This is a genomic window from Streptomyces sp. NPDC054757 (genome assembly GCF_053612185.1).
In genome coordinates this window covers 1-115,343 of sequence record NZ_JBSHBW010000017.1, presented here as the reverse complement: position 1 = coordinate 115,343, position 115,343 = coordinate 1, and the positions used below count along the sequence as shown (strand labels likewise).

General features: G+C 69.8%; 86 protein-coding genes, 2 tRNA genes and 2 pseudogenes (1 of these 90 running past the window's edge). 47 read left to right on the top strand and 43 right to left on the bottom strand.

The features are described from left to right. Positions 1-730: the 5' portion of an MFS transporter gene (locus ACWGKJ_RS20850; protein ID WP_385017296.1), read on the bottom strand. 575 nt of this gene lie to the left of the window's left edge; 730 of the gene's 1,305 nt are visible here — the first part of the coding sequence; the start codon lies at positions 728-730; its stop codon lies off the left edge, out of view. Positions 731-1,079: 349 nt separating this feature from the next. On the opposite strand from ACWGKJ_RS20850, the gene ACWGKJ_RS20845 reads away from it, so the two are divergent. Further along, entirely contained in the window at positions 1,080-1,532 is a 453-nt protein-coding gene (locus ACWGKJ_RS20845) for a GNAT family N-acetyltransferase (RefSeq protein WP_385017293.1), read from the top strand. 151 nt (positions 1,533-1,683) lie between these two features. Beyond that, positions 1,684-2,847: a winged helix DNA-binding domain-containing protein gene (locus ACWGKJ_RS20840; RefSeq protein WP_385017290.1), complete on the top strand. Its 1,164-nt coding sequence runs from the start codon at positions 1,684-1,686 to the stop codon at positions 2,845-2,847. Positions 2,848-3,108: 261 nt separating this feature from the next. On the opposite strand, the gene ACWGKJ_RS20835 is transcribed toward ACWGKJ_RS20840, so the two are convergent. Further along, positions 3,109-4,515, bottom strand: a complete 1,407-nt coding sequence (locus tag ACWGKJ_RS20835; protein WP_385017454.1) for a serine hydrolase domain-containing protein — start codon at positions 4,513-4,515, stop codon at positions 3,109-3,111. Positions 4,516-4,752: 237 nt separating this feature from the next. Between ACWGKJ_RS20835 and ACWGKJ_RS20830 the strand changes: the two genes are divergently transcribed. Next, complete coding sequence (locus ACWGKJ_RS20830) at positions 4,753-5,169, top strand: hypothetical protein (RefSeq protein WP_385017286.1); 417 nt, start codon at positions 4,753-4,755, stop codon at positions 5,167-5,169. Positions 5,170-5,240: 71 nt separating this feature from the next. Here the strand turns inward: ACWGKJ_RS20830 and ACWGKJ_RS20825 are convergent, their stop codons facing one another. Beyond that, positions 5,241-5,795, bottom strand: a complete 555-nt coding sequence (locus tag ACWGKJ_RS20825; RefSeq protein WP_385017451.1) for an ArsR family transcriptional regulator — start codon at positions 5,793-5,795, stop codon at positions 5,241-5,243. A 181-nt stretch (positions 5,796-5,976) separates the two neighbouring features. On the opposite strand from ACWGKJ_RS20825, the gene def reads away from it, so the two are divergent. Next, a complete protein-coding gene (def, locus tag ACWGKJ_RS20820) occupies positions 5,977-6,639 on the top strand; it encodes a peptide deformylase (protein WP_385017284.1) in 663 nt (220 codons plus the stop codon). 30 nt (positions 6,640-6,669) lie between these two features. Here def and dnaB read toward each other — a convergent pair whose 3' ends face one another. After that, positions 6,670-8,130 carry a replicative DNA helicase gene (gene dnaB, locus ACWGKJ_RS20815; protein WP_385017448.1) on the bottom strand — a complete coding sequence of 487 codons (1,461 nt, stop codon included), beginning with the start codon at positions 8,128-8,130 and terminating at the stop codon, positions 6,670-6,672. A gap of 442 nt (positions 8,131-8,572) precedes the next feature. Here dnaB and ACWGKJ_RS20810 point away from each other — a divergent pair, with 442 nt between their 5' ends. Next, positions 8,573-9,910, top strand: coding sequence for an MATE family efflux transporter (locus ACWGKJ_RS20810; RefSeq protein WP_385017281.1), 1,338 nt, complete (start codon positions 8,573-8,575; stop codon positions 9,908-9,910). 251 nt (positions 9,911-10,161) lie between these two features. Here ACWGKJ_RS20810 and rplI read toward each other — a convergent pair whose 3' ends face one another. The 4 genes from rplI to rpsF form a co-directional block, all read right to left on the bottom strand. Further along, the gene (gene rplI / locus ACWGKJ_RS20805) at positions 10,162-10,608 is read right to left on the bottom strand and encodes a 50S ribosomal protein L9 (RefSeq protein ID WP_385017278.1); all 447 of its coding nucleotides are present in this window, start codon (positions 10,606-10,608) and stop codon (positions 10,162-10,164) included. Between the two features lie 18 nt (positions 10,609-10,626). Continuing rightward, positions 10,627-10,863 (bottom strand): 30S ribosomal protein S18, encoded by a 237-nt coding sequence (rpsR, locus tag ACWGKJ_RS20800; protein ID WP_003967857.1) that lies wholly within the window; start codon positions 10,861-10,863, stop codon positions 10,627-10,629. A gap of 42 nt (positions 10,864-10,905) precedes the next feature. Next, the gene (locus ACWGKJ_RS20795; protein WP_385017275.1) at positions 10,906-11,508 is read right to left on the bottom strand and encodes a single-stranded DNA-binding protein; all 603 of its coding nucleotides are present in this window, start codon (positions 11,506-11,508) and stop codon (positions 10,906-10,908) included. A 72-nt stretch (positions 11,509-11,580) separates the two neighbouring features. Then, positions 11,581-11,871, bottom strand: a complete 291-nt coding sequence (gene rpsF, locus ACWGKJ_RS20790; protein WP_164258274.1) for a 30S ribosomal protein S6 — start codon at positions 11,869-11,871, stop codon at positions 11,581-11,583. Between the two features lie 266 nt (positions 11,872-12,137). Between rpsF and ACWGKJ_RS20785 the strand changes: the two genes are divergently transcribed. The 3 genes from ACWGKJ_RS20785 (at position 12,138) to ACWGKJ_RS20775 (ending at position 14,883) form a co-directional block, all read left to right on the top strand. Continuing rightward, the gene (locus ACWGKJ_RS20785; RefSeq protein WP_385017272.1) at positions 12,138-12,473 is read left to right on the top strand and encodes a hypothetical protein; all 336 of its coding nucleotides are present in this window, start codon (positions 12,138-12,140) and stop codon (positions 12,471-12,473) included. Positions 12,474-12,593: 120 nt separating this feature from the next. Continuing rightward, on the top strand, positions 12,594-13,712 hold the full coding sequence (locus ACWGKJ_RS20780; protein WP_164258270.1) for a lipid II:glycine glycyltransferase FemX: 1,119 nt from the start codon (positions 12,594-12,596) through the stop codon (positions 13,710-13,712). A 139-nt stretch (positions 13,713-13,851) separates the two neighbouring features. Next, positions 13,852-14,883 (top strand): alanine racemase, encoded by a 1,032-nt coding sequence (locus ACWGKJ_RS20775; RefSeq protein ID WP_385017445.1) that lies wholly within the window; start codon positions 13,852-13,854, stop codon positions 14,881-14,883. A gap of 105 nt (positions 14,884-14,988) precedes the next feature. Here ACWGKJ_RS20775 and ACWGKJ_RS20770 read toward each other — a convergent pair whose 3' ends face one another. Beyond that, positions 14,989-16,494 (bottom strand): glycosyltransferase family 87 protein, encoded by a 1,506-nt coding sequence (locus ACWGKJ_RS20770; protein WP_453315785.1) that lies wholly within the window; start codon positions 16,492-16,494, stop codon positions 14,989-14,991. A 198-nt stretch (positions 16,495-16,692) separates the two neighbouring features. After that, positions 16,693-19,392 (bottom strand): transglycosylase domain-containing protein, encoded by a 2,700-nt coding sequence (locus ACWGKJ_RS20765; protein ID WP_385017269.1) that lies wholly within the window; start codon positions 19,390-19,392, stop codon positions 16,693-16,695. A gap of 399 nt (positions 19,393-19,791) precedes the next feature. Here ACWGKJ_RS20765 and ACWGKJ_RS20760 point away from each other — a divergent pair, with 399 nt between their 5' ends. Beyond that, positions 19,792-20,466: a PadR family transcriptional regulator gene (locus ACWGKJ_RS20760; protein ID WP_385017266.1), complete on the top strand. Its 675-nt coding sequence runs from the start codon at positions 19,792-19,794 to the stop codon at positions 20,464-20,466. A gap of 49 nt (positions 20,467-20,515) precedes the next feature. Beyond that, entirely contained in the window at positions 20,516-21,598 is a 1,083-nt protein-coding gene (locus tag ACWGKJ_RS20755) for an inositol-3-phosphate synthase (protein WP_385017264.1), read from the top strand. 195 nt (positions 21,599-21,793) lie between these two features. Here the strand turns inward: ACWGKJ_RS20755 and ACWGKJ_RS20750 are convergent, their stop codons facing one another. After that, a complete protein-coding gene (locus ACWGKJ_RS20750) occupies positions 21,794-23,236 on the bottom strand; it encodes a CCA tRNA nucleotidyltransferase (protein WP_385017261.1) in 1,443 nt (480 codons plus the stop codon). Positions 23,237-23,418: 182 nt separating this feature from the next. Between ACWGKJ_RS20750 and ACWGKJ_RS20745 the strand changes: the two genes are divergently transcribed. From ACWGKJ_RS20745 to sigM, 4 genes are all read left to right on the top strand, one after another. Then, positions 23,419-25,710: a DUF6049 family protein gene (locus ACWGKJ_RS20745; protein ID WP_385017257.1), complete on the top strand. Its 2,292-nt coding sequence runs from the start codon at positions 23,419-23,421 to the stop codon at positions 25,708-25,710. Between the two features lie 46 nt (positions 25,711-25,756). Beyond that, a complete protein-coding gene (gene murJ, locus ACWGKJ_RS20740; RefSeq protein WP_385017254.1) occupies positions 25,757-27,916 on the top strand; it encodes a murein biosynthesis integral membrane protein MurJ in 2,160 nt (719 codons plus the stop codon). Between the two features lie 128 nt (positions 27,917-28,044). Then, entirely contained in the window at positions 28,045-29,778 is a 1,734-nt protein-coding gene (locus tag ACWGKJ_RS20735) for a protein kinase family protein (protein ID WP_385017251.1), read from the top strand. A 26-nt stretch (positions 29,779-29,804) separates the two neighbouring features. Then, positions 29,805-30,518, top strand: a complete 714-nt coding sequence (gene sigM, locus ACWGKJ_RS20730; protein WP_385017248.1) for an RNA polymerase sigma factor SigM — start codon at positions 29,805-29,807, stop codon at positions 30,516-30,518. 391 nt (positions 30,519-30,909) lie between these two features. Here sigM and ACWGKJ_RS20725 read toward each other — a convergent pair whose 3' ends face one another. Continuing rightward, complete coding sequence (locus tag ACWGKJ_RS20725; protein WP_385017245.1) at positions 30,910-31,176, bottom strand: hypothetical protein; 267 nt, start codon at positions 31,174-31,176, stop codon at positions 30,910-30,912. A 13-nt stretch (positions 31,177-31,189) separates the two neighbouring features. Here ACWGKJ_RS20725 and ACWGKJ_RS20720 point away from each other — a divergent pair, with 13 nt between their 5' ends. The 3 genes from ACWGKJ_RS20720 (at position 31,190) to trxA (ending at position 32,886) form a co-directional block, all read left to right on the top strand. Then, positions 31,190-31,411: a hypothetical protein gene (locus ACWGKJ_RS20720; RefSeq protein ID WP_385017242.1), complete on the top strand. Its 222-nt coding sequence runs from the start codon at positions 31,190-31,192 to the stop codon at positions 31,409-31,411. Between the two features lie 106 nt (positions 31,412-31,517). Continuing rightward, a complete protein-coding gene (trxB, locus tag ACWGKJ_RS20715) occupies positions 31,518-32,492 on the top strand; it encodes a thioredoxin-disulfide reductase (protein ID WP_385017239.1) in 975 nt (324 codons plus the stop codon). Between the two features lie 49 nt (positions 32,493-32,541). Beyond that, positions 32,542-32,886 carry a thioredoxin gene (gene trxA / locus ACWGKJ_RS20710; protein ID WP_385017236.1) on the top strand — a complete coding sequence of 115 codons (345 nt, stop codon included), beginning with the start codon at positions 32,542-32,544 and terminating at the stop codon, positions 32,884-32,886. Between the two features lie 86 nt (positions 32,887-32,972). Here the strand turns inward: trxA and ACWGKJ_RS20705 are convergent, their stop codons facing one another. The 9 genes from ACWGKJ_RS20705 to rpmH all read right to left on the bottom strand — a co-directional run bounded on the left by ACWGKJ_RS20705 (position 32,973) and on the right by rpmH (position 39,845). Then, on the bottom strand, positions 32,973-33,590 hold the full coding sequence (locus tag ACWGKJ_RS20705; protein WP_385017234.1) for a GNAT family N-acetyltransferase: 618 nt from the start codon (positions 33,588-33,590) through the stop codon (positions 32,973-32,975). A 309-nt stretch (positions 33,591-33,899) separates the two neighbouring features. Then, positions 33,900-35,006 carry a ParB/RepB/Spo0J family partition protein gene (locus ACWGKJ_RS20700; RefSeq protein WP_385017232.1) on the bottom strand — a complete coding sequence of 369 codons (1,107 nt, stop codon included), beginning with the start codon at positions 35,004-35,006 and terminating at the stop codon, positions 33,900-33,902. Then, positions 35,003-36,079: an AAA family ATPase gene (locus ACWGKJ_RS20695; protein WP_385017442.1), complete on the bottom strand. Its 1,077-nt coding sequence runs from the start codon at positions 36,077-36,079 to the stop codon at positions 35,003-35,005. The genes ACWGKJ_RS20700 and ACWGKJ_RS20695 overlap by 4 nt, the downstream gene beginning before the upstream one ends. A 249-nt stretch (positions 36,080-36,328) precedes the next feature. Beyond that, entirely contained in the window at positions 36,329-37,045 is a 717-nt protein-coding gene (rsmG, locus tag ACWGKJ_RS20690; RefSeq protein WP_385017229.1) for a 16S rRNA (guanine(527)-N(7))-methyltransferase RsmG, read from the bottom strand. Between the two features lie 104 nt (positions 37,046-37,149). Beyond that, entirely contained in the window at positions 37,150-37,662 is a 513-nt protein-coding gene (locus ACWGKJ_RS20685) for a Jag family protein (protein ID WP_385017226.1), read from the bottom strand. Positions 37,663-37,677: 15 nt separating this feature from the next. Further along, entirely contained in the window at positions 37,678-38,988 is a 1,311-nt protein-coding gene (gene yidC, locus ACWGKJ_RS20680) for a membrane protein insertase YidC (protein ID WP_385017223.1), read from the bottom strand. 3 nt (positions 38,989-38,991) lie between these two features. Continuing rightward, positions 38,992-39,321: a membrane protein insertion efficiency factor YidD gene (yidD, locus tag ACWGKJ_RS20675; RefSeq protein WP_164258231.1), complete on the bottom strand. Its 330-nt coding sequence runs from the start codon at positions 39,319-39,321 to the stop codon at positions 38,992-38,994. Continuing rightward, positions 39,318-39,689: a ribonuclease P protein component gene (gene rnpA / locus ACWGKJ_RS20670; RefSeq protein ID WP_164258230.1), complete on the bottom strand. Its 372-nt coding sequence runs from the start codon at positions 39,687-39,689 to the stop codon at positions 39,318-39,320. The genes yidD and rnpA overlap by 4 nt, the downstream gene beginning before the upstream one ends. Before the next feature lie 18 nt (positions 39,690-39,707). Continuing rightward, entirely contained in the window at positions 39,708-39,845 is a 138-nt protein-coding gene (gene rpmH, locus ACWGKJ_RS20665; protein ID WP_030990579.1) for a 50S ribosomal protein L34, read from the bottom strand. 363 nt (positions 39,846-40,208) lie between these two features. Here rpmH and dnaA point away from each other — a divergent pair, with 363 nt between their 5' ends. The 11 genes from dnaA (at position 40,209) to ACWGKJ_RS20610 (ending at position 54,654) form a co-directional block, all read left to right on the top strand. Then, positions 40,209-41,987, top strand: coding sequence for a chromosomal replication initiator protein DnaA (gene dnaA, locus ACWGKJ_RS20660; protein ID WP_385017217.1), 1,779 nt, complete (start codon positions 40,209-40,211; stop codon positions 41,985-41,987). Between the two features lie 838 nt (positions 41,988-42,825). Then, positions 42,826-43,956: a DNA polymerase III subunit beta gene (dnaN, locus tag ACWGKJ_RS20655; protein ID WP_385017439.1), complete on the top strand. Its 1,131-nt coding sequence runs from the start codon at positions 42,826-42,828 to the stop codon at positions 43,954-43,956. 111 nt (positions 43,957-44,067) lie between these two features. Further along, positions 44,068-44,946, top strand: coding sequence for a phosphogluconate dehydrogenase (NAD(+)-dependent, decarboxylating) (gnd, locus tag ACWGKJ_RS20650; protein WP_385017214.1), 879 nt, complete (start codon positions 44,068-44,070; stop codon positions 44,944-44,946). Between the two features lie 30 nt (positions 44,947-44,976). After that, the gene (gene recF / locus ACWGKJ_RS20645) at positions 44,977-46,107 is read left to right on the top strand and encodes a DNA replication/repair protein RecF (RefSeq protein ID WP_385017211.1); all 1,131 of its coding nucleotides are present in this window, start codon (positions 44,977-44,979) and stop codon (positions 46,105-46,107) included. After that, a complete protein-coding gene (locus ACWGKJ_RS20640; RefSeq protein WP_385017208.1) occupies positions 46,104-46,715 on the top strand; it encodes a DUF721 domain-containing protein in 612 nt (203 codons plus the stop codon). Before recF ends, ACWGKJ_RS20640 begins: the two co-directional genes overlap by 4 nt. A 363-nt stretch (positions 46,716-47,078) precedes the next feature. Next, complete coding sequence (gene gyrB / locus ACWGKJ_RS20635) at positions 47,079-49,142, top strand: DNA topoisomerase (ATP-hydrolyzing) subunit B (protein ID WP_385017205.1); 2,064 nt, start codon at positions 47,079-47,081, stop codon at positions 49,140-49,142. A 41-nt stretch (positions 49,143-49,183) separates the two neighbouring features. Beyond that, a complete protein-coding gene (gyrA, locus tag ACWGKJ_RS20630) occupies positions 49,184-51,814 on the top strand; it encodes a DNA gyrase subunit A (RefSeq protein ID WP_385017202.1) in 2,631 nt (876 codons plus the stop codon). A gap of 93 nt (positions 51,815-51,907) precedes the next feature. Next, a complete protein-coding gene (locus ACWGKJ_RS20625) occupies positions 51,908-52,444 on the top strand; it encodes a DUF3566 domain-containing protein (RefSeq protein ID WP_385017200.1) in 537 nt (178 codons plus the stop codon). A gap of 59 nt (positions 52,445-52,503) precedes the next feature. Continuing rightward, a tRNA-Ile gene (locus ACWGKJ_RS20620) sits at positions 52,504-52,577 on the top strand. 153 nt (positions 52,578-52,730) lie between these two features. Next, positions 52,731-52,865: a DLW-39 family protein gene (locus ACWGKJ_RS20615; RefSeq protein WP_003958712.1), complete on the top strand. Its 135-nt coding sequence runs from the start codon at positions 52,731-52,733 to the stop codon at positions 52,863-52,865. A gap of 478 nt (positions 52,866-53,343) precedes the next feature. After that, positions 53,344-54,654, top strand: coding sequence for a hypothetical protein (locus tag ACWGKJ_RS20610; protein WP_385017197.1), 1,311 nt, complete (start codon positions 53,344-53,346; stop codon positions 54,652-54,654). Positions 54,655-54,751: 97 nt separating this feature from the next. Here ACWGKJ_RS20610 and ACWGKJ_RS20605 read toward each other — a convergent pair whose 3' ends face one another. Both ACWGKJ_RS20605 and ACWGKJ_RS20600 read right to left on the bottom strand, forming a co-directional pair. Further along, positions 54,752-56,188: a serine/threonine-protein kinase gene (locus ACWGKJ_RS20605; protein ID WP_385017194.1), complete on the bottom strand. Its 1,437-nt coding sequence runs from the start codon at positions 56,186-56,188 to the stop codon at positions 54,752-54,754. Positions 56,189-56,434: 246 nt separating this feature from the next. Then, positions 56,435-56,983, bottom strand: a complete 549-nt coding sequence (locus ACWGKJ_RS20600; protein ID WP_385017191.1) for a helix-turn-helix domain-containing protein — start codon at positions 56,981-56,983, stop codon at positions 56,435-56,437. A gap of 151 nt (positions 56,984-57,134) precedes the next feature. Here ACWGKJ_RS20600 and ACWGKJ_RS20595 point away from each other — a divergent pair. Next, positions 57,135-57,207, top strand: a tRNA-Ala gene (locus ACWGKJ_RS20595). A gap of 1,038 nt (positions 57,208-58,245) precedes the next feature. On the opposite strand, the gene ACWGKJ_RS20590 is transcribed toward ACWGKJ_RS20595, so the two are convergent. Then, positions 58,246-58,773 carry an SDR family oxidoreductase gene (locus tag ACWGKJ_RS20590; RefSeq protein WP_385017188.1) on the bottom strand — a complete coding sequence of 176 codons (528 nt, stop codon included), beginning with the start codon at positions 58,771-58,773 and terminating at the stop codon, positions 58,246-58,248. Continuing rightward, the gene (locus ACWGKJ_RS20585; RefSeq protein ID WP_385017185.1) at positions 58,689-58,988 is read right to left on the bottom strand and encodes an SDR family NAD(P)-dependent oxidoreductase; all 300 of its coding nucleotides are present in this window, start codon (positions 58,986-58,988) and stop codon (positions 58,689-58,691) included. Before ACWGKJ_RS20585 ends, ACWGKJ_RS20590 begins: the two co-directional genes overlap by 85 nt. 218 nt (positions 58,989-59,206) lie before the next feature. On the opposite strand from ACWGKJ_RS20585, the pseudogene ACWGKJ_RS20580 reads away from it, so the two are divergent. Beyond that, a pseudogene (locus tag ACWGKJ_RS20580) lies at positions 59,207-60,052 on the top strand (helix-turn-helix transcriptional regulator). 119 nt (positions 60,053-60,171) lie between these two features. Here ACWGKJ_RS20580 and ACWGKJ_RS20575 read toward each other — a convergent pair. The 5 genes and pseudogenes from ACWGKJ_RS20575 to ACWGKJ_RS20555 form a co-directional block, all read right to left on the bottom strand. After that, positions 60,172-61,407 carry a cytochrome P450 gene (locus ACWGKJ_RS20575; protein ID WP_385017182.1) on the bottom strand — a complete coding sequence of 412 codons (1,236 nt, stop codon included), beginning with the start codon at positions 61,405-61,407 and terminating at the stop codon, positions 60,172-60,174. A gap of 836 nt (positions 61,408-62,243) precedes the next feature. Further along, positions 62,244-62,444 carry a ferredoxin gene (locus ACWGKJ_RS20570; RefSeq protein WP_385017179.1) on the bottom strand — a complete coding sequence of 67 codons (201 nt, stop codon included), beginning with the start codon at positions 62,442-62,444 and terminating at the stop codon, positions 62,244-62,246. A gap of 333 nt (positions 62,445-62,777) precedes the next feature. Continuing rightward, complete coding sequence (locus ACWGKJ_RS20565) at positions 62,778-62,948, bottom strand: hypothetical protein (RefSeq protein ID WP_385017463.1); 171 nt, start codon at positions 62,946-62,948, stop codon at positions 62,778-62,780. Positions 62,949-62,960: 12 nt separating this feature from the next. Next, a pseudogene (locus ACWGKJ_RS20560) lies at positions 62,961-63,248 on the bottom strand (helix-turn-helix domain-containing protein); the annotation flags it as partial. Beyond that, positions 63,245-64,456: a cytochrome P450 gene (locus ACWGKJ_RS20555; RefSeq protein WP_385017435.1), complete on the bottom strand. Its 1,212-nt coding sequence runs from the start codon at positions 64,454-64,456 to the stop codon at positions 63,245-63,247. The pseudogene ACWGKJ_RS20560 and the gene ACWGKJ_RS20555, both read right to left, overlap by 4 nt. A 134-nt stretch (positions 64,457-64,590) precedes the next feature. On the opposite strand from ACWGKJ_RS20555, the gene ACWGKJ_RS20550 reads away from it, so the two are divergent. Both ACWGKJ_RS20550 and ACWGKJ_RS20545 read left to right on the top strand, forming a co-directional pair. Next, positions 64,591-66,054 carry an MFS transporter gene (locus ACWGKJ_RS20550; RefSeq protein ID WP_385017177.1) on the top strand — a complete coding sequence of 488 codons (1,464 nt, stop codon included), beginning with the start codon at positions 64,591-64,593 and terminating at the stop codon, positions 66,052-66,054. Positions 66,055-66,186: 132 nt separating this feature from the next. Further along, positions 66,187-66,915, top strand: a complete 729-nt coding sequence (locus ACWGKJ_RS20545; RefSeq protein WP_385017175.1) for a hypothetical protein — start codon at positions 66,187-66,189, stop codon at positions 66,913-66,915. A gap of 227 nt (positions 66,916-67,142) precedes the next feature. On the opposite strand, the gene ACWGKJ_RS20540 is transcribed toward ACWGKJ_RS20545, so the two are convergent. The 4 genes from ACWGKJ_RS20540 to ACWGKJ_RS20525 all read right to left on the bottom strand — a co-directional run bounded on the left by ACWGKJ_RS20540 (position 67,143) and on the right by ACWGKJ_RS20525 (position 71,516). Next, on the bottom strand, positions 67,143-69,731 hold the full coding sequence (locus ACWGKJ_RS20540; RefSeq protein ID WP_385017172.1) for an MFS transporter: 2,589 nt from the start codon (positions 69,729-69,731) through the stop codon (positions 67,143-67,145). Next, positions 69,724-70,278, bottom strand: a complete 555-nt coding sequence (locus ACWGKJ_RS20535) for a MarR family winged helix-turn-helix transcriptional regulator (RefSeq protein WP_385017169.1) — start codon at positions 70,276-70,278, stop codon at positions 69,724-69,726. Before ACWGKJ_RS20535 ends, ACWGKJ_RS20540 begins: the two co-directional genes overlap by 8 nt. Before the next feature lie 109 nt (positions 70,279-70,387). Next, positions 70,388-70,852 (bottom strand): hypothetical protein, encoded by a 465-nt coding sequence (locus ACWGKJ_RS20530; RefSeq protein ID WP_385017432.1) that lies wholly within the window; start codon positions 70,850-70,852, stop codon positions 70,388-70,390. A 151-nt stretch (positions 70,853-71,003) separates the two neighbouring features. Continuing rightward, complete coding sequence (locus ACWGKJ_RS20525) at positions 71,004-71,516, bottom strand: RipA family octameric membrane protein (RefSeq protein ID WP_385017167.1); 513 nt, start codon at positions 71,514-71,516, stop codon at positions 71,004-71,006. 64 nt (positions 71,517-71,580) lie between these two features. On the opposite strand from ACWGKJ_RS20525, the gene ACWGKJ_RS20520 reads away from it, so the two are divergent. The 3 genes from ACWGKJ_RS20520 to ACWGKJ_RS20510 all read left to right on the top strand — a co-directional run bounded on the left by ACWGKJ_RS20520 (position 71,581) and on the right by ACWGKJ_RS20510 (position 76,169). After that, on the top strand, positions 71,581-72,558 hold the full coding sequence (locus ACWGKJ_RS20520; RefSeq protein WP_385017164.1) for a hypothetical protein: 978 nt from the start codon (positions 71,581-71,583) through the stop codon (positions 72,556-72,558). A gap of 164 nt (positions 72,559-72,722) precedes the next feature. Then, positions 72,723-75,803, top strand: coding sequence for an AfsR/SARP family transcriptional regulator (locus ACWGKJ_RS20515; protein ID WP_385017162.1), 3,081 nt, complete (start codon positions 72,723-72,725; stop codon positions 75,801-75,803). A gap of 144 nt (positions 75,804-75,947) precedes the next feature. Next, positions 75,948-76,169 carry a hypothetical protein gene (locus ACWGKJ_RS20510; protein WP_385017159.1) on the top strand — a complete coding sequence of 74 codons (222 nt, stop codon included), beginning with the start codon at positions 75,948-75,950 and terminating at the stop codon, positions 76,167-76,169. A 107-nt stretch (positions 76,170-76,276) separates the two neighbouring features. Here the strand turns inward: ACWGKJ_RS20510 and ACWGKJ_RS20505 are convergent, their stop codons facing one another. From ACWGKJ_RS20505 to ACWGKJ_RS20480, 6 genes are all read right to left on the bottom strand, one after another. Then, a complete protein-coding gene (locus ACWGKJ_RS20505; protein WP_385017156.1) occupies positions 76,277-77,020 on the bottom strand; it encodes a GNAT family N-acetyltransferase in 744 nt (247 codons plus the stop codon). Between the two features lie 196 nt (positions 77,021-77,216). Next, positions 77,217-78,071, bottom strand: a complete 855-nt coding sequence (locus ACWGKJ_RS20500; protein ID WP_385017153.1) for an ABC transporter permease — start codon at positions 78,069-78,071, stop codon at positions 77,217-77,219. Beyond that, positions 78,068-78,994 (bottom strand): ABC transporter ATP-binding protein, encoded by a 927-nt coding sequence (locus ACWGKJ_RS20495; protein WP_385017429.1) that lies wholly within the window; start codon positions 78,992-78,994, stop codon positions 78,068-78,070. Before ACWGKJ_RS20495 ends, ACWGKJ_RS20500 begins: the two co-directional genes overlap by 4 nt. Positions 78,995-79,011: 17 nt before the next feature. Next, positions 79,012-79,911 (bottom strand): thioesterase II family protein, encoded by a 900-nt coding sequence (locus ACWGKJ_RS20490; protein WP_385017150.1) that lies wholly within the window; start codon positions 79,909-79,911, stop codon positions 79,012-79,014. Between the two features lie 5 nt (positions 79,912-79,916). Beyond that, the gene (locus tag ACWGKJ_RS20485) at positions 79,917-80,717 is read right to left on the bottom strand and encodes an ABC transporter permease (RefSeq protein WP_385017147.1); all 801 of its coding nucleotides are present in this window, start codon (positions 80,715-80,717) and stop codon (positions 79,917-79,919) included. Then, positions 80,714-81,838 (bottom strand): ATP-binding cassette domain-containing protein, encoded by a 1,125-nt coding sequence (locus ACWGKJ_RS20480; protein WP_385017144.1) that lies wholly within the window; start codon positions 81,836-81,838, stop codon positions 80,714-80,716. Before ACWGKJ_RS20480 ends, ACWGKJ_RS20485 begins: the two co-directional genes overlap by 4 nt. Positions 81,839-82,039: 201 nt before the next feature. Here ACWGKJ_RS20480 and ACWGKJ_RS20475 point away from each other — a divergent pair, with 201 nt between their 5' ends. The 11 genes from ACWGKJ_RS20475 (at position 82,040) to ACWGKJ_RS20425 (ending at position 112,677) form a co-directional block, all read left to right on the top strand. Continuing rightward, positions 82,040-90,562 (top strand): amino acid adenylation domain-containing protein, encoded by an 8,523-nt coding sequence (locus tag ACWGKJ_RS20475; protein ID WP_385017140.1) that lies wholly within the window; start codon positions 82,040-82,042, stop codon positions 90,560-90,562. Beyond that, positions 90,559-98,283 carry an amino acid adenylation domain-containing protein gene (locus ACWGKJ_RS20470; protein WP_385017138.1) on the top strand — a complete coding sequence of 2,575 codons (7,725 nt, stop codon included), beginning with the start codon at positions 90,559-90,561 and terminating at the stop codon, positions 98,281-98,283. The genes ACWGKJ_RS20475 and ACWGKJ_RS20470 overlap by 4 nt, the downstream gene beginning before the upstream one ends. Continuing rightward, positions 98,280-103,958: an amino acid adenylation domain-containing protein gene (locus ACWGKJ_RS20465; protein WP_385017135.1), complete on the top strand. Its 5,679-nt coding sequence runs from the start codon at positions 98,280-98,282 to the stop codon at positions 103,956-103,958. Before ACWGKJ_RS20470 ends, ACWGKJ_RS20465 begins: the two co-directional genes overlap by 4 nt. Positions 103,959-104,196: 238 nt before the next feature. Next, the gene (locus tag ACWGKJ_RS20460) at positions 104,197-106,710 is read left to right on the top strand and encodes a non-ribosomal peptide synthetase (RefSeq protein WP_385017132.1); all 2,514 of its coding nucleotides are present in this window, start codon (positions 104,197-104,199) and stop codon (positions 106,708-106,710) included. After that, the gene (locus ACWGKJ_RS20455; RefSeq protein ID WP_385017129.1) at positions 106,707-107,753 is read left to right on the top strand and encodes a TauD/TfdA family dioxygenase; all 1,047 of its coding nucleotides are present in this window, start codon (positions 106,707-106,709) and stop codon (positions 107,751-107,753) included. Before ACWGKJ_RS20460 ends, ACWGKJ_RS20455 begins: the two co-directional genes overlap by 4 nt. A 198-nt stretch (positions 107,754-107,951) precedes the next feature. After that, entirely contained in the window at positions 107,952-108,980 is a 1,029-nt protein-coding gene (gene sbnB, locus ACWGKJ_RS20450) for a 2,3-diaminopropionate biosynthesis protein SbnB (RefSeq protein ID WP_385017126.1), read from the top strand. 14 nt (positions 108,981-108,994) lie between these two features. Next, a complete protein-coding gene (gene sbnA, locus ACWGKJ_RS20445; RefSeq protein ID WP_385017124.1) occupies positions 108,995-110,062 on the top strand; it encodes a 2,3-diaminopropionate biosynthesis protein SbnA in 1,068 nt (355 codons plus the stop codon). A 26-nt stretch (positions 110,063-110,088) separates the two neighbouring features. After that, complete coding sequence (locus ACWGKJ_RS20440) at positions 110,089-110,307, top strand: MbtH family protein (RefSeq protein WP_385017121.1); 219 nt, start codon at positions 110,089-110,091, stop codon at positions 110,305-110,307. Further along, positions 110,297-110,869, top strand: coding sequence for a YbaK/EbsC family protein (locus ACWGKJ_RS20435; protein ID WP_385017119.1), 573 nt, complete (start codon positions 110,297-110,299; stop codon positions 110,867-110,869). Before ACWGKJ_RS20440 ends, ACWGKJ_RS20435 begins: the two co-directional genes overlap by 11 nt. A gap of 40 nt (positions 110,870-110,909) precedes the next feature. Next, on the top strand, positions 110,910-111,893 hold the full coding sequence (locus tag ACWGKJ_RS20430) for a TauD/TfdA family dioxygenase (protein WP_385017117.1): 984 nt from the start codon (positions 110,910-110,912) through the stop codon (positions 111,891-111,893). An 82-nt stretch (positions 111,894-111,975) separates the two neighbouring features. Further along, a complete protein-coding gene (locus ACWGKJ_RS20425) occupies positions 111,976-112,677 on the top strand; it encodes a DNA-binding response regulator (protein WP_385017112.1) in 702 nt (233 codons plus the stop codon). Between the two features lie 143 nt (positions 112,678-112,820). On the opposite strand, the gene ACWGKJ_RS20420 is transcribed toward ACWGKJ_RS20425, so the two are convergent. The 3 genes from ACWGKJ_RS20420 to ACWGKJ_RS20410 form a co-directional block, all read right to left on the bottom strand. Continuing rightward, positions 112,821-113,390 carry a sensor domain-containing protein gene (locus ACWGKJ_RS20420; RefSeq protein ID WP_385017110.1) on the bottom strand — a complete coding sequence of 190 codons (570 nt, stop codon included), beginning with the start codon at positions 113,388-113,390 and terminating at the stop codon, positions 112,821-112,823. Between the two features lie 86 nt (positions 113,391-113,476). After that, the gene (locus ACWGKJ_RS20415) at positions 113,477-113,782 is read right to left on the bottom strand and encodes a chorismate mutase family protein (RefSeq protein ID WP_385017108.1); all 306 of its coding nucleotides are present in this window, start codon (positions 113,780-113,782) and stop codon (positions 113,477-113,479) included. Between the two features lie 110 nt (positions 113,783-113,892). Then, positions 113,893-114,801: a 4'-phosphopantetheinyl transferase family protein gene (locus ACWGKJ_RS20410; protein ID WP_385017105.1), complete on the bottom strand. Its 909-nt coding sequence runs from the start codon at positions 114,799-114,801 to the stop codon at positions 113,893-113,895. Positions 114,802-115,031: 230 nt separating this feature from the next. On the opposite strand from ACWGKJ_RS20410, the gene ACWGKJ_RS20405 reads away from it, so the two are divergent. After that, positions 115,032-115,235, top strand: coding sequence for a hypothetical protein (locus ACWGKJ_RS20405; RefSeq protein ID WP_385017102.1), 204 nt, complete (start codon positions 115,032-115,034; stop codon positions 115,233-115,235). Positions 115,236-115,343: the final 108 nt, after the last annotated feature.

The following is a 115,343-nucleotide window of genomic DNA, read 5'->3' as shown; positions in this document are numbered from 1 at the left end:
AGAGCACCAGCAGCCAGGTGACACCGGCCTCGGAGAATCCGGCGACGGCGGTCATCATCGGTGAGATGTAGGTGATGGCGGCGAAGACTCCCCCGAAGCCGAGAACGGTCATCGCCATCGCGAGCAGCACCTGCACATTACGGAAGGCGGCGAGCTCGTGCCGCAGCCGGACCCCTTCCGGCCTGGGCTGCTCCGGTACGAGCCTGGTGACTCCCAGCAGCCCGACGACACCGAGCCCGGCGACGAGCAGGAACGTCAGCCGCCAGCCGATGTTCTGGCCGATGAGGGTGCCCAACGGCACACCGACGACATTGGCGAGGGTCAGCCCGGTGAACATCATGGCGATGGCGCCCGCCTTCTTCCGCGGTGCCACCAGCCCGGCGGCCACGACCGATCCGATGCCGAAGAACGCGCCGTGGGCGAACGAGGCGACGATCCGTCCGACGAGCATCACGCCGAACACCGGAGCGGTCGCGGAGACCACGTTGCCGATGACGAACAGCCCCATCAGCAGCATCAGCATCTTCTTGCGGGGGATCCGGGTGCCCAGGGCGGTCATCAGCGGGGCTCCGGCGACCACCCCCAGCGCATAACCGGTGACCAAGAACCCGGCCGTGGGGATCGAGACCTGGAAGGACTCCGCGACCTGCGGCAGCAGCCCCATGATCACGAACTCGGTGGTTCCGATACCGAACGCCCCCATGGCCAGGGCGAGCAGCGCGAGCGGCATGAGGTTTCACCTTCCGGGAACGAGGCACGGTCCGCCGGCGCGGGCATTTAATTGCGCGAGCGCCTTACATGCAGAAACAATACTTGCATACGCGTTTTAATTGCAAGCGCTGGGTATGTCGGTCCGTGTCTTATCCTGCCGAGCCTCGACCGGGCCGCAGCCGACCCCCGGCCGGCCCCGCTGGTACGCGCGGTCGAAGAACTCCAGCAGCCGGCCTGACCGACCCGGAGGGACCGGGCTGACCCACCCGGAGCGGTCTGGACACACTCCACCAGCCGGTCTGACCCACCGGACCGGCCCGACCCGCCCGGCCGCTCTGCCCCGCCCGGCCCCGCGTACTCTGCGCACCATGAGCGACCTGGAGATCCGCCCCGCGCAAGAGAACGACATCCCCGCGATCGTGGCGATGCTGGCCGACGACCCGCTCGGCGCCCAGCGCGAGTCCCCGGACGACCTCGGCCCGTACATCACCGCGCACCGGCGGATCGCCGCCGACCCGCAACAGCACCTGGTCGTCGCGGTGCGCGAGGGCCGGGTCGTCGGCACCCTCCAGCTCACCGTGATCCCCGGGCTCTCCCGGCGGGGCGCCACACGCTCCATCATCGAAGGTGTACGCATCCACGGCGACGAGCGCGGCAGTGGCCTCGGTACCCAGCTCATCGAGTGGGCCGTCGGCACATCCCGCAGCCAGGGCTGCCAGTTGGTCCAGCTGACCTCGGACGCCACCCGGACCGACGCCCACCGCTTCTACGAGAGGCTCGGCTTCACCGCGAGCCACCTCGGCTTCAAGCTCCAGCTCTGACCCGGGGCGCGGACCACGTTCCCGCTCACCGACCGCAGAACCGCGCCCCCGGAACCACACCCTGCAGACCCGGACTCCGCAGACCCAGGCTCCGCAGCCCCCGCCCGGCCCCGCCCCGCCCCACCGACCCCGCCGAGCGGGAGGCCCCGTCATGCACCGGATCAGCAATGAGGAGCGCCGTGTCCGCCTGGGCAGGCGCCACCGGCTCGCGCCCTCCGTGCGGGCCGCCACGCCTGTCGAGGCGTCCGACGCGGTCGTCGCCCTGCATGCCACCGACGCGGCGACCGTCTATCTCTCCGTCGGCGCACGAGTGGCCGACGCCGGTCCTGCGGCCGTCGAACACGCCCTGTACGACGAGGTCTCCCTGGTCCGGCTGCTCTCGCTGCGCAACACCCTCTTCGCGATGTCACGGGATGTGGCACCGTACGTCGACGCCTCCACGGCCCGTGCCATCGCGGCCAAGGAGCGCAGAACGTTCATCAAGCAACTCGCGGAGGACGGCGGCGGTCTGGACGAGCGCTGGCTGGCCGGTGCCGAGGCAGCGACACTGGCCGCGCTCGCCGATCGCGGCCCCTCCACGGGCAGCGAGCTCTCCGCGGCGGTCCCGGCACTCCGTACGAAGATCACTGTCTCCCCGGGCCGGAAGTGGGAGGCCGTGCAGGGCGTCACCACCCGGGTCATCCGGCTGCTGGCCGCCGACGGCCATATCCGCCGCGACCGGCCGCGCGGCTCCTGGACGTCGAGCCAGTTCCGCTGGACGACCGGAACCTCCTGGCCGCCGCTCCCGGTCCCCGAGGCCAGAGCCGCGCTGGCCCGCCGCTGGCTGCTGTCGTACGGACCGGCCACCGATGCGGACCTCAAGTGGTGGACGGGGTGGACCCTGACGGACACCCGCAGGGCGCTCGCGGCGATCGGCGCGGAGGAGGTCGGCCTGGACGACGGGGCACGGGGCTTCGTCGCGCCGGGCGACACCGCCGCCGAGCCGCCCACCGAACCGTGGGCGGCCCTGCTGCCCGGTCTCGACCCCAGCGCCATGGGCTGGGCCGACCGCACCTTCCATCTCGACCCCGAACACCGCCCGGCGCTCTTCGACTACGCGGGCAACATCGGCCCGACCGTGTGGTGGAACGGAAGGATCATCGGTGGCTGGGCGCAGCGCCCGGACGGCGAAGTGGTGTGGCGCCTCCTGACGGATCCGGGACAGGAGGCCACCGGGGCGGTCGAGGCGGAGGCGGCGCGGCTCGCGAACTGGGTGGGAAACGCACGGATCACCCCGCGTATCCGGACACCGCTGGAACGGGAACTCTCGGGCTGAGCCGGCGAGGGCTCCACGCGGCGACCCTTCCGGCGGCCCCAGCGGCCCCGGGCGGCGGTCCTCCGGCGGACCGCCCGGCGCGAACCGCCCCGTGGGCCCCGGCTGCCTGGACGGAGGCCGGCCCGGTGGATCCCGGCGGCCCCTCCTGCGGTCCCAGGCGGTGGCCCCTCCGGCGGACCGCCCGGCCCGGACCGCCCGGCAGACCGCCCCGTGGCCCCCGACAACTTCGCGCGGCGCCCCACCCGGTGGCCCCCCCGGCTGCTAGGACATACCCCGCCAGCCGTCCTCGTCCACGCCACCCGGAACCGGCCCCTCCGGGTCGTACGGCTGCCGGGTGAAGACGAACGACCCCAGGTCCAGATGGCTCACCCGGCCCTCTCGCCGTACGACCCGCAGTGTCTCCCCCGCGAAGTAGCCGTCGAGCCCGGTCCAGCTGCCGTCCCGCTCCGCGCGGAACCGGGAACTCCGGCCGCCGCCGGCCAGCGGGCCGAACTCCATCCCGCCGTCCGCCGTCAGCCGCAGGCCGCTCACGGATGTCCCCCAGTACCAGGGCCCCGCCAGTTCGAGCAGCCCCGGATCGACCTCTGGCAGCGGACGCCACGGCTTCGGAATGGCCGGTTCCGCGTCTGCCACGATCCCGATCAGATCCGCAGCGACCTTTGGCCCGACCCCCGACGTACTGTTCGACAGGGCCACCGCCGCCACTCCGTCCGCCACGCTCACCCACAGTCCGGCCACGAATCCCGGCAGCGAGCCGGTGTGCCCGGCCAGCGTCCGGCCGTCGCGCCGGGCGAGCTGGATACCGAGCCCGTATCCGCCGTCCCAGTCACCCGGTTCCGGCGCGACCGCGGGCGCGCGCATCTCCCGTACCGTCTCCGCACCGAGCACCCGGTCGTCACCCTCCGCCAGAAAAGCGGCGAAGCGGCACAGATCAGCGGCCGTCGACCACAGCTGCCCCGCGGGCGCCATCAGCCCCAGGTCCTCGGCCGGTTCCGGAAGCATGGCGTCCGCCCAGGGGTGCACCGCCCATCCGCCGGCCCGGGGCGCCTGGGGCTGGGCGCTCGTACGGTCCATTCCCAACGGTACGCAGATCTCACGCCGCACCACATCCGCCCACGGCGCACCGCGCAACGTCTCCACCACGGCCCCGAGCAGGGCGTACCCCGGGTTCGAGTAGTGGTGGCGCCGCCCCGCCGGATGCAGGCGCGGCTGCTCACCGAGCAGATCCGGAATCCCGGGGCGCAGCGCGGCCGAGGACCGCTCCCACCACTCACCGGGCGTCTCCGCGGCCAGACCCGCGGTATGGCTGAGGAGTTGAGCGATCGTCACCTCACCGACTCCGGTGTCCGGGACGTACTTCTCCAGGGGATCCGCCAGATCGAGCAGCCCCTCGTCCCGCAGGCGCATCACCGCGACCGCCGTGAAGGGCTTGGTGATCGAACCGATCCGGTACTGCGTGTCCGCGTCCGGCTCATGACCGTCCACGCAGCTGCGGGCCCCGGACCACACCATCCGCCCGTCCCGCATCACCGCCGCCACCAGCGACGGCACGCGTCCCTCGGACTGTGCGAGGGCGACGCGGTGCAGCAGCGCCCGCCGGGTGGTGGGAAGGAGTTCCGCGGAGGAATCCGGCGAGGAATCCGGCAGGGAGTCCTCTGATCGCGTCATGGCAGTGGTGGCAGTGGTGGCAGTCATGGCCCGAGACCTACCAGACGAGCCACCTGCCGTCGATGGCGCCGGAGGGCGGCCGGCCGGATTCGCGGGAGGACCCGTCTGTTACAGGACGGTGACACATCGCCAACAACGCATGCGGGCCACACATCGTCTTTTCATGTGAGACCCACACCTACGGTATTTGTCTCATCTTTGCGTGAAATCAGAGCTCCTCACCCGAAAGGAACACTCATGATCGTCACCAAGCGGCGCTCCCTGCGCATCGCTGCCGTCAGCACGCTCGCCGCCACCACCCTCGCCCTGGCAGGCACCGCCGCGATGGCCGACAGCCCGTCCGCGCCCAGCGCACCTGTCGCGCAGAAGGCCGTCGCCGCCAAGGCCTCCATCACCGCGAAGCCCTCGGTGACCTCGGTGAAGGCCTGGCAGCTCTTCCGGGTCACCGGCACCACGACCGGCCTCAAGGCGGGCGCCAAGGTGACCCTGCAGCAGAAGCAGGGCAGCAAGTGGGTCACGCTGCCCGCCTCCGCGCCCATCAACCGCACCGGCAGCTACTCGCTGGGCGTCAAGCTCGGCATCAAGGGCAAGAACCAGCTGCGCATCGTCAGTGGGAGCACCGCCTCCCCGGTCTTCAACGTGACCGTGCGCTGACCGCGGGCCTCCTGGCCGTGCCCCGGTGTCCGTCCCCACGGGCTCCGGGGCACCGCCACGCGCACCGGCTGTCATTCCTGGTCCGTGTCGCCCGCCGGGTGGGGGAGCAGGGGGAACAGCCGGGTGATGAGGGCAACCGGCAGAGCACCGTCGGGCCGGGCCAGGGGGCGCTGCTCGCGGTCCCGGTAGGGCAGGAGCGCCTGCCGGATCACGTCGGCGACCCGGCTCATCTCCTCGGGAGTCAGATAGGCGACGGCGCTGAAGGCATCGCCGTCGCGCCAGGCCGCAGGCGCCTCGTCCCGCTGGGTGAGCCAGCGCTGCCAGCTCTCGTCCTCAAGCCCGCGGGCCAGATCGGCGAACTCCTCATCGGCGGAGCCGTCCGCCCCGGAGGGCTGCCGGCTCAGGCGCCAGGGACGCACCCGGCCCCCACTGTGCGGGGCCTCCTCGATGTGTCCATGGCGTGCGAGTTGCCGCAGATGGAATGAGCAGAGACCAGAGCTGTACCCGAGCCGGGCAGCCGCTTCGGTGGCCGTGACGGCTCCGACATCGGCGAGCAGGGCCATCAGCGCCGTACGGACTTCGTGCGGGCGCAGTTCGCCACCGGCACCACGCGCCCGGCCGGGCAGGGAACCGGGGACACCCTGAGGCCGGGCCCCCTGAGGCAGCCGGTCGTCTTCGGCCCGGTCATCGTCGGTCCGGACATGCTCAGCCTGGTCGTCTCGGTCTTCAGTCACTTTGCAAACTCTGCTATTTTGCAAAGCACTTGGCAAGTGGTCCGCGCCACGGACGCAGCAGAGGGAGACAGCGATGCCTGTTCGTCACGACCGCTCCCGCCCGGCCGACCGGCGGGTCAGAGTGCAGGGCCACCCGGTCGACTCGTACCCGGCCCTGCCCGCGGAGGCGGAACGAGGCTCGGTCCGCCGGATCACAGCGGTGGGCGAGGAGATCCTGCGGCGCCCGTGCCGCGAGGTCACCGAATTCGGCTCCCCCGGGCTGTCGAGCCTGATCGACGACATGTTCCTGACGATGTACGTGGCGGACGGCGCCGGCCTCGCCGCCAACCAAGTGGACCTCGATCTGCGACTGTTCGTGTACGACTGCCCGGACGACCACGGGGTCCGCCATGTCGGCCACATCGTCAACCCGGTTCTGGAACTTCCCGGCCCGGAAGACCGCCGGCTCGTCGACGACTTCGAGGGCTGCCTGTCCGTGCCCGGCGCCGCCATGGCCGTTCCCCGGACCGATCAGGCTGTCGTCCGGGGACGCGACAAGGACGGCAACCCCCTGGCCATCGAGGGCACGGGATACTTCGCACGGTGTCTGCAGCACGAGACCGACCACCTCTCCGGCCACACCTATCTCGACCGGCTCTCCCACCGGGACCGCAAGGACGCCCTACGGCAGATGACGGACAGCTGCGCGGACGTCCTCGCCCGACGCGCACGCAAGGCGGCCGAACTCGGCCGGTGAGCCGGGGGCCGATCGTTCTCTGTACGGGGATCAGGTCTGCGCCATGTCGACGAACCGGGAGTAGTGGCCCTGGAAAGCCACGGTGATCGTCGCCGTCGGACCGTTACGGTGCTTCGCGACGATCAGATCCGCCTCCCCCGCGCGCGGGGACTCCTTCTCGTACGCGTCCTCCCGGTGGAGCAGGATGACCATGTCGGCGTCCTGCTCGATCGAGCCCGATTCACGCAGGTCGGACACCATGGGCTTCTTGTCCGTACGCTGCTCGGGGCCACGGTTCAGCTGGGAGAGCGCGATGACCGGGACTTCGAGCTCCTTCGCCAGCAGCTTCAGGTTTCGCGACATGTCGGAGACCTCCTGCTGGCGGCTCTCGGGGCGCCGTGAACCGCCGGACTGCATCAGCTGCAGATAGTCGATCACGACCAGCTTCAGGTCCTGACGCTGCTTGAGCCGCCGGCACTTCGCCCGGATCTCCATCATCGACAGGTTCGGCGAGTCGTCGATGAAGAGCGGCGCCGCGGTGACATCCGGCATCCGCCGCGCCAGTCGCGTCCAGTCCTCGTCCGTCATGGAACCCGACCGCATGTGGTGCAGGGCCACCCGCGCCTCCGCCGAGAGCAGACGCATCGCGATCTCGTTGCGGCCCATTTCGAGCGAGAAGATCACGCTCGGCAGTGCGGACTTGATGGAACAGGCCCGTGCGAAGTCCAGCGCCAGCGTGGACTTACCCATGGCGGGGCGGGCCGCGATGACGATCATCTGGCCCGGGTGCAGCCCGTTCGTCAATGCGTCCAGGTCCGTGAAGCCGGTCGGCACCCCGGACATCTGGCCGCTGCGCGAGCCGATCGCCTCGATCTCGTCGAGCGCGCCCTCCATGATGTCGCCGAGCGGCAGATAGTCCTCGGATGTGCGCTGCTCGGTGACGGCGTAGATCTCGGCCTGGGCCGAGTTGACGATCTCGTCGACGTCCCCGTCCGCCGCGTATCCCATCTGCGTGATCTTCGTTCCGGCCTCGACGAGCCGGCGCAGCACCGCGCGCTCATGGACGATCTCGGCGTAGTACTCGGCGTTGGCGGCTGTCGGAACCGACTGGACGAGCGTGTGCAGATAGGGCGCCCCGCCCACCTTCTTGATCTCGCCGCGCTTGACCAGTTCGGCCGCGACCGTGATCGGGTCGGCCGGCTCGCCCTTCGCGTAGAGATCGAGAATGGCCTGGTAGACGGTCTCGTGTGCGGGGCGGTAGAAGTCGTGGCCCTTGATGACCTCGACGACGTCGGCGATGGCGTCCTTGGAGAGCAGCATGCCGCCCAGGACGGACTGTTCGGCATCGATGTCCTGCGGGGGTACGCGTTCGAAGGCGGGGGATCCGCCGTCCCAGGAGCCGTTTTCCCGGCCCCGGTCGTGCTGCTCCCGGCCCCCGGAGCCCTCACCGCGGCGCTGGCGGGAAACGGGCAGACGGTCGCCCGGACTGCTCTCGGCCCAGGGGTCGTCCAAGGGCTCGGGAATGCTCACCGGGCCGCCTCCTCCCGTCCGCTCCGCGGACCTAACCGTGCGACTCTTTCTTACGGCACGGCACCGACAAACAAGGGGCCCGACTCCGCAAACGGCGCGTCGGGCGCCGGTCCACGGTAGGCCCGCAGACACCGTCAGCCAATCTTGTTATCCACAGGCCCTGTGGGTGACGGACCCCAGCCTGTGGGTAACTCGCCAAAACCTGTGCACGGGTCGGGGGACAGCGCTGTGGACAAACTCATAGCGCGCTCGCAAAAACCCATCTGACCTGCACATTCGCCATCCACTGGCTGTGGGGGAGAAAAACTTTTCCGGCTGGACCAAGATCACGACAAACGGCGCACAGCCCGAGCTGGAACGATGAGACCCGTAAGGGTCTTAAGCCTATTGCATCTCTTACCTGTGGAAGACTAGATTGTCCCGCATGACCCAGGCCCCCGCGGCACCACACCCCAGCAGCCGACGGCACGACCGGGAGATCATCTCGCTCGCCGTGCCCGCCTTCGGCGCGCTGGTCGCCGAGCCGCTCTTCGTCATGGCCGACAGCGCGATCGTCGGCCACCTCGGAACCCGTCAGCTGGCAGGGCTCGGGGTAGCGGCCGCTCTGCTGAGTACAGCCGTGAGCATCTTCGTCTTCCTCGCCTACGCCACCACGGCCGCCGTCGCACGGCGGGTGGGCGCGGGGGATCTGCAGGCCGCCATCCGACAGGGCATGGACGGCATCTGGCTCGCTCTGCTGCTCGGCGCTCTCGTCATCGCCGCCGTCCTGCCCACCGCCCCATGGCTGGTGGGCCTCTTCGGAGCCTCAGCCGACGCCTCCCCGTACGCGGTCACCTATCTGCGGATTTCCAGCATCGGCATCCCGGCCATGCTGGTCGTCCTGGCGGCCACCGGGGTGCTCCGCGGTCTCCAGGACACCAGGACCCCCCTGTACGTCGCGATCGGGGGCTTCGCAGCCAACGCCGCGCTCAATGCCGCGCTCGTCTACGGAGCCGGACTGGGCATCGCCGGATCCGCCTGGGGAACGGTGATCGCCCAGTACGCCATGGTCGCCGTCTACCTGGTGGTCGTTGTCCGGGGAGCCAGAAAGCACGGCGCTTCGCTCCTCCCCGACACGGCCGGGATCCGGGCCTGCGCACAGGCCGGGGTCCCCCTGCTGGTCCGTACGCTCTCACTGCGGGCGGTCCTGATGACCGCGACCGCTGTGGCGGCCCGCCTGGGGGACACCGACGTGGCCGCCCATCAGATCGTGCTCTCCCTCTGGAGCCTGCTGGCCTTCGCGCTGGATGCCATCGCCATCGCCGGACAGGCGATCATCGGTCGCTATCTGGGCGCGGCCGACACCGAAGGGGCAAAGGAGGCGTGCCGCCGCATGGTGCAGTGGGGCATTGCTTCAGGGGTGGTGCTGGGCGCGCTGGTCGTGGCATCCCGGCCCCTGTTCGTCCCGTTGTTCACGAGCGACCAGGCGGTACGGGACGTACTGCTGCCGGCCCTGCTGGTCGTCGCGCTCGCCCAGCCGATCTCCGGCGTCGTCTACGTCCTGGACGGCGTACTGATGGGCGCGGGCGACGGCCGCTATCTTGCCTGGGCCATGGTCGTCACACTTGCGGTCTTCACACCGGTCGCCCTCCTGGTACCGACGCTGGGCGGCGGGCTGACGGCGCTGTGGTGGGCGATGGTACTGATGATGGCGGTCCGGATGGTGACGCTCTGGCTCCGGGCCCGCTCGGGCCGCTGGATCGTCACGGGCGCCACCCGCTGAAACCGCGGGACAAATCCAGCCGCCCCGCCCTACGTCCCACTGCCTGTGCGTCTGCCCGCCTATCCAGCCAGGGCCCGGTCGGCAAACCTCACGGGCCGGACTGCATGGTGGGGTAGCTGCACGGCCGGGGAGCTGGGCGGCCGGGGAGCTGGGCGGCTGGGGAGCTGGGCGGCTGGGTGTTTCACGTGAAACGGCGGAAGGGCCGCCTCCCGAAGAAGACGGCCCTTCCCATGCTCTGCCGAGCGCAGCAGTTACGCGGCGACGACCTCGATGCCGACATGCGCGGCAACTTCGGCGTGCAGACGCACGGACACCTGGTGGGCACCCAGGGTCTTGATCGGCGAACCGAGCTCGACGCGACGCTTGTCGACCACGGGGCCACCGGCGTCCTTGATCGCCGAGGCGATGTCGGCCGGGGTGACGGAACCGAAGAGACGGCCGGCGTCGCCGGAGCGAACGGCCAGACGGACCTTCACGCCCTCAAGCTTGGCCTTGACCTCATTGGCCTGCTCGATGGTCGCGATCTCGTGGATCTTGCGGGCGCGGCGAATCTGCGCCACGTCCTGCTCGCCACCCTTGGTCCAGCGGATCGCGAAACCACGCGGGACCAGGTAGTTGCGGGCGTAACCGTCCTTGACGTCAACGACGTCGCCGGCGGAACCGAGGCCAGCGACCTCGTGGGTGAGGATGATCTTCATTTTTCGGTCACCCTTCCCTTATCGCGCGGTGGACGTGTAGGGCAGCAGCGCCATCTCACGGCTGTTCTTGACAGCCGTGGCGACGTCACGCTGATGCTGCGTGCAGTTGCCGGTGACGCGGCGGGCACGGATCTTGCCACGGTCGGAAATGAACTTCCGCAGCATGTTCGTGTCCTTGTAGTCCACGTACTGGGTCTTGTCCTTGCAGAAAGCGCAGACCTTCTTCTTAGGCTTGCGCACAGGCGGCTTCGCCATGGTGTTTCTCCTGTGTGATCAAGAAGTGGGGTACGGGCTGCCCTAGAAGGGCGGCTCGTCCGAGTAGCCACCGCCGGAGCCGGAACCGCCGGAGCTTCCGCCCCAGCTGCCCCCGCCCTGCTGGCCACCGCCGGCCGGCGCGTTGGAGGCCCACGGGTCGTCGGCGGGTGCACCGCCACCGCCCTGCTGGCCTCCGCTGGGGGCTCCGCCCCAGTTGCCGCCACCCTGCTGCTGGCCACCGCCGCCGCCGTAACCACCCTGGCCGCCCTGACCACCGCGACCGGTGGTCTTGGTGACCTTGGCCGTGGCCGTCTTGAGGCTGGGGCCGACTTCCTCGACGTCCAGCTCGTAGACCGTGCGCTTAACGCCCTCACGGTCCTCGTAGGACCGCTGCTTCAGCCGGCCCTGCACGACGACGCGCATGCCTCGCTGAAGCGACTCCGCGACGTTCTCCGCCGCCTGACGCCAGACCGAGCAGGTGAGGAACAGGCCTTCGCCGTCCTTCCACTCATTGGTCTGCCTGTCGAAGATGCGGGGAGTGGACGCGACACGGAACTTCGCGACCGCCGCACCGGAGGGGGTGAAGCGCAGCTCGGGGTCGTCGACGAGATTGCCGACGACCGTGATGACGGTCTCGCCTGCCATGGGTGAACCTCTCGGCGGGGATTGCTTGGCTGCTTGGTGCTACTCGGACCCGATGACTGCTGAGCTGGAAGCTCAGTGGGTCTCGGGGCGGAGGACCTTGGTCCGGAGGACCGACTCGTTCAGGTTCATCTGGCGGTCGAGCTCCTTGACGACCGCAGGCTCGGCCTGCAGGTCGATGACCGAGTAGATGCCCTCGGGCTTCTTCTTGATCTCGTAAGCGAGACGACGACGGCCCCAGGTGTCGACCTTCTCAACCTTTCCTTCGCCCTCACGGACGACGGAGAGGAAAGTCTCGATCAGCGGGGAGACAGCGCGCTCCTCGAGTTCGGGGTCGAGGATGACCATCACTTCGTAGTGACGCATGTGGAACCCACCTCCTTTGGACTCAGCGGCCACGGTCGTTCCGTGGCAGGAGGGTCGTGATGCGTACGCAACGGTATCCGCCGCCACTGACAATCCGGATTCGCGGAGAAAGGGACTGTTCACTGGAGTGGGCAGACACCGGTGCAGACCGTACAGACTACCTGCACCCGTGCTTCCGGTTGAAATCCGGCGGTCACCGGGCAGACTCTCTAGGTGTGGGATGTGAGCGGCGTTACAGTGCGCCGCCTTATGCCAGGAGGTGCCTGATGTCTCAGGCAGCGCGACACAACCCTGCGACGCGGCACAAGGCCGTCGCCTCTCTCCTCGCCTCGGACGGCAAGCCCCACCCGCTGGAGGACGGCCTCGGCGTGGTGGCGCTCGTACTCGGTGTGGTGGCCCTCGTCGCGGCCGGGTTCAACAATCTGCATCTGCTGAGCTCGTGGGCAGGGCTGGTGGGGATCCTGATCGGCGCCTACGGGATGTTCATCTCGATCACGACACGTGAGAGGTTCATCGTGATCCTCGGGATCGGAGCCTCTGCGGTGGGCTTCTACCTCGGCATGGCGCACGGTGGTCTCTTCGGCGGAGTGGTCGGCGGCTGAGGGCCGCTGTGCCCCTTGTCCGATACGGCCAGTCGGGGCGCTCCACGGCAGCAGTAGGCTTCGGCGGGAGAGCCGACGCCCCTGTAACCATGGGGACACGCCTGCCGAGGAGCGCCCCGCATGAGCCTGACCCTGAGGACCATCAGCCGCGAGCAGCATCTGGCGTACATCCAGAGCCTGCCGTCGGCCAGTCACTGCCAGGTTCCCGCATGGGCGGAAGTGAAGACGGAGTGGCGCTCGGAGAGCCTCGGCTGGTTCGACAAGGACGGCCTGATGGTCGGGGCGGGCCTGGTGCTCTACCGGCAGCTCCCCAAGATCAAGCGCTATCTCGCCTATCTCCCCGAGGGCCCGGTCCTCAACTGGTATGCCCCGAATCTCAACGAGTGGCTCCAGCCGATGCTGGCCCACCTCAAGGAGCAGGGCGCGTTCTCGGTGAAGATGGGCCCGCCTGTGGTCATCCGTCGGTGGAACGCGGCGGCGATCAAGTCGGGTATCCAGGACCCGGACGTGAAGCGTCTGCGCGACGTCGAGGCCACCCATATCGAACCGCGCGCGTTCGAGGTGTCCGACCGGCTGCGGAAGATGGGATGGCAGCAGGGCGAGGACGGCGGCGCCGGCTTCGGTGACGTGCAGCCCCGCTACGTCTTCCAGGTCCCGCTGGCCAACCGTTCGCTCGACGACGTCCTCAAGGGCTTCAACCAGCTGTGGCGGCGCAACATCAAGAAGGCCGAGAAGGCCGGCGTCGAGGTCGTCCAGGGCAGCTACGAGGACCTGGCCGAGTGGCAGCGGCTGTACGAGATCACCGCTGAGCGCGATCACTTCAGGCCGCGCCCGCTCTCGTACTTCCAGCGCATGTGGTCGGTCCTCAACACCGAGGATCCGAACCGGATGCGGCTGTACTTCGCCCGTCACGACGGGGAGAACGTCGCCGCAGCCACGATGCTGATCGTCGGCGGGCATGTCTGGTATTCCTACGGGGCGTCCGCCAACCACAAGCGCGAAGTGCGGCCGTCGAACGCCATGCAGTGGCGGATGCTGCGGGATGCCTACGCCATGGGCGCCACCGTCTACGACCTGCGGGGCATCTCCGACTCGCTGGACGAGACAGACCACCTCTTCGGCCTGATCCAGTTCAAGGTGGGCACCGGCGGCGAGGCCGTGGAGTACATCGGTGAGTGGGACTTCCCGCTCAACAAGCTGCTGCACAAGGCGCTCGACATCTATATGTCGCGCCGTTAAGGGTGATGATGGTTCCGTCGTCCCAGATTCGTACCCAGGTCCGTACTCCCTGATCGTCGTTCCTGTCGTTCCCATCGATCCGCTCGTTCCGTCCATACCTCTGATACACCGCAGCTCCGAGAAAGGTTCCGGTCCGGCCATGGCGCTGACCCTCTATGTCGACACCGCGCGCTGGCGGGCGCACCAGAAGTCCGTGCTCGACCAGTTCCCGGGGATCGTTCCGGTCTGCAAGGGCAACGGCTACGGCTTCGGCCACGGCCGGCTCGCGGACGAGGTGACGCGCTTCGGTTCCGAGATCATCGCGGTCGGCACCACCTATGAAGCAGCCCGTATGAAGGACTCATTCGGCGGTGATCTGCTGGTCCTCACGCCGTTCCGCCGCGGCGAGGAGCCGGTGCCGCTGCCTGACCGGGTGATCCGCTCCGTCTCGTCGGTCGACGGGGTCCACGCCCTGGTGGGCGCGCGCGTCGTCATCGAGTGCATGAGCTCGATGAAGCGCCACGGCGTCTCCGAGGCCGACCTCGGCCGGCTGCACGCCGCCATAGACGACGTACGTCTGGAAGGGTTCGCGCTGCACCTTCCGCTGGACCGCATGGACGGCTCCGACGCGGTCGAGGAGGTCATTGCCTGGATGGACAGGCTGCGCAACGCACGGCTGCCTCTCCACACCATGTTCGTGAGCCATCTGAAGGCCGAGGAACTGGCGCGGCTGCAGCAGCAGTTCCCGCAGACGCGCTTCCGCGCCAGGATCGGTACGCGGCTGTGGCTGGGAGACCACGAGGCGACGCAGTACCGCGGCTCCGTCCTGGATGTGACCCAGGTCGTGAAGGGTGACCGTTTCGGCTACCGGCAGCAGAAGACCGCTTCGGACGGCTGGCTGGTGGTCGTCGCCGGCGGGACCTCCCACGGGGTGGGCCTGGAGGCACCGAAGGCGCTGCACGGGATGATGCCGCGTGCCAAGGGCGTGGCGCGTGCGGGCCTGGCCACGGTGAACCGGAACCTGTCGCCGTTCGTCTGGTCGGGCAAGCAGCGCTGGTTCGCGGAGCCGCCGCACATGCAGGTGTCCATCCTCTTCGTCCCGTCGGACGCCCAGGAGCCGAGGGTGGGAGACGAATTGGTGGCTCACCTCCGGCACACGACGACCCAGTTCGACCGTCTCGTCGATCACTGAGCCGCCCGCACGGACCAGTAACGGCACAGAGCACGGCAGAACGGCGGAGGCGGGGGTACCGGTACCCCCGCCTCCGCGCATGTCCGGCCTGCCGCGGCCGTCCGGCTATTCGCCCACCGCGCCGCCACCCCACTCGACCTGCGGGCCTTCGTACTGATGGGCGGCGTGCCTGGCAGGACGGGCCGCCGCGCCGAGCACGAAGACATCCTCCGCGCCGTCCAGCACACCCCCTGAAGGATCGTCGGAGCCGTCCGCGCGTACGCCGTCGCGCTCCGGCATCAGGATGTCCCGCACGATCACCGCGCAGATGTAGAGCGTTCCGGCCAGGTGCAGGGCGATGGCGAACTGGTAGCCCTCGGGCGGCAGTCCCTTGGGCTTGTCGCCGCTCATCGTGTACGCGAGGTAGAGCCAGATTCCCAGGAAGTACATGACTTCGCAGCCCTGCCAGATCAGGAAGTCGCGCCAGCGGGGCCGGGCCAGGGCCGCGAGCGGGATCAGCCACAGGACGTACTGCGGCGAGTAGACCTTGTTGGTGAGGATGAACGCGGCGACCACCAGGAAGGCGAGCTGTGCGAACCGCGGCCGGCGCGGAGCGGTCAGCGCGAGGGCCGTGATCCCGCCGCACGCCACGATCATCAGGAGCGTCGCCCAGGTGTTGACGTTCCCCACGTCGAGAGGCTTGCCGGTGCGCTGGGTGATGATCAGCCAGAACGAACCGAAATCCACGTTCCGTTCCTGGCTGAACGTGTAGAACTTCTTCCACCCCTCGGGCGCGAGCAGCATGACCGGCAGGTTCACGACGAGCCAGGACGCCGCCGCGCCGAACGCGGCCCACCCGTACTCCCGCCATTTCCCGGCGCGCCAGCACAGGACCAGCAGCGGGCCCAGGATCAGCACCGGATAAAGCTTGGCGGCGGTGGCGAGGCCGATCAGCACACCGAAGGCGAGCGCGCGTCCCCGCGACCACATCAGCATCGCGGCAGCGGTGAGAGCGACCGCGAACAGGTCCCAGTTGATGGTGGCGGTGAGCGCGAAGGCAGGTGCGAGGGCGACCAGCAAGCCGTCCCAGGGGCGGCGCCGATGAGTGCGGGTGACACAGACCGCGATGACGGCCGTGCAGATCATCAGCATGCCCGCGTTGACCATCCAGTAGATCTGTTCGCGGTGCTGCATGGCGCCCCCGTGCGGGGTGAGCCAGGAGGCGACCTCCATGAACAGGCCGGTGAGCACCGGGTATTCGAGGTACGACATGTCGCCGTTGATGCGGTCGAAGTACGGGACGAGGTCGTCGGCGAAGCCCCGTCCGACATAGAGGTGGGGGATGTCCGAGTAGCAGGCGTGGTTGTACTGGGATGTTGCCCCCTGGAACCACGCCCAGTCGTAGCAGGGCATCTTCTGCACCATGCCGAGAGCGAACATGCCGATCGCGACCAGGGCGATGACCCGGACGGGGGTGAGCCCGCCGGCACCGCGGCCGGCCCAGCGCCCGGCCGGCCCCCCGATCAGTTCACTGCCCGCCGCGGCGGTCTCGTCCTGCTGAGTGGGCCGCACCTCGGGCTCTGCGGTCTTCAGTGCGGGCCGGTCCTCGTGCGCACTCGTCATGGCGCACATCCTGCCGTACGCGTCTGTGCTCGCGGGGAGGGCTGCCCCCAGCCAGGGTGGAGGCAGCACACCGCGGAGCCGGCACAGCAGCGGCGGATACGCGGCGGGCGCACAGCACGAGGGCCTCTCCACAGCAGGTGAGCTGTGGAGAGGCCCTCGTGGTGCCGTCGGAACCCGGATCAGGTGACGGGGCTCACAGGGCGGTCATCAGCCGGGCCAGCCGATGACCCCACCACGGTCGTCGCCACCCGTCCCGCCGGTGTCGGAGCTCTCGCTGGGAGTGGGGCTGCCGCCGCCCGGTCCGCCGTCCGACGTTCCCTCGTCGGTCCCGCCGTCGTTCCCGCAGCTCCAGTCCGTCCACTTGTTGCAGGACTTGGTCGGGGACGGCGTCGGGGAGGAGGGGGTGTCGGACGGGGACGGGGGCGGAGTGGACGGCGTGGGGGTCGGCGTGGGGGTCGGCGTCGGCGTCGGCTTCGGGCTCGATACGCCACTGCCGTAGACGACCTTGCCGATCGGCTCGGGCGCCGGGAAGTCCTTGGCCGGTGTATTGCTGAGCGCCTGCGACATGTAGCTGTGCCAGATCTGCGCCGGGAACGACGCACCGTGGATCTGCTTCTCGTTGCCGGTGCCGTACATCTCCTCGAACTGGCGGTTCTTGCCCTTCGCGTTGTCGTCGAAGCGGTACATGTCGATGGCGGTGGAGAGCTGCGGGGTGTACCCGATGAACCAGGCGGACTTGTTGCCGTCGGTGGTTCCGGTCTTGCCCGCGATCTGCCGGCCGGGAATCCGGGCGGCGGTTCCGGTTCCCTTGTCGACCACGGTCTTCAGCACATCGGTGACATTGCTGGCGATGGCCGTCGAGAACGCCGACTTCTCCACCTGCTGGTGCTGGTAGACCGTCCTGCCCTCGCGGGTGACCTTGGTGACCGAGAACGGCTCGTTCTGCCGGCCGTTGTTGGCGAAGGTGGCGTACGCGCCGGCCATCCGGATCGCGCTGGGGCTGGAGGTACCGATGGAGAAGGAGGGGTAGTCGGAGCTGGCCATGGACTGCTTGTCGTCGCGCAGCCCGGCGGCGATGGCCGCCTCACGTACCTTGTCGGTGCCGACGTCCATGCCGAGCTGGACGTATGCGGAGTTCACGGACTCCCGCATGGCCTCGCGCAGATCGATGCGGTAGTCAGGAGCCACGCCGAGGGAGTCATGGCCGTCGTTCTCCTGGAGCCACTCCTTGCCCTCCTTGTTCGTCCACACGCTGCCGTCGTAGTTCCTGATCTTCAGGTCGTTCTGGCCGCTGTAGAGGCTCTTCGTCGAGACGGGCGTGCGGTCCGAGTCGGGCTGGTCCTTGCCGAGGGCGGGGTTGCGCTTCCCGTGCTCCATGGCGGCTGCCAGCACGAAGGGCTTGAAGGTCGATCCGACCTGGGCACCGGTGTAGTCAGCGTTGTTCGTGTAGTGCTTGGTCGCGTCCTCGCCGCCGTAGATGGCGGCGATGGCGCCGCTCTGCGCGTCCACCGAAGCCCCGCCGAACTGGACGTGGGTGTCCGTCTTCGGCCGCAGGCCGGGCTTGATCTTCGCCTTGCGGACCTTCTCGACGGATGTCTCCAGCTGCTTGACCTTCTTCTTGTCGAAGGTCGTATGGATCTGGTAGCCGCCCTTGGCGAGGTCCTCGGAGGTGATGCCCTGCTTGTTGTTGTTGACGAAATACGACTTCGCGAGGTCGACGAGGTAACCGGTCTGGCCACCCAGCTGGGCGTCCTTCTTCGGCGGGTCCACCTTCGGGAACGTCTTGTACTTCGCCCGCTCGGCGGCGGGGAGCCGGCCGTCCTTGACCATCTGGTCGAGGATCCACCTCCAGCGGCCGGTGGCCCGCTGGAGATTGGCCTTCGGCGTCGCCGCGGGGTCGATCTCGACGGCACCCGCCGGGTCGAAGTAGCTGGCCCCCTTGAGCAACGTGGCGAGGAACGCGCACTGGCTCGGGTTGAGCTTCTCGGCGTCCACCCCGAAGTACGTACGGGCCGCGGCCTGGATCCCGTAGGCACCCCGCCCGTAGTACGACGTATTGAGGTAGTCCTTCATGATGTCGTTCTTGTCCATCTTGGCGCCGACCTTGATGGAGATGAACAGTTCCTTGAACTTACGGCTGAACGTCTGCTCCTGTCCGAGCCGCGAGTTCTTCACGTACTGCTGGGTGATCGTCGACCCGCCCTGGGTCTCACCGCCCTTTGCCATGTTGAACACCGCGCGCCCGATGCCCATGGGGTCGATGCCCTTGTCCTTGTAGAAGGACTTGTTCTCGGCCGAGACCACCGCGTTCTGCATCGCGCTGGGGATCTGCGAGAGCGGCACGATCTGCCGGTTGATCTCACCGCCCGTCGCGACCATCTGACTGCCGTCGGACCAGTAATAGACGTTGTTCTGCGCCTGCGAGGTCTTGTTGGCGTCCGGAATGCCGACCATGGCGTACGCGATGGTGCCGGCGGCCAGGATGCTGCCGGCGAAGCCCACGAAGAGACCGGTCACGAGCCGCCAGGACGGCACCCAGTGACGCCAGCCGTACAGATTCGCCCGGGGATAGTCGATGAACCTCTTCTTCCCCGGGCCCCGGCCACCGCCACCCTCCGGGCCGCCGCCACCGCGCCCGCCACGGCCACCGCCACCGCGCCGGCCACCACCGTGACCTCCGCCGGGCTCGGCGGCGCGGCGGCGTCGGCCTCCGCCGCGCTGGGCTGCCCTTCTGGCTTCGGCTCGACCGCCGTAGGGGCGCTCCTCCCCGTCCTGGGAACCGGAAGGCGACCCGGTGGCGGTTGGCGGGGGAGCTGCACGGCGGCCCGAAGGCTGCTGGGCTTCTCGCCTGGCCGCGGCACGTCCACCACTCTGGGATTGTGGTGGTTTGCGACGGTGCTCGCTCATCGAACGACTACTCCTCGGGCAGGCACTAACGCCTGGAAACGGCAGTTGAGTTCCGGTCCCCCCGATGCGCGGACCGCCCCTCGGAAGGGCGCATCCGCAGTACGCACAGACTCCCGGCGGGGCCCGTACGCGCTGCACCCCGTGGACCGAGACGGCTGACGTCCCCTGGTGTCACTCGGTCCCCGGCGGTCTGCATGCCGCACAGACTACGCACGCGCAAACCCTTCCCAGAGCCGAGGTTCGCCTCAAATCAGGCAAGTTGCTGCCTGTGAATCGTTGATGTGACACCGGTCACGATGGCTCCCCTTGTCGCAAACGCAAGGTCGTTCTATCGTGCTGATGTATCGAGTCGATACATCAGCACGGCATAAGTGACCTGGACGACAGAGGAGGCGAAGGTTGAGCAGGCGCTCCGGCATCCTCGAATTCGCCGTACTCGGTCTGCTCCGAGAGTCCCCCATGCACGGCTATGAGCTGCGCAAACGTCTGAACACCTCACTGGGGATCTTCAGGGCCTTCAGCTACGGGACCCTTTACCCCTGCCTCAAGACGCTGGTTGCCAGCGGCTGGTTGATCGAGGAGCCGGGCAGCGCCCCGGAGGACGCAGTGGCGGCTTCACTCGCCGGACGCCGCGCCAAGATCGTCTACAGGTTGACTGCGGACGGTAAGGAGCACTTCGAAGAGCTCCTGTCGCACACCGGCCCGGACACCTGGGAGGACGAGCACTTCGCTGCACGTTTTGCCTTCTTCGGGCAGACGGAGCGCGAGGTGCGGATGCGGGTGCTGGAAGGCCGCCGCAGCCGGCTGGAGGAGCGTCTGGAGAAGATGCGCGCCTCTCTGGTCCGGACGCGCGAGCGGCTGGACGATTACACGCTTGAGCTGCAGCGGCACGGCATGGAGTCCGTGGAGCGCGAAGTGCGCTGGCTGAACGAGCTCATCGAGAGCGAGCGTGCGGGCCGGGATCAGCGACGATCCCCCGACGCCGCTCAGCAGGACATATCAGGAGACACGGGCGGCCTGCCCCGGCATCGGGGTACCGCCCCGCCGGATCCGTCCGAGGACATCGCCAAGTGAGGCTCTGCGTCCGCAGGGCTTCGTCGAGAACACACAGGGAGCAACCGGAATGGGTTCGGTTCGCGTAGCCATCGTCGGCGTGGGTAACTGCGCCGCCTCGCTGGTGCAGGGCGTCGAGTACTACAAGGACGCAGATCCGGCCGGCAAGGTGCCCGGTCTGATGCACGTCCAGTTCGGCGACTACCACGTAGGTGACGTCGAGTTCGTCGCCGCCTTCGATGTCGACGCGAAGAAGGTCGGCCTCGACCTCGCGGACGCCATCGGCGCCAGTGAGAACAACACCATCAAGATCACCGACGTCCCGAACAAGGGCGTCACGGTCCAGCGCGGCCACACCCACGACGGCCTCGGCAAGTACTACCGCGAGACCATCGAGGAGTCCGACGAGGCTCCGGTCGACATCGTCCAGGTCCTCAAGGACAAGCAGGTGGACGTCCTCGTCTGCTACCTGCCCGTCGGCTCCGAAGTCGCCGCGAAGTTCTACGCGCAGTGCGCCATCGACGCCAAGGTCGCGTTCGTCAACGCTCTCCCGGTCTTCATCGCCGGCACCAAGGAGTGGGCGGACAAGTTCACCGAGGCCGGCGTGCCGATCGTCGGTGACGACATCAAGTCGCAGGTCGGCGCCACCATCACGCACCGCGTTATGGCCAAGCTCTTCGAAGACCGCGGTGTGCGCCTGGAGCGCACCATGCAGCTGAACGTCGGCGGCAACATGGACTTCAAGAACATGCTGGAGCGCGACCGCCTGGAGTCCAAGAAGATCTCCAAGACGCAGTCGGTCACCTCGCAGATCCGCGACCGCGACCTGGGCGCCGACAACGTCCACATCGGCCCCTCGGACTACGTGGCCTGGCTGGACGACCGCAAGTGGGCGTACGTGCGCCTTGAGGGCCGCGCCTTCGGTGACGTTCCGCTGAACCTTGAGTACAAGCTCGAGGTGTGGGACTCCCCGAACTCCGCCGGTGTCATCATCGACGCCGTCCGCGCCGCGAAGATCGCCAAGGACCGCGGCATCGGTGGCCCGATCCTCTCCGCCTCCTCGTACTTCATGAAGTCGCCGCCGGTGCAGTACTTCGACGACGAGGCCTACGAGAACGTCGAGAAGTTCATCAAGGGCGAGGTCGAGCGCTGAAGCTCGGCCTGAGAAGCCTGAGGGCGGTCGACCACTGACCGTCGAGAGCCCCGGACAAGTTGTCCGGGGCTCTTTCCATGCCCAGGCGGGTCCGGGATCTACTGGGCAAGGCCGTGAGCCACGAAGGGGCGGTGTTTCACGTGAAACACCGCCCCTTGGCCATGCAGTCCCTCATGTTTCACGTGAAACATGACCTCAGTCCTGCGCGGCCCACCACTCCTTGAGCGCTGTCACCGCTACGTCGTGCTCCATCGGCCCGTTCTCCAGCCGGAGCTCAAGGAGGAACTTGTAGGCGGTGCCGATCGCAGGACCCGGGCCAACACCCAGGATCTCCATGATCTGGTTACCGTCCAGGTCAGGACGGATCGAGTCCAGCTCCTCCTGCTCCTGCAGATGCGCGATGCGCTCCTCCAAGCCGTCGTACGCGCGCGAGAGAGCACTGGCCTTGCGCTTATTGCGTGTGGTGCAGTCCGACCTCGTGAGTTTGTGCAGCCGCTCCAGCAGCGGTCCGGCGTCACGTACATAGCGCCGTACAGCCGAGTCGGTCCACTCACCGGTCCCATAGCCGTGGAAGCGCAAATGGAGCTCCACCAGCTTCGTGACGTCCTTCACGATGTCATTGGAGTACTTGAGTGCGGTCAGGCGCTTCTTGGTCAGCTTCGCGCCCACCACCTCGTGGTGATGGAAGGAGACGCCCCCGTCCTTCTCGAAGCGCCGCGTCCTGGGCTTACCGATGTCATGGAGCAGGGCCGCCAGCCGGAGCACCAGATCAGGGCCGTCCTGCTCCAGATCGATGGCCTGCTCCAGCACGGTCAGCGAGTGCTCATAGACATCCTTGTGCCGGTGGTGCTCGTCACTCTCCAGACGCAGCGCGGGAAGTTCAGGAAGCACTCGCTCAGCGAGCCCGGTATCGACGAGCAGCGTGAGGCCCTTGCGCGGGTTCGCGGACAGCAGCAGTTTGTTGAGCTCGTCACGTACACGCTCGGCCGAGACAATCCCGATACGCTCGGACATCGCCGTCATCGCGGCGACCACCTCGGGCGCGACCTCGAAGTCCAGCTGCGCCGCGAAGCGGGCAGCCCGCATCATGCGGAGCGGATCGTCCGAGAACGAATCCTCCGGTGTGCCGGGCGTACGCAGTATCCGGCCCGCGAGATCCTCCAGGCCGCCATGCGGGTCGACGAAGGCCTTCTCGGGAAGAGCGACAGCCATCGCGTTGACCGTGAAATCACGGCGCAGGAGGTCTTCCTCGATCGAGTCGCCGTAGGCCACCTCGGGCTTGCGGGAGGTCCTGTCGTAGGCCTCGGAGCGGTACGTCGTGACCTCGATCAGATAGCCGTCCTTCTGACAGCCGACGGTCCCGAAGGCGATTCCGACCTCCCACACCGCATCGGCCCAGGGCCGGACAATCTTCAGTACGTCGTCGGGGCGGGCATCGGTGGTGAAGTCCAGATCATTGCCGAGCCGGCCGAGCAGCGCGTCCCTGACCGATCCTCCGACCAGCGCGAGGCTGTGCTGGGCATCCTGGAAGCGGCGGGCAAGGTCATCTGCGACCGGGGACACCCGCAGCAGTTCGGCGACCGCGCGGTGCTGCACCTGACTCAGTGCACTGGGATTGTCATCATTGGCGTTCGGCACAACAGAAAAGGGTACGTGCCCGTGCCGACCGGAGCGTCCGGATTTCCCGGCAGCCGCGATCGCCCTTCCGATCATGTGGAGCAGTCCGTGGCACTCAGGCCCAGGGCGCATCGTTACCATGCGTGGACGCAGCAACCGAGAACCACCGAATCAGCCGACGAAGACGAGGGACGGGCAAGCGCGTGGCCGAGGCGGCACACTTCCAGGAGATGACTCCTTCTCCTGCCCGCCGGTGGCTGCGGCGCACAGCGTCGCTGCTCGCCGGTGGAACGCTCATGGCGGGCCTTTTCTACGGTCCGGCAGCGGCCCCTGCGCAAGCTGCCGTCACTGCACAGAGCACTGGCGCAGTAGCCGTCAGTCTTGATGCGCTGTCTCCCAGTGCACCGGTGAAGGGCGACACCGTCACCATCACGGGCACAGTGACGAACAAGCGCAAGGAAGCCATCACCGACGCCCACGTCGGTGTCCGTGTGGGCCCGCGCCTTGCCGGCCGATCGGCCATCGATGACGCGGCGAAGCACGCCTCGGACCTGACGGGCACCGACCCGCAGGAGGTCGGCGGCAAGTACACACAGAAATTCGCGAAACTGCCCGCGGGGATCAGCGAGGACTTCTCGATCTCCGTCCCCGTGAGCAAGCTGAGTCTCGACGCGGACGGCGTGTACCAGCTCGGCGTCTCCCTCTCCGGCCAGACACCCAGCGCCCCGTACGAGCAGGAGCTCGGCATCCAGCGGACCTTCCTGCCGTGGCAGCCCACGCCACAGAGCAAGAAGACACAGATCACTTCGGTGTGGCCGCTCATCTCGAAGGTCCATCTGCGAGCCGAGACCAGCGCAGACGCGCAGCAGACCCCGGTCTTCGAGAACGACGATCTGGCGGAGGAGCTAGCCCCCGGCGGCCGGCTGGAGCAGATGGTGTCGCTGGGCCGTTCCCTGCCGGTCACCTGGGTCATCGACCCGGATCTGCTGGCGAGTGTCGACGCGATGACCCGGAACTATCAGATCCAGGTCGGAGACACCCAGGTCGCGGGCAAGAACCAGGCCGTCGCCAAGAAATGGCTGAGTGATCTGGAGGACGCGGTAAAGGGCCAGCAGGTCGTCGCGCTGCCGTTCGCCGATCCCGACCTCGCCTCACTGGCACACCACGGCAAGAACGTCCCCGGTGCTCTGAGCCATCTGCAGTCGGCCACCGAGATCGCCGGCAAGACCGTGCAGACGATCCTTCATGTGAAGGCGTCCACCGATTTCGCCTGGCCCGCCAGTGGGGCGATCGACCCTTCGATCGTCGACGTGGCCACTTCTGCCGGGGCCCACAATGTGATCGCCAGCAGCGACAGCCTGGACGAGACGGCCGGACTGCCGTACACCCCCACAGCGGCCCGGCCCATCGGCGGTGGCACCACCGCGGTGGTCTCCGACTCCAGGCTCTCCCATGCCTTCCAGGGAGACATGGCCGAGGCGGGAGCCTCCACTCTCGCCGTGCAGAACTACCTCGCCCAGTCACTCGCCCTGACCCTGCAGGAGCCGTCGAAGCAGCGCAGCATTGTCGTCGCCCCCCAGCGGATGCCGTCCGTCAGTCAGGCCCAGTCGATGGCGAGCGCACTGCGCACACTCGACGAGAAGCGCTGGACCCAGCCTCTCAGCCTCACCGATGCGGCCAAGGCCAAGGCGGACCCCGACGCGACGACGAGGGTGCCGAGCTCATCGGCGTACCCATCGTCCCTGCGCCGCCAGGAACTACCGGTCAAGGCGTTCCAGGACGTCAGGACCACACAGTCCACGCTCGACAACTTCAAGATCATCCTTAGCCAGCCGGACCGGGTGGTGACGCCCTTCAGCAACGCCATGGACCGGTCCTTGGCGACCTCATGGCGCGGTGACGCCAAGGGAGCGAGCTCCTACCGCGCCGGGGTCCAGTCCTATCTGCTGAGCCTCACCGGAGAAGTGCAGATCGTCCAGAAGTCCGACATGACGCTGTCCGGACGCAGTGCGACGATCCCGGTGACCGTGCAGAACAAGCTGCTCCAGCCCGTCAAGCACCTGGTGCTGAAGCTGCGCTCGACCAGCCCCAACCGTCTTCAGCTGGGAGACGACAAGGCGGCCGTCGCCGAGCAGCCTCTGGAGATCGCGGGCGGCCACAGCCAGACGGTGAAGTTCACCACATCGATCAACGCCAACGGGCCCGTCAGGGTGTACGCCCAGCTCTTCACGGAGGACGGCACACCGTACGGCAGTGCCAAGGCGATGCCTTTCACCGTGACGGTCTCGGAGATGACACTGACGGTCATGCTGGTGATCGCCGGAGGTCTGCTGCTTCTGGTACTCGCCGGAATCAGGATGTACACGCATCGCAAGCCTGCCGCTCGGGCGGCCGCTGCTGGCGGCGACGACCCGCAGCAGCCGAGTGACCCGGAGGCGGACACCGGAGCGGAAAACGGCAACCCGTCGGGCACGGGTGAGAAAGTGGACCGTTGAGCGATGTCGTGGCCGGCCGGCCGGGGACGATGAGGTGGGGTAACCAATGAACGCGCCGTACGACGGTGACCGTGACCAGGGTGCTGGGGGCGGGGCTGCGTATTCCGGTGGGACACCCCCCGAGCCGCCCGCGGGCCAGGATCAGCCTGCCCCGGATCCATATGTCCAGGACGCCTACGGCTACGACCCGTACGGGGCATACGGCCTCGGCGCCCAGGACCCGGTGGCGGATGCGCTCTACGACCGTGCGTCCCACCCCCCGCCTCCCCCTGGCACATACGCCGAAACGCAGCCGATGTACCAGCAGCCGCCCGCCGCGCAGTACCCACCGGACCCCCGGGTGTGGGCCCAGACGCCGCCACCCGAGCCGGACGGCCCGTCCCGCTACCTTCCGTACGGGGATGACGCGACGACTCAGTTCGTCGGCGTCGACGATCTGGTGACCCAGGCCGGGAACGAACCGGAGCAGCAGGACGCGTTCGCCCATCTCTTCCGGGACCAGCAGGGAGCCGCCCCCGTCCCGCCCCCCGGTGGCCCGCAGGAGCCCGCCCCGATCGATCCTCCCCCCGAGAAATCGGGCGGCGCATCCGGCCTTCTGAAGTCCAGCGCGGTGATGGCCGCAGGGACCCTGGTCTCACGTCTCACCGGCTTTGTGCGCACCATGGTGATCACTGCCGCGCTGGGTGCGGCGCTCCTCGGCGACTCCTTCACCGTGGCCTACACACTGCCCACGATGATCTACATCCTGACCGTGGGCGGCGGCCTTAACTCCGTCTTCGTGCCACAACTGGTGCGCTCGATGAAGGAGGACGGCGACGGCGGCGAGGCCTACGCCAACCGTCTGCTCACCGTCGTCATGGTGGCCCTCGGAGTCATCGTCGGAATCGCGGTCTTCGCCGCACCACTGCTGATCCGGCTGATGTCCCTGCCCATCGCCGACGATCCGGCTGCCAACCACGTCGCTGTCACCTTCGCGCGCTACTGCCTGCCCACCATCTTCTTCATGGGTGTGCACGTCGTGATGGGGCAGATCCTGAACGCCCGCGGAAAGTTCGGCGCGATGATGTGGACCCCGGTCCTCAACAACATCGTCATGATCTTCACCTTCGGGCTGTTCATCTGGGTCTACGGCACAGCCGCCGACTCCCACATGAAGGTGACGACCATCCCCCCGGACGGGGTGCGGCTGCTCGGCATCGGCACCCTGCTCGGTCTGACGGTCCAGGCCCTCTCAATGATCCCCTACCTGCGGGAGGCCGGTTTCCGCTTCCGCCCGCGCTTCGACTGGCGCGGACACGGTCTCGGCAAGGCCGTGAAGCTCGCCAAGTGGACAGTCCTGTTCGTCCTCGCCAACCAGGCGGGCGTCCTGGTGGTCACCCAGCTCGCCACCGCCGCGGGCAAGGACTCCGGGCGGTCCGGCGCAGGCATCATGGCCTACTCGAACGCACAGCTGATCTGGGGAATGCCCCAGGCGATCATCACCGTCTCGGTCATGGCCGCCCTGCTGCCGCGGATCTCCCGTGCGGCCAATGACGGAGATGTCGGCGCGGTCCGCGACGACATCTCGCAGGGGCTGCGGAACTCCGCCGTCGCGATCGTTCCGGTCTCCTTCGTCTTCCTGGCCCTGGGCGTACCGGTCTGCACCCTCCTGTTCGCCTCCAGCGGTGTCCAGGCCTCCCAGTCCATGGGCTACGTCCTGATGGCCTTCGCGCTCGGCCTGATCCCGTACTCGGTGCAGTACGTCGTCCTCCGCGGCTTCTACGCGTACGAGGACACCCGCACCCCCTTCTACAACACGGTCATCGTCGCCGCGGTCAACGCCGCGGCCTCCGCGCTCTGCTACGTCGCCCTCCCGTCCCAGTGGGCGGTGGTCGGCATGGCCGCCTCTTACGGGCTGGCCTACGCGGTCGGTGTCGGGGTCGCCTGGCGCCGGCTGCGCAACCGTCTTGGCGGGGACCTGGACGGCGCCCACATCCTCCGTACGTACGCCCGTCTGGCCCTGGCCTCCCTCCCGGGAGCCATCGTCGGCGGCGCCGTCGGATTCGGCATCATCCGGGAACTCGGGGAGGGTGTGCTGGGATCGGTGGCTGCGCTGGTCGTCGGGGGCGCCGTACTTTTCGGTGTGTTCTTCGTCGCCGCGAAGCGCATGCGGATCGCCGAGCTCAACTCGATGGTGGCCATGGTGCGCGGTCGCCTGGGCCGCTAGGCGCCGAGCGCATCGCACAACCATCGTCCGACGCTGCGTGTCGTGCATAGCGGCGGACTGTGGGCACAATTGGCATGGCTTTGCAGACTGGTCGACAGCGCGCAACGGATGGGGAGGCAGGAACGACGGTGGCGGAACGTAGCACGGCTGCCGTCGACGTGGCCGACAACAGTGGCGACAAGCCGCTGGCCGCCAAGGCGGACAAGGCCACGGCCGACGGCACGGCGGAACCTCAGGAATCGGCTGATACCACGGCCGGTGAAGGCACCCAGGACGGGGAGAGCGAGAAGAAGCCGACAGAGTCCGCGGGAGCGCCCGAGCTCCACAGTGGACACAAGCTCGCCAGACGCTACCGCCTTGAGGAGTGCGTCACCCGTCTGGACGGTTTCAGCAGCTGGCGTGCGGTCGACGAGAAACTCCGGCGCGCTGTCGGTGTGCATCTGCTCCCCGCTGATCACGCCCGGGCACGCGCCGTACTCGCGGCCGCCCGGTCCTCGGCTCTCCTCGGCGACCCGCGCTTCGTGCAGGTCCTGGATGCCGTCGAGGAGAACGATCTCGTCTATGTCGTGCACGAATGGCTGCCCGACGCGACAGAAATCACCGCGCTGCTCGCTTCTGGCCCCCTGGAGGCCCACGACGCCTACCAGCTCGTCAGCCAGGTCTCGCAGGCCATGGCCGCCGCTCACCGTGAGGGCCTGTCCCATCTGAGGCTCACACCGAGCGCTGTTCTGCGCACCTCTTCCGGGCAGTACCGCATCCGCGGTCTCGCCGTGAACGCGGCACTCCGCGGCATCACATCGGACACTCCCCAGCGCACGGACACAGAGGCCATCGGCGCCCTGCTGTACGCCTCACTGACGCAGCGCTGGCCCTACGAAACCGATGCCTATGGTCTCTCGGGCCTGCCCAAGGGCGTCGGCCTGCTCCCCCCGGATCAGGTACGGGCCGGCGTGAACCGGGATCTCGCGGAGATCGCGATGCGTGCCCTGGCCAACGACGGCGCCACCGCGTCCCGCCAGGAACCGCCCTGCACCACCCCCGACGAGCTCGCCAAGGCCGTCGCCGCCATGCCTCGGATCCGGCCGCCCGAGCCCGCCTACACGCCTCCGCCCGAGTACCAGCGCACGAACTACCAGCAGGGCACCTACGGCCGCCCGGCGACCGGTGCAAGGGTGGCGCCGGCTCAGCCGGTGGCCGCTCCTCCGCCGCCGCTCCAGGGCCGCACCGGCAAGGTGCTCAAGTGGTCCGTCTCTGCGCTGCTGATCGCCGCGCTGGGTCTGGGCAGCTGGCAGCTGGCCGACACACTTCTGGACCGGGGCAAGCACCCCGGTGACACGGACACCAGCCAGACCAGCAACGGCAACAACAACGGCACCGGCAAGCAGAAGGCTCTTCAGCCGCTTCCGGTCAAGGACGCAGCCGAGTACTACCCGGACGGGAAGCCCCAGCACCCCTCCGACGTCGCAAAGACCTACGACGGTGACAGCTCAACCTACTGGCGCACCTACTCGTTCAAGGACGGCCCTCAGCTGGCCCCCTTCAAGCAAGGGGTGGGGATCGTCTACGACCTGGGATCGGCCAAGGACGTGTCGGCTGCTTCCATAGGGCTGCACTACTCGGGCAACGAGACAGCAATCTCCCTGTACGCGGCCGATTCACTGTCCCCCTCTGCGCCGCTGGACTCGATGAAGAAGATCACTTCGACGACCACCTCCGGCACGACAGCGCGTTTCAAGGCAGACAAACCGGTGAACACGCGCTATGTACTGGTCTGGATCACGGCCATGCCGGATTCGCCCGGGGACCAGTACAGCGGCGCGGGGTACAAGCAGGCAATAACGGATGTGAAGTTCTCCGGCTGACCAGGGACAGGGGAGGGGGCTCACCGTTGGACGACACCGCACTCGGTACCGCCGACGACCAGGAGTTGCTGGCTGCCCACGTCGCTGGCGACGCCGATGCCTTCGGTGAGCTGGTACGCCGCCACCGAGACCGGCTCTGGGCCGTTGCCCTGCGCACGCTCGACGACCGTGAGGAGGCCGCCGACGCCGTTCAGGATGCTCTGGTCTCCGCCTACCGCGCCGCCCACACCTTCCGGGCCCAGTCGGCCGTCACCACATGGCTGCACCGCATCACGGTCAACGCCTGCCTCGACCGAGCCCGCAAAGCCGCGACGCGGAAGACCTCACCCGTCGATGACACGGAGCGCCTCGATCAGCTCCTCGAGCCTCATGAATCCGCCGAGGCACCAGCGGAACGGCAGGATCTGCACCGCGAACTCATCAAGGCCATGACCACCCTGCCAGCAGACCAACGCGCTGCCCTCGTACTCGTCGATATGCAGGGCTATCCGGTGGCGGAGGCTGCCCAGATTCTCGACGTGCCTACGGGCACCGTGAAGAGCCGCTGTGCGCGCGGCCGCGCAAGGCTCCTCCCTCTCCTCTCCCATCTGCGTCCGAAGCGGGCGGAGACAGGAAGCGACAGCCCGGCCGACACGGTAAGGAACCGGATGCCGGGGGCATCCGTCCCACCTGCGTCGAGGCCGAAAGACGTGGGACCGCAGGATCCTGCTGCAGTGAAGGGCGGAGGTGGACGCGCATGACATCGACGGCCGACACGTCTCAGCACCCCGATGTTTCAGAGATCGCTGACCTCTCCGAAGGTCTCCTTACGCCATCCCGTGCAGGGGAGATAGAACAGCACATCGAGTCCTGCTCACTCTGTTCCGATGTCAGGAGTTCGCTCCGCGAGATTCAGGAGCTGCTCACCGTTGAGCCCGCGCCCGGGCTTATGCCCCCCGATATCGCTGAGCGCATCGACGCCGCTCTGGCTGCGGAGCCCCTGCCCGAACCCCGGCCGGACGAAGGCACGAGGCGTGTTTCACGTGAAACATCGCTCCCCTCACACAGTACGGAGCCCACTCACCGCAACCGCCCGTCAGGCCGTCCTCGTGCCACCACGGGCCCAGGACGAACCCGTGCGGCACGGCGACGTCACGTCGCCGCTCTCAGCGCGGCTTTCGGGGCAGCCGTCATCGGCATCGGCGCGTTCTTCCTGCAGTCGTCGTCCACTCCATCGAGCAGTGACACCAGGGCCGCGGAGAAGGCGTCGAAGCGCGGCGGGACACCCGTATTCGCCGATGCCGCCCTGCAGGGCCAGGTGCACTCCCTGCTGGCCTCGGACACCTCAGCGACCACGGCCTCCCCGCAGGAGAAGAGAGCCCCATCGGTCCATATGGACTCCGGCCCGACAACACTCAAGAACGGGACCTCCGTGTCCGTGCCCTCCTGTATCGAGAAGGGCATAGGACGCGCAGACGGCCCGATCGCTGCCCAGAAGGGAACCTACAAAGGCTCCGATGCCTTCCTGGTCGTACTGCCGCACCCCACCGACACCAGCCGGGTCCAGGCGTATGTCGTGGACGCAGCATGCGTACACGCCGCCCCGTCCTCGCGCGGCAAGGTGCTCCTGACCCACGTCTATCCCCGCGGCTGACCCTTACGGGAATGCATGCCCCGTAGGATCCGTTGGGTGGGGTGAGAGTCCGCTGGACTTGGCCCCAGTAGGCAGCAAGCAGTCCGCAGAGACGAGGAAGAAACCCGTGAGCGACGTCCGTAACGTGATCATTATCGGCTCCGGGCCCGCCGGTTACACCGCCGCGCTCTATACCGCGCGCGCGTCACTGAAGCCGCTGGTCTTCGAAGGTGCAGTCACCGCCGGTGGTGCGCTCATGAACACCACCGAGGTGGAGAACTTCCCCGGATTCCAGGACGGCATCATGGGACCCGACCTGATGGACGGCATGCGCGCTCAGGCAGAGCGCTTCGGTGCCGAGCTGGTTCCTGACGACGTCGTCGCCGTCGATCTGACCGGTGAGATCAAAACCGTCACCGACACCGCCGGCACCGTGCACCAGGCCAAGGCGGTCATCGTCACAACCGGCTCGCAACACCGGAAGCTGGGTCTGCCGAACGAGGACGCCCTCTCCGGACGCGGTGTCTCCTGGTGTGCCACGTGCGACGGCTTCTTCTTCAAGGACCAGGACATCGCCGTCGTAGGCGGCGGCGACACCGCGATGGAGGAGGCCACCTTCCTCTCCCGGTTCGCCAAGTCCGTCACCATCGTCCACCGCCGGGACACTCTGCGTGCCTCCAAGGCCATGCAGGAGCGCGCCATTGCCGACCCGAAGATCAAGTTCGCCTGGGACAGCGAGGTCGCGGTGATCCACGGCGAGCAGAAGCTCTCCAGCCTGACGCTGCGCGACACCAAGACCGGAAAGACCTCTGAGCTTGCCGTGACGGGCCTGTTCATCGCCGTCGGCCATGACCCGCGTACTGAGCTGTTCAAGGGCCAGCTGAACCTGGACGACGAGGGTTACCTGAAGGTCGACGCGCCTTCGACGCGGACCAACCTCACCGGTGTCTTTGGCGCTGGTGACGTTGTCGACCACACCTACCGTCAGGCCATCACCGCTGCCGGGACGGGCTGCTCCGCCGCCCTCGACGCCGAGCGCTTCCTCTCGGCCCTCGCCGACAGCGAGAAGGCCGCTGAGCCCGAGAAGATCGCCAGCACCTGATCGTTGCTTTCCCCATCCCGAACAACCCGTTAAGAAAGAGGAGCCCGCCGTGGCCGGCACCCTGAAGAACGTGACTGACGCCTCCTTCGAAGAGGACGTCCTCAAGAACAACAAGCCCGTTCTGGTCGACTTCTGGGCCGCTTGGTGCGGTCCGTGCCGCCAGATCGCCCCGTCTCTCGAGGCCATCGCCGCGGAGTACGGTGACCAGATCGAGGTCGTCAAGCTCAACATCGACGAGAACCCGAGCACTGCCGCGAAGTACGGCGTGATGTCCATTCCGACGCTCAATGTCTACCAGGGCGGCGAGGTGGCCAAGACCATCGTCGGTGCCAAGCCGAAGGCCGCGATCGTTCGCGACCTTGAGAGCTTTATCGGCGACGAGGCCAAGGCCTGACGCCACCAACGTTTCACGTGAAACAGGGGCCGCCCTTCGGGGCGGTCCCTGTTGTCATAGTGCGGTCACTTCTGTGAGAGCCATCCTCACAGCGGACGCAGCACAGGATCCTTCTTCACTGCACCCAGGAGACGGTCCAGGGCAAGCTCCACGTCCTCTTTCCAGGACAGAGTCGTACGCAACTCAAGCCGCAATCTCGGGTAGTTCGGGTGTGGCCTCACCGTCTTGAAACCGACCGCAAGCAGATGATCCGCGGGGAGCAGGCACGCGGGCTCCTTCCACCGAGCATCGGCGAACACCTCGATCGCCTTGAAGTTCCTCCGCAGCAGATCCTTCGCCACCGTCTGCACCAGCACCCGCCCCAGCCCCTGCCCCTGATATCCGGGTGCGATCCAGGCAGTTATCAGCTGCACGGCATCGGGAGACACCGGGCTCGTCGGAAAGGCCAACGAGCGTGGCACATAGGCAGGTGGCGCATAGAGAACGAAGCCCACCGGCACATCATCGACGTAGACAACCCGACCACAGGAACCCCACTCCAGCAGTACGGCCGAGATCCAGGCTTCCTTCTCCAGCTCTGGCGTACCAGCCTTTATCGCGGCTTCCCCACTGACGGGATCGAGCTCCCAGAAGACACATGAACGGCAACGCTGGGGAAGGTCCGGAAGGTTGTCCAGCGTGAGCGGTACAAGCCGACGCCCCATGAACGGTGTTCCTCACTTCTCTCACCGGCCGCTTCGCAAGCGGCACTCAGGACGCTCCACTCCCTGAGCAGACTGCCGACGAATCCGCCGACGACACCCAGTCCCAGTCCAGCAGTCACCAGCCGGCTGCGGTGCACCGTTCGCATGGGCCCCTGCCCTCCCTCCGCAATGGATCAAGGTGGATGCGCCATACCAGAACGCATCGTATCCATCCCGGCGTTCAGACGGATACCGTGAGAAAGCAAAGGGTGGGACGTGCTCCGCGCTACCGGATACGCCCCACCCTGTGTTCAGCTCCCCGCCGCAGATTCAGCTCTCGTCCTCTTCGACGGCTTCCTCCGCGCTCTGCTTCTCCAGGACGCGTCCTTCACCGGGGGCGAGCGAGCCGAGGATCCGGTCCAGATCATCCATTGAAGCGAACTCGACGACGATCTTTCCCTTCTTCTGCCCCAGATCGACCTTCACCCGCGTCTCGAAGCGGTCCGAGAGCCGTGAGGCGAGATCCGAGAGCGCCGGCGACACTCGCGCACCGGCCCTGGGGCCCTTGGCCTTCGGGGTGCTCTGCGGACGCGACTGCATCAGCGTGACGATCTCCTCGACCGCACGGACCGAGAGACCCTCCGCCACGATGCGGTGCGCCAGCCGGTCCTGCTCTTCGCAGTCGTCCACGGACAGCAGCGCACGGGCATGTCCGGCAGAGAGGACACCGGCCGCGACCCTGCGCTGCACCGGGGGCGAAAGCCTCAACAGCCTTAGTGTGTTGGACACCTGAGGCCGCGAGCGACCGATCCGGTCAGCGAGCTGATCGTGTGTGCAGTTGAAATCCTTGAGCAGCTGATCGTAAGCCGCAGCCTCTTCCAGCGGGTTCAGCTGGGAACGGTGAAGGTTCTCCAGCAGCGCATCCAGAAGAAGCTTTTCGTCGTCGGTGGCTCGGACGATCGCCGGAATGCGCTCCAGACCCGCCTCGCGACAAGCCCGCCAGCGTCGCTCACCCATGATGAGCTCGAAGCGTTCGGCCCCGGCCTGACGTACGACGACGGGCTGCAGCAGGCCCACCTCCTTGATGGAGGAGACAAGCTCAGCAAGGGCGTCATCGTCGAAGACCTCACGCGGCTGACGCGGGTTGGGCGTGATCGCGTCCAACGGCAGTTCAGCGAAGTAGGCACTCGTGGGCTCCGTGCGCTCTGACGCAGCTGAGGGTGCCGACTCTTGCGCGGGGACCATCGATTCCGGTGAAACAGGTGCGGTCGGCAAGGCCGCCAGCTTCGCAGCTGCCACACCTCGCTCCGCTGTCATCACTGGTGCAGTGCCCGTGGAGGACGCCGCCTCAGCACCGGCGAGTCCCACCTTCTCCTGGGGTGCGGCGGGGATCAGCGCACCGAGTCCACGTCCCAACCCCCTGCGTCGCTCACTCACTGGATCCCCTCCGACATGCTCCGCTGACTGTTCTGACTGCCCGTATGCGCGTGCCGGCCGTCGTAGTGCACATCGACACCCCGCAATGCGATCTCACGAGCCGCTTCAAGGTACGACAGCGAACCGCTGGACCCTGGGTCATAGGTGAGGACCGTCTGCCCATAGCTCGGGGCCTCAGAGATACGGACCGACCGTGGAATGCTGGTCTTGAGGACCTCGCGAACGAAGTGGCTGCGCACCTCATCCGCCACCTGCGAGGCAAGACGAGTTCTGCCGTCGTACATGGTGAGCAGAATCGTCGACACATGCAGCTCCGGATTGAGATGCCCACGGACCAGGTCGACGTTCCGCAGCAGCTGTCCCAGCCCCTCAAGTGCGTAGTACTCGCACTGAATCGGGATCAGCACCTCGGCACCGGCCACCATCGCGTTGACGGTCAGCAGGCCCAGGGACGGCGGGCAGTCGATCAGGATGTAGTCCAGGGGCTGTTCATACGCCTGGAGCGCTCGCTGAAGGCGACTCTCCCGGGCCACGAGGGAGACCAACTCGATCTCGGCGCCCGCGAGATCAATAGTGGCCGGGGCACAGAAGAGGCCCTCGACATCGGGCACGGGCTGGACCACTTCGGAGAGCGGTCGACTATCCACCAGAACGTCATAGATCGACGGGACTTCGGAGTGATGGTCGATCCCCAGTGCCGTAGAGGCGTTCCCCTGAGGATCCAGGTCAATCACCAGTACACGCGCGCCATGCAGCGCGAGTGAGGCGGCGAGGTTGACCGTTGTTGTGGTCTTACCGACGCCGCCCTTCTGGTTCGCGACCACCATGACGCGTGTCTGCTCCGGCCGCGGCAGGCCTTCTCCGGCACGACCGAGAGCTTCTACAGCCAGTTGGGCAGCGCGACCAATAGGGGTGTCGTCCATCGGCGGCGGTGTTTCACGTGAAACATCATCTGCCGCCGACTCGGTACGGGGACCGGGGACCGGATCGGTCATCGGTCCCGCGATGTTGGCGTCGGACCGCAAGGATTCACTCTCCTCGACTTCAGGCTCGCAATGCACAGAGCCTGCCATGCTTTCGGGGTTGTGAACCAGCGAGGCATGTTCTTCTGTGGATGAATCCACCTTTGGGGACAACTCTGTGGCCCCAAAGGGCCTACGATCACGCGGCGTGGAGGCAGCGCGACTGCGACTGATGATCCCATGCAGCAGAGAGCGACGTTTCACGTGAAACAAGATGCCTCTGCTGCCGCTTCACAACGTCACGACACTCCGAATTGCCCCCATTTACCAGCTTTAGCGGCGTTCCGGCCGCGTGATCACCTATCGACGCCGCCGGCTACGGCTCACCCGAGCCGCCTTGGCCCGCTTCGCTGCGAAGCGAACACCCCCTGGGCTCTCCCCCACCTCGACCCGCACCACCGTGGACAGCGGATCGACGATCCCTTCTCCAACCTGAAGCACTGAAGTCTCAACGACACCAAGCTTGCTGAGAGCGGCCCGTGCGCCCTGAATTTCCTCTTCAGCGGTATCGCCCTTGAGGGCCAGCATCTCCCCGTACGGACGCAGCAGCGGCACACCCCACCCAGCGAGCCGGTCCAGTGGAGCCACTGCCCTGGCCGTCACCACATGGACCGGGGGGAGCTTGCCCAGGACCTCTTCCGCCCGGCCACGGACAACCGTCACATGGTCGAGCCCCAGCAGTTCCACCACTTCCTGCAGGAAGTTGGTCCGCCGTAGCAGGGGCTCCAGCAAGGTGATCTTCAGATCCCTGCGTACCAGAGCCAGCGGGATGCCCGGCAGTCCTGCACCGGAACCCACATCGCAGACCGTCACACCCTGGGGAACCACCTCGGACAGCACCGCGCAGTTCAGCAGGTGCCGCTCCCAGAGCCTGGGCACCTCACGCGGGCCGATCAGCCCACGCTTGACCCCCGCGTCCGCCAGCAGCTCCGCGTAGCGAACGACTTCCGGGAAGAAGTCGCCGAAAACCTCATGCGCTACTTCCGGTGCCTGGGGGAGCTCCGCTGACTCCGTCACGGGGACCGTCCTTCCTTACCGCGATACCGCATGGATGGCTGACAACAGCTGACAAAGATCGGCCCCGCCTGCGAACAGACGGGGCCGACAGAACAATGCACCGGTCAGGCCGGAAGCACAACGACGAAGCGCTGCGGCTCCTCGCCCTCGGACTCACTGCGCAGCCCAGCGGCGGCAATCGCGTCATGCACGACCTTGCGCTCGAACGGCGTCATCGGGTCCAGCTTGACGGGCTCACCGGAGCTCTTCACCTCATCGGCCGCCTTGGCGCCGAGTGCGGCGAGTTCCTCACGCTTCTTGGCCCGGAAGCCCGCGATGTCCAGCATCAGGCGGCTACGGTCCCCGGTCTCCCGGTGCACCGCGAGCCTGGTGAGTTCCTGGAGAGCCTCCAGCACCTCACCGTCGCGTCCCACAAGCTTCTGAAGGTCGCGGCTGCTCGCATCACTGATGATCGAGACCGCAGCACGGTCGGCCTCGACATCCATATCGATGTCACCGTCGAGGTCCGCGATGTCGAGCAGCCCCTCGAGGTAGTCAGCCGCGATCTCGCCTTCCTGCTCCAGCCGGCTCAGGGTGTCGCCCTCAGCGGCGGCGGGGGTGATGGTGCCTTCCGTCACGGGATGGACTCCTTCTTACTTCTTGGACGGGTGCTTGGGCCGCTGCTGGCCCTTGCGCTGCCCGGGCTTGGCTTGGCGTGCATTACGGGAAGCAGGCTTGGAGTCCGGCTCGGAACCGGACTCCGCCGCGCTCTTGTCCAGCGAGGTCTTCTCGGAGGAAGCATCAGCCCCCTTGGGGGCGGACTTCTCCGAGGCCTTCGTCCCACCGGTCTGCGCCTGGCCTGCCTGAGCAGCACCCGTCTGGCGCTGCGCCTTGGTCTGGCGCTTGGGCTGCTGACGCTTGGGCGCTGCCTCAGCCAGGCTGACGCCTTCAGCCTCGGCGGCCACAGCCGCGTCGCTCTTCTCCACGGTGCCGTCGGCCTGGGCCACGAGGCCGGCCTTGCTCAGCGTGGTGATGAACTTACGCTCGGCGTCGTTGCGGTCCTTCGTCTCCTTGGAGGCGATGCCCTTGATGATGTTGCGCTGGTGGCGGGTCCGCGTCGAACCATGTGCGATGAGGTGCTTCTGCATCCGCTCCAGCAGACCGGACTGTGCCTGGCTGCCCGGCGTCGGATTCCGGTGGATCACGAACATCTGCTGTCCCATGGTCCACACGTTGGTGGTGAGCCAGTACACGAGAACACCGACGGGGAAGTTGACACCCATCACTGCGAACATCACCGGGAAGACGTACATCAGCATCTTCTGCTGCTGCATGAACGGCGTCTTGACGGACATGTCGACGTTCTTCGTCATCAGCTGACGCTGCGTGTAGAACTGCGACGCGGACATCATGATGATCATGACCGCGGTGACGATACGGACGTCGGTCAGTGAGGCGCCCAGCGCCGCGACCTTGTCCGAGCTGTCCATGAACTTCGCCGCCAGCGGGGCGCCGAAGATGTGCGCCTTCTGTGCGCTCTCCAGCAGCGGCTTGTCGATGTACCCCTTCGTCTGCCCGTTGGCGATGGCAGAGAGTACGTGGTAGAGCGCGAAGAAGAACGGCGACTGAGCGATGATCGGCAGGCACGAGGAGAGCGGATTGGTACCCGTCTCCTTGTACAGCTTCATCATCTCTTCGGACTGACGCTGCTTGTCGCTCTTGTAGCGCTCCTGGATCGCCTTCATCTTCGGCTGGAGCGCCTGCATGCCACGGGTCGACTTGATCTGCTTCACGAAGAGCGGGATCAGGCAGATCCGGATCAGGACCACCAGGGACACGATGGACAGCCCCCAGGCCCAGCCCGTGTCGGGGCCGAAGATGGCTCCGTACAGCGAGTGGAACTGGACGATGACCCAGGAAACTGGGGTAGTGATAAAGCTGAACAGACTGGCAATCGTGTCCACTAATCAGGCTCCTTGAGCATTGGGCGAGGTCTCTGCGGCCGGGCCGGTCTCCTGACCGGAGTGCCCGCCCTTGCTTTTCCGCCACGCATTGCGCAGCAGTTCGTGCCAACGCGGACGTTTGCGCGGCGGAACGTGGTCCACGCCACCCGGCGACCAGGGGTTGCATCGGAGGATGCGCCAGGCCGTCAGTGCCGTTCCCTTCACCGCACCGTGCCGGTCGATAGCCGTATATCCGTAGTGGGAACACGACGGGTAGTACCTGCAGACAGGCCCCAGAAGCGGGCTGATCGTCCACTGGTACAACTTGATGAGAGCCAGCAGCGGGTACTTCATCGCGCGCCCCCTCCCAGCAGCCGCGCCAGGGCGGCGTCCAGGTCTCGGGCCAGCTGTGCATGGTCGGCGGTGCCCGCGCCGGGCAGCGCCCGTACGACAACCAGGCTACCGGGGGGCAGCTGAGGGAGCCGATCGCGCACCAGATGGCGAAGCTTCCGCTTCACTGCGGTGCGGACGACCGCTCCGCCCACTGCTTTGCTTACGACGAAACCCGCACGTGTCGGGGGAGTGCTCTCCCCAGGCACATGCGGGTCCGTTGTACCGCTGCGCAGATGGACGACGAGCAACGGGCGACCAGCCCGGCGCCCTCGTCGTACTGCGGCTGCGAAGTCCTCGCGCCGCCTCAGCCGATTCTCGGTAGGCAGCACGTCATGACCTGTACGAGATCAGGCGGACAGGCGGGAGCGACCCTTGCCACGGCGGGTCGCCAGGATGGCGCGACCGGCGCGCGTGCGCATACGGAGACGGAAACCGTGGGTCTTCGCGCGACGACGGTTGTTCGGCTGGAAGGTGCGCTTGCTCACTCGGGGGCTCCAGAAATGAATCGGGTGATGGCGGGACATCGCCTGGCTGTCACCGTGCGCCCACGAGTAGCTCGCGAATACGCCCGTGTGCACCGCTCACGACCACAGATCGTGATCATTGCCCATCGGAGGCAGGCGGCAGCAGCCATCGACAACTCGACCTGGTCACGGTACGCGCGACTACGCCATCCGGTCAAACCGGCCCTTACGTCGGCCCCCACTGTGCACAGGCTGTGGACAACAACTTGAACCGTGCGGGTCGCCCTGACTACCTTGGCGGAACTCCCAAGTCTTTTTCCTGCCTGTCTTCACCCCCCGTCCCGAGAACCACACATTCGTGGGACCTGCGAGAGAGCGTGCCCTGTGGCTGACGTACCTGCCGATCTTGCCGCAGTGTGGCCACGAGTACTCGAACGTCTCCTCGGCGAGGGCCAGCAAAATATCGAGCCGAAGGACAAGCAGTGGGTCGAGCGCTGCCAGCCGCTGGCGCTGGTGGCGGACACCGCGCTTCTCGCCGTCCCCAATGAATGGGGCAAGCGGGTCCTCGAAGGCCGGCTCGCACCTCTCATCAGCGAGACGCTGAGCCACGAATGCGGCCGCCCGATCCGGATCGCCATCACGGTCGACGACACCATCGGTGACCCCTCGCCGCCGCCCCCGCCGATGCAGCAGCCCCCGCAGCAGCAGCGCTATCAGCACCCGCAGCACGACGAGCCGCGGCACGGCGACACGTACGAGCGGCACGGCGACACCTACGACGGGTACGGCCAGGGCTCGTCGGACGACGGACTGCCGACCGCCCGGCCCGCCTACCCGGACTACCAGCAGCAGCGTCCGGATCCCGGCGCCTGGCCGCGCACTCAGGAGGACCTCTCCTGGCAGCAGCCCAGGCTCGGCGGCTTCCAGGAGCGTGACCCCTATACAGGCCCGCGCTCCCCGTCGCAGCACGACTACCGACAGCAGCCGGAGCGCCAGCAGTACGAGCAGCCGCGGCCCGAGCGCCACGACCTGCGCGACCACCAGTCCTCGCAGCGCCAGCTGCCGGCTCCGAGCGGAGCACCGGGGCCGCTGGCCGCACAGCCAGGCCCCGCTCCCGGCCCGGGTGAGCCGCAGGCCCGGCTGAATCCCAAGTACCTCTTCGACACCTTCGTCATCGGTGCGTCGAACCGCTTCGCGCACGCGGCCGCCGTCGCTGTCGCCGAAGCGCCGGCCAAGGCCTACAACCCGCTGTTCATCTACGGGGAGTCCGGGCTCGGCAAGACTCACCTGCTGCACGCCATCGGTCACTACGCCCGGAGCCTCTACCCGGGAACCCGGGTGCGCTACGTGAGCTCCGAGGAGTTCACCAACGAGTTCATCAACTCGATCCGCGACGGCAAGGGCGACACCTTCCGCAAGCGCTACCGCGATGTCGACATCCTCCTCGTCGACGACATCCAGTTCCTGGCGAGCAAGGAGTCGACGCAGGAGGAGTTCTTCCACACCTTCAACACCCTGCACAACGCCAACAAGCAGATCGTGCTCTCGTCCGACCGGCCGCCGAAGCAGCTGGTGACCCTGGAGGACCGGTTGCGCAACCGGTTCGAGTGGGGTCTCACCACCGATGTACAGCCGCCTGAGCTAGAGACACGGATCGCGATCCTCCGCAAGAAGGCGGTCCAGGAGCAGCTCAACGCCCCTCCGGAAGTCCTTGAGTTCATCGCCTCCCGCATCTCGCGCAACATCCGCGAGCTGGAGGGGGCTCTGATCCGGGTGACGGCGTTCGCGTCGCTCAACCGCCAGCCGGTCGATCTCGGGCTCACCGAGATCGTTCTGAAGGATCTGATTCCCGGCGGTGAGGACGCGGCCCCGGAGATCACCGCGAGCGCCATCATGGCGGCGACGGCCGACTACTTCGGGCTGACCATCGAGGATCTCTGCGGATCCTCGCGCAGCCGTGTACTGGTGACGGCCCGGCAGATCGCGATGTACCTCTGCCGTGAGCTCACTGACCTCTCACTGCCCAAGATCGGGGCGCAGTTCGGCGGCCGGGACCATACGACCGTGATGCATGCGGACCGGAAGATCCGGGCCCTGATGGCCGAGCGGCGGTCCATCTACAACCAGGTCACAGAGCTCACCAACCGCATCAAGAACGGCTGACCGAAGGGCTTTCAGAGCCTGCGAAGGGCGCCCGGGGACTCGACTCCCCGGGCGCCCTTCGCCGTTCCGCAGCGTTCTCCGCATGTTCCTCACACCGACGGTGTTCGAATACGGCGCTGCCCACGTATGTTCTCCACAGCATCGGGGGCGATGGCCCGTCCACACCCTGGGGACTGATCAGTTGTCCAGATCGTGTCCACAGGCGAACCACCTGAGACTTCATCAGTCCAGGTCAGGAGGGTGTGGATTTGTGGCCAACCGCTGTCCACAGCCTGTGGACCGATTTTTCTTCCACAGGCCTGGGGATTCGTTGTCCACCGGCAGCCCACAGGCACGGCCCTGTTGTCCCCAGCTTCTCCACACCCTTGTCCACTGTTCGGCAACGAAACACCCGCGGTCACCGGGTCGAGTGAAAGCCGTCACACCAAGGTGGTCGGTTGGGCTGTGGGCAAGGTGGGTAAAGCTGGGGATGGAGCTGGGGAGAAGTACCCCTCCCCTGTGCACCGGGTGTGCAGAACTTTTCGCCGTCCACAGAGCCGCGTACTTTTCCACCGGCTCCACCCACAGGCGCAGTGGACAAAAAAGCGGCTCTGAGCTGCGTAAACGGGGTTATCCACGGTTTCCACAGGCCCTACTACTACTACCCCCTAGAGTTACCGGGGAATTGGCTTCGAAGTGGGCGCTGTGCACAACTCGCCGCCGGAGCCCCTGGTGCCTCCCGGCTCGACTTGACCCCGACGCGCACCGAGTGTCGGTGGCGTACGTCAGACTGGTCCCCGGCAAGAAGCCGACGACGAAGGCCAGCAGGGCGAGCGAGCAACAGCAGGAGGCGGTTCCGGTGAAGATCCGGGTGGAGCGCGATGTACTCGCGGAGGCGGTGGCCTGGGCGGCCCGCAGCCTTCCGGCCCGTCCGCCGGTGCCCGTTCTTGCGGGCCTGCTGCTGAAGGCGGAGGAAGGCACGCTGAGCCTCTCCGGCTTCGACTACGAGGTCTCGGCGCGGGTCTCGGTGGATGCGGAGATCGAGGAGCACGGCACCGTCCTCGTGTCGGGCCGGCTGCTCGCCGACATCTGCCGCGCCCTTCCCAACCGCCCGGTGGAGATCTCCACCGACGGCGTCCGTGCGACGGTGGTCTGCGGCTCCTCCCGGTTCACTCTCCACACCCTTCCTGTGGAGGAGTACCCGGCGCTGCCGCAGATGCCGACCGCGACCGGCACCGTCCCCGGTGAGGTCTTCGCGTCCGCCGCGGCCCAGGTGGCCATCGCCGCGGGCCGTGACGACACACTGCCCGTGCTCACCGGCGTACGGATCGAGATCGAGGGGGACCGGGTGACCCTGGCCTCCACCGACCGCTACCGCTTCGCGGTCCGTGAGTTCCTGTGGAAGCCCGAGGACCCGGAGGCATCCGCGGTCGCCCTGGTGCCCGCCAAGACGCTCCTGGACACCGCAAAGTCGCTGACCAGCGGTGACACCGTGACGCTCGCCCTGTCCGGGTCCGGCTCCGGTGAGGGGCTGATCGGTTTCGAGGGTGCGGGCCGGCGGACGACCACGCGGCTCCTCGAAGGCGATCTGCCGAAGTACCGGACGCTCTTCCCCACCGAGTTCAACTCGATCGCCGTCATCGAGACCCCGGCGTTCGTCGAGGCCGTCAAGCGCGTCTCCCTCGTCGCCGAGCGGAACACCCCGGTGCGGCTCAGCTTCGAGCAGGGCGTGCTGATCCTGGAGGCAGGATCCAGCGACGACGCACAGGCTGTGGAGAGGGTGGACGCCAAGCTCGACGGTGACGACATCTCGATCGCCTTCAACCCGACGTTCCTGCTGGACGGCCTCAGCGCGATCGACTCCCCGGTCGCCCAGCTCTCCTTCACGACGTCGACCAAGCCCGCGCTGCTGAGCGGCCGCCCCGCTCTCGATGCCGAGGCGGACGACGCGTACAAGTACCTGATCATGCCGGTGCGGCTGTCGGGCTGAGCCGGTTCGGGGCCGTACGTCTGAGCGGGTCACCCCGCAGGTGTGTACCCGTGTCCCGGCGTACGCTCGGACGCGGGTACGAAACGCCACCACGTCACTAAGGATCTTCTGATGGAGCTCGGTCTCGTCGGCCTCGGCAAGATGGGCGGGAACATGCGCGAGCGCATCCGCCGCGCTGGTCACACCGTCATCGGTTACGACCGCAATGCGGACGTCGCCGATGTCCACAGCCTGGAAGAGCTTGTGGGCAAGCTCAAGGGTCCCCGCGTCGTATGGGTCATGGTCCCGTCGGGTGCCGCGACCCAGTCCACCATCGATGAGCTGGCTGATCTGCTCTCTCCGGGCGATGTCGTCGTGGACGGCGGCAACTCGCGCTGGACCGACGACGAGAAGCACGCGGTCGAGCTGGGCATCAAGGGCATCGGCTTCGTCGACTGCGGTGTCTCCGGTGGCGTCTGGGGCCTGGAGAACGGCTATGCGCTGATGTACGGCGGCGACGCCGAGAACGTCGCGAAGGTGCAGCCGGTCTTCGACGCGCTCAAGCCCGAAGGAGAGTTCGGCTCGGTTCACGCCGGCAAGGTCGGCGCCGGCCACTTCGCCAAGATGGTCCACAACGGCATCGAGTACGCCATGATGCAGGCGTATGCCGAGGGCTGGGAGCTTCTGGAGAAGGTCGACTCCGTCACCGATGTGCGCGAGGTCTTCCGCTCCTGGCAGGAGGGCACGGTCATCCGTTCCTGGCTGCTGGATCTCGCGGTCAACGCACTGGACGACGACGAGCACCTCGACCAGCTCCGTGGTTTCGCCGCCGATTCTGGTGAAGGACGCTGGACGGTCGAGGCGGCCATCGACAACGCGGTTCCGCTGCCCGCGATCACCGCGTCGCTCTTCGCCCGCTTCGCCTCGCGCCAGGACGACTCTCCGCAGATGAAGATGATCGCAGCACTGCGCAACCAGTTCGGCGGCCACGCGGTCGAGAACAAGAAGTAAGCCAGCAGCAGGGAAGGTCGGCGCACGGTCATGCACGTCACGCATCTGTCGCTGGCCGACTTTCGCTCGTACGCCCGGGTCGAGGTGCCTCTCGACCCGGGCGTCACTGCGTTCGTGGGCGCCAACGGACAGGGCAAGACCAACATCGTCGAGGCCGTCGGCTATCTGGCGACGCTCGGCAGCCATCGGGTCTCGTCGGACGCACCGCTGGTACGGATGGGGGCCGAGCGGGCTGTGATCCGTGGAGCGGTCACCCAGGGCGAACGGTCTCAGCTCGTCGAGCTCGAACTCAACCCGGGCCGGGCCAACAGGGCCCGGATCAACCGGTCTTCGCAGGTCAGGCCGCGCGATGTACTCGGAATCGTACGGACCGTGCTTTTCGCGCCCGAGGATCTCGCGCTGGTCAAGGGCGATCCGGGTGAGCGCCGTCGGTTCCTGGATGAGCTGGTCACCGCTCGTTCGCCGCGGATGGCTGGTGTGCGCTCCGACTACGAGCGGGTGCTGAAGCAGCGCAACACGCTGCTGAAGTCCGCAGCGATGGCCCGCAGGCACGGCGGCAGATCCATGGATATGTCCACCCTCGATATCTGGGACCAGCATCTGGGGCGTGTGGGCGCCGAGTTGCTGGCGCAGCGGCTGGATCTGATCGCGACGTTGCAGCCGCTGGCCGACAAGGCGTACGAGCAGGTGGCGCCCGGTGGCGGGCCGGTCGTGCTGGAGTACCGGAGCTCGCTGGGCGAGGGGATCGAGGCGGCTCAGTCGAAGGACGGACTGTACGAGCAGCTGCTCGCCGCGCTGGTGGGAGTCCGTAAGCAGGAGATCGAGCGGGGTGTGACGCTGGTCGGGCCGCACCGTGACGACCTGGTGCTGAAGCTCGGTCGGCTGCCGGCCAAGGGGTACGCGAGCCACGGTGAGTCCTGGTCATATGCGCTGGCGCTGCGGCTGGCCTCGTACGACTTGCTGCGGACCGAGGGCAATGAGCCGGTGCTGGTGCTCGACGATGTCTTCGCGGAGCTGGACGTGCGGCGCAGGGAGCGGCTGGCGGAGCTGGTGGCGCCCGGGGAACAGGTGCTGGTGACGGCGGCAGTGGACGACGATGTGCCGGGCGTGCTGGCGGGTGCCCGGTTCGCTGTGTCGGACGGGGCGGTGGACCGGGTATGACCGGGGCGCCTCTTCCGGACGAGGGCAGCGGCGGAGGCCCTCGGGGTGCCGAGGAGCCGCCCGGTTCCGGTCCTTCCCTTCCGCCGGGGCCCGAGGCCGCGAAGGTTCCGGAGTCCTCGGGGATCGACCTGGCACGGGTCGCGTTGCGGGCGGCGAAGGAGCAGGCGAAGGCCCGGGGGGCGGCCGCTCAGCAGAAGAAGCAGGCCAAGCGCGGTGGGCTGCGTTCGGGAGCGCGGGCGGACGGGCGTGATCCTCTGCCGCTGGGCGCCGCGATCAACCGGCTGATCACTGAGCGTGGCTGGGAGACCCCGGCCGCGGTGGGCGGGGTGATGGGCCGCTGGCCGCAGATCGTGGGCGAGGATCTCGCGAACCACTGCGTCCCCCAGCGTTACGACGAGGACGCCCGGGTGCTGACCGTGCTGTGCGATTCGACCGCCTGGGCGACTCAGCTGCGGCTGCTGGCGCCCCAACTGGTGGCCCGGCTGAACGCCGATCTGGGGCAGGGCACCGTGAAGCTGTTGAAGGTCCTCGGCCCAGGTGGACCGCCCCGCCGGTTCGGACAGCTGCGGGCGCCTGGCAGTAAGGGTCCCGGCGATACCTACGGCTGACGCCGTCGACGGCTCTCCCGGCGGTGGGTGGGTACCCAAGACTCTGTGATTTCGACCAGAATGTGTGCTGTTTCACGTGAAACAGCACACATTGGGACCGTGCGGGACGAGGCACCGCACGGAGGGGGTCCCGCACCGTAGCGGGAGGTTGACAGCCCGAGGCGCTGAAAGCCCGTGTGAGCCTCTTGGAGCCCCTTCCTGGATATGGGGAGTCGTTCGCCGCCGGTTCAGGGCGGCACATGTGGATACAGGTACCGGCAAACCCCCATTGATGTCTGCGCTACCGGTAGACTGGAAGACAATCCCGCCACTCGCGGAACATGTCGAACGACGCAGCCGCTCCTGCCTGCCCTGGAGAGGCCTGTGCTGTGCCAGAAAGGGCGCTTCGTGGCCGATTCCGGCAACCCCAATGAGATCCCCCCGTCCACAGTCGGTGAGAACGGCGAGGTGACCACCTCGTACGACGCCAGCGCGATCACTGTCCTTGAGGGGCTGGACGCGGTCCGTAAGCGGCCCGGCATGTACATCGGCTCGACCGGTGAGCGTGGGCTCCATCATCTGGTGTACGAGGTCGTCGACAACTCGGTCGACGAGGCCCTGGCCGGGCACGCGGACACCATCGATGTGACGATCCTCGCTGATGGCGGGGTGCGTGTGGTCGACAACGGCCGCGGCATCCCGGTCGACATCGTGCCGTCGGAGAACAAGCCGGCTGTCGAGGTCGTCCTGACCGTTCTGCACGCCGGTGGCAAGTTCGGCGGCGGCGGTTACGCCGTCTCCGGTGGTCTGCACGGTGTGGGTGTGTCCGTCGTCAACGCCCTCTCCGCCAAGGTCGCGGTGGACGTCAAGCGCGACGGCTACCGCTGGACACAGGACTACAAGCTCGGTGTCCCGACAGCGCCGCTGGCCCGCAACGGGGCCACGGAGGAGAGCGGTACCACCGTCACCTTCTGGGCCGACGGGGACATCTTCGAGACCACCGAGTACTCCTTCGAGACGCTGTCGAGGCGTTTCCAGGAGATGGCGTTCCTCAACAAGGGCCTCACCCTGACGCTGACCGACGAGCGGGAGTCCGCGAAGGCTACCGCCGGCGCCGACACCGTCGGCGAGGTCGCGGAGGAAGAGCAGGTACGCACCGTCACGTACCACTACGAGGGCGGCATCGTCGACTTCGTGAAGTACCTCAACTCGCGCAAGGGCGAACTCATCCACCCGACCGTGATCGACGTCGAGGCCGAGGACAAGGAGCGTCTCCTCTCGGCAGAGATCGCGATGCAGTGGAACTCGCAGTACAGCGAGGGTGTGTACTCCTTCGCCAACACGATCCACACCCATGAGGGCGGCACCCACGAAGAGGGCTTCAGGGCCGCTCTGACGGGGCTGGTCAACCGGTACGCGCGCGAGAAGAAGCTGCTGCGTGAGAAGGACGACAACCTCTCCGGCGAGGACATCCGCGAGGGTCTCACGGCGATCATCTCAGTGAAGCTGGGCGAGCCGCAGTTCGAGGGCCAGACGAAGACCAAGCTGGGCAACACGGAGGCGAAGACCTTCGTGCAGAAGGTCGTCTATGAGCACCTCACGGACTGGTTCGACCGGAACCCCAATGAGGCCGTCGACATCATCCGTAAGGCCATCCAGGCCCAGACGGCGCGGGTCGCGGCGCGCAAGGCGCGTGATCTCACCCGGCGCAAGGGCCTGCTGGAGAGTGCCTCGCTGCCGGGCAAGCTGAGCGACTGCCAGTCGAACGACCCGACGAAGTGCGAGATCTTCATCGTCGAGGGTGACTCCGCCGGCGGCTCGGCGAAGTCCGGGCGTAACCCGATGTACCAGGCGATCCTGCCGATCCGAGGCAAGATCCTGAACGTCGAGAAGGCGCGGATCGACAAGATCCTCCAGAACACCGAGGTCCAGGCGCTGATCTCGGCGTTCGGCACCGGGGTCCACGAGGACTTCGACATCGAGAAGCTGCGCTATCACAAGATCATTCTCATGGCTGACGCCGACGTCGACGGTCAGCACATCAACACGCTGCTCCTGACGTTCCTCTTCCGGTTCATGCGGCCGCTGGTCGAGGCCGGGCATGTGTATCTGTCGCGCCCGCCGCTGTTCAAGATCAAGTGGGGCCGGGACGACTTCGAGTACGCGTACTCGGACACGGAGCGGGACGCCCTGGTCGAGCTCGGCAAGCGGAGCGGCAAGCGGGTCAGAGACGACTCGATCCAGCGCTTCAAGGGTCTCGGTGAGATGAACGCCGAGGAACTGCGCATCACCACGATGGACGTGGACCACCGGGTGCTCGGCCAGGTGACTCTGGACGACGCGGCGCAGGCCGACGATCTGTTCTCGGTGCTGATGGGCGAGGACGTCGAGGCACGGCGCTCGTTCATTCAGCGCAACGCCAAGGACGTCCGGTTCCTCGACATCTGAGTCGGTCTCGGCTGACCGCACTGAAAGGACTTTGACCAGCAATGGCCGACGAGAATTCCCCTGTGATGCCCGAACAGCCGCCAGCGGTCCCCGGCATCGGTATGCGTGTCGAGCCGGTGGGGCTCGAAACGGAGATGCAGCGTTCGTATCTCGACTACGCGATGTCCGTCATCGTGTCGCGTGCGCTGCCGGATGTGCGGGACGGCCTGAAGCCCGTTCACCGCCGGGTGCTGTACGCGATGTACGACGGCGGCTACCGGCCCGAGAAGGGCTTCTACAAGTGCGCCCGTGTCGTCGGTGACGTCATGGGTACGTACCACCCGCACGGCGACTCCTCGATCTACGACGCCCTGGTCCGGCTGGCCCAGCACTGGTCGATGCGTATGCCGCTGGTGGACTCGAACGGCAACTTCGGCTCTCCCGGCAACGACCCGGCTGCCGCGATGCGGTACACCGAGTGCAAGATGATGCCCCTGTCCATGGAGATGGTCAGGGACATCGACGAGGAGACCGTCGACCACCAGGACAACTACGACGGCCGTAACCAGGAGCCGGTGGTTCTCCCGGCCAGATTCCCGAACCTGCTGGTCAACGGCTCCGCCGGTATCGCGGTCGGTATGGCCACCAACATCCCTCCGCACAACCTGCGCGAGGTCGCGGCCGGCGCCCAGTGGTATCTGGAGAACCCGGAGGCCTCGCACGAGGACCTTCTGGACGCTCTGCTGGAGCGCATCAAGGGACCGGACTTCCCGACCGGCGCGCTGGTCGTGGGACGCAAGGGCATCGAGGAGGCCTACCGCACCGGACGCGGCTCCATCACGATGCGCGCGGTGGTCGCGGTCGAGGAGATCCAGAACCGCCAGTGCCTGGTGGTCACGGAGCTTCCGTACCAGACCAACCCTGACAACCTCGCGCAGAAGATCGCCGACCTGGTGAAGGACGGCAAGATCGGCGGGATCGCCGATGTGCGGGACGAGACATCCTCGCGTACGGGGCAGCGCCTCGTCGTCGTGCTGAAGCGTGACGCGGTGGCCAAGGTTGTCCTGAACAACCTCTACAAGCACACCGATCTCCAGTCGAACTTCAGCGCCAACATGCTGGCGCTGGTCGACGGGGTGCCGCGCACCCTGTCGATCGACGCGTTTATCCGCCACTGGGTGACGCACCAGATCGAGGTCATCGTCCGGCGCACCCGGTTCCGGCTGCGCAAGGCTGAGGAGCGAGCCCACATCCTGCGGGGTCTGCTCAAGGCGCTGGACGCGATCGACGAGGTCATCGCGCTGATCCGGCGCAGTCAGACCGTCGAGGTCGCGCGCGAGGGCCTGATGGGCCTCCTGGAGATCGATGAGATCCAGGCGAACGCGATCCTGGAAATGCAGCTGCGCCGGCTGGCCGCACTGGAGCACCAGAAGATCACATCCGAGTACAACGAGCTCCAGGCGAAGATCAACGAGTACAACGCGATCCTGGTCTCGCCCGACCTCCAGCGGCAGATCGTCAGTGAGGAACTGGCGGTCATCGTCGACAAGTTCGGCGACGACCGGCGTTCCAAGCTGGTGCCCTTCGACGGTGACATGTCCATCGAGGACCTGATCGCCGAGGAGGACATCGTCGTCACCATCACCAACGGTGGTTACGTCAAGCGCACCAAGACCGAGGACTACCGCTCGCAGAAGCGTGGCGGCAAGGGTGTGCGGGGCACCAAGCTGAAGCAGGACGACATCGTCGCCCACTTCTTCGTCTCGACAACCCACCACTGGTTGCTGTTCTTCACGAACAAGGGCCGGGTGTACCGGGCAAAGGCGTACGAGCTGCCGGACGCGGGCCGTGATGCGCGTGGCCAGCATGTCGCCAACCTGCTGGCGTTCCAGCCGGACGAGCAGATCGCGCAGATCCTGGCGATCCGTGACTATGACGCGGCCCCGTATCTGATCCTGGCCACCAAGGGCGGCCTGGTGAAGAAGACCCCGCTCAAGGACTACGACTCACCGCGTTCGGGCGGCGTCATCGCGATCAACCTGCGGGAGACGCCGGACGGCAGTGACGACGAGCTGATCGGCGCCGAACTGGTCTCGGCCGAAGACGATCTGCTGCTGGTCAGCAGGAAGGCCCAGTCGATCCGGTTCACGGCGACGGACGATGCTCTGCGCCCCATGGGACGCGCGACATCCGGTGTCAAGGGCATGAGTTTCCGCGAGGGCGACGAACTGCTCTCGATGAATGTCGTCAGGCCGGGTACTTTCGTGTTCACTGCCACTGACGGCGGGTACGCCAAGCGGACCCCCGTCGACGAGTACCGCATCCAGGGCCGCGGTGGTCTGGGTATCAAGGCCGCCAAGATCGTGGAGGACCGGGGCTCGCTGGTCGGCGCGCTGGTGGTCGAGGGGACGGATGAAATCCTCGCCATCACGCTCGGCGGTGGTGTGATTCGTACGCGAGTCAATGAAGTCAGGGAGACCGGCCGTGACACCATGGGCGTTCAACTGATCAACCTGGGCAAGCGCGATGCCGTGGTCGGCATCGCTCGCAACGCCGAGGCCGGCCGAGAGGCCGAAGAGATTGACGCGGTCGAGAGCGACGCAGACGCGGTCGACGGTGGTTCGGCCGATGTTGACGCGGTCGAAGCGGTAGTCGAAGGCACCGAGCCTTCGGCAGGGGAGCACGAGGAGTAGAACGTGAGTGGAGCCACGGGCGACGGAGCGGCCGCTTCCGGAGCTGGAGCACGCGGTGCCCGTGGCCCCGCCGCGGACTCTCAAGGGGGAACGGTGACGGATACGCGTGGGGCGCAGCCGCAGTACGAGTCTCAGCCGTACCAGCCGCCGCAGGCGTACCCGTCGCCTTCGGGCGGCGGTACGCAGGGCGGTCAGCGTACGGTCGGCGGTGGCCAGCCGGTGGTACGTCGGCCCCGCACGGGCGCCCGCACCACCCCCCGTACGCGGAAGGCCCGGCTGCGGGTGGCCAAGGCCGATCCGTGGTCGGTCATGAAGGTCAGCTTCTTGCTGTCCATCGCCTTGGGTGTCTGCACCATCGTGGCGGCCGCGGTGCTGTGGATGGTCATGGACGCCATGGGCGTCTTCTCGACCGTGGGCGGGACGATCAGCGAGGCCACCGGCTCAAGTGACGGCAGCGGCTTCGATCTTCAGTCGTTCCTCTCGCTGCCGCGTGTGCTGCTGTTCACAGCGGTCATCGCGGTGATCGATGTGGTGCTGGCCACAGCGCTGGCCACGCTGGGGGCCTTCATCTACAACCTGTCGGCCGGCTTCGTGGGCGGTGTCGAGCTGACTCTCGCCGAGGACGAGTAGAGGCCCGGCTATCGATTTTGGGACTGGCCCTGGAGTGCGCTAATCTTCAGGGGCAGCGCGGGGCTATAGCTCAGTTGGTTAGAGCGCATCCCTGATAAGGATGAGGCCACAGGTTCAAATCCTGTTAGCCCCACCGCGAACGTCGGCCCGGACAGTTTTACTGTCCCGGCCGCCAGCAATTACGGGCCGGATAAGTGGGGGGGAACTAGGTCACCGATCGGTATCGGCCGGTGTGTATAGTCGGGCGCCAGAAGTCCCTTACGTCAAGGAAAGACGAGGTCGCGCGGTGAAGAAGCTTCTCCTGGTCGCACTGGCTGCCATCGGCGGGCTCCTCGTGTACCGCCAGATCCAGGCGGATCGCGCCGAGCAGGATCTGTGGACGGAGGCGACTGACTCCGTGCCCGCAGGTTCGGGTGTGTGAGACACAGCGTCTTGAATGCAGGGCCCCGGTCGTTTTTGCGACCGGGGCCCTGTTGCGTTTGTGCTGGCCCTCGGATTCCCTGCGACTGGGCATGCTGTGGCGGTACGTACGGGCCAAGGAGGCTCTATCGCGACCAGGACGGTGTTTCTGCGGGTGTCTGGCTGCCTCATGCCTTCAGGGCCCCGTCTCCTGGCTCCCTTGGGTTGCTGCCCCGGGCCGAGACGTCGGCGCCGATGTTTCACGTGGAACAACCGACTGCGCAGGACGCAGGGGCTGGCCGTCGTGAATGGCGGGGGCGATTCCGCTGGGCACGCAGACAACGCGACGAAGGTCGGGGCAGGGTGGGCCGGGACCACGCTCTGCGGCGGGTGCGGTGATGGCTGATGTAGTCCCGTGGCGCTGGTTATCGCGAGGCTGATGCCGGGGCCAGGTGGAGCCTGGACACCGGTCGGGCCTGGACAACGGGGGGAAACAGGTCATGGGGCAGCGCAGCAGGAGGCGCATAGCGCTGGCGACAGTGGCGGCTGCGTGTTCGGTGGGGGTGCTGTCCGGTCAGGCCGCGGCGGTGGGCGAGCCCAATCCCTATGTCTTCGACCGGCAGGCGACGACGGTGGCGGGAGCTGTGGCCAGTACCGATGCGAAGCAGCTCAAGGCCGGTTCGACCTACCGCTCTTCGATCAGGGCAGGCAGCCGGCTCTACTACCAGGTCGAGCTGGACGCCACGTCCGACACCTATGTCTCCGCCGTGGCTGTGCCCAGGCTCGGGCCTCAGGAGAAGGTCGACTACGCCGACGGCATCAAGGTGTCCCTCCAGGACCTCAAGGGCGGCTCCTGCGGGAATGACGACGATGCCGTGTTCGGCTCTGCCGCGTATCCCCGGCCGCTCGCTGCGCACGCCACGCGCACAGTCAGGAAGGGTGGCGTCTTCTGTCAGTCGGCAGGGCCGTACTACGTACTGATCGAGAGGACGACCAAGGCCACTTCCGCCCAGGACGAATGGGAGCTGGAGATCCGTGTCGATTCGGAACCCGGCCTGACGCCCGGTTCGGCCCGCCAGACGGATGCACCGACCAGCTGGCCGTCCGTACCGCCCGTCCCACCGGCGGGCATGGCGAAGCAGACCAAGGGCGGTACGGGGTTCAATGACGCTGCCGCGCTGAAACCAGGGGTGTGGAACGACCGGATCAAGCCCGGACAGACCCGTTTCTATCGGGTGCCGGTCGGCTGGGGGCAGCAGCTCTTCGCGAGCGCTGATCTCGGTAGCTCCGCGGGGAGCGGCTTCGTCGTCGGTGCCCTCACCGTGCAGCTGTACAACCCGGTCCGTTCCGGGGTCACCACGGGGCAGACGATGTACGACGGGAAGCCGAAGTCGGCTGCGACGGACCCGCTGCCACCGGTGGCCTACCGGAACCGCTACAGCGTGCGCGACGAGGTCAGCGGAGTACGGATGGCGGGCGACTACTACCTCGCGGTCACCCTGAGTCCGGGGGTCGCGAAGACCTTCGGTGAGAAGGACTACGGGCTGACGCTGAGGGCGAGCGTCAAGGGTAGGGAGGAGCCCCCACCGGCATACGTGGGCGCTGTGCCCCACTACGGAACGTCGGCCGGTGAGGACGCGAGCCAGGGAACCATGAGGCTGCTGGGGATCGCGGGGATCAGCACGGGGACGGTGCTGGTGCTGGGACTCGGCGCGTGGACGCTGGTCGCGAGGCGGCGGGCGGCATCGGTGCCGGCCCAGGAACTGCGGCGGAGGCTCCCGGCGGAGTACGGGCCGCCTTCTGCTTGGTAGCCGGCCGCGCTTGGCTGCGGTGGGGATGCGGTCGGGGTCAGGCGGTTCTCTTCGGTCAGCTCTGTGCCGCCTCTCGGTCAGCTCCGTGCAGCCTCGGTCAGCTCTGTGTCAGTGCCCAGATGCCCACTGCGAAACAGATCAGGGCGATCACCAGGACCGGGACGACCACCCTCGGGGGCGGCCCCGGACGCATGCGCGGGACGGGTACCGACTGGGTGGGAACCTGCGAGGGCTGAGCGGTGTACTTATCAATGAGGGGCTGTTCATACAGGGCCTGATTAGGGGCCTGACCAGGGAGGGGGGAGGTCACATGCGGAACCGTGGGGGCGGCTGTCGAGGCCGAGGCCGAGGCCGGTATTGGGGCTTGGGTGGTCGGCTGGGGCGGCGGGGCGAGAGAGGAACTGCCTGTTTCCGAGAGCGCAGAGTGCTGTGGCTGCTGGTGGTGGGGTGCGGGCTGCTGTTCGGTCGGAGGGTGCGGCGGCGCCCCGTGCGGCGCCGTCGGCTCGTGCACCGAGGGGTGCGCAGCGGGGCTCGGCTGCGGCCCGGGACCCTGCTGAGGATCGGGACCTTGCTGAGGTACGGGCCCCTGCCCAGTGACCGATGGGACCGGTCCCTGCGGAGACCCTGGCAGGTGAGGAGGGTGGTGCTGCGCCCGCAGGGGGCCCTCCGGCCCGAACCCGCTGGGCAGCGGGCCGATCTGGTCGCGGATCTCGACCGGCTCCGCACCGGGGCCCGGCTCGGCCAGCAGCTCCGCTGCCGTGGCCAGCGCCTTGCGGGCACCGTTCGCCGTACGGAAGCGGGCCTGCGGATCGGGCTGGAGCAGTCCGGCGAGCACCTGCCAGAGCGGCTCGGACATGCCCTGGGGAGCGCCGGTTGTGCCATGGGCCGCGAAGTGCTCGACCAGGGACCGGGAGTCGGGACGGGCGCCCTGAAGCAGATAGAGCGCGACGAGCCCGACCGCGAACAGGTCGGCGGCGAAGTCCGGTTCCGCACCGAGCATCTGCTCCGGGGCGAAGTAGCCAGGCGTCCCCACCACATAGTTGCTCTCAGTGAGGCGCGGCTCGCCCTTGCGCATCGAGATGCCGAAGTCGGACAGCCGCAGATGCGGCCGCCCGGCCCCGGTCGCTTCCATCAGGAGGTTCGCCGGCTTGATGTCGCGGTGCACGACGCCTTCCGCATGGACGGCAGCCAGCCCGGCCAGCAGTTGGTCGAGCAGCGTGCATACGAACCGGGGTGGCAGTGGACCGTAGTCACGGATGACTTGGACGAGCGAACCTCCGCTCACCAGCTCCATGGTGAACAACACCTGGTCGTCATCCGCGGCCCAGCTGGCAGGGGCGAGTACATGGGGGTGGTCGATCCGCAGGGCCTGTTCGCGCACGAAGCGCAGCAGGGTGTGTGCGTCGCGCTGCTGGAGGACCTTGGCGGCCACATAGCGGCGCCTGCGGTGGTCCCAGGTACGCCAGACCGCCCCTACGCCCCCGCGCCCGATCGGGTCGACCAGCTCATACCGCCCGGCGAAGATCTCACCCATGTGCTGTACCCATGCTCTGTGCCCGCCCCCCTGTTGGCTGAGCTCTGGCCGACTGGACCTCGGTTGAACGAACCTTGGCCTGCTGTGCCCCGGCTCGGCTGAGATCCGGCCCACTGAGCCTTGGTCGACTGCCCCACTACTGGCAGCGCTTTGGCCGACTAGCCCCCGGCCGGCCGAGCCCCTGCCGGCTGAGATTCGATCGGCCAGTCACCGATCGGCCAGGCACCGGTCGGCCGGGCCCCGGCGTCAGCTCTGGTGTGCCTCGTAGTGCGACACGGCTTCCGAGGTGCGCCCGGCGCCGTACACCCGAAGGAACTCTGCCAGTTCGGGGTGGGTCGGGGCGAGGGCGTTCGCCGCGTCGATGATGTCACCGGCAGCTGATACGGAGCGCAGCAGTGACTGGATCTCGCGCACCACTCGGCGCACGGTCGGTGCGCCGGTGGTGGACGTGGGCTGAGCTGTGGTGGAGAGGACTGATCCGCCCTGGGACTTCTTGATCTCTTCCATCCGATCCGTAGCCTCGCCCGCGCTGACGCTTCCGTCGGCGACTAGGCCCGAGAGTTCCTGGAGTGCCTGGACCCGCTGGACCACGGCCGGGTTTCCGATTTTGGCACGCTGGCCGCTCATCAGCTGGGAGAGCATGGGTGCGGACAGTCCGAGCACCGCGGCGAGACGGGCCTGGTTGAGACCCAGATCATCGATCAGACGACGGAAGAGCGCCCCCAGTGGCTCTCCGTACCAACTGCGCTGAAGGTCTCTCGCTCTCGCGGTTGCCTCTTGTTGTGCTGTGTCCATAGCGTCTCCCCATCGCTTCCCCAGGCGGCGGCTTCGCTGCCGCGAACCTCCTCGTGCATCCTACGGAGAGTGGTCACTGACCGGGAGTCCCAATCCTTTTGTGAGATCACCCCTGCGACCCGCTACTCTTGTTCTCGCACCAACCCATTACGGGGCCTTAGCTCAGTTGGTAGAGCGCTGTCTTTGCATGGCAGATGTCAGGGGTTCGACTCCCCTAGGCTCCACTTGATAAGTGCCCTCTGAACTGCGGAAACGCCGTTTCAGGGGGCGTTTTTCGTGCCCACTGGTGGGCACATCGGTGGGCGCGGACCGAGCCGCTGGTGAGACCTCTCCTCCGAGGCCGTCTGCCGAGCAGACAGAGGATGGGACAAGGTTCGCCAGCCGCAGCATCGGGCCGCACGGGGCACGGGCTCAGCAGTCGATGACGCGGCAGCGCGGAACGGCGGCGCCGGCGCTCCGGTGCCTGCACGGCGCCGTCGGACCTGCCCACACCCCGGGTCCCTGAAGTCAAAACGCCCGGGGTCGTGAATTGCCCGAGGCGAGCGTCGAACCCTCATCGTCTGCCCCGGCTCCGAGGCGCCCGTGGCGGCACCGAACAGTAGCGCCGCCACGGGCGCTCGGACGACCCGAGCGGTACGCGCCTGGGTCGCCTTCGTGGATTTCACGGCCGAACGCTGACCCCACCGCCACATCGCCGCGTTGACGGGCCCCGGGGTCCGCCAACGCCCCTCATCGGTAGCACGCCCGCTCAGACCGCTGCCGCGCCGAACCACCAGGCCGTCATCCCATGCGCCACACGGGCTCATCCCCAGTCTGTGCAGGGAGTCCTGCTTACGCGGTGGCGCTATCGCTGCGCGGTGGCCGGGAAGACGAGCGCGGGATCGGGTGGGGGCGGGCTCGTACGGGCGTGATGCCCGGGAAGCCGAGTGGGCCCTCCACACGGTTGTCTGCACCACGATCGCTGTAACTCGACCTGCGCCACAGAGCGGTTGACAGCTCGGATGTGCGGTTCATGCCCGGTACTCGGTACTCCTACAGGACGTCCCTGATGATCCGGACTGGTGGCGCGGGTTGCGGTGGAGCAACTGCTGGTGCCCGAGGCCACCGAATCGCTCGGTGACGTGCTTCGCGCCGTGTACAGCAGGACAGCAGGACAGCAGGGGCGGCCGGATCGGCACTCGTGGCAGGGGAGAGGGAGGTGCCCCGGCGAACGGGGCCCCGAGGGGGAGAGACCCGTATCCGGTCGGCCCGAGCGGCGCGGCTCAGTGGCTGGACAGCATGCGCAGTACGTCGGCGTGTTGTCCACGGGCCTCCGCGTACCGCAGGGGTTCGACGGCCTTGACGAGGATCTCGGCCGGTTGCTCGTCGGACCCGATGATGTCCATCACTTCGTCCAGGTAGGCATCCAGAGGCATGGCATTCTCTGCCTCCTCCTGCCCCATGAGAGCGGTGCGCACCGCCGGGGGCGCGAGTTCCAGGACTTCGATACTGGTGTCGGCGAGCTGGACGCGCAGGCTCTGGGTGAACGAGTGGATGGCGGCCTTGGTCGCGCAGTAGGTCGGCGTCATGGGCAGGGGGACGAAGGCCAGCCCGGAGGAGACCGTCATGATCGTCGCGCGCGGTCGGGTGGCGAGATGCCCGGTCAGAGCGGCCACGAGACGTATGGGGCCGAGCAGGTTGGTTGTCACGGTCGCCTCTGCCGTACTCAGGAAGTCGCCGCTGTGGAGGTCCTCCGGCAGCATGATGCCGGCCATCGCGACCAGGACGTCGAGGTCGGGGTAGCGCCGCACCAGCTGCGCCGTGACGTCCCGGACGGCACCCGGTCGGTGGTGTCGAGCAGGACGGACTCGATACCGGGGTTCTCCGCGACGATCTGCGCCAGCCTCTCCTCGCGGCGCCCGGAGACGATGACCCGGTTGCCTGCCGCGTGCAGGCTCAGCGCGAGGCCGAGGCCGATACCGGAGGTCGCCCCGGCGATGAAGACGGTGTTGCCTGTGAGCTTCATGGGTGTTCTCCGCTGTGTGGGTGGTGGTGAGAGCGACGTGTGCCGACAGCCGATGCGGATGTACCTGGACCGACACTCGGCGTGTACCGGCCAGTGGACGTCGCCCGGCGGTCCGGATGAAGGGCCCGCTCAGCCACTGATCGCCGGTCAGTGGATAAGGCCCAGCGCGGCTGCGACGATGGTGAACGTGAACGTGCCGGAGAAGGCCCATGGATGAGATGGCGGACCGCGCGTCGCTGGGTGCCTTCCTGCGTGCCCGGCGGGAGTCGCTGCAGCCGGAGGACGTGGGGCTGCGTCGTGGATCGCGCCGTCGCGCCCGTGGTCTGCGACGGGAGGAGGTGGCCGAACTGTGTGACATGTCGGCCGATTACTTCGCCCGGCTGTAACGTGGCACCGGGCCGCAGCCCTCGCAGCAGATGGTGGCGGCCATCGCCCGTGGGCTGCGCCTCACCCCGTACGAGCGGGATCACCTGTTTCTGCTGTGCGGGCATCGCACACCGCACCGGCAGTTGCGCAGCGAGCACGTCAGCCCTGGGCTGATGCGCATCCTGGACCGGCTGCAGGACACCCCGGCCCAGGTGATGGGCCCCCTCGGAGAGACGCTGCTCCAGACACCTCCGGCCGTGGCCCTGCTCGGCGAGCAGACCCACTACACCGGAGACGCGCGCAGCGCCCCTTACCGCTGGTTCACCGATGAGGCCGCGCGCAGCCGGTACCTTCCCGATGACCACGACCACTACAGCAGGGTGAACGTCTCGCTCCTGCGGGCGGTCTCCACGCGGGACGGACCCCATTCGCAAGCCTCCCGTCTTGCGGCCGGCTTGCTGCGGGAGAGCGAGGAGTTCGCATTGCTGTGGGACCGGCAGGAGGTCGGCCTGCGCTGGAGCGACGCCAAACGCTTCGTCCACCCGCAGGTCGGCCGTATCGACCTGTTCTGCCAGAACCTGCAGGATCTCGACACCGCACAGACCCTGCTCGTCTTCACTGCGACGCCCGGCACCGACAGCTACGACAGGCTGAGTTTGCTGAACGTCCTCGGCGCGGAGAGCTTCCCGGGCGGGTAACCTCGCGGTCGCCTTTCCAGAGGCGTCCCGCCGGTGCCCGAGCACAGCTCGGCCGCTCGGCTGTTCGACGGACCGCAGCAGCTTTTCGGACGGGTGGACGTGGAACTCCCCGGGGCTTGCTACCAGGTGACGGGCAGTTCATGGACTCCGTAGATGACGGCATCGTGCTTGAAGGGAATCTCTTCCACGGGTACGGCCGTACGCAGTGAGGGGATACGGCGGAAGAGCGTCGGGTAGACGACCTGGAGTTCCATACGGGCCAGTGGCTGGCCGACGCAGTGGTGGGTGCCGGAGCCGAAGGCCAGGTGGTGACGCGCGTCCCGGGAGATGTCGAGAGTGTGGGGGTCGGGGAAGGCGCCGGGGTCGCGGTTGGCGAGTTCGCTCAGCAGGATGACGCCGTCGCCCGCGCGGATGGTCTCTCCGGCGATCTCGATGTCCTCCAGGGCGGTGCGGCGCCGGCCGAGGTGGACGATGGAGAGGTAGCGCAGCAGTTCCTCCACAGCGACGGCGACCACCCTGGGGTCGTCGGTGTCCCGGATCGTGGCGAGCTGCCGGGGGTGCTCCAGGAGGAGCAGGGTGCCCAGCGTGATCATGTTGGCGGTGGTCTCGTGACCGCCGAGGAGCAGGAGGACGCCCATGGCCGCCGCCTGCTTACCGGTGATCTCGCCGGCCCGCACCCTTGCGGCGAGCTGGGAGAGCAGGTCGTCGGCGGGGGCGGTGGACTTCTGGGCGACGAGTTCGTCGAGGTACGCGGCGAGGTTGGTGTGGGCGGTGTGCCGGGCCTCGGCCGTGGCGGTGGAGGAGACGATGGTCTTGCTGTTGACCTGGAAGAATTCGTGGTCCTCGTAGGGGACGCCCAGCAGTTCGGAGATGACCAGGGACGGGATGGGCAGCGCCAGCGCCGTGACCAGGTCGGCCGGCCGGGGCCCGGCGAGCATCCGGTCGATGAAGCCGTCTGTCATGCGCTGTACGGCGGGGCGCATGGCCTCGACGCGTTTGATGGTGAAGGCGCCACTGACCATGCGGCGCAGGCGGGCGTGTTCCGGGTCGTCCATGACGACGAAGCTCATATCGGTGGAGCCCGCGTGCGCGTGGGCGGGGTCGACGGGGCTGGGGAAGCCGGGGTGGGAGAAGTCCGCGCTGAGCCGGGGGTCGGCGAGCAGGGTCCTCTGCTCGGCGTGGCTGGTCACCACCCAGGGGGTGCTGCCTCCCCAGGAAGCGACCCGGCTGACCGGGCCTCGTGTGGTCAGGGCTCGCATCGGGGAGGAAACGCCGAAGGGGCAGCCGGCGGCTCGGGGGTGGGGGAAGTCGGGGATGTCGCGGGGAGACGTGGCTGTCTCGGGTGCGGTGGTCATGACCGTCCTTCGTTCGTGCGGCGTTCCGTGGTTCATGCGGGGTTCGTGGGGCGTTCGTGGCGGTGCAGCCGGTGGGCCCGTCGGTCAGGAGCGGACGGATGGGGCCGATGTGCGGGGCGCCCGTGCGGCGCTCCGGGGCGCCTGAGCGGTGGGCAGGGGGCCGTGGCGTGCAGGGGTGGGGTGAGGCATCTGCTGTGTATCCGGGCCTGTTTGGGCATGTTCCAGCCCAGGACGGCGGATACACGGGCCCGCCCGCTTGAAGCGGGCGATGCCGTACCCTCGGCGCTGGTGACGTCCGCGTCGGCGGTGGGAATCCCGAACGACTGAATCTTCGCGTCGGACTGGTCGGTCCAGAAGTACGGGGCGGACGGGCGCATGGGCGAGGGCGAGGTGGTCGCCGATGATGTTCGCGGCGACGACCGCAGGCTGTGCGGTGGCGTGCGTACGGTTCTCCAGCCGCAGGGGGTCGAGTTCCGCGTAGGGGGAAGTGGGCCGTGCCGCCCGCCGCGTAGATACCGAGCGCCGCGCTGGTGGCGGCGGTCTCGGAGCCCAGGACGCCGTTGCCCACGACGACGGCACGCTGTGCGGCCCGGGACGAACTCGGCGTCCAGCCCGTCGAGCGCTCCGGGCGTACGCAGGTGGGCGCGTTCGGGTTCCCGGGTAGCGGCGAGGAGCTGCTTGGAGAGTGGGGAGTGGAGAGCGGAGAGCGGTCGTACGGCAGGTCGGCGGCCGCGTCCAGCAGCGTGATGCGGCCCCAAAGCCCTTGCGTCGTAAGGCTTCCACGGTACTGAGCCCGGCCGCGGACGCGCCGACGACAAGGACGCTGCCGGGAGCGCTCATACGCTCTCGCTGAGGTGGATCGCGGCGGCGGGGCACACTCCGGCGGATTCACGTACGGCGTCGTGCTGGTCCTGGGGCGGGTTCTCGGAGAGGAGGACGACGATGCCGTCCTCGTCGCGCTGGTCGAAGACTTCCGGGGCGATCATGACGCACTGTCCTGCGCCGCAGCACTTCTCCTCGTCCACGCTGATCTTCATGGTGGTTCCTTCCTGTGGGTGGGTGGGTGGGTGGATGGATGGGGGTGGTCACGTACGTGGTGGGGTGACCGGTGCGGTGAGGAGTCCGACGATCGCGTCCGTCAGGGCGTCGGCCGTCCTGTCCCATGAGCCGTGCAGGGGCGTTCCCTGTTCGGCGAGGGCGCGTTCGCGGTCCGCGCAGGTGTGGATTCAGGTGGCGCGCCATGTCGCCCCGCGCGGCCCGTACAGGGGCGGGAAGGCCGGTGAGACAGGCGCCGAGACTGTCGAGGATCTGTCGCAGGCAGGGACGCTCCAGCGCCGCCTCGATGATCACTGTCCGCAGCTGGGGATCGGTCATGACCTGCGCGGACAGGCGGGCGTTCCAGGAGGGGGCGCCGATGGAGGCCAGTGGTCGGTCACGGGACGTACCAGGGCGCCGACCCAGTCCCGGATGTCCTGGCTGCCCTCGGCCCGGGCGGCGTAGTGGCCGCGGATGACGTCGACGGGAGCGCCGTGGCGGGTCATGAGGGCGCGTACCAGGTCGGTTCTGCTGCCGAAGTGATAGCCGACTGCGGTGACATTACGCTGGCCGGCCGCCTCGGCGATCTGCCGGTGCGAGACGTTCGCCAGGCCGCGCTCGGCGAACAGCCGCTCGGCTGCGGCCAGGATCGCCTCCTGGGTCGCGAAGGCCCGCTCCTGCCGTGCTGATGGCGATGACGGGGGTGATGGTGCTGGCGGTGTTGACCGTGGTGATGGCGTCGACCGTGTTGGTGGCGATGACGGTGCTGATGGCGTTGACGGTGGTGCCGAAGGCGCCGTGCTCACCAGACCACCGGAAGTTCCCGCAGGGGTGCGGTGAGCAGCCCCTCGTGGGCGCGCAGTCGGGCCGGGTCCACGGCCAGGCGCAGGGTCGGCAGCCGGTCGAGCAGCACCTCCAGTACGGTCTGCAACTCGGTGCGGGCCAGCGGCTGTCCCAGACAGGAGTGCGGGCCGGCGCCGAAGGTGAGGTGGGGGTTGGGGCTGCGGGAGAGGTCCATCGCGTCGGCGTTCTGCCAGGCGCTCTCGTCGCGGTTGGCCGCCGCCATGCTGCACACCACGGTGGTGCCCGCCGGGACCACCGTGCCGGAGAGTTCGGTGTCCTCGTGCGTGTAGCGGAGCATGCCGAAGTTGCTGCCGTTGGGGTCGAAGCGCAGGCTCTCCTCGACGGCGTGCCGGACGAGTGAGCGGTCCGTCAGCAGCTCTTCCCAGCGGCTGCGGTCGGCCAGCAGGTGCGCCACCATCAAGGAGATGTAGCCCGCGGTGGTCTCATGGCCCGCCAGCAGCAGGGCCTGCCCGGTGGCGACGAGGGCGTCCTCGGGCATCGGCTCCCCCGCGCCGTCGTCGCCCGTCAGCAGCACGCTGATCAGGTCCTGGCCGGGCGCGGCCTTCTTCTCTGCGACGAGGCCGGACATGTAGACGGCGAACTCCCGGTGCGCGGCGTCCATTTCCTCGCGGGTGAAGCGGGTGGTGTTCAGGAAGGTGTCCGACCACGCCTTGAACCGGTCGCGGTCCTCCTCGGGCACACCGAGCATCTGGCAGATGATGTACACCGGCAGCGGGAAGGCCAGCTCGGCCACCACGTCCGCGGTGTCCTTGCCCCGCGTCATGCTGTCGACGAGCCGGCCGGACACCGCCCTCATGTCCGGGCGCAGGGCGGCCATCCGCCTGGCTGTGAAGTACCGGCCCACCATGGAGCGCCAGCGGTCCTGGCCCAGGGCGTTGAGTGTGCGGGCCATCGGACTGTTGAAGATGCCGTCCGACCCGTCGGCGGCCACCCGCGCCGCGTCCGGGCGGGTCAGGCCCTCCCGGCTGAAGCGCGGGTCGGAGAGGGCGAGCCGTACGTCCTCGTACCGGGTCAGCAGCGCTGCCGCGTCCCCGCTGGGCAGGGTCACGCGTGCGACCGGGCACGCCTGTCGCAGTTCCTGCCAGTGCTCGGGAGGCGTCAGCGCCGATGGCGGCTTCAGGGGGTAGGGCAGCGCCTCCGTCGTGTCCATGTCCGTCACTCAGACCTCCTGTGGCCGTTCGTGCTGCGGAGTTGCTTCGCGGCCCAGTCAAACGCCCGCTATCGACTAAGTCAATCGCCTGACTTAAAGTCGCCGCAAGCAACAGACATCGGAGGAGAGAGTCCGTGAAGCAAACAGCCGGTTCTTCCCGCGCGAGCGGAGTGATCGCCGTCCTCGCGTTCGCGGGTACGACGGCGGCGATCATGCAGACCCTCGTCACGCCGCTCCTGCCGCGCCTGCCGGATCTGCTCGGCACCACACCGTCGAACGCCACCTGGGTCGTCACCGCCACCCTGCTGGTGTCGGCCGTCTGCGTGCCGGTCACGGGCCGCCTCGGTGATCTGCACGGCAAGCGGAGGATGCTGCTGGTCTGCTCCGTCCCGCTGATGGCCGGTTCGGTGGTGTGCGCGCTCTCCTCCACCCTGGTCCCGATGATCATCGGGCGGGGGCTGCAAGGGATGGGCATGGGCATGGTGCCGCTCGGGATCGCCCTGCTGCGCGACGTCGTCCCGCCGGAGCGGCTCAGCTCGTCGATCGCCCTGGTCAGCGCCTCCATGGGGATCGGCGGCGGCCTTGGCCTGCCGCTCGCCGCAGCGGTGGCCCAGTACGCCAACTGGCGTGTGCTGTTCTGGGGTTCGGCCGCGCTGGCGGCGCTGATCGCCGTTCTGGTCGCCCGGCTGGTCCCGGAGGTGCCGGCCGCCGCCCGCGGTCAGCGCTTCGATCTGCCCGGAGCGCTCGGGCTCGGCGCGGGCCTCGTCTGTCTGCTCCTGGCCGTCTCCAAGGGGGCGGACTGGGGCTGGGGGTCGGCGACCACCCTGGGTCTGTTCGCCGGGGCGGCCGTCCTGCTCGCCGGCTGGGGGCTGTGGGAGGTACGCACCACCCATCCGCTGGTCGACCTGCGCTCCACGGCCCGCCCGCGGGTGCTGCTGACCAACACCGCCTCGATCTTCACCAGCTTCGCGATGTACGCCAGCATGCTCGTGCTGCCGCAGCTGCTCCAGTTCCCCGCGGCCACCGGCTACGGCCTCGGGCAGTCCATGCTGGCCGCCGGTCTGTGGATGGCGCCGGGCGGCATCATGATGATGCTTGTCTCGCCGCTCGGCGGGAAGCTGTCCGACGCCAAGGGCCCCAAGACCACTCTGATCAGCGGCGCCCTGGTCATCGCCGCCGGTTACGGCGTCTGCCTGCTGCTGATGGGCTCGGCCTGGGGCATCATGCTGGCCGTCATGGTGATCAACAGCGGCGTCGGCCTGGCGTACGGCTCCGTCCCCGCCCTGATCATGAGCTCCGTGCCCCGCTCGGAGACCGCCGCCGCCAACGGTTTCAACACGCTCATGCGCTCCCTCGGCACCTCCGTCGGCGCCGCCGTCATCGGAGTGCTCCTCGCCCATATGACGACCACCGCGGGCGGGCACACCTTCACCTCCGAGAGCGGCTTCCGTACGACGCTGGTCGTGGGCATCGCCATGGCGGTCGTCGCCGTGCTCGTCGCCGCGGCCATCCCCGCCCTCCGTACGGCCGCGGCCGACGAGGGACCGGAGGAGTCCGGCACGACGGAGGCCGCCCGGGAGCCGGTGCGTCCGGCGTGACCATCGGCCGCCGGACTCTGCCGCGCCCGAAGTAGCCTTACGGGGCCACTGGTTCAGACCGCCTCGCCAGAACGAGCGACCCGGCAGGGGCTGTTCCGGCGGTGTGGGCCCCGGCGTGCGGAGGCGGACACGGTGCTGGAGAGGCAGCCGGAAGGGCGGCCGAAGAGGCAGTGGTACGGGGTGGTCTGCGCGCTGGTCCTGGTCGTACCGGTGAGTGGCTGCGGGACCTCGACCGTCGCTCTTCCTGCCGCCCGGAAGCCGCCCTGTGCCGCGGACGGCGGGGCTCTGGTCGGCCGGCTGGACGGCGATCCGTATCCGGACCGGGTGACGACCGGGGACCACGGCAGGGAGACGGTCGTGGAATGGGGGACTCCGGGAGGCGGGTTCGGCCGGCCCGTCGGTATCCACTCCCTGGCCGGAGCGCACCACGGCGAGGTGGCTGCCGGGGTCGCTGCCGACATCACGGGGGATGACCAGCTGGATCTGGCCGTGGTCGTGTCCCGGCGCCCGGAGATGGACGACCCGTCACCCGCGAGGATCGGGGAGGTACGGGTGGACCCGCTCCACCGGAACGGCAGGAGCGGACACACCATCGGGCTGGGCGTCGACGAGAACGAGGGGCTCTCGGTCACCGACCTCAACCACGACGGCCGGCCGGATGTGGCGGTGTGGGAGTACCACGGTGACGGGATGTTCGGTGTGACCCCTCTGCTGGGCGCGGGCTCCGGACTGTCGGGTAGCGGCGCGGTGAACCGGTGGCGCACTGGCGACGCGGGTATCGCCGACCCCGTACGGCTGCCGCAGGCGCGTCTGACGCAGTTCTACCGACGCTGCGGCGCTGATGGGGACGGCCGCGGTTGACCGGACGCGGTGACAGGCGGACGGCGGCCGGCAAGCGTTGACCCGCAAGCGTTGACCCGCAAGCGTTGTCCGTTGCGCGTTGCGCGTTGCGCGTTGCGCGTTGCGCCGTACGCGGTACCCCACCCAGGGGCACGACGCACAGAAGGCCGGAGGCCGTGGTGCGACACCTGGTTCTGGTGTCGTGCCACGGCCTCCGGGCTCTGCCCTGCCTCAGTGTGCGGTCCGCCTCAGTGGCTCAGGTCCAGGTCCAGGCCGTGCCCGTCCTTGCGGTCCACCAGCAGCGGGACGGCGCTCGGCGCGTATCCGCTGGCCACCACTGTGTAGTCGCCGGTGTCGAGGTCGCTGAACGTGTACACGCCGTCCAGGCCCGTGACGGTCGACCCCACGGTGTTCCCGGCGGCGTCGAGCAGCGTCACCCGGGCGTCGTCCAGGGGCACGCCCGCGCTGTTGCGAACCGTGCCGCGGACGTGGGCGCCGGGGGCGAGCCGTACCTCGTACCGGTTGGCGGCACCGCTGGCGACCTCGGCCGGCACTGCCGTCGGCCGGTGGCCCGCGGCGCTCACCGCGAGGGTGTAGGTGCCGGGCACCAGGTCGCCGAAGGCGAAGTCGCCCGCGCCGTCGGCGGTGCCGGATGCGACGACGTCGCCGCGCATGTCGGTGGCGATGACGAGCGCGCCGGGCAGCGGGCGGTCACCGGGGCCCGCGAGGACCGTACCGGTCAGGCCCGCGGCACCGCTGAGCATCAGATCGAAGTCGACGGGGCCGTCACCGACCGACACCGTCGTCGCCTGCGGCTGCCGGGCACCGCCGGAGCCGATCAGGACATAGGTCCCGCCGCCGGGCGCCGCGACGAAGTACGCGCCGTCCGCGCCCGTCGTCGTACGGCCGAGCTGCTGTCCGCCCAGGTCGATCAGGGTGACCACGGCCTCAGGTACGGGCGAGCCGTCGCTGTCGCGGACATGTCCGCGGACACCGGCTCCTCCGGCGGCCGCGACCGCGTCCACGGGATCCGCCGACTCCTGCCGGGGCGCCGCGTGGCGTCCGGCGGTGGGGGCCGGGAGCGGTTCGGGCGCGGCCGTGACGGCGGCCTCCGCCACGGCTTCGACGGCGGCGCTCGGGGCGGCGCCCTCCTCGGCGGCGCGGGCCTGCAGGCCCGACACATTGCGCAGCGGAACCTCCTTGGTCCACAGGACCATCAGGAAGCCGAGCGCGACGACGCCCGCCGCGATCAGGAAGACCAGGTGCATGGAGTCGGCGAAGCCCTGCTTGAAGGGCTCCGACAGACGCGGGTCAAGCTGCTGGATGAACGAGGAGTCGCTCAGCACGCTGGAACCGCCGCCGCCCGCGCCGGGGTGCTTGACCATGTCGAGCACCGGCTTGTTGGCCGGGTTGGAGAGCACGTGCGGATCGCGCAGCGCGGCCTGGAACTGCGGGGTCTGCGCGGCCGATTTGAACGCCGAGGCGATCTTGTCCCCGACATTGCTGAACAGCACCGACAGGAAGATCGCGGTACCTGCGGTGGCGCCCATCTGACGGAAGAAGGTGGACGACGCGGTCGCCACACCCATGTCCTGCGGCGGAACGGCGTTCTGCACCGCGAGGACCAGCGTCTGCATACAACCGCCGAGGCCGAGGCCGAAGACGAGCATGAAGACCATGGTCTCCCACAGCGGCGTGTCCCACTGGACCTCGAAGTGGAACAGCAGCAGCGCCGCGACCATCAGGGCGGTGCCGATGATCGGGAAGATCTTGTAGCGGCCGGTCTTCGCGGTGAGCTGACCCGCGATGACCGAGGCGATGATCATGCCGAGCATCAGCGGCAGCATTTCGAGGCCGGACCGGGTGGGGCTGGCGCCCTTCACGATCTGGAGGTACTGCGGGATCATCAGCATCCCGCCGAACATGCCCGCACCGATGAGCACGGAGAGCAGGCTGGTCTTGCTGAAGATCGAATTGCCGAACAGTCGCATCGGGATCAGCGCGTCGTCGCCCATCCGGCGCTCCACGAAGATCCAGGCGATGATGCCGATGACCCCGATGCCGTAGCAGGCCAGCGAGTTCGTCGAGCCCCAGCCCCACTCGCGGCCCTGCTCGGCGACGAGCAGCAGCGGCACCACGCCGATGGCGATGGTGACCGCGCCCCACCAGTCGATCCGGCGGTAGCGGCGGGTGTGCGGGATGTTGAGGACCTTCGCGACGACGAACAGCGCGATGATGCCGATCGGGACGTTCACCAGGAACACCCAGCGCCAGCCGGTGACGCCCAGGATGCTGTCCTGTCCGGCGAGGAAGCCGCCGATCAGCGGTCCCGCGACGCTGGAGGTGGCGAAGGTGGCCAGCATGTAGCCCTGATAGCGGGCCCGTTCACGTGGCGGCACGATGTCGCCGATGATCGCCAGGGCCAGCGACATCAGACCGCCCGCGCCGATGCCCTGCAGGGCACGGAAGGCGGCCAGCTCGGTCATCGAGGTCGAGAAGGTGCAGAGCACCGAGCCGATGATGAAGACGGTGATCGCGGTCAGGAAGTACGGCTTGCGGCCGTGCAGGTCGGACAGCTTGCCGTAGAGCGGTGTGGCGATCGTCGAAGTGATCAGATACGCGGTCGTCGCCCATGCCTGCTGGCTCAGTCCGTGCAGGTCGTCCGCGATGGTGCGGATCGAGGTGGAGACGATCGTCTGGTCGAGCGCGGCCAGGAACATGCCCAGCATGAGCCCGCTCAGGATGGTCAGGATCTGCCGGTGGCTCAGGCCGCCCGGACTGGTGGGTATCGCTGTGGTCTCGGTGTCTCCGCGTGGCGCGGACACGGCCTCACTCATGCTTGGTTGCTCCCTGCTTCGCCGCCGCTTCGGAGTGGTCTCCCGAGCAGTGACGTGCGTGTTCATGCTCTGCCAGATCGTCGTTGAGGCGTGCCATCAGCCGGATGAGCTGGTACCGGTCCTCCGGTGGCCATGGCCCGAGGAGTTCCGCCAGCTCCGCGTCGCGCTGCCGCCGGTACGTCTCGAACGCCGCTCTCCCGGCCTCGGTCGCGTGCAGCAAGGCACCGCGCCGGTCCTCGGGGTCCGGGCGCCGTGCCACCAGGCCGCGCTCCACCATCGACCGCACCTGACGGCTGACGGTCGAAAGGTCCAGGAAGGTGTCCGTGGCCAGGTCGGTGGCCCGCTGTTCACCGTCGAGCACCAGCCGGGCCAGCAGCACCCGTTCGCCGGCGCCCTGCTCGAACTTGGCCCGGCGCCTGCGGGTGGTGAGCAGCCGGGAGAACCGTACGAGCTGGCTCCCGAGCCCGGCCGCAGCCTCCTCGGCACTGGCGTCTCCGCTGACCGGCATCGCCTCTGCTGGGCAGTCATGGACCGTCCCCTTGTCCATGCCTCCCGCCTCCGTATTCTTTTTGTTGCTTGTGTCTAGCAAGTGATTGTACCGGCACCGGACCGGTGCGGAAACACGGCGCGGCCGAACGGGTCGGGCGCCCTGGCGCTCAGTCCTTCCGGCGGGCGCCGTCCGGCCAGACGATGTCGACCGGGATCCCCCGCGCCCGTGCCGCGAGGACCACGTCGGCGGTACCGCCGCCCCTGCCGGACGGGGGGCCGCCGTCCCAGACCGCCACGATGCGGTCGGCGCGGTCCAGGAGCAGGGAGTTTGCCGCCTCGTACGCAGCGCGGCCCGCGGTCTCCTCCGGTACGACGACGACCTCGTCCGCCGCGTCCACCAGCCGGTCGAAGAGCTCGGCATGGCCGGGACGGACGGCCTTCCGGCGGTAGTCCCGGGACGGGATCACGACGGCCAGCCTCCCGCCGGTGTCCAGGACGGCGCGGGCGAAGAGTGCGTCGGAGCCCTCCGCGATACAGGAGACGCCGATGAGCGGGCCTGCCGTGGCGTGGGCGTGGAGGAGTTCCTTGAGCGCGGTACCGACCAGGGACACGGTGTCCTCGGTCAGGTCCATGTGCCCGGTCACCGAGATCACCGTTGCCGTCACAGCCGTACTCCTGTACTTGAATTCCTGGATGCCGGTCGTTGAGCTTCCCTGACCCGTTCCGCCTGTTCCGCCCGTTCCACCTGCCCCGCCTGTCGAGCCTGTCCCGGGCCGGTCCCGGTCACATCGCGAGGGCCGCCACGAAGGCCATGAGGTAGGAGGCCGCGAAGATGACCGGCACCCACTGCTCGACGTGCGTCAGCTGCAGATAGGTGCGCCAGTCCAGCCCCGCGCCCAGCGCGCCCCACTCCGCACGGGAGTACGCGAAGGCCGGCAGCCTCGCCTCCAGGGCGCCGATCACCGCCCACTTGGCCTTGTTGAGCTGCCGGTACGAGCGGACCATCACCCACCAGGCGGCGCACTGGGCGAAGAGGATCAGCAGACCTGGGGTCAGGATCCAGGCGGAGAGGGTGGTCAGGGTGTGGCCCGAGAGCGTGGCCACCACGGCCACGACGGCGCTGTTGAGCGAGAGGAAGAAGGTGTTCGTGAGGTTGCGCCGGGCGCTGACGCGATCGGCCATCTCCACACAGAGTTTGTACTGTTCGAGTATCGCCTGCTGGTACTGGTCCCCGGTCCGGGAGTAAGCAGAGGCGTCGATGCCGCTGTTCCACAGTGCGTCCCCGATGTCGCTCATGCTTCCAGCATGGCTAAGGCGTGAGTCCTTGTCACCGCCTCCCCCGCTCCGCCACGCTGGACCGATGACGGCGGACGACGGCCGTACCGGCCGCACAGACGCGGGAGGCGGTGGCGCCGGTCCCGAAGAACCCTTGCGGGAAGCGGAGTTACGGGTCATCGGGCCCCGGCCGTCCTGGCTGCTGAGTCTGCTGGCCGTGGCGGCAGGGGTACCGCTGCGGCTCTCCCTCTTCGCGTTCTATCTGGCCCGCCACCTCCACCACACCCTTTTCCGGCAGGGCAGTTGGGGGGAAGCTTCGTTCGCCGCCGCCCTCCTGCTGCCGGTCCCGGTGTACTACCTCACCGCCGCGGTGCGCCGTGCCGGGCGCCGCCGCCTGGCCCGCCCGGCCGACGCGGAGCCGCCCGATGGCCCGTACGTGCTGTATCTGCGCGGGTTCACCGAGGACGCCGGACGGGCCAGGCTCGCCCCGGCGGTACGTACGGTGCTGGGCGGGCCCGGGCGCTCCCCGCTCAGTGAGGAGGAGCAACTCGCCCGTTCTGTACGGTTCATCGGCCCGCTCATCGCCGTCGCCCGCCCCGGCGCCCGGCTGCACCATGCGGGTGCGCGGCGCGCCACCATGCCCGCCGACGACTGGCACGGGCCGGTCCTGCGGCTGATGCGGGAGGCGGCACTGGTCCTGCTGTCGACCGGCGGCGGTGGGGCCGGGCTGCGCTGGGAACTGTGCCAGGCGCTGACCCGGATGCCGCGCCGGCGGCTCCTCCTGCTGATCCCGCACGGCGCGGAGGTCTACGCGGAGCTCTCCAAGACCCTGCTCAGTGAGGGATGGCTCACCGCGCCGCTGCCGGACTATCCGCCGCTGGCCGCGCGCCGGGCGCGTGTCCTGCCGTACCGGGGCGCGGTCGGTTTCGGGGCGGACGGCGCCGCGCACTTCGTCAGGTTCGATCCGCGGTGGCCGCACCTGGGGAAGCCGCTGCGCTGGGCGATGACCGGCGCCCTGCTCACGGTCTCGCCCGGGGCGCCCCGGGCGGACGGGGAACGGTAGCCGCGCGGCCGTACGGAGGGGCAGGGCCCGCCGCCCGTCCGCCATTTCCCAACAGGCCCGCTCTTGCGCCCGATCGGGCTGTTCGGCCGGGCCACCAGGGAGGTTGCCCTCGCGGAGGTGGGATGGATTCAGGCCAAATCCGCCGACCCACTGGCTTGCGGGCTATGTTGGATCACGCATGTCCCGGGGTCGGGGTATGGGGCTGGGAGGTACCAGTGGGGGAACGGCTCAATTTTCGGATTCTCGGCCCGCTGTCGGTAACAGCGGGAAACAGAAGAATATCGGTGGGAGGGGCCCGGCAACGTACGATTCTGGCGCTTTTGCTCTTGAGTCCGGGACGCATCGTGCCGGTGGACACACTGGTGGACGTCGTCTGGGACGGCCGGCCTCCGGCCACCGCGCGGACCCAGGTCGCCATCGTCATCGCCGCGTTGCGCAAGACGTTCAAGACCGAGGGCGTCACCGAGGACATCATCGTGACCGCCCACCCCGGCTATCTGCTCAACGTCGAGGGGCACTCCGTCGACGCGGCGGAGTTCGCCGCGCTGGTGGCCGAGGCCGAGGCCGCGGTGCGGCAGCGGCGCCCCGAGGACGCCGCGCAGAGCTACGCGCGTGCGCTCGGGCTGTGGCGCGGACCGACGCTCGCCGGGGTGGGCGGCCAGAGCGTCGAGGAGGAGGCCGGGCGCCTGGAGGAGCTGCGGCTCAACGCCTTCGACGACTCGACCGCCGTACGGCTGGAGCTCGGCCAGCACCAGGAGATCATCCCGGGGCTCTCCCTGGTGGTACGGGAGAATCCGCTGAGGGAGCGGACCCTGCACCATCTGATGCTGGCGCAGTACCAGTCGGGCCGGCGGGCCGACGCGATGGAGTCCTTCCGGGTCGCCCGCCGTCTGTTCATCGATGAGCTGGGCCTGGAACCGGGCCCGGATCTGCAGGAGCTGCACGACGCGATCCTGCGCGACGACCCGTCGCTCGCGCCCACCGCGCCCGAGCAGGCCGCCGTGGCGGCCGCCCTGGCCTGGCCCGGCACCGCGCTGGTCCCGTCGGAACTGCCGCCCGAGACGGCGGGGTTCACCGGCAGGACCCGGGAGCTGGAGGCGCTGGGCCGCCTGGAGACGGTGTCGGCGGACCGGCGGACCCCGGCTGTCGGACTGATCACCGGGGTCGCGGGGGTCGGAAAGACCGGGCTCGCGCTCCGCTGGGCCCACCAGGCCGCCGAACGCTTCCCCGGCGGGCGGCTCTTCGCCGATCTGCGCGGCTACGACGAACACCATGAGCCCACGTCCGCCAGCGATGTCCTCAGCAGACTGCTGCGTTCGCTGGGGGTGCCCAGCGAACAGATCCCCGTCGAGCTGGAGGAGCGGACGATGCTCTACCGGACGGTGCTGGCCGACCGGAAAGTGTTGCTGGTCCTCGACAACGTACGCACCTTCGCGCAGGTCAAGCCGTTGCTGCCGGGCAGCGGGGCGTGCTGTGTGCTGATCACGAGCCGGGAGCAGCTTGAGGAGCTGGTCACCTGGCCGCCGCAGGCCAGAGTGCACCTCGGGCTGCTGCCCGGCGATGAGGCGATGCAGTTGCTGGGCCGGATCGTCAGCGAGGGCCGAATCGGGTCGGCGCGTGCGGACGCCATGCGGCTGGTGGAGCTGTGCGACCGACTGCCGCTGGCGCTGCGGATCGCCGCCGCCCGGCTGGCATCCAAGCCGCACTGGTCGGTGCAGCACCTCGCCAACCGGCTCAGTGACGAGCGCCGCCGGCTGGACGAGCTGAGCCAGGGCGAGTCCCAGGTCCGGGCCAGCTTCGCGCTCAGCTACCGCTATCTGCCCCCCGAGGCCGCCTGCCTCTACCGGCGGCTCGGTCTGCTGGAAGTGCCCGACTTCGCGGTGTGGGTGGCGGCGGCCCTGCTCGACGTCGATGTACTGGAGGCCGAGCGCCTCATCGAGCTACTGGTCGACGCCCAGTTCCTGGAGGTCGTCGGGCTGGACGCGACAGGACGGCTCCGGTTCCGCTTCCAGAACCTGCTGCGGCTGTACGCAGGGGAGCGCGCGCAGGAGGAGGAGGGCCCCGCCGACCAGTGGGCGGCCCGGGAACGGGTGTTCCGCACCTGTCTGGCCCTCGCCGAGCAGGCCCACCGGCGTGAGTACGGAGGGGACTTCACCGTGCTGCACGGCGGGGTGGTGCGCCGGCATCTCGATCCTGCGGTCACCGCCGAGCTGCTCGCGGTGCCGCTGGAGTGGTTCGAGGCCGAGCGGCTCGCGCTGCTCAGCGTGGTCGAGCAGGCGGCGGGGCTCGGGATGGACGAGCTCGCCTGGGATCTGACCATGTCGATGGTCGCCCTCTTCGAGACCCGTAATTACGTGGAGGACTGGCGGGTCTGCTGCGAGCACGCCCTGAACGCGGCGCGGGCCGCGGGCAACGCGCGCGGTCAGGCGGCCATGCTGCACGATCTGGGCGCGGTCGCGCTGCGGCTGCGCAGGCTGGAGGAGGCGGACGCGCACTTCTCGGCCGCCCTTGAACTGCACCGGGCGGCGGACGAGGAGCACGGCGCGGCACTGACCCTGCGCAATATGGCCATCATCGACCGGATGCGCGGGGACCTCGACGCGGCGATGGCCCGCCTGCAGCACGCCCAGTCGGTGTTCCGGCTGGTCGGGGACCGTTCGTCCGAGGCGCACTCGCTGCACAACATGGCGCAGATCGAACTGGACCGGGGCTGCCCGGACGTCGCCATCCGGCTGGGACTTGAGGCCGTCAGCATCTCGGAGAGCATCGGGGAGGGCGGGGCGCGCGGCATCGCCCAGGGGACCCATCGGCTGGCCCGCGCGTATCTGGCCCAGGGCCGGTTCGAACTCGCCGAAGAGGCGTTCCTCCGGGTGGTCAGGATCGTCAAGGAGAAGTCCGACATGGTCGGTCTGGCGTATGCGCTGCTGGGCCTGGGCGAGGCACGGCAAGGCGCGGGCGCCTCGCAGAAGGCGGAGCACACGCTGACGGACGCCCTGGAGATCGTGACCCGGACCAACAGCCCGCTGGTGGAGGGGCAGATCCATCTGGCGCTCGCCGACACCTACGGGAGGACGGGGCGGATGGCCGAGGCCCGGCAGCATCTGCAGAACGCCCAGCAGATCTTCGAGGTGGTCGGCGCGCGGCCCTGGCAGCAGCGCGCCACGCAGGCCCAGGAGCAGTTGGCGTTGCGGGAGGGCGCCCCCCGCGACGAGACCAGCCCGGTGGGTGCCGAGGGCCCGCCGTAGCCGGTCCGGCGCTGCGGACCAGAGGGGGGTTTCCTCCGCGCGCAAGGGAGGTTGACCCACATGGCGGGGGCGCGGCCGGTCCCGTAGCGTCGGGCAACGGATGCCTGTGCCGGTCGGCACCGAGGCGGACTGGGAGGTAGCACGGTGGAGACCACGGCGGCAGCCATCATCGCCAGTTCAGTGATGTTCAGCTGTACGGCCATGGTGCTCACCGGACTTGCCTGGTTCACTGCGGTGCACTCCCGCCACCGGCAGGCCGCCATCCGCAGCTCCGACCGGACACAGGATGAGCTGCGCGCCGAGCTGGCCGAGGTGTCGGCGCGGGTCGTCGCCATCCAGCGGCTGCTGGTGGACTCCGTGGAGTGAGGCGCTGAACGGGGCGGGCCCGGGCCCGTGGGGGCTGCCGCTCCGGGCCCGGCGGCGCTCCGGGTCTGCCTGGTTACGGGTCTGCCTGATTCTGCGGTGCGTGCCCTTCACCACTGGTCGGGTTGCACGCTGGTGAACTCCAGCACGGTGCGGAATCCGAGCCGCTCATAGACGTGGTGGGCGCCCGTATTGGCTGAGTGGTGGGCGAGCAGGCACCGGTCGGCACCCTGCTCCAGCGCCCACCGGGTCAGTGCCCCGCTGACCGCGCTCCCCAGGCCCTGGCCGCGCGCGGTGGGCAGGGTCGCGATCGAGGCGAGATACGGGATGCGGCCGCCACCTTGGCGCAACAGGGCTCCGACGGAGACGAGTTGGCCGGACTCGTCCCGTATGCCCATCCAGCGGTCGGTCTTCGGGTGGCCCGGCCGTACCGAGTGGTCGGGGCTGGCCACCGCAAGGAGGGCCGAGATCTCCTGTCGGCTGTCGTCCACAACGGTGACCCGGTCCTCGCCGGGCTGGGCGGGCGGTGGCTCGTGGACCACCATCAGCTCCCACTCCTCCGGCTCGGTCTCCGGCTCGACATCGAGCGATGTTTCACGTGGAACAGTGATCACATACGGAGGCTCCTCACGGTCGGCGAGCAGGGTGCGGACGAGTGCGGCCGCCGCATCAGGCGTTCCCACTACGGTGATCGCGCTGTCGGGTTCATCGGGGGTCCCGGTGCCGTAGGCGACGGCACCCGCGAACGTCCAGGCGGGCCCTGACCAGGAAGGGCTGATGAGGGCGGTGGTCCAGTGGTCGTCCGCGAGGGTGAGGATCTCCTCGCCAGTACGCAGCCGGGTGGCGGTCGGCATGGTCGACAACTCCTCAGGGGTGGGCCGGTGGGCGAGCCGGCAAGGGGTGAGGTGAGGCTGTGGTGGCGGGGGCCATGGTTGGCCATGGTGGCGGGGGCAACGCGGGGGACCCGCGCCGCCGGGGTACGGCGGGCGCGGGTCCGTCCCGGAGACGCCACGGTCGGGGCCCGGCCGGTCCGGTTCGGGCCGATCCGGTTCAGACGTCGCGCTTCCTCAGCAGGACCGAGGCCAGCACCAGCAGCCCGACCCCCCAGGCCGCACAGACACCCAGGCCCTGCCACGGCGTGAGGATCTGGTCGGCCGACGGGTGGGTGAAGGCGATCAGCTGGCCCGCGTTGGTGGGCAGCCAGGCGGCGATGTCTCGCCCCGCTGTCCCCGGCAGGCTCGATGCCAGGGGGGAGAGGACCAGGACGAAGGTGATCACCCCGGCGACCGCTCCCGCCGTGTGCCTGATCAGCGCGCCGACGGCCAGGGCGAACACGCCCATGGCCGCGAGGAAGAGGCCGGTGCCCGCGACGGCCTTCAGCACTCCCGGATCGGACAGCGCTATCGGGGCGTGCGGGTGGAGCAGCCGCGCCCCGGCGAGGAACGAGGCGAAGGCGGCGATCTCACCGGCCACCAGCGTCAGCGCCGCGAACACCAGCGCCTTGGCGGCGAGCATCGGCGCCCGCTTGGGTACGGCCAGGACACTGGCCCGGATGGTGCCGCTGGAGTACTCGCTGGTGACGACCAGCACACCGAGCACGCAGATCACCAGCTCGGCGAGCCCGAGTCCGCCGAAGATCGCACCGACCGGGTCGTTCAGTATCTTCCGGTGGTCGGCGGGCGACGCTGTGTCCCACTTCGACGCCGCGAGCGCGGAGAGCAGGACCGATACGCCGACCGCGGTCACCAGCATCAGCAGCAGGGTCCACAGCGTGGAGCGCACGGAGCGGATCTTGATCCACTCGGCGCGCAGCAGCCCGATGAAGGGGACGGATCCGCCGGAGGCCGACCGGGCCGGCAGGGCTGCGGGCAGAGCGCTGCCCGCCGGGGTGGTCGCTGTGGTCATGCCGCGCTCCCGCTGGTGAGGGTGGCATCGCCGTACTCGACGCTGCCGCTGGTCATCCGCATGAACGCCTCTTCCAGGGAGGCGCGTTGCGGGGTGAGTTCATGGATGACGATGCGGTGCTCGGCCGCCCACCGGGCGACCTCCTCGGCCTCGGAGCCGGTGACGGTCAGCGCACCGGACGGGCCCTGCTCGGCGACGGCTCCCCTGGCCGCGACGATGTCGCGCAGCCGGTCGGCGTCCGGGGTGCGGACGAGAACCGACGTGGTGGAGTTGGCGTCGATGAACTCGGCGACCGGGCAGTCCGCGAGCAGCCGCCCCCGGCCGATGACGATGAGGTGGTCGGCGGTGACGGCCATCTCGTTCATCAGATGGCTGGAGACCAGGACCGTCCTGCCCTCGGCAGCGAGGGACTTCATGAGGTTGCGGATCCACAGGACCCCCTCGGGGTCGAGCCCGTTGACCGGCTCGTCCAGGAGCAGGATCTGCGGATCGCCGAGCAGCGCCGCCGCGATGCCGAGCCGCTGGCCCATGCCCAGGGAGAAGCCGCCGGAACGTGACCTGCGGACCTCGGTCAGTCCCACCCGTTCCAGCACCTCGTCCACCCGTGCGGCGGGCAGGCCCTGGGTGCGGGCGAGGAAGAGCAGGTGGTGGTAGGCGCTGCGGCCCTTGTGCATGGCCTTCGCCTCCAGCAGCGCACCGATGGTGCGCAGCGGGTGGATCAGCCGTCCGTACGGGACACCGCCGATGGTGGCGGAGCCGCTGTCCGGGCGGTCGAGTCCGAGCAGCAGCCGCATGGTCGTGGACTTTCCCGCGCCGTTGGGCCCGAGGAAGCCGGTGACCTTGCCCGGCTGGACGGTGAAGGTGAGGTCCTGCACGGCGGTCCGGTCGCCGTAGCGTTTTGTCAGGCCGCTGGCCTCGACCAGAGGGGCGGGACGGGTCATCAGAACTGCCTTTCCTGTGGGGGATTCCGGTACGGGGACCGGTGGACTGGGTGCGGGGCCCGGTGCGGTGGCTCCGCGGCGCGGAGGGCGCGCAGCCGGCCCGCGATGTCGGCGGCCAGTTCGGCGGCCCGGGGCACCAGGTAGAAGTGGTCGCCCGTGAAGCGCCTGGCGTCGAACCGGCCGGGGCTCACATCGCCCCAGGCCAGCACCGAATCGGCCGGTACGTCGGGGTCGGCGTCGCCGTAGTAGGCGACGACGTCGGTGTCGAGGACGCGCAGCCGGGCCTGCTCCGCGTAGCCGTCGACCAGCAGGTAGTCCGAGCGGATCGCCGGGAGGACCAGGTCGAGCAGATCGGGGTCGTCGAGCGCGGCGGCGAGCGGACCGCCGCGGCGCCGGACGTCGGCGATCAGCGCGTCGTTGCCGTCTCCCCCGAGGGTCGTGCGGGCCAGACGGTGCGGGGCGGCCCGGCCGGAGACCAGCAGCGCGGCGGGTCCCGGGCGCCCCGAAGCGGCGAGGCGGGAGGCGACCTCGTACGCCACCGACGCGCCCATGCTGTGGCCGAAGAACGCCACGGGCCGGTCCATGAGGGGGGCCACCGCCTCGGTGAGCGGCCCGGCGAGCTGGTCCATGCGGGCGACGAGCGGGTCGGTGATCCGGTCCTCACGGCCGGGGTAGCGCACCGCGAGGACCTGGGTGTCCCGGTCGAGCCGGGCCGGCCAGCCGCGGAAGAAGCTCGCCGCGCCCCCGGCGTGCGGGAAGCAGACCAGCCGGATCCGGGGATCGGGGCCGGTGGTGCCGAGGTCTCGCAGCCAGCGGGCGGTGGCGGCCGGATTCGGAGCCGGATTCGGAGCTGCGGTGGGGGCGGGAGCGGGAGCACAGGTGGGATCCATAGCTGTCATACAGCTCACCTGCGGCGGCGGTACTGGCGTACGGAGAGCGGGGCCAGCACCGCGATCAGGCCCAGGCTCCAGGCCAGGGCGCCCACCACATCGCCGGCCACCGGGCCGCCGGTCAGCAGCCCGCGCGCCGCGTCGACCACCGTCGACATCGGGTTGTGCGCGACCACCAGGCCGAGCCAGTGCGGCATGGTCCCGGGGGCGACGAAGATGGAGCTGCCGAACTGGAGCGGCACCATGGCGAGCATGCCCACGCTCTGCACGGTCTCGATGGTGCGCGCGGTCAGCCCGATGAACGCGTGCAGCCAGGCCAGCGCGACCCCGTACAGCAGGATCAGCCCGATCGCGGCCGCTGCCTGGAGGATCCCGGTGTGCACCCGGAAGCCGATCGCCAGGGCGAAGGCGAACACCACGAGCAGGCTGGCCAGCATCCGTACGGTGTCCGCGAGGATCCGGCCGGACAGCACCGCCGACCGCGCCATCGGCAGCGAGCGGAAGCGGTCCATCACGCCGGTGGAGAAGTCGATGCTCAGGCTGGTGCCCGAGGTGCGTGAGGCGATGGTGGTGGTCAGCGCCATGATGCCGGGCATCACGAACTGCCGGTAGGCGCCGGCGCTTCCGGAGATCGCGCCGCCGAATATGTAGACGAAGATCAGCGCGAAGATGACCGGCATCAGCGTCGCGTCGAGCACCTGGCCGGGGCTGGCGAGCACCTTGCGCAGATTGCGCCGGGCGATGGCCAGCGAATGGCGCAGTGCCTCACGGGGACCGGGGACACCGGCCAGAGGGACGGAGACTGCCGTACTCATGCCGCGCTCCTGGTGATCTCGTGGTCGGCGGAGGTCCGGGCGGGCCGCCCCGCGAGGGACCCCGCGGCGCCGGTGGTGTCGGTGGTGTCAGAAGGGCCGGGGGTGCCGGAGGTCTCGACGGTCTCCGCGGAGTGGCCCGGGTCCGCGGCCTCCGGCCGGTTGTCCGGGAGTACGGCGGGTGCCGTGCCGGTCAGGGTCAGGAAGACTTCGTCGAGGCTCGGCACATGGGTGTCGACGCGGGCCAGCGGGATCCCCGCATCGCCCAGCACCCTGACCGCAGAGGTGAGTTCGGCGCCGGTTCCGCTCAGCGGGAGCGACACCACCGACTCCTCGTCGTCCGCGCGGGCCGTACCGAGGCCGGCGGCGAGCAGCGCGCGGCGCACCGCGGCCAGGTCGTCCGGCCGTTCCGGCGCGATCCGCAGGACCGGGCCGCCGATCCGCTCGCGCAGCTCCTGGCTGGTGCCGGACGCGATGACCTGGCCGTGGTCGATCACCATGACGGAGTCGGCCAGCGCCTCGGCCTCCTCCATGTACTGGGTGGTCAGCAGCACGGTCGTACCGTTCCCGGCCAGGGCACGCACCTCGGCCCAGAGGGCGTTGCGGCTGTGCGGGTCGAGTCCGGTGGTCGGCTCGTCCAGGAACAGCACCTTCGGGTCGCCGAGCAGGCTCGCCGCCAGATCGAGTCTGCGGCGCATGCCACCGGAGTAGCCGCGCACCGGCCTGCCGCCCGCTTCGGTGAGGCCGAAGCGTTCCAGCATGGCCTCGGCGCTGCTGCGGGCCTGCCTGCGGCCCATGTTGAGCAGCCGGCCGACGAGATAGAGGTTCTCCCAGCCGGAGATGTCCTCGTCGACGGCCGCGTACTGCCCGGTCATCCCGATCAGGGAGCGGACTTCGCGGGGCTGCTTCACGACGTCGTAGCCGTGCACCAGGGCGCGGCCTCCGTCCGGCCGGGTCAGTGTCGCGAGCATGCGGACCGTGGTCGTCTTGCCGGCTCCGTTGGGGCCCAGCAGGCCGAGCACCACACCGGTCGGAACCTCAAGGCTCACGCCCCGCACGGCGGGGGTGCCCCCGAAGTTCTTGACCAGATCTTCTGTCCGTATCGCAGGGGTTGTGGTTGTCATGGGGTCCTCTCGGTGTCCGCGGGAAAAGAAAGCGGCGACCGGACGCTAGAAGGCCCGTCTATCGGCGGCTTATCGCCCGCATAAGGCCGGCCGGAGCCGCCGGGCCGGTGCGGAGCGCGGAAAGGTCTTCAATAACGCACCGAAATAACGGCTCCCTACGGTTCTGGCCAGTCGGAAAGCGAGAACGAGGGAGTCGTATCCATGGCAGGAGTCGCGATACGGGGCCGGGGAACCGGGCTGTCGCAGGACCCCGCACCGGTCGGTGGGCGGCTGGCCGCCCGGCTCGCCGGTCACGCCGCGAGCACACCGGACGCCGTCGCGGTGTCCGGAGGCGGACAGCGCTGGAGCTACCGGGAGTTCGACGCGGTGAGCGGCGCGGTCGCGGCCCGGCTGCGGGCCCTCGGGATCGGCGTCGGTGACACGGTCGCCGTGTACGCCCGCCGCACCCCGGCGCTGGCCGTCGCGCTCGTCGCGGTCGCCAGGTCCGGCGCCGCGTTCACCGTCCTCGACGCGGCACACCCCGGGGAGCGGCTCCGTCAGTACGCGGTCCGTACCGCGCCCGTCGCCTGGCTGACCTGCGGCGCGGGCGAACCCCCCGCCGCACTCACCGGCACGGCACCGGTCCTGCGGGTGTCCGACGCTCCCGGGTCCGGCACTGACGGCCCCGACGCTCCCGGCCCCGATGCGGCGGGCGCCGCCTCCGGGACCACGACCGGCTTCCCGCCCGTGTCCGCCTCCCTCTCCGGCGGCCCGTACCCCGCCGACCGCAGGGCGTACACCAGCTTCACCTCCGGCACCACGGGCACGCCCCGAGCCGTCGAAGGCGGCTGGGAGGCCGTGGAGCACTTCCTCGACTGGTACACCGGTACGTTCGCGCTCGGGTCCGGCGACCGGGTGGCTGTGCTCTCCGGGCTCGGCCATGACCCGCTGCTGCGCGATGTGTTCGTGCCGCTGTGGGCGGGCGGCTCGGCCGTCTTCCCCGACGCGGGGCCCGGTGAGGCAGCGGCGGTGGCGCGCTGGCTCGCCGATGAGGCGGTCACCGTCGTCCACCTGTCCCCCGGCCTCGGCGACGCGCTGGCCGACGCGGCCGGTGGCGGTGCCCACGGGGCCGCCTGGCCCGCGCTGCGGCTGGTGGGCTTCGGCGGCGATGTGCTCGGCTGGAGCACGGTTGACGCCTGGGCAGCCCACGCCCCCGGGGCCCGGCTGCTCAATCTGTACGGCACCACGGAGACCCCGCAGGCCGTTTCCGTCGCGGTCGCCCATGAGCCCGGCGCGCCGCCCGCCGTACGGTCCGGGCCCCGGGTCCCGCTCGGACCCGGAATCGAGGGCGTGGAACTGCTGGTGCGGTACGACGACGCCACGCTCGTCCCCGCCGTAAACGCCGACGCCCCGGGTGAACTGGTCGTCCGCACCCGCCATCTGGCCCGGTACGCCGACACCGCCCGCCCGGACACCGCCAGCCCGGACGGTCCTGCCGCCGGTTTCGGCGGCCCGGACGCCGGCGACTACCGCACGGGCGACCGGGTCCGGCCGCTGCCCGGCGGCGCCCTGGTGCCGGACGGCCGTCTCGACGGCCGGCTCACCGTGCGCGGCTTCCGTCTTGAACCCGCCGAGACGGAGGCGGCGCTGCTGCTGGCCCCCGGCGTCGCCCGCGCGGCTGTCGCCGTGCACGGCGGATCACTGACCGGATACGTGGTGCCCGCAGCGGCCGCCGCCCCGGACCCGGACGCCGTAAGTACCCCGGCCGCCGCCCCGGGCCCGGACGCCGTGAGCTCCCCCGCCATCACCCCGGCCCCCGGCACCGTCAGCGCCCGCACCATCACCCTGGACCCCGACGCCGTAAGGGACTTCGTCGCCGGGCTGCTGCCCGCGTACGCCGTGCCGGACCGGGTCGTCGTCCTGGGCGCGCTGCCGCTGACCGACCGGGGCAAGACCGACCGTGCCGCGCTCCCCGCACCCGTGCCGGATGAGGCCACCGGTGGCCGGGCCGCCGGCCGCGCCCCGCGCGGGGTCCGCGAGGAGCTGATGTGCGGGCTGTTCGCGGAGGTGCTGGGCATCCGGCGGGCCCGCCCCGGCGACGACTTCTTCGCGCTGGGCGGCCACTCCCTCAAGGCCAACCGGCTCGTCAACCGGGTCCGCCGGATCTTCGGGGTGACGCTCCCCGCGAACGCGGTCTTCGACGCCCCCACCCCCGCCGCGCTCGCCGCCCGGCTGGACGGCGCGGCCACCGGCCGCCCGGCCCTCACCCGCGCCGAACGTCCCGCGCGGCTGCCGCTCTCGGCCGCCCAGCGGCGCCTGTGGTTCCTCCAGCAGCTGGACGCCGACGACACCTCGTACAACATCGCCCTCACCCTGCGGCTCACCGGGCCGCTCGACCGTGGAGCACTGCGGGCGGCGCTCGGCGACCTCACCGACCGGCACGAGGTGCTGCGCACCGTCTACCGGCAGGACGGCGGCGAGCCCTGCCAGGAGATACGCGACGAGGCCCGCCCGGAACTGCCGGTGACCGCGGCCACCCGTACCGCGCTGCCGGACCTGCTCTCCGCCGCGGCCCGCCACCGCTTCGACCTGGCCGCCGAACCCCCGCTGCACACCTCGCTGTTCGCAGTGGACGACGGCAGCCATGTGCTGCTCCTGGTGCTGCACCACATCGCGACCGACGGCGGTTCGCTCGCCCCCCTCGGCCACGACCTGTCCCGCGCCTACGCCGCGCGGGCCGGCGGCGCGGCACCGGACTGGGAGCCGCTGCCCGTCCAGTACGCCGACTACACGCTCTGGCAGCACGGCGCCGACGACTCAGAAGCCCAGCTCGGCTACTGGGCGCAGCGGCTGGCCGGGCTGCCGGACGTGCTGGAGCTGCCCACCGACCGGCCGCGGCCCGCCGTCGCGAGCAACCGCGGCGCGCGCACCACCTTCACCGTGGACGCCGCCCTGCACCAGGGCCTCGCCGCACTGGCCCGGCGGACCGGTTCGACGCTCTTCATGACCGTGCAGGCCGGTATGGCCGCGCTGTTCACCCGGCTCGGCGCCGGTACGGACATTCCGTTCGGCACGGCGACGACCGGCCGGTCCGACGAGGCGCTCGACCCGCTGATCGGCTGCTTCGCGAACACCCTGTGCCTGCGCACCGACACCTCGGGCGCCCCGTCCTTCCGCGATCTGCTCGGCCGGGTACGCGCCGCGGACCTCGCGGACTTCGCCCACCAGGACCTGCCGCTCGACCGGCTGGTCGAACACCTCAACCCGGGACGCTCGCTCGCCTACCACCCGCTGTTCCAGACGATGCTCACCTTCCAGGGCGCGGACCGCGCGGAGTTCGATCTGCCCGGACTCGGCGCCGAGCTGGGCACGGTGGACCGCGGGGCGGCCAAGACCGATCTGTCGTTCCTCTTCCAGGAGTCAGCGGACGGAGCGCTCGCGGGCACCCTGGAGTACGCCACCGACCTCTTCGACGCCGAGGGTGCACAGGCGCTGGCCGAGATGCTCGTACGGCTCCTCGCATCGGCCGTCGCCGACCCGGCCCGGTCCATCGCCGAGCTGGACATCCTGGGCGCCGACGACCGGGCGCGGCTGCTGTACGCGTGGAACGACACCGGCCGTACGGTGCCCGACGCCACGCTGCCCGAGCTGTTCGAGGCGCAGGTACGGCGCACCCCGGACGCCGTCGCCGTCGAGCACGACGGTGCCACGCTCACCTACCGGCAGCTCAACGCACGCGCCAACCGGATCGCCCGGCTGCTGGTCGCGCGGGGCGTCGGCCCCGAGCGGTACGCGGCCGTCGCCCTGGAGCGCTCCACCGATCTGGTCGCGGTGCTGCTCGCGGTCGGCAAGGCGGGCGGCGCCTATCTGCCGCTCGACCTGTCGTACCCGGCCGAGCGCATCGCGTTCATGCTGGAGGACGTCGCCCCGGTCACGGTCATCACCACGGCCGGGGTGAGCGGCCGGCTCCCGGACTCCGTACCGCAGCTGATCCTGGACGCACCGGAGACGGCCGAAGAGCTGTCCGGCGCCGACCCCGAAACGACGGGACCCGGCACCGGCCCCGAAACGACTTTCCCCGCAACGGACCTGACCGACCGTGAGCGCAACGCGCCGCTGCTGGCCGCCCATCCCGCCTTCGTCATCTTCACCTCGGGCTCCACCGGGCGCCCCAAGGGCGTGGTGGTCGAGCACCGTTCCCTCAACCTCTATCTGGCCTGGACCCGGCAGGCGTACGACCAGGTGGCGGGCCGCGCACTGGTGCACTCGCCGGTCTCCTTCGACCTCACCGTCACCGGTCTGTTCGCGCCGCTCACCTCGGGCGGCAGCATCCAGCTGGTGGGGCTTGACGGCAGCGCGCCGGACAACGCCGTCACCCGGCGGCCCACCTTCGTGAAGGCCACCCCCAGCCACCTCCCACTGCTCACCGAGCTGCCCGACACCTTCTCGCCCTCCGGCCAACTGGTGCTCGGAGGCGAGTCGTTGATGGGCGAGGTGCTCCAGGAGTGGCGGGACAGACACCCCGGTGCGACCGTCATCAACGAGTACGGCCCGACCGAGACCACGGTGGGCTGCACCGAGTACCGCATCGCGCCCGGCGAGACGGTGCCCGCCGGGGTGATCACCATCGGCACCCCCGTCTGGAACACCCGGATGTACGTACTCGACGCCCGGCTGCGGCCGGTGCCGCCCGGGGTTCCCGGCGAGCTGTACATCGCGGGCGGTCTGGTGACCCGCGGCTACGCGGGGCGTCCCGGCCTGACCGCGGGCCGCTTCGTGGCCGACCCGTTCGGGCCGCCCGGGGCCCGGATGTACCGCTCCGGCGACCTGGCCCGCTGGAACCGCGCGGGTCGGCTCGAATTCATCAGCCGGGTGGACCACCAGGTGAAGGTGCGCGGCTTCCGGATCGAGCCCGGCGAGATCGAGTCGGTGCTCGGCGCGCACCCCGGGGTGTTCCAGACGGCGGTGATCGTCCGCGAGGACCGGCCGGGCGACAGACGGATCGTCGCGTACGCGGTCCCGGCCGCCAAGGACAGCGCGGCCCTCACGGACAGCACGACCGGTGCGGCAGCCACGGCCGGTACGGGCGACGCCACCGCCGACGCGGGCGCTGTGACCGCCGAAGGGCTGCGGGCGTACGCCGCCGGGCGGCTGCCCGACTACATGGTCCCCGCCGCCGTGGTGCTCATCGACCGGCTCCCGCTGACCGCCAACCGCAAGCTCGACCGGGCCGCTCTGCCGCTGCCCGAGCTCCCGGCCGCAGCCGGGGGTCCGGCCCCGCGCACGGCGGCCGAGGAGATCCTGTGCGGGCTCTTCGCCGAGGTGCTGGGTATCGAAGCGGCCGGACCTGAGGACAACTTCTTCGACCTCGGCGGGCACTCGCTGCTCGCGACCCGGCTGATCGGCCGGATACGCCCGGTGTTCGGCGCAGACCTCTCGATCCGGGTGCTGTTCGAGGCGCCCACGGTCCGCGAGCTGGCCGCCCGGCTCCCCACCGCGGACGGGGCGGGCGCACGGCCGTCCCCCCGGCCGCGCCCGGACCGGATCCCGCTCTCGCACGCCCAGCGCGGCCTGTGGTTCCTGAACCGGCTGCACACCGGCGCCACCACCTACAACGTGCCGCTCGCGGTCCGGCTCCGCGGCCCGCTCGACCTCCCCGCGCTGGAGGCCGCGCTCGGCGACCTCACCGCCCGGCACGAGACGCTGCGCACGGTGTACCCGGAGTCAGAGGGCGAGCCGTACCAGCGGGTGCTGCCCGTGGCCGGTCACACCCCCGCGCTCGACGTCCTGGACGTGACCGATGAGGAACTGCCCGGCGCGCTCGCGGACGCGGCCCGGCATGTCTTCGTACTCGACACCGCGCCCCCGGTGCGGTTCACGCTGCTGCGCACCGGACCCCGCAGCCATGTCCTGGTGGTGCTGATCCACCACATCGCCGCGGACGGCTGGTCCACCGGGCCGCTGCTGCGCGATCTCTCCCACGCCTACGCCGCCCGTACCGGCGGCCGGGCCCCGGCGGCGGAACCGCTGCCGCTGGCCTACGCGGACTACGCGCTGTGGCAGCGCGAACGTCTTGGCTCCGCCGACGACCCGGACAGCCCGCTCGCCCGGCAGGGCGCCTACTGGGCGGAGCGGCTCGCCGGGAGCCCGGAGCTGATCCCGCTCCCGCTGGACAGGCCACGCCCCGCGGTCGCCTCGCACCGCGGCGGACGCGTGCCGTTCCGGCTGGACGGAAAGACCCATGGGGCGCTCTCCGCGCTCGCCAGGTCCACCGGGACGACCGCGTTCATGGTGCTGCACGCCGCGGTCGCCGCGCTGCTGACCCGGCTGGGCGCGGGCACCGACATCCCCGTGGGCACCGCGGTCGCCGGCCGCTCCGACGAGGCGCTTGAGGGGCTGGTCGGCTTCTTCGTGAACACGCTGGTGCTGCGTACGGACACCTCGGGCAACCCCACCTTCCATGAACTCCTCGACCGGGTACGGGAGACCGACCTGGCCGCCTACAGCCACCAGGACGTGCCGTTCGACCGGGTCGTGGAGATCGTCAACCCGGTGCGGTCGCTCGCCCACCACCCGCTCTTCCAGGTGATGCTGGTCGGCCAGGACGCGGCGGCGGGCGCGGCCGACTTCCCGGAACTCTCCGCCCAGGTGGAGGACTTGAGCGCGGGCGCAGCCAAGTTCGATCTCACGATCAGCGTCGAGGAACGCCCCGCCTCGATCACCGGAACGCTCGGTTACGCGGCCGACCTCTTCGACGCCGGCACCGCACGGACCCTCACCGACCGTCTGGTGCGGCTCATCGAGGCGGCCGTCGCCGACCCGGCGCTCCCCATCGGGGAGCTGCCCCTGCTGCCCGCCGCCGAACGCGAGCGCGTTCTGTACGGCTGGAACGCCACCGGGGCTCCCGTCCCGGCGGGTTCACTGCCGGCCAGGTTCGAGGAGCAGGCGGCCCGCACCCCGGACGCGGTCGCCCTGCGGTCCGGCGCCGACGTCCTGACGTACGGCGGGCTCAACCGGCGGGCCAACCGGCTAGCCCACCGGCTCATCGCCGACGGGACCGGGCCCGAGAGCCGGGTGGTGCTCCATCTGGAGCCGTCCTTCGACGCCGTCGTGGCCGTACTCGCCGTCCTCAAGGCGGGCGCGGTGTACGTCCCGCTCGACACCCGCTATCCGGCGGACCGCATCAGGGTGATTCTGGAGCAGTCCCGCGCCCAGCGCGTCATCACGGACCGGACAGGACCCGCGGCCGTCGGCTTCCCGCCGGACATGACGGTCCTGCGGGTGGGGGAGGAGGACGGCGCCGGCCACCCCGGCACCACCCATCACCCATGCACCACCGGCCACCCCGGCGCCGACACCGACCCGCTGCTCCCCATCCACCCGGACCGGCTGGCGTACACGATGTTCACCTCCGGTTCGACCGGGGTGCCCAAGGGGGTGGCGGTCACCCACCGCGCCGTCGTGGCGCTCGCGGCCGACCCCGCCTTCGCGGGTACGCCGCACCGGCGGGTCCTGCTGCACTCGCCACTCGCCTTCGACGCCTCGACGTACGAGCTCTGGGTGCCGCTGCTCTCCGGCGGCGAGGTTGTCATCGCCCCGCCGGGCGAGGTCGATGTGGCCGTCCTGCGGGAGGTGCTCGGCGGCGGCCGGGTCACGGCGGCGTTCTTCACCACCGCCCTCTTCAATCTGCTGACCGAGGGCGACGACAGTCCGCTGGCCGGGCTGCGCGAGGTGTGGACCGGTGGTGAGGCGTGCTCGCCCGCCGCGATGCGCAGGGCGGCCGAGCGGTTCCCGCGGACCACCGTCACGCATGTGTACGGGCCCACCGAGTCGACCACCTTCGCCACCGCCCACCGGGTACGCACCCCGTACGATTACCCGGGCGCCCCGCCCATCGGCGGCCCGCTGGCCAATACCACCGCCTATGTGCTGGACGGCCGGCTGCGGCCGGTTCCCGCCGGGGTCACCGGGGAGCTGTATCTCGGGGGCGCGGGCCTGGCCCGCGGCTATCTGGGCCGCCCCGACCTCACGGCGGGCCGCTTCGTCGCCGACCCGTACGGCCCGCCGGGCGCCCGGATCTACCGCACGGGCGACCTGGTGCGCTGGAACGGCGAGGGCCAGATCGAGTTCATGGGCCGCGCCGACCACCAGGTCAAGGTGCGCGGCTTCCGGATCGAACTCGGTGAGATCGAAGCGGTGCTGGCCGCCGACCCCGCCGTGGCACAGGTGGCGGTCGTGGTCCGCGAGGACCGTCCCGGCGACCGCCGGATCACCGCCTACGCGGTCCCCGCGGGCGGCGCCGGATTCGACGCGGCCGCGGTCCGTGCGGCTGCCGCACGGACGCTGCCCGCCTTCATGGTCCCCTCTGCGTTCGTCCCGCTGGAGGTGCTGCCGCTGACGCCGAACGGGAAGCTCGACCACAAGGCGCTGCCCGCGCCGGACACGGTGAGCCGCCCGGCTGGCCGACTGCCCACCACCGAGCGCGAGAAGCTCCTCTGCGGGCTGTTCGCCGACGTCCTGGGCCTGGAGACGGTCGGCATCGACGACAACTTCTTCGAGCTGGGCGGCCACTCCCTGCTCGCCACCCGGCTGATCAGCCGGACCAGGACGGCGCTCGGCGCCGAACTGCCCATCCGCACCCTGTTCGAGAACCCGACGGTGGAGACCCTGGTCGGCCGCCTCGCGGTCGCCGACAGGGCCCGGCCCGCCCTGCGGCCGATGAGAAGGACCGAGGAGACGTCATGATCCCGCTCTCTTACACCCAGCGCCGGCTGTGGTTCCTGCACCGTCTTGAGGGCCCCAGCGCGACGTACAACGTGCCGCTGGTTCTGCGGCTCGCCGGCCGGCTGGACGTGGCGGCGCTCGAATCCGCGCTGGCGGATGTGATCGGCCGGCACGAGAGTCTGCGCACGGTCTTCCCGGAGACGGACGGGGTGCCCCGGCAGCATGTCCTACCGCCGTCGGACGGAGTGCCCGGCCTGGTGGTGACGGAGGTCTCCGACGAGGCCCTGCCGGACGCGCTGACCTCGGCCGCCACGCACGCCTTCGAGCTGGGTGATGAACTCCCGGTTCGTATGACGTTGTTCCGGGTGGGTGTGGAGCGGCATGTGCTGTTGGTGCTGATGCATCACATGGTGGCGGACGGGTGGTCGGCGGGTCCGTTGTTGCGGGATCTGTCGGTGGCGTACGAGGCGCGGCTTTCGGGTGGGGCGCCGCAGTGGGAGCCGCTGCCGGTGCAGTTCGCCGATTACGCCTTGTGGCAGCAGGAGTTGCTCGGTGACGCTGCTGATCCATCGTCATTGATGGCCCGTCAGTCCGCTTACTGGGGTGAGCGTCTGGCGGGGATGCCGGAGCTGATCGAGCTGCCGCTGGACCGGCCGCGTCCGGCCACCGCCTCCCACCGGGGCGGCTCGGTCGAGCTGCGGATCGGGGCCGGGACCCACCGGGCCCTGGACGCCCTGGCCCGCTCCACGGGCGCCACCCTGTTCATGGTGTTGCAGGCGGCTGTTGCGGCGTTGTTGTCGCGGCTTGGTGCGGGTGTGGATGTGCCGTTGGGTACGGCGGTTGCGGGTCGTTCGGATGAGGCGTTGGAGGAGTTGGTCGGGTTCTTTGTGAACACGCTGGTGTTGCGGACGGATGTGTCGGGTGATCCGTCGTTCCGTGAGTTGGTGGAGCGGGTGCGGGAGGCGGATCTTGCGGCTTTCGCGCATCAGGATGTGCCGTTCGAGCAGGTCGTGGAGACCGTCAACCCGGTCAGATCGCTGGCCCACCATCCGCTCTTCCAGGTCATGCTCGTACTCCAGAACAACGCGGCGGGCCGTCTGACGCTCCCCGGGCTCACCACGGAGACCGAGGACCTGAGCGCGGGCACCGCCAAGTTCGACCTCACCTTCAGCATCCATGAGCACCACACGGCCGACGGCACACCCGATGGCATCAGCGGTGGCCTGACCTATGCCATGGATGTGTTCGACCGGGGGTCGGTCGAGGTGTTGGTGGGTCGGTTGGTGCGGTTGTTGGAGGGTGTTGCCGCTGATCCGGATGTGCGGGTGGGTGCAGTTGAGGTGCTGGCCCCGGTGGAGCGGGTGCGGTTGCTGGAGGAGTGGAACGACTCGGCGGGTGTGGTGCCGGTGGGTGCGTTCCCGGAGTTGTTCGAGGGGTGGGTGCGTCGGGTTCCTGATGCGGTGGCGGTGGAGTTCGGTGTGGTGTCGCTGTCGTATCGGGAGCTGAATGAGTGGGCGAACCGTTTGGCCCGGGTGCTGGTGGACCGGGGTGTGGGTGCGGAGCGTTTGGTGGCTGTGGTGTTGCCGCGTTCGGTGGAGTGGCTGGTCGCGGTGTTGGCGGTGATGAAGGCGGGGGGTGCGTATCTGCCGGTCGATCCGGAGTATCCGGTGGACCGGATCGCGTACATGCTCGGCGACGCCCGCCCGGTCCAGGTTCTCACCGACGCGGGGACGGTCTCGGTCCTCGACGGCATCGAGGGGCTGCCCGAGCCGCTGATCCTGAACGAGCTCTCTCTCGACGCGACGCCCTCCCACGACCTGGAGCTGGACCTCGATCCCCGGTCGCCCGCCTACGTGATCTACACCTCCGGCTCCACCGGGCGACCGAAGGGCGTCGTCGTCACCCACGCCGGTATCGCGAGCCTGTCCCGCTCGCAGATCGACTCCTTCCAGGTGACCGGCGCCAGCCGCGTTCTGCAGTTCGCGTCCCCGAGCTTCGACGCGGCCTCGTGGGAGGTGTGTATGGCGTTGTTGTCGGGGGCGCGGTTGGTGATGGCGTCGGCGGAGGAGTTGTTGCCGGGTGAGGGGCTGGTGCGGACGGTGCGCCGGCATGGGGTGACGCATGCGACGTTGCCGCCTGCGGCGCTGGCGGTGTTGCCGGTGGGTGGGCTTCCTGCGGGGATGACGTTGGTGGTGGCGGGTGAGGCGTGTCCGCCCGCGGTGGTGGAGGAGTGGTCGCGGGGCCGTCGGATGGTCAATGCGTATGGTCCGACGGAGACGACGGTGTGCGCGACGATGAGTGGTCCGTTGTCGGGTGCCGTCGTCCCGCCGATCGGTTCGCCGCTGGTCAATACCCGGGTGTTCGTGCTGGATGCGGGTCTTGAGCCGGTGCCGGTGGGGGTGGCGGGTGAGTTGTATGTGGCGGGTCCTGGTCTGGCGCGGGGTTATCTGGGGCGTCCTGGTCTGACGGCGGGCCGGTTTGTCGCGTGTCCCTTTGGTCCGGCGGGTGCCCGGATGTATCGCACGGGTGATCTGGTGCGGTGGCGGGCCGATGGTCAGCTGGAGTATCTGGGGCGTACGGACCACCAGGTCAAGGTGCGGGGCTTCCGTATCGAACTCGGCGAGATCGAAGCGGTGTTGGCTTCGCATCCGGGCATCCGCCAGGCCGCTGTGGTTGTACGGGAGGACCGGCCCGGGGACCGGCGGCTGACCGCGTACACCGTGGGCGAGGCGGACGTGGCAGTACTGCGGACTCATGCGACCGCGCGGCTGCCCGAGTACATGGTCCCGTCGGCCTTTGTCCCGCTGGAGGTGCTGCCGCTGACGCCGAACGGCAAGCTCGACCACCAGGCGCTGCCCGCCCCCGAGACCGCAGTGCGTACCACTGGCCGTGCACCCGGCAGTGAGCGTGAGGCACTGCTCTGTGGGCTGTTCGCTGATGTGCTGGGCCTGGAGACGGTCGGCGTCGACGACAACTTCTTCGAGAGCGGCGGCCATTCACTGCTGGCCACCCGGCTGATCAGCGGTATCCGCAAAGTGTTCGGGATGGAGCTGCCGATCCGGGCGCTCTTCGAAGCGCCCACCCCGTCCGCCCTGGCCGCCCGGCTCGGCGGTACGGACCGGGCGCGTACCTCACCGACCCGGCGCACCCGGCCCGCATCCGTACCGCTCTCCTTCGCACAGCGCCGCCTCTGGGTGCTCTCGCAGGTCCAGGGCGCCGATGCGACGTACAACGTGCCGCTGGCGCTCCACCTCGACGGGGTTCTCGATGTGGCGGCGCTCGAATCCGCGCTGGCGGATGTGATCGGCCGGCACGAGAGTCTGCGCACGGTCTTCCCGGAGACGGACGGGGTGCCCCGGCAGGAGGTGCGGTCACCCGAGGAGGGCATCCCGGTGCTCACCGTCACCGAGGTCCTCGAACAGGAGCTGGACTCGGCGCTGAGGTCCGCCGCCACGTATGCCTTCGAGCTGGGCGGCGAACTCCCGGTTCGTATGACGTTGTTCCGGGTGGGTGTGGAGCGGCATGTGCTGTTGGTGCTGATGCATCACATGGTGGCGGACGGGTGGTCGGCGGGTCCGTTGCTGCGGGATCTGTCGGTGGCGTACGAGGCGCGGCTTTCGGGTGGGGCGCCGCAGTGGAAGCCGCTGCCGGTGCAGTACGCGGACTATGCGCTCTGGCAGCAGGAGCTGCTGGGTGACGCGGCTGACCCCGCATCGGTGATGTCCGCCCAAACGGACTACTGGCGTACGGCTTTGGCGGGGATGCCGGAGCTGATCGAGCTGCCGCTGGACCGGCCGCGCCCGGCCACCGCCTCTCATCAGGGTGACGACGTGGATGTCCGTATCTCGGCCGACGCACACCGCGCGCTCACGGCACTCGCCCGGACCACGGGAGCTACCCCGTTCATGGTGTTGCAGGCCGGGGTTGCGGCGTTGTTGTCGCGGCTTGGTGCGGGTGTGGATGTGCCGTTGGGTACGGCGGTTGCGGGTCGTTCGGATGAGGCGTTGGAGGAGCTGGTCGGGTTCTTTGTGAACACGCTGGTGTTGCGGACGGATGTGTCGGGTGATCCGTCGTTCCGTGAGTTGGTGGAGCGGGTGCGGGAGGCGGATCTTGCGGCTTTCGCGCATCAGGATGTGCCGTTCGAGCAGGTCGTCGAAACGGTCAACCCGGTCAGGTCACTCGCGCACCATCCGCTCTTCCAGGTCATGCTCACCCTCCAGAACCAGGAGGCCGCAGCGGTCGCCCTGCCCGGTCTCGATGGGGTGGCGTCGGGTCTGGACACCTCGGCAGCCAAGTTCGACCTGGCGTTCAGCCTCCGCGAACAGCACGACGCGGAGGGCCGCCCGGCCGGGATCGCGGGTAGCGCCGTCTACGCCATGGATGTGTTCGACCGGGGGTCGGTCGAGGTGTTGGTGGGTCGGTTGGTGCGGTTGTTGGAGGGTGTTGCCGCTGATCCGGATGTGCGGGTGGGTGCAGTTGAGGTGCTGGCCCCGGTGGAGCGGGTGCGGTTGCTGGAGGAGTGGAACGACTCGGCGGGTGTGGTGCCGGTGGGTGCGTTCCCGGAGTTGTTCGAGGGGTGGGTGCGTCGGGTTCCTGATGCGGTGGCGGTGGAGTTCGGTGTGGTGTCGCTGTCGTATCGGGAGCTGAATGAGTGGGCGAACCGTTTGGCCCGGGTGTTGGTGGGTCGGGGTGTGGGTGCGGAGCGTTTGGTGGCTGTGGTGTTGCCGCGTTCGGTGGAGTGGCTGGTCGCGGTGTTGGCGGTGATGAAGGCGGGGGGTGCGTATCTGCCGGTTGATCCGGAGTATCCGGTGGACCGGATCGCGTACATGCTCGGCGACGCCCGCCCGGTCCAGGTGCTGACGGATACGGCCACGGTCTCCGTGCTGTCCGGTGTGGACGGGATCCCCGAACCGCTCGTCCTCGACGACGTCCCGCTGGACGAGGTGCCCCGCGCCGATCTGGGCCTCCTGCTGAATCCCCGTTCGCCCGCCTACGTGATCTACACCTCCGGCTCCACCGGGCGACCGAAGGGCGTCGTCGTCACCCACGCCGGTATCGCGAGCCTCGCCACCGGCCAGAGCGAGACGTTCGGCATCACCCCCGAGAGCCGGGTTCTGCAGTTCGCCTCACCGAGCTTCGACGCCGCCGCATCCGAGGTGTGTATGGCGTTGTTGTCGGGGGCGCGGTTGGTGATGGCGTCGGCGGAGGAGTTGTTGCCGGGTGAGGGGCTGGTGCGGACGGTGCGCCGGCATGGGGTGACGCATGCGACGTTGCCGCCTGCGGCGCTGGCGGTGTTGCCGGTGGGTGGGCTTCCTGCGGGGATGACGTTGGTGGTGGCGGGTGAGGCGTGTCCGCCCGCGGTGGTGGAGGAGTGGTCGCGGGGTCGTCGGATGGTCAATGCGTACGGTCCGACGGAGACGACGGTGTGCGCGACGATGAGTGGTCCGTTGTCGGGTGCGGTGGTTCCGCCGATTGGTTCTCCGTTGGTCAATACCCGGGTGTATGTGCTGGATGCGGGTCTTGAGCCGGTGCCGGTGGGGGTGGCGGGTGAGTTGTATGTGGCGGGTCCTGGTCTGGCGCGGGGTTATCTGGGGCGTCCTGGTCTGACGGCGGGCCGGTTTGTCGCGTGTCCCTTTGGTCCGGCGGGTGCCCGGATGTATCGCACGGGTGATCTGGTGCGGTGGCGGGCCGATGGTCAGCTGGAGTATCTGGGGCGTACGGACCACCAGGTCAAGGTGCGGGGCTTCCGTATCGAACTCGGCGAGATCGAAGCGGTGTTGGCTTCGCATCCGGCGGTGCGGCAGGCGGCTGTGGTTGTACGGGAGGACCGGCCCGGGGACCGGCGGCTGACCGCGTACACCGTGGGCGACGCGGACGCGGCGGAGCTGCGGGCCGAGGTCATGGGCCGGCTCCCCGAGTACATGGCCCCCTCGGCGTTCGTTCCGCTGGAGGTGCTGCCGCTGACGCCGAACGGGAAGCTCGACCACAAGGCGCTGCCCGCCCCCGATACGACGGCGCACACCAGCGGCCGTGTACCCGGCAGTGAGCGCGAGAAGCTCCTCTGCGGGCTGTTCGCCGACGTGCTGGGCCTGGAGACCGTCGGAGTCGGCCACAACTTCTTCGAGATCGGCGGCGACAGCATCCTCGCCATCCAGCTGGTGAGCCGGGCCCGCAAGGCCGGGCTGCGGTTCAGCGCCCGTGAGGTGTTCCGGCACCAGTCACCGGCCGCCCTCGCCCTGGTCGCCGATGCGGTCGTCCGGGACGCCGTCGCGGATACGGTCACCGAGGACGGGACCGGAGAGGTCACGGCCACCCCGATCATGCACTGGCTGCGCGAACTGGGCGGCCCCTGGAAGGGGTTCAACCAGTCCATGGCCGTCCAGGTGCCGGCGGACGCCGACCCGGAGCGCCTGACCGCCGTCCTGCGCTCCCTGCTCACCCGGCACGACGTACTCAGGATGCGCGCGGTGCCCGACGCCACGGGATGGCGGCTGACCGTGCCCCGGGCTGCGGACACCGCCGTACCGCTGCGCCGGGTGGACCTGACGGGTGCGGCGCCGGAGAACGCGGAAGCCGTCGTCGCGGAGGAGGGAGAGCGGGCCAGGCTGCGGCTCGACCCCGGTGCCGGGGCGATGGTGGAGTTCGTCTGGTTCGACCACGGGGCGGGCCGGCCTGGGGTGCTGCTCATCGTCGCCCATCACCTCGTGGTGGACGGGGTGTCCTGGCGCATCCTGCTCTCCGATCTGGCCGCCGCCTGGCTGGGGGACGCGCCCGACCCCGTACCGACCTCGTTCCGCCGCTGGTCCCAGCGGCTCGCCGAGGCAGCGGCCGACCCCGTACGGACCGCCGAACTCGCCCTGTGGGAAACCGTCCTGGACACCCCGGACCCGCTGCTGGGCGACTGCGCACCGGACCCGGCGCGCGATGTGGCCGGTACGACGCGCTCGGTCACCGTCAGGCTGCCCGCCGAGGTGACGGGACCGCTGCTGACCAGCCTCCCCGCGGCCTTCCACGCCGGAGTGAACGACGTACTCCTGACGGGGCTCGCGCTGGCCGTCGCCGAACACCGCGGCAAGCGCGGCCATCACGGTACGGCCGTCCTCATCGACCTGGAGGGGCACGGCCGTGAGGAGATCGTCCCGGGCGCCGAACTCGCCCGCACGGTCGGCTGGTTCACCTCACTGCATCCCGCCAGGCTCGACCCCGGCGAGTACGCGAGCGGCGGATCCGCCGTCTTCGGACGGGCCCTGAAACGCATCAAGGAACAGCTGCGCGCGCTGCCCGAACACGGCATCGGGTACGGCCTGCTGCGCCATCTCAACCCGGCGACCGCGGACACGCTCGCCGGTCGCCCCGCACCGCAGATCGGCTTCAACTACCTGGGCCGCTTCCCCTCCGGGGGCCCTGCGGGCACCGCCGACTGGGCCACCGTGCCCGGTGTGCGCGGTCCGCTGCCGCGCGACCCCGGGATGCCGGTCGGGCACGCGCTGGAGATCAACGCCATCACCCAGGACCTGCCCACGGGCCCCGAGCTGACCGCCACCTGGACCTGGCCGGAAGCCCTGTTCGCCGAAGAGCGCGTACAGGAGCTGGCCGACGGCTGGGCGCGGATGCTGCGGGAGCTGGTCACCCACGCCGATACGCCGGACGCCGGCGGCTACACCCCGTCCGATCTCTCCCTGGTCTCGCTGAGCCAGGACGAAATTGACGACCTGGAAGCAGAACTGAGGAGCATCGCATGAAGACTTCTGGCATAGAGGACATCCTGCCGCTCTCGCCGCTGCAGGAGGGCCTGCTCTTCCACGCGCTGGCCGGCGACGACGACACCGATGTCTACAACACCCAGCTGGTCCTCTCCGTCGAGGGTCCGCTGGACGAGGAGCGGATGCGGACCGCGGCCGCCGCGCTGCTGCGCCGGCACGCCAATCTGCGTACCGCCTTCCGCCAGCGCGCCAACGGCCACCCGATCCAGGTCGTGCACCGCGAGGTGCCGCTGCCGTGGACCCGTACCGATCTGTCCGCGCTGGCCGCCCCTGAGCGGCAGCGGGCCCTGGACGCGCTCCTCGACGCGGACCGGGCACGCCGCTTCGACCTGGCGGCCGCGCCCGCGCTGCGCTTCACGCTGGTACGGCTGGACGCCGGGCGGCACACGCTCGTCCTGACCAACCACCACATCCTGATCGACGGCTGGTCGGCCCCCGTGCTCCAGCGCGAACTGTTCACGCTGTACGCGGAACACGGTGACCCGGCGGCACTGCCCGCCGTTACCCCGTACCGCACCTATCTGGCCTGGCTGGCCGCGCAGGACGGGGAGGCCGCGGACGCCGCCTGGCGGCAGGCGCTGGCGGGTCTCGCCGGACCGACGCTGGTCGTCGCGCCCGATCCCGGGCGGGCGCCGGTGCTGCCCGATTACGTGTCCACGGAGCTGTCCGCCGGGCTGACCGCAGCGCTGACCGGGGCGGCCAGGGCGCACGGGCTGACCGTCAACACCGTGCTGCAGGGGGTGTGGGGGCGGGTCGTCGGCGAGCTGACCGGCACGGCGGACACCGTCTTCGGGTCGGTGGTGTCCGGGCGCCCGCCCGAGCTGCCCGGCATCGAGACGATGGTCGGCCTCTTCATCAACACGGTGCCGGTACGGGTACGGCTCGACGGTGCGCTGCCGTTCGCGGAGAACCTGGCCAGGCTCCAGGACGAGCAGGCGCTCCTCCTCGGCCACCAGCAGTCGCGGCTCGGCGACCTCCAGCGGCTCGTCGGCCCCGGCGATCTCTTCGACACCGCGCTGACCGTGGAGAACTACCCGGGAGGCGGCAGCCGTCCGCCGTCGTACGGCGGGCTCCGGGTCGCCGCCGTGTCCGGCAAGGACGCGGCGCACTACCCGCTGCGGCTGATCGCCGGGCTGGCCGGGGACCGGCTGCTGCTGCGTCTTGAGCACCGGCCCGACGTCTACCGGCCGGACGCCGCCGGTCTGCTGCTCGGCCATGTGACCGCACTGCTCGAAGCGGTCGCGGGGGATCTGTCGGTACGGGTGGACCGGCTGCCCGCGCTCACCCCGGGGCAGCGTGCTTCCCTGCCCGCGGCGGCCGCCCGAGCGGCGGAGGCGGCCGGGCAGGCCGGGACCGGGGCGCGGATGCCGGGCCGCACCGAGGGGGCGGCCACCGCACCCGCACCCGCCGCACCCGCGTCCGCACCCCGCCCCGCCGGGTCGGAACCGCGTGAGGAGATCCTGCGCGGGCTCTTCGCCGAGGTGCTGGGGCGGGCGTCGGTCGGCGCTGACGACAACTTCTTCGAGCTGGGCGGCCATTCGCTCTCCGCGCTCAAGCTCCTCGGCCGGGTGCGCGCCGCGTTCGGGACGGCGCTGCCGGTGCGGACCCTGTTCGAGTCGCCGACGGTGACCGGACTCGCCGCCCTGCTCTCGGCGGCCGAGGGCGGCACCGACAGCGGCGCGGACCGGCTGGACCGTGCGCAGCGGCCCCCGCTGGTCCCGGCCGCCCGCCCCGAGCGGGTGCCGCTCTCCTTCGCCCAGCAGCGGCTCTGGTTCATGGACCGCCTTGAGGGGCCCGGCGCCACGTACAACATCCCCATGCCGCTGCGGCTGACAGGTGCGCTGGACATCGCCGCACTGACCGCGGCGCTCGGCGACCTCACCGCCCGCCACGAGAGCCTGCGGACCGTCTTCCCCGAGGACGCCGACGCCGTCCCGTACCAGCGGGTGCTCGACGCGGCGCAGGACGCGGCCCGCCCGGTGCCGTCCGTCGTCCAGGCCGACGAGGCGTCGGCGGACCGGCTGCTCCGCGAAGCGGCCGGGCGCCCCTTCGATCTCGCCACCGAGATCCCGCTGCGCGCCACCGTGCTGCGGCTCGCCGAGCGGGAGCACATCCTGCTCCTCGTGGTGCACCACATCGCGGGTGACGGCGGCTCCCTCGCGCCGATGCTGCGGGACCTCGCCGACGCGTACACCGCCAGGCTCGACGGGCGCGCGCCCCAACGGGCCGCGCTCCCCGTCCAGTACGCCGACTACACGCTCTGGCAGCGCGCGTTCCTCGGCGCCGAGGACGACCCGTCGAGTGTGCTGTCCCAGCAGCTCGCGCACTGGCGGGAGGCGCTCGACGGGACACCCGCGCAGCTGGAGCTGCCGGCCGACCGGAGCCGTCCCGCGGTGGCCGACCACCGGGGCGACACCGTCGGGTTCACCCTGGACGCGGGAGCGCACACCCGGCTCACCGCACTGGCCAGGGCCGCCGACTGCACGCTCTTCATGGTGGTGCAGGCCGGACTCGCGGCGCTGCTGAGCAGGCTCGGCGCGGGCCATGACATCCCGCTCGGCACCGCGGTCGCGGGGCGCGGCGATCCGGCCCTCGACGAGCTGGCCGGGTTCTTCGTCAACACGCTGGTGCTGCGTACCGACACCTCGGGAGACCCGTCGTTCCGTGCGCTGCTCCGGCGTGTCAGGGAGACCGATCTGGCCGCGTACGCCCACCAGGACGTGCCGTTCGAGCGGCTGGTCGAGGCGCTCAACCCGGTGCGGTCCGCCGCCGCGCACCCGCTCTTCCAGGTGATGCTGGCCTTCCAGAACAACGACAGGCCGCAGCTGCGGCTGCCCGGCATCGAGGTCGGGTTCGACGGTCTGGGCGCGGGCGTCGCCAAGTTCGACCTCTCCTTCAGCATCGCCGAGACCCACACCGAGGACGGCGCACCGGCCGGTCTCCGGGGTGTGGTGGAGTACGCGACCGCGCTCTTCGACCCGGAGACGGCGCGGTCCCTCGCCGAACGGTTCGCACGGCTCCTCGCGTCGGCCGCCGCCGACCCGGCCCGCCCGCTGAGCGGGCTCGACATCCTCTCCGACGGCGAACAGCTCGGCCTGCGGGAGCGATGGCAGGGCGCCGCCCCGCGCGAGGCCGCCGCCGCCTTCCCGACGCTGTTCGCCCGGCAGGCCGCCCGCACCCCGCACGCCGAGGCAGTCCGGTACCGCGACGAGAGCCTCGACTACCGCGAACTGGACGCACGCGCCAACCGGTTGGCGCACCAGCTGATCGCCGCGGGGGCCGGGCCCGAGCGGTTCGTCGCCATCGCGCTGCCCCGCTCGGCGCAGCAGATCACCGCCGTGCTCGCGGTGCTCAAGGCCGGTGCCGCCTATCTGCCGCTGGACCCCGACTACCCCGCGCAGCGGCTCGCCCTGATGCTCGCCGACGCGTCTCCGGTCTGCGTCCTCACCGACACGGCGACAGCGGAGCGGCTGCCCGCGACGGACGCCCCGCTGACCGTCCTGGACGACCCGGCCACGGCCGCCGCGGTGCGCGCCCGGAGCGCCGCCGAACCGCGGGTGGCGCTGCTGCCCGACCACCCGGCGTACGTCATCTACACCTCGGGCTCCACCGGCGTCCCCAAGGGCGTCGTCGTCCCGCACCGGGGCCTCGCCGGGCTCACCGGGACCCACCGCCACGAGCACGGCGCGGGCGAGGGCAGCCGGGTGCTGCAGTTCATGTCGCCGTCCTTCGACGTGTCGGTGTCCGAGCTGTGCATGGCGCTGCTCACCGGCGCGGCCCTCGTCATCCCCGAGCGCCCGCCGGTCGGCGCCGAGCTGGCCGGGTTCCTCGCCGACCAGGGCATCACCCACGCCCATCTGCCCCCGGCCGTACTCGCGGGCGTCCCGGAGACCCCGCTGCCTCTGCTCCGTACGCTGATCACCGGCGGTGAGGCCTGCACACCCGAGCTCGTCGGGCGGTGGGCGCCGGGCCGCCGCATGATCAACGGTTACGGGCCCACCGAGGCGACCGTCGAGGCCACCCACGGGGTCAACGACCCGGCACACACCGCCGGTCCGCAGTCCATCGGCCGCCCCAAGGCAGGTGTCCGCGCCTATGTGCTCGACGCGGCGCTGCGGCAGGTGCCGCCGGGTGTCACGGGGGAGATCTATCTGGCGGGCGAAGGGGTCGCGCGCGGCTATCTCGGCCGGCCGGGGCTGACCGCCGCCCGGTTCGTCGCCGACCCGTTCGGCGCCCCTGGCAGCCGGATGTACCGCACCGGGGACCTCGGGAAGCGGCGCAGGGACGGCCGGCTCGACTTCGCGGGCCGCACCGACGACCAGGTCAAACTGCGCGGCTTCCGCATCGAGCCCGCCGAGGTCGAGGCCGCGTTCGCCCGCAGGCCCGAGGTGTCCCGGGTCGCCGTGACCGTACGCGAGGACCGGCCGGGCGACCGCAGACTCGTCGCCTATGTGGTGCCCGCGTACGAGGGCGCCGACCTGGCCGAGCTGCGGGCGGCGATGGCCGGTGAGCTTCCCGGGCATCTGGTGCCTTCGGCGGTCGTCGCCCTGGACGAGCTGCCGCTCACCCCGAACGGCAAGCTCGACCAGCGCGCCCTGGCCGCCCCCGCCGACACCGGGGCCGCCGCACACCGGCCGCCCCGGTCCGCCCGTGAGGCGGCGCTGTGCGGACTGTTCGCCGAGGTGCTCGGCGTCGAACGGGTCGGCGTCGACGACAACTTCTTCGAGCGGGGCGGGCATTCGCTGCTGGCCTCCCGGCTCGCCGGGCTGGTCGGCCAGGTGCTGGGCACCGCGATGACCGTCCGCACGGTCTTCGAGGCCCCCACCCCGGCCGCCCTGCTGCGCAGGCTCGACGGCGGCGGTGCGTCCGGCGGCTTCGACGTGCTGCTGCCGCTGCGCACCACGGGCGACCGGGAGCCGCTGTTCTGTGTGCACCCGGTGGGCGGGCTCAGCTGGTGCTACTCGGCGCTGCTGCGCACCCTGGACCCCGGCCGCCCGGTGTACGGACTCCAGTCACGCGGCGTCGACGGCGCCGGGGCGCCCGCCGTATCGCTCCCCGCGATGCTCGCGGACTACGCGGCGCAGATCCGCAGCGTCCAGCCGGACGGCCCCTACCATCTGCTCGGCTGGTCGCTCGGCGGTTCGCTCGCCCAGGCGCTGGCCGCCGAACTCCAGCAGCAGGGCGCCGATGTGGCCTCGCTGGTGCTGCTCGACTCGTACCCGGTGGAGGAGGAGCGCCGGGTCGAGACGGACGAGGTACAGATCATGACCGACATGGTGCGGGCGTACGCCCGGCTGCACGGCGACGAGGTCCCGCCGGCGTCCGACCGCGCCGGGATCCGGGAGCGGATCGTGGCGTACATGGGGCGCGGTGAGAGCGAGTCCCGCTTCCTGAGCGAGGAGCAGCGCGGGGCGGTCCTCGACGTACTGGTCGGCAATGTACGGCTGGTGTCACCGGTGGAGCCCGCCCCGTTCAAGGGCCGGGTGCTGCTCGTGGAGGCGACCGAGAACGTCCGGGAGTGGGCCCGGCCGCAGGACTGGGAGCCGTATCTCTCGGGCGACTTCGAACGGTACGAAGTGGCCACCACGCACGAGGCGATGCTGTCTCCCGCGCCCGCGGCGGAAATCGGCCGGATCCTTTCCCGGCACCTCTGACGGAATCGCGCTGGGAGAGAGCTGACGGCGCGCTGACGAACAGCGCCAAAAGGCGGTGTGTGCGGCCCTTTCGGGGGGCCGTACACACCGCCTTCCGCTGTCCTGTTCCGGCTGTTCCGGCGCGAGAAGGAAAGCGATATTCCGCCGATAAGACGGCTGCTTAGTGTCGTCCGCGAAGACGTGAAGTCGGCTGAGGGCTCACGGCATTGACGGACCTTCCGTGGAGGCGGCACTCGTGATGGACGACGCAGGGGAATACGGCGCCGTGGCAGGCCGGAGTTACTGGGACGCGGTCCTGGACGCGGTCGGCCGCACCCCGCTGCCGCGCTGGACACCGACGGGACCCGGCGCCCCCGGCGGTACGGCCACGCACCGCACGGCCCTGCCCGCCCCCGGTGTCACGCCGGCCCTGCTGCTGGCCGCGCACGCCAAGGTGCTGGCCGCGCTGACCGGCGAACCCGACACGGTCAGCGGCTACCTGCCCGCCGGCGGCGCACCGCTGGCCGCCCGGGTGAGCGTCCAGGACGGCAGCTGGGCCGGGCTGGCCGCAGCGGCGGAGCGCACCCGGCGGTCCGTGGTGCGGCACGCCGCGCACGCACCCGACACCGCACCCAGCCTGTTCGACACGCTGGTCGCCGAGGACCCGGCGGCCCTGGCCGCGGATCTGCCGCAGGGCGTGAACCTCGCGGTCGCCACCGACGGGCGCGAGCTGGTCCTGCGCCACCGCACGGACACCCTCGACGCCGGGGCCGCGGCCCGTGTCGGCGGCTACTACCTGGCCGCGCTGGACGGACTCACCGCCCGTCCGGACAGCGCCCACCAGGACCGCACCCTGCTCTCGGACGACGAAGTCCGCACCCAGACCGAGGAGTTCGCCGGGCCCGACGAGCCGCTGCCCGACCTGCGCTGCCATCAGCTCTTCGAGGAGCGCGCCCGGCTGCGGCCCGGTGACACCGCCCTGGTGCGGGGCGGGCAACGCCTCACTTACGGGGAGCTGAACCGGCACGCCAACCGGATCGCCCGGCAGCTGCGGCTGCGGGGACTGCGCGACGAGGACGTGGTGGCCGTCGTCACCGAACGCGACTTCGGCTGGGCGGCCGCCGTGCTCGGCGTACTCAAGGCGGGCGGGGTGTATCTGCCCGTCGAGCCGCACTTCCCGGCCGCCAGGATCGAGACCGTACTGCGCCGCAGCGACTGCCGGTATGTGCTCACCGCTCATGGCGCCTGTCCCTCGCTGGACACCGCGCTGGCCGCCCTCACCGCCCCTGCGGAGGGCCCGTCGGGCACGGCGGGCGGCCCCGACGTCAGCCTCGTCGACGCGCTGCCCGAAGGGCTCGCCGACCACGACCCCCTGATCCCGGTGCGCGCGGACCAACTGGCCTACATCTACTTCACATCGGGCTCCACCGGCGAGCCCAAGGGCGCCATGTGCGAGCACGCCGGATTCACCAACCACCTGCTCGCCAAGACCGCCGACCTCGGTATCACCGAGGGCACCACGGTCGCGCAGACCGCCCCCCAGTGCTTCGACATCTCGCTCTGGCAGCTGGTGGCGGCCCTGACCACCGGCGGCACCACGCACCTGGTGGAACAGGAGGCGCTGCTCGACCCCGCCCGCTTCGTGGAGACACTGCGGGGAGCGGACATCGAGGTGGTCCAGCTGGTCCCGTCGTATCTGGAGGTGCTGCTCACCTTCCTGGACGGCGACCGGACCGCGCTGCCCGCCCTGCGACGGGTCTCGGTGACCGGTGAGGCGCTCAAGAAGGAGCTGGCCCAGCGCTGGTTCGCCACCTTCCCCGCAGTCCCGCTGGTCAACGCCTACGGACTCACCGAGACCTGCGACGACACCAACCACGAGGTGCTGCTGCGCGCCCCGTCGGGCCCCTCCGTACCGCTGGGGCGGCCGGTGCGCAACGTACGCGTGTACGTCGTCGACGAGCGGCTCAGACCGGTGCCGCTGGGCGCGCCCGGTGAGATCGTCTTCTCCGGGGTCTGTGTGGGGCGCGGATACGTCAACGACGAGGAGCGCAGCAGGGCGGCGTTCCTGCCCGACCCGTACCGGCCGGGCGAACGGCTCTACCGCTCGGGCGACTTCGGCCGCTGGGCGCCGGACGGCCGCCTGGAATTCCACGGCAGGCGCGACGCCCAGCTGAAGATCCGCGGCTTCCGTATCGAGCTCGGAGAGATCGAGAACCGGCTGCTCCAGGTGGCCGGGGTGCGCGACGGCGCGGTGGTCGTGGCGGGGGCGGCCGAGAGCCGCCACCTGGTCGGCTACTACACCGGTCCCGCGGAGCTGGCCCCGGCCGATGTGGCGGCTGCGCTCGCCGGGGCGCTGCCCGGCTACATGGTCCCGGCCCGGCTTGAGCGCCGGGACGCGCTGCCGCTGACCGCCAATGGCAAGACCGACCGGAAGACGCTGACCCGGGAGGCGGCCGCCGGTGAGCAGGACGGTGCGGACGGGGGCGGCGCGCCCGGTGCGGCCCTGCCGGACGCGTACACCCCGCGCACCGCCATGGAGCGCCGGCTGGCCGGGCTGTGGGCGGGGATCCTCAGGGCCGACCCCTCCCGTATCGGCCGCACCACGCACTTCTACGAGGCGGGCGGCACCTCGCTGACCGCCGTCCGGCTGGCCATCTCGCTGGACCGGCTCGTCACGGTCAAGGAGCTCGCGGCCACCCCCGTACTCGCCGATCTGGCTGATCTGTTGCAGCGGCGGCTCGCCGCCCGTACCGAGGGAGAGATCGCTTCATGACATCCGTCGCGGAGATCCACATACCGCTCGCGGAGCCCACCGGGCACCCCGGGCCCGCCCACCGTAACGAGCCCGTCCCGGCACCCGGGCCCGGCGCCGTGGCGGTGCTGACCGTCGCCCCCGACGCCCTGCGCGCCGCAGGCGGCCCCGCGGAGTGGGCGGCCGCGCACCGCGAGACCGTCGGCCGGGCCGTCGCCGAGCACGGTGCGGTGCTGGTACGCGGTCTCGGGCTCGGCTCGGCCGCACAGGTCGCCGCCGCGGCAGCCGCGCTCGGTGTCGCACCGATGCGGGAACAGGAGCGGTTCGCCGCCCGGCGCACCCACGCCGAAGGGGTCTACGGATCCTCGGAGTGGCCGCCGGACGAGCCCATGTGCATGCACCACGAGGTGAGTTACTGCGCCGATGTGCCGTCCCGCGCGGTGTTCGGCTGCCTCACCGCGCCCCGTACCGGCGGCGCGACGGCCGTCGCGGACTCGGGCGAGGTCCTGCGCGCCCTGCCGGACGCGCTGGTCGCCCCCTTCGTCCGGCACGGCTGGCAGCTCACCCGCACCTACCGCGAGGTGGGCGTCGCCTGGACCGAGGCGTTCGGCACCGACGACCCCGAGCGGATCGCCAAGTACTGCGCGGAGGCCGCCGTCGACCACGAGTGGCTGCCCGACAGCGCGCTGCGCACCAGGCAGCGCAGGGCCGCCGTGCTGCGGCACCCGGTGAGCGGCGAGCGGATCTGGTTCAACCAGATCGCCTTCCTCAACGAACTGACCCTCGACCCGGTGATCCGCGAGTACCTCACCGATGTGTACGGCCCGGACTCGCTGCCGTTCACCACCGCGTACGGCGACGGCACACCGGTCCCCGCCGAGGTGATCGCGGCCATCGACCACGCCTACCGGCAGGCCACCCGGCGTGAACCGTGGCTGGCCGGCGACCTGATGGTCGTCGACAACCTGCGCATGGCGCACAGCCGTGAGGCGTACGAGGGCGAGCGCGACGTCGTCGTGATCCTGGGCGGCCCGGTCCGGCCGGCCGGCCACGTCCTGCCCTGAACCCCGGCCCCTACGCGGCCTCTTCGTACGCACCCGGCTCCACCCCTACGCGGCCTCTTCGTACGCACCCGCCGGATCGCGGCGCCGTGTCACAGCCCCGCGTACGCACCAGCTCGTACACAACAGCCCGCGTGCATCCGCCCGTGCCCACCCGCCCGTACGCCCCCCGCCCCGTCCACCAGCCACGGAGACCCCTCCATGTCACAGACCCCCTCCTTCGCAGTGATCCCCGGCGCCGACGTGAGCCGCGTCCTGGAGAGCCGGCACCGCGAGACCGTCGGCATCATCGAGGCCGCGTACCGCATCCACGGCCGGGGCGACACGGTCAACCCGCCCTCGTACTTCCTGCGCTTCCCCGACCGCCCCAGCTCCCGCATCATCGCGCTGCCCGCGTCGGTGGGCGGCGACGTCCGGGCCGACGGCATCAAGTGGATCTCCAGCTTCCCGGAGAACGTCGCGGCGGGGCTGCCCAGGGCGTCGGCCGTGCTCATCCTCAACGACCCCGACACCGGCTACCCGCTGGCCTGTCTGGAGAGTTCCATCATCAGCGCGGCGCGGACCGCGGCCTCCGCCGCACTCGCCGCCGACAAGCTGACGGCCGGGCGCCGGCGCCCGCGGCGGGTCGGCTTCTTCGGCACCGGACTGATCGCCCGCTTCATCCACGGCTATCTGGCGGGCACCGGCTGGGAGTTCGACGAGACCGGCGTCTTCGACCTGTCCCGTGAGCACGCGGAGGGCTTCGCCGGCTATCTGGAGGGCTCCGGTGCGGACCACGGCAAGACCGTCGTCCACGACAGCGCGGAGAGCCTGATCCGCGAGAGCGACCTCGTCGTCTTCGCGACCGTGGCCGGCACCCCGCACGTCACCGACCCCGGCCTGTTCGCCCACAACCCGCTGGTGCTGCACATCTCGCTGCGCGACCTGTCACCCGACGTGGTGCTCGCGGCGACCAACGTGGTGGACGACGTGGAGCACTGCCTCAAGGCCGACACCTCCCTGCACCTGGCCGAACAGCGGCTCGGGAACCGGGACTTCGTCGACGGCACGCTCTACGACGTACTCACCGGTGAGCTGACCCCGCCGCAGGACCGCCCGGTGATCTTCTCGCCCTTCGGCCTCGGAGTGCTGGACCTGGCGCTCGGCAAACACGTCCACGACACCATTCGCGACGCGGGTGAACTCGCCGTTGTCGAGGGGTTCTTCCATGAAATGCGCCGCTACGGCTGACGGGAGGAGGGGCTTTGATCATTTCAGCCCCGCACCAGTTCAACGAGGACGATCTGTATGTGAATCTGCGATCGGTTCTCGGAATCCCGCTGTATCTGAAATGCGAGGGTTTCAATTTCGCCGGATCAATCAAACACAAAGCCGCTCTCGCCATGGTGGAGGCGGCCGAACGCAACGGCGTGCTCTCCCCGGGCTCGGTCCTGGTGGAGTCCTCGTCGGGCAATCTCGGGGTCGCGCTGAGCATGATCGCGGCCAGCAAGGGCTACCGCTTCGTCTGCGTCACCGACTCCCGCTGCAACCTCGCCGCCCGCCGGCTCATGGAGGCCCTGGGCGCGAGCGTCCACACCATCACCGAACCCGACCCGGAAGAGGGGTTCCTGGGCGCCCGGCTCGCCCACGTCCGCAGGCTCTGCGCGGCCGACCCGCGGTATGTCTGGCTCAACCAGTACACGAGCCAGGACAACTGGGGCGCCCACTACCGGCTGACGGCGCCGCCGCTGTCCGGCAGCTTCCCCGGTCTCGATGTGCTGTTCGTCGGCGCCGGGACCACCGGGACACTGATGGGCTGCGCCCGCTGGTTCCGCGAACACCGGCCCGAGGTGCGGATCGTGGCCGTCGACAGCGTCGGCTCGGTCACCTTCGGCGGGCCCCAGCGCAGCCGGTCGATCCCCGGCCTCGGGGCCGGGGTACGCCCGCCGATGCTCGACGAGTCGTACATCGACGACGTGGTGATGGTCCCGGAGAGCGACACCGTCCGGATGTGCCACCGGCTGGCCGCCCGCGGATTCCTCTTCGGCGGCTCCACCGGCACCGTCGTCGCCGGGGCCGCGGCCTGGCTGGAAGCCCGCCAGGCACACCAGGCCCACCGCACCCATCAGAAGCACCGCGGTGAGCTGACCGCCGTGACCATCTCGCCCGACCTGGGCGAGCGCTATCTCGACACCGTGTACCAGACCAACTGGGTCCAGGGCATCTACGGCGATGCGGCCGGCACGGCCGACGTGATCAACACGGCCGACGTGATCGACGCGGTCGACCCGCTCAGCACCGCAGGACCCGCCGTACCCGAACCCGCCGCCTGAACGGCCCGACCGTGGAGGAAATCCCGATGAACAGCAACCCGTTCGAAGACACCGACGGCCGCTACCTCGTACTCGTCAACGACGAGGGCCAGCACTCGCTGTGGCCCGCCTTCGCCGACGTGCCGGACGGCTGGCGGACGGCTCTGCCCGGGTCCGGCCACGCGGAGGCGCTGGCCTGGATCAACGAGCAGTGGACCGACATGCGTCCGCGCTCGGTCGCGGAGGCGATGGACCGTGCCGCCTGAGCAGCGTCTCCGCCGGGCGGGTGCGGCCGGGGCGGGCGTGCCGGGAGCTTCCCCGGCCGCGGGCACGGCGCACGACCGGCTGATGGAGCTGCTGGCCGCCGGACGCGTTCCGCACCGGCTCCTGGCCCATCCGCCCGAGGGCCGTACCGACGCCGCCAGCCTGCTGCGCGGCCACCCGCTCCGGCGGGCCGCCAAGACCCTCGTGGTCCGGGTCGCCCTGGGACGGAAGAAGTCCCGGTACGTCCTGGCCGTGGTCCCCGGCGACCGCAGGGTCGATCTGGGGGCCGTGGCGGACGTGGCCGGCGGGGTACGGGCCGGTTTCGCCGACCGGGCCACCGCCGAGCGCCTCACCGGCTGCGTCAGCGGATCGATCATGCCCTTCTCCTTCCACCCCGACCTGACCGTCCTGGCCGATCCGGAGCTGCTCGGCCAGGACGAGATCTGGTTCAACGCCGCCCGGCTCGACCTCTCGGTCGCACTCTCCCCGCACGCCTACCGCCGGCTCGCCGCGCCCCTGGTGGCGCCCCTCACCGGACCGGACCCCGCGGTTCAAGCCGCCTGACCGCACTTCAAGCCGCCTGATCAGGAAGCGAAACGCACGCATGACTCTGATTCTGGACACCAGCCCGACCACCCCGGCGGTCACCGTCGGCCCGGACCGCGCCCGCGCCATCGAGCAGGCGGCGCGGCGGCTCACGCCCGTCGCAGGAGGCCGGGTGGACAGCCCCGAGTGGGTGGCCGCGGCCCGCGACAGCTGGGCTGACCTCCCGTCCGAGCTGCGCAGACCGCTGGCCGCCTTCCGCCGCGACTCCGGGCCCACCGGCTCCCTGCTGCTGCGCGGGCTGCCGGTGGACGAGGCGGTGCTGCCCGCCACCCCCGCCGCCGGAGGCTCGGCGCAGCACACGGCGGACGTCTCGGCCGCCGTCCTGGTGATGATCGCCGCCGGGCTCGGCGACCCGGCGGCCTTCCGCCCGGAGAAGGGCGGCGCCCTGGTCCAGGACGTCGTACCGGTCCCGGGGCAGGAGGACTTCCAGGGCAACGCGGGCTCCGTGCTGCTGACCTTCCACACCGAGAACGCCTTCCACCCGCACCTGCCCGACTTCGTCATGCTGCTCTGCCTGCGGGCGGACCACGAACGGGTCGCGGGCCTGCGCACCGCCTGTGTCAGGCAGGCGCTCCCGCTGCTCTCACCGGACGGCCGCGCGGCCCTGTTCAGCCCCGAGTTCAGGACCGCGGCCCCGCCCTCCTTCGGGTCCACCGCAGGAGGCACCGCCCCGCACGCTGTACTGACCGGGGCGCCCGAAGACCCGGACGTACGGGTCGACTTCGCGGCCACCCGGCCGCTCACCGGACGGGCCGCCGACGCGCTCACCGAGCTCCAGGAGATCTTCGACCTGACCGCGCAGACCGCCTACCTCGAACCGGGCGACCTCGCCCTCGTCGACAACCGCGTCACCGTGCACGGCCGTACCGCGTTCCGGCCGCGCTACGACGGACGGGACCGCTGGCTGCGGCGCGGCTTCGTCCTGACCGATCTGCGCCGTTCGCGGGCGGTGCGGCCGTCCGACGGCTACGTCGTCGACTGACCCCCGCCGCACGCCCCCGCCGCACGCACGCCCCCCGGCATACCCCGCCGCCCGTCACCGAACCGAGAGAAGGCCGACGCCCATGCGCATCGTCATCGCCGAGGGCTCCGCCGTGCTGCGGGCCGGACTGGCCCAGGTGCTCGCCGACCGCGGCCACCAGGTGGAGGCCGTCGGCGACGCCGGTGGGCTGAGCGCGCTGGCCGGCCCGTACCGGCCCGATGTGCTGGTCGCGAACGCCGCCCTGCCGTCCGCCCGTACGGACGACGGCATCCGGGCGGTGCTCGCGGCCGGCCACCGGTGGCCGCTCGGCGGGCTGCTCGTCTACTCGGCTGCGCCCGAACCCGGCTGCGCCGCCCGGCTGTTCGCCGGTTCGGGCAGCCGGGCCGGGGTGGGGTATCTGCTCCTTGACCGGGTCCACGACGCCGGGTTCCTGCTGGAGACGGTGGCCCGGGTGGCGGCGGGCGCCACGGTCGTCGACCCGCGGATCGTGGGCTCGCTGGCGGCCGGGGACACGGCACAGGACGAGCTGGGGGCGCTGAGCCGCCGTGAGCTGGAGGTACTGGAGCTGATGGCCCAGGGCCGCACCAACAGCGCGATCGCCCAGCGGCTGAACGTGTCACCCGGCACCGTGGAGAAACGGGCCGCCGCCGTCTTCGGCAAGCTCGGCATCCCCTGCACCGGGCACGACAACCGCAGGGTGCTCGCCGTACTGCGCTACCTCGCCGCCCGGCCCGGCGCGGCCACCGCCCACGAGCCCCGGATGACCCTGGCCGGGGCGGCGTAGGAGCGGCACAGCACGCTGCCCCCGGTGATCACCGACCACCGGGGGCAGAGTCGTGTACGGCAGAGTCATGTACGGCGAAGTCGTCCACGGCAGAGCCATGTACGGCGGGCCGTGCACGGCAGAGCCGTCTGGGGCGGGCCCGTTCAGCCGCTGCCGATGATGCTGCGGGCCACCCGTACCTGCCAGTTGGTGACGGCGATGATCAGCCACGGGCCGAAGAAGAAGGCCACCACACCCGCCGCGAAGTGCAGCGCCACCGCACCGGCCGGGCTGGGGCCGCCCCACGCCGGGTCGGGGTAGGGCGCCCAGCCCCAGATCGGGTACGTCAGATTGCGCGCCGACACGATGAACCAGCCCACCACGAGAGCGAACGAGAGGGAGCTGACCAGCAGGTTGACCAGCATGAAGAAGAGGCCTCGGCCGACCCTGCCGACGCCCGAGCGGTGCCCGATGTCCTCGCCGAGCAGCAGCTGTGCGCGCAGCCGCTCGACCATGGGCCCGATGAAGGCGACCACCACCAGCATGACCAGCAGGACCAGCACACCCATCTGCTGGCCTCCGTGGCCCTGGGTGGACTTCATGGCGTACGGGAGCACGAACAGCAGCAGGGGACCGACCGCCACCAGCGCGTACAGCACATGCCGCCACGTCCGTGGCCGGAACGGCCCGGTCAGCAGCCGGATGCGTCCGGAGCCCGAAACAGAGGTGGACATGGTGAAATTTCCTCTCGTGGGGGTTGAGCGCCGTGAGCCCGGCAGGGACCGGCAGGCAGCCGGCCCGCTCCCGGGCGACAGAGGCATCAGGCAGCCGCTGCGGCGGACCGGCCGAGGGCCGAGGGGCTCCGCCCGGCCCGGCTCATGGCGAGCAGGTGCAGGGCGATGGCGGTACCCGGCTGGCCGAGTGCCTCGTGATACCGACTCAGCACATCGTTCTCATCGGCCAGTTGGAACTCCCGCAGACCCGCCGTCCGCCGTGCGGCCCTGAGCCGGGACGCGGTCTCCACCCGCTCCCGGGCCAGGCTGATGAGGGACCTGTCCAGTTCGGCGAGCCGGTGGTCCAGTTCGGTGAGGGGGCCGGTGGTGACCGGTGACATCTCTGACCTCACGCCATGCCTCCGCTGGTCGGCTGGCTCGGCACGCTGGAGGGGCCGAGCACGATGAGAGGAAGCTACCCAGCGGGGTTTTCTTTTCGTTATCGAAGGAGAAGCGAGCCCGGTCAGCGGCGCGGCGCGATCAGTTCCGTGCCGGGGCGCATCCGTACCCGTACGGCGCCTGCGCCGATGACGGCGACCGCGCCCCGGTACCCGGGCCCCAGGTCGAGATCGGCCAGTGCGGTGCGCGGGCGGAGGTCCGCGCACCGGCCGAGCAGGGCGGGGGCGCGGTCCGGCGCGGACACCGTGAAGCTGTCCATCGGGGTGTTCAGCCCCTCGCCGGTCGCCTTCAGGACGGCCTCCTTGCGCGTCCAGTACGTCAGAAGACCCCGGGCCCGCTCCTCCCGGGGCAGCCGCAGCAGGGCGGCGCGTTCCGCCGCGGTGAGCACCAGCTCGTACCCGGGCGGCAGGCCGGACTCGTGGGACAGGCCGGACTCGTGGGACAGGCCGGAATCACACGGCAGAGCGGTCTCGGTCCCGGTCCCGGATCCGCTCCCGATCCCGGTCTCGGACTCGGACCCGGTCGTGGTCCCGGTCGGGCCCGGCCGCGGGTCGTCCAGCCGCTCCACGTCGAGCCCGAGCGGGTACCCGTCGGTGACCCCGAGCGCGACCACGTCGCCGGAGTGGGTGAGGGACAACTCCCAGCGGGCGGCGGCCCCCAGGGCCCGCGGTTTGCCGTGCGCGCCGCCGCACCCGGGGCAGCGGGTGCGCAGCCGTACCGCTTCCGGTTCTGTTCCGCAGAGCCGCGCGAGCGCGGTCCTGGCGAGGACCCGGCCGGTGACGAAGCGGGCGAGATCCCGCTCCCGCAGAAAGCCGGAGCAGCGCGCCAGTTCGCCGGAGTCCAGCAAGCGGAACCAGTCGGCGGGCCGGGAAAGCGGGGGCAGCGACCAGATACGGCACTCGGCCGTCGCCTCACCGGTGGCGGCGGTTCCGGATGTGTCCGGCTCCCGGCCGGGTGCGGTCAGCGGCGTCATGGTTCTGAGTGTCGGCCGTACCGGGCCGTCGGGGAAGCCCGGAATCCCTCCGCGCGTGCGGAGGAAAACCGCCCCGCACCTTGACGTTAAAGATCCGATATCGCCGGACCTGCCCCTGCGAAGCGGCTTTGATAGCGGACCGAAACCGCCGCTCCCTAACGTTCTGCTCATCGGGGGGCACGCACCGTTCGGGCGCCCTCCCTGACCTACTCAACGGGAGAAGAAGAGACATGCAGCCCAGCTGGAGATCCTCGGCCAAGCGGACCCTCGTCACCCTTGTCGGTACCGGAGTGCTTCTCGGTGGCGCGGCCACCGCGGTCCACTCGGTGCAGGGCCACGGCCGGCAGACGGCGGCCGTCCGGGCCGACAGTGCCGTGTCCGGTTCCGGTTCCGGTGTGGTCGCCACTCCGGACGGCAACGAGGACTGGGGCTGAGACCGGCGGTGACCGGCTGGGCGGAGTGGTCGCGGACCTGACCGGGTCCGGACCGGATCCTGCCCCACCACGCGTGCGGGGCGCCAGGAGACCTGAGTCTCCTGGCGC

Coding starts and splice junctions, on each gene's coding strand:
- ACWGKJ_RS20795 (WP_385017275.1), bottom strand. CDS start 11,508: ATGGCAGGCGAGACCGTCATCACGGTCGTCGGCAATCTCGTCGACGAC.
- ACWGKJ_RS20480 (WP_385017144.1), bottom strand. CDS start 81,838: ATGACAACCACAACCCCTGCGATACGGACAGAAGATCTGGTCAAGAAC.
- ACWGKJ_RS20475 (WP_385017140.1), top strand. CDS start 82,040: ATGGCAGGAGTCGCGATACGGGGCCGGGGAACCGGGCTGTCGCAGGAC.
- yidD (WP_164258231.1), bottom strand. CDS start 39,321: ATGAAGTACCCGCTGCTGGCTCTCATCAAGTTGTACCAGTGGACGATC.
- ACWGKJ_RS20430 (WP_385017117.1), top strand. CDS start 110,910: ATGACTCTGATTCTGGACACCAGCCCGACCACCCCGGCGGTCACCGTC.
- ACWGKJ_RS20515 (WP_385017162.1), top strand. CDS start 72,723: ATGTTGGATCACGCATGTCCCGGGGTCGGGGTATGGGGCTGGGAGGTA.
- ACWGKJ_RS20485 (WP_385017147.1), bottom strand. CDS start 80,717: ATGAGTACGGCAGTCTCCGTCCCTCTGGCCGGTGTCCCCGGTCCCCGT.
- ACWGKJ_RS20555 (WP_385017435.1), bottom strand. CDS start 64,456: ATGGACACGACGGAGGCGCTGCCCTACCCCCTGAAGCCGCCATCGGCG.
- recF (WP_385017211.1), top strand. CDS start 44,977: ATGCACGTCACGCATCTGTCGCTGGCCGACTTTCGCTCGTACGCCCGG.
- sbnB (WP_385017126.1), top strand. CDS start 107,952: ATGTCACAGACCCCCTCCTTCGCAGTGATCCCCGGCGCCGACGTGAGC.
- ACWGKJ_RS20405 (WP_385017102.1), top strand. CDS start 115,032: ATGCAGCCCAGCTGGAGATCCTCGGCCAAGCGGACCCTCGTCACCCTT.
- ACWGKJ_RS20705 (WP_385017234.1), bottom strand. CDS start 33,590: ATGGGGCGTCGGCTTGTACCGCTCACGCTGGACAACCTTCCGGACCTT.
- ACWGKJ_RS20640 (WP_385017208.1), top strand. CDS start 46,104: ATGACCGGGGCGCCTCTTCCGGACGAGGGCAGCGGCGGAGGCCCTCGG.
- rplI (WP_385017278.1), bottom strand. CDS start 10,608: ATGAAGATCATCCTCACCCACGAGGTCGCTGGCCTCGGTTCCGCCGGC.
- ACWGKJ_RS20570 (WP_385017179.1), bottom strand. CDS start 62,444: ATGAAGATCAGCGTGGACGAGGAGAAGTGCTGCGGCGCAGGACAGTGC.
- ACWGKJ_RS20540 (WP_385017172.1), bottom strand. CDS start 69,731: ATGAGTGAGGCCGTGTCCGCGCCACGCGGAGACACCGAGACCACAGCG.
- ACWGKJ_RS20845 (WP_385017293.1), top strand. CDS start 1,080: ATGAGCGACCTGGAGATCCGCCCCGCGCAAGAGAACGACATCCCCGCG.
- ACWGKJ_RS20500 (WP_385017153.1), bottom strand. CDS start 78,071: ATGACCACAGCGACCACCCCGGCGGGCAGCGCTCTGCCCGCAGCCCTG.
- ACWGKJ_RS20520 (WP_385017164.1), top strand. CDS start 71,581: ATGACGGCGGACGACGGCCGTACCGGCCGCACAGACGCGGGAGGCGGT.
- ACWGKJ_RS20600 (WP_385017191.1), bottom strand. CDS start 56,983: ATGGACACAGCACAACAAGAGGCAACCGCGAGAGCGAGAGACCTTCAG.
- ACWGKJ_RS20785 (WP_385017272.1), top strand. CDS start 12,138: ATGTCTCAGGCAGCGCGACACAACCCTGCGACGCGGCACAAGGCCGTC.
- ACWGKJ_RS20525 (WP_385017167.1), bottom strand. CDS start 71,516: ATGAGCGACATCGGGGACGCACTGTGGAACAGCGGCATCGACGCCTCT.
- rpsR (WP_003967857.1), bottom strand. CDS start 10,863: ATGGCGAAGCCGCCTGTGCGCAAGCCTAAGAAGAAGGTCTGCGCTTTC.
- gyrA (WP_385017202.1), top strand. CDS start 49,184: ATGGCCGACGAGAATTCCCCTGTGATGCCCGAACAGCCGCCAGCGGTC.
- ACWGKJ_RS20505 (WP_385017156.1), bottom strand. CDS start 77,020: ATGCCGACCGCCACCCGGCTGCGTACTGGCGAGGAGATCCTCACCCTC.
- ACWGKJ_RS20440 (WP_385017121.1), top strand. CDS start 110,089: ATGAACAGCAACCCGTTCGAAGACACCGACGGCCGCTACCTCGTACTC.
- ACWGKJ_RS20610 (WP_385017197.1), top strand. CDS start 53,344: ATGGGGCAGCGCAGCAGGAGGCGCATAGCGCTGGCGACAGTGGCGGCT.
- ACWGKJ_RS20830 (WP_385017286.1), top strand. CDS start 4,753: ATGATCGTCACCAAGCGGCGCTCCCTGCGCATCGCTGCCGTCAGCACG.
- ACWGKJ_RS20575 (WP_385017182.1), bottom strand. CDS start 61,407: ATGACCACCGCACCCGAGACAGCCACGTCTCCCCGCGACATCCCCGAC.
- ACWGKJ_RS20565 (WP_385017463.1), bottom strand. CDS start 62,948: ATGACCCGCCACGGCGCTCCCGTCGACGTCATCCGCGGCCACTACGCC.
- gnd (WP_385017214.1), top strand. CDS start 44,068: ATGGAGCTCGGTCTCGTCGGCCTCGGCAAGATGGGCGGGAACATGCGC.
- ACWGKJ_RS20535 (WP_385017169.1), bottom strand. CDS start 70,278: ATGGACAAGGGGACGGTCCATGACTGCCCAGCAGAGGCGATGCCGGTC.
- murJ (WP_385017254.1), top strand. CDS start 25,757: ATGAACGCGCCGTACGACGGTGACCGTGACCAGGGTGCTGGGGGCGGG.
- ACWGKJ_RS20755 (WP_385017264.1), top strand. CDS start 20,516: ATGGGTTCGGTTCGCGTAGCCATCGTCGGCGTGGGTAACTGCGCCGCC.
- ACWGKJ_RS20585 (WP_385017185.1), bottom strand. CDS start 58,988: ATGAAGCTCACAGGCAACACCGTCTTCATCGCCGGGGCGACCTCCGGT.
- ACWGKJ_RS20605 (WP_385017194.1), bottom strand. CDS start 56,188: ATGGGTGAGATCTTCGCCGGGCGGTATGAGCTGGTCGACCCGATCGGG.
- ACWGKJ_RS20840 (WP_385017290.1), top strand. CDS start 1,684: ATGCACCGGATCAGCAATGAGGAGCGCCGTGTCCGCCTGGGCAGGCGC.
- rpsF (WP_164258274.1), bottom strand. CDS start 11,871: ATGCGTCACTACGAAGTGATGGTCATCCTCGACCCCGAACTCGAGGAG.
- def (WP_385017284.1), top strand. CDS start 5,977: ATGCCTGTTCGTCACGACCGCTCCCGCCCGGCCGACCGGCGGGTCAGA.
- ACWGKJ_RS20460 (WP_385017132.1), top strand. CDS start 104,197: ATGGACGACGCAGGGGAATACGGCGCCGTGGCAGGCCGGAGTTACTGG.
- ACWGKJ_RS20455 (WP_385017129.1), top strand. CDS start 106,707: ATGACATCCGTCGCGGAGATCCACATACCGCTCGCGGAGCCCACCGGG.
- ACWGKJ_RS20765 (WP_385017269.1), bottom strand. CDS start 19,392: ATGAGCGAGCACCGTCGCAAACCACCACAATCCCAGAGTGGTGGACGT.
- ACWGKJ_RS20835 (WP_385017454.1), bottom strand. CDS start 4,515: ATGACGCGATCAGAGGACTCCCTGCCGGATTCCTCGCCGGATTCCTCC.
- ACWGKJ_RS20490 (WP_385017150.1), bottom strand. CDS start 79,911: ATGACAGCTATGGATCCCACCTGTGCTCCCGCTCCCGCCCCCACCGCA.
- ACWGKJ_RS20810 (WP_385017281.1), top strand. CDS start 8,573: ATGACCCAGGCCCCCGCGGCACCACACCCCAGCAGCCGACGGCACGAC.
- ACWGKJ_RS20420 (WP_385017110.1), bottom strand. CDS start 113,390: ATGTCCACCTCTGTTTCGGGCTCCGGACGCATCCGGCTGCTGACCGGG.
- ACWGKJ_RS20780 (WP_164258270.1), top strand. CDS start 12,594: ATGAGCCTGACCCTGAGGACCATCAGCCGCGAGCAGCATCTGGCGTAC.
- ACWGKJ_RS20775 (WP_385017445.1), top strand. CDS start 13,852: ATGGCGCTGACCCTCTATGTCGACACCGCGCGCTGGCGGGCGCACCAG.
- ACWGKJ_RS20410 (WP_385017105.1), bottom strand. CDS start 114,801: ATGACGCCGCTGACCGCACCCGGCCGGGAGCCGGACACATCCGGAACC.
- ACWGKJ_RS20530 (WP_385017432.1), bottom strand. CDS start 70,852: ATGGACCTGACCGAGGACACCGTGTCCCTGGTCGGTACCGCGCTCAAG.
- ACWGKJ_RS20695 (WP_385017442.1), bottom strand. CDS start 36,079: ATGGCAGGCTCTGTGCATTGCGAGCCTGAAGTCGAGGAGAGTGAATCC.
- ACWGKJ_RS20470 (WP_385017138.1), top strand. CDS start 90,559: ATGATCCCGCTCTCTTACACCCAGCGCCGGCTGTGGTTCCTGCACCGT.
- ACWGKJ_RS20770 (WP_453315785.1), bottom strand. CDS start 16,494: ATGTGCGCCATGACGAGTGCGCACGAGGACCGGCCCGCACTGAAGACC.
- ACWGKJ_RS20425 (WP_385017112.1), top strand. CDS start 111,976: ATGCGCATCGTCATCGCCGAGGGCTCCGCCGTGCTGCGGGCCGGACTG.
- ACWGKJ_RS20465 (WP_385017135.1), top strand. CDS start 98,280: ATGAAGACTTCTGGCATAGAGGACATCCTGCCGCTCTCGCCGCTGCAG.